The sequence below is a fragment of the Methylobacterium oryzihabitans genome, assembly GCF_004004555.2.
Classification (GTDB): Bacteria; Pseudomonadota; Alphaproteobacteria; order Rhizobiales; family Beijerinckiaceae; genus Methylobacterium; species Methylobacterium oryzihabitans.
The window spans coordinates 1-110179 of sequence record NZ_SACP01000012.1; the positions used below are offsets into that span (position 1 = coordinate 1).

Here is a 110179-nt window from a genome sequence, read left to right on the forward strand (position 1 = left end):
CGCCCGGGCCGCCCGCGTCGCGCGCCTGCGCGGCCGCGCCGACCTGCCGGCGGGCGACCTCGCCCCGCTCTACCTGCAGGCGGCGCCGGAGCAGCGGGCGGCGATCCGCGCCGCGGTGGCGGCGACCGCGGCGTTGCGGCCGCAGACCCGGCCGCGCGGCGCCCCGGGCCCGTCCCTCGCCGCCTTCGCGGGGCGGGGCGAGCGCGAGCGGTTCGACGCGCTGCTCGGCGAGTCGCTCGGGATTCCGGGGGCGCGCTTCGACCTGTCGTCGCCCGGGCGGCACGACCTGCTCGCCCTGGCGCTGCGGGCCGCCGACGTGTCGGAGGACGATGCGTTCTACGTCTTCCTGCGGCTCGATCCCGTGATCGGCCGCTCGGTCCAGACGGTGTTCGCCCTCGCCCGGCTGTTTCGCGAGACCGAGCCCGCCACCGCCCGCGACCTCGTCGCCTCGATCCTCGGCCACGACTCGGGCCTCAGCCAGGACCCCGTGCGGCGAGGCGGCGAGGCGCACCAGCCCTATCATGGCCCGGCCTCGCCGCGGCTGCGCCCGGCCGCGCCGGTCCTGCGCCCTGCCCTGCCGGAGCGCACCCGGCGGACGTCGTAGCCGGTTACCCGCCCGCGAGGTCGAGGAAGTGACGCCCCTCGCGGTCGTCGATCTCGACGATCCACAGGTCCGGGTCGAACCGCACCTCGCGGGCGAGGCGGTCCTCGACGTCGGGCGGCAGCGCCTCGCGCATCACCGCCTCGAAGCGGCGCTCGCCGCTGGTCTCGGCGTCGAACAGCGCCTGGGGCGCCGGGCCGTAGAGGTCGGCGCGGCCGTCGAGGCGGTCGACCTTGACGAAGATCGCGCCCGCCTCCGGCGCGCCGCGGCGGCGCTGCACCGCGCTCACCCCCTCGACGCCGCAGCGGCGCAGGTGGGCGGCGACGAAGAAATCCGAACGCAGCCGGGCCATCAGCGCGCCACCTCGCTGACGTGCCGGCTCGCCCGCTCCTCGCGCAGCAGCGTCTCGGCGACCCGGCGCGCGACGGCGTCGCGCTTGGCTTGGAACGCCGCGCTCTTGGCGCGCACCGCCTCGACCAGGGCGGGATCGGCCCGCCCCGGCGAGCCGGAGGCGTAGGGCGGGGCCGGGTCGTACTCCATCGCGAGCTGCACCGCGCGGGCCCGCTCGTCGCCGAACAGCCGCCCGACCACCGCGAGGGCGAGGTCGAGGCCCGCGGTCACGCCCGCCCCGGTGATGCGGTCGCGGTCGGCCACGACGCGCTCGCGCACCGGCACGACGCCGAAATGCGCGAGCTGGTCGAGGGACAGCCAGTGGCAGGTGGCGCGGTGCCCGGCGAGCAGCCCGGCCGCCGCCAGCACCAGGGAGCCGGTGCAGACCGAGGCGACGAGCGAGGCGCCCGCCGCCTGGAGCCGCAGGAAGGCGAGGGTCTCGGCATCCTCCATCAGGTCGATCTGACCCGGCCCGCCGGGGACGAACAGGATGTCGGCGGCCGGGCAGCCGGCGAAATCGGCGGTCGGCAGCAGGCTCAGGCCGCCGCCGGCGCGGACGGGATCGAGGGTCCTGGCGACGAGGTGCAGGCTCAGCTCCGGCACCCGGGCCAGGACCTCGAACGGTCCGGTGAGGTCGAGCTGGGTCAGGCCGGGATAGACCAGCATCACGACGTGCATCGGGGGGCCTCCGGTAGGGCTCTCGGGCCGGCGCGCTCACGCGCCGGCCGGCTCATCCTTCCACAACCACGCCGCGCCGCGAACGCCCGAGGCGTCGCCGTGGCGGCTCTGCCGGATCGGAGTGTCGAAGGCGTCGGAGAAGACGTGCGGGGCGACGCGGGCCGGCAGCGCCGGATAGATCTCCGCCACGGTCGAGAGCCCGCCGCCGAGCACGATCGCGTCGGGATCGAGCAGGTTGACCACCGCGGCGATGCCCCGGCCGAGGCGGTCGAGCCAGTCCTCGACGCTGCGGCGCGCCGCCCCGTCGCCCGCCCGCATCGCCGCGACGATCGCCTCGCCGGTCAGGGCGGCGCCGGTGCGGCGGGCGTGGTCGGCGGCGAGGCCGGGGCCGGAGAGCCAGGTTTCGAGGCAGCCGCGGCGGCCGCAGTAGCAGGCCGGGCCGGGCGTCTCGTCGGCGCGCGGGCGCGGCAGCGGGTTGTGGCCCCACTCGCCGGCGATGCGGTGGCGGCCCGGCAGCGCCCGGCCATGAAGCGCGATCCCGGAACCGACGCCGGTGCCGAGGATCACCGCCCAGACGAGGCCGGCCCCCGCCCCGGCGCCGTCGACCGCCTCCGAGACCGCGAGGCAGTTGGCGTCGTTCTCGATCCGCACCGGACGGCCGAGCACCCGTTCGAGGTCGTCCCCGAACGGCCGGCCGATCAGCCAGGTCGAGTTGGCGTTCTTGACGAGGCCGGTCGCCGGCGAGACCGCCCCCGGGATGCCGAGGCCGACGCTCCCGGAGCCGCCGGCCTGCGCCTCGAGCGCCGCGACGAGGCCCGCGATGGCGCGCAGCGTCCCGTCGTAGTCGCCGCGCGGCGTCGGAATCCGGGATTCGGCCCGCACCGCGCCGCCGGGATCGAGGGCGATCCCGGCGATCTTGGTCCCGCCGAGATCGATGCCGAGGCGCAGCCCCGCACGTCCGCCGGCCATCGGATCAGCGTGCGGCCGCGACCGGCTTGTCGTCGACCGAGGCCGGGACCGGCTTCTCGTCCGAGATCTCGGTGCCGATCGCCAGGGGATGCGCCATCACCTCGCGCAGCTTGACCGGGTCGAGCTCGCCCTCCCAGCGGCTGACCACCACGGTGGCGACGCCGTTGCCGATGAGGTTGGTGAGCGCCCGGCACTCCGACATGAACTTGTCGATGCCGAGGATCAGCGCCATCGCGGCGACCGGGACCGGGTTGCCGGGGATCGCGTCGAGGGTCGCGGCCAGGGTGACGAAGCCGGCTCCGGTGACGCCCGAGGCGCCCTTCGAGGTCAGCATCGCCACCAGGATGATGGTGGCGTACTGGCCGAAGCTGAGATCCGCGCCCACCGCCTGGGCCAGGAACAGCGTCGCCAGCGTCATGTAGATGTTGGTGCCGTCGAGGTTGAACGAGTAGCCGGTCGGGATCACGAGGCCGACGACCGAGTCCGAGGCGCCGAGCCGGCGCATCTTCTGCATCATGTGCGGCAGCACGGTCTCGGACGACGAGGTGCCGAGCACGATCAGCAGTTCATCCTTGATGTAGGCCAGGAACTTGATGATCGAGAAGCCGGAGAACCGGGCGATCGCGCCGAGCACCACGAGGACGAACAGCAGGCTGGTGATGTAGAAGGTCGCGACCAGCCCGGCGAGGTTGCCGAGCTTGCCGATGCCGTACTGGCCGATGGTGAAGGCCATCGCCCCGAAGGCGCCGATGGGGGCGAGCTTCACGATCATGCCGATGATGCGGAAGAAGATCTCGCCCGCGACGTCGATGGCGTGGACCGCCGGCTTGCCGCGCTCGCCGAGCCCGGTGATGACGACGCCCGTCAGGATCGCGACGAGGAGCACCTGGAGCAGGTCGCCGCCGGCAAGCGCGTCGAAGAAGCTCTTCGGGATGATCGCCATGAAGTGCGCGACGGTCGAATCGGCCTTGGCCTTGCTGGCGTAGCCGGCCACCGCGGAGGCGTCGAGCTTCGACGGGTCGGCGCCGAAGCCGGCGCCCGGCTGGACGATCTCGCCGACGATGACGCCGATCAGCAGCGCCAGCGACGACACCACCTCGAAGTAGACCAGCGCCTTGAGGCCGACGCGGCCGACCTTCTTGAGGTCGCCGATCGACGCAATGCCGTGCACGATGGTGCAGAAGATGATCGGCGCGATCATCATCTTGATGAGGGCGATGAAGGCGTCGCCCATCCATTTCATCGACTTGGCCGTGTCGGGCGCCACGTAGCCGAGCAGGACGCCGAGAGCGATGGCGATGAGGACCTGGATGTAGAGGACCTTGTACCAGGGCTGCGCGGCGGCGGGGGCCGGCGCCGTGGTGGGGCTGGCAGCGTGTTGCATGCGTTTCTCCCGACGAGGGGCGCGGCCCTGGCGGCGGCTGCGGTGCGGCCCGGCCGTTCTGCGGTTCGTTGCGACCGAGCGAAATCGGCCCGCCCCCGTGCGTCGGGCCGAGGGAGCAGGGGGATGGGAGGCGGTCCGGGCACGGCGATGCCGCCAGCCCGGAGACGCCGGATTCAGGACGAGCCGGGCGTTTCGTTCGGTCTGATCATGACCTGCCGCGTCGGATTAAAATCGTCAACAGGAGTCGGATTAAAATCGTCATCAGGAATCGACGACGGGTGCTCCTGCGGCAGGTGCCGCCGGCGGACGGGTCCCGTCGGCTCAGGTCTCGCCGGATCCGGCTTCAGGTCATGACCGAAATCGGGCGGTGCCGCCGCCCCGCCGGGACGGGGCGGCGTTCGGGTGATCGCGGCCGGGGCGCAACCCCGGACGGGCCGGCGCTCAGGTCGGCTGGGTGCGGCGGGGGCGGACGGTCCAGCGCTCGAAGGCGGCGGCGTTGTCGTCCCGGGCGGGGTCGGCGGGTCCCGCCTGGCCGAGCGCCTTCGACAGGCTCTCGATCACGTCGTCGATCCGCGCCTCGCCGCCGTCGGGCTCCGGTGCCGGGGCAGGCTCGGGGGCCGGGGCGGGCGCCGGCGGGGCGGCGGGGTTGACCGCGAGGCGGCGCATCGCGCCGGCCTTGCCGGCCTCCTCGGCCCGCGGCGCCGGGGCGGTGTAGCGGCCGAGGCCGTAGCGGGGTTCGAGCAGGTCGAGCACCGCGTCGAGGCCGGCATTGCCGATCTCGATCGTCGCTGAGGCCGGCACGCCCTGGAGCGCGAGGGAGCGGCCCTCGTAGGCGGCATCCTCGGTCACCTCGGGCCCGAACCACGGCGGCACGGCGAAGTCGCCGGCCTCGTTCGCCTCGCCGAAGCTCACCGTCACGACGTCGACGGCGCCGGGGGCGACGTAGCGGTCGATCTGGGCCTCGCGGCCGTTCTGGAGTCCGAGCGCGATGCGGTCGTAGGCCGCCTTGCCGGCGCAGACGTCGAGCAGCGCGTCGCCGTGGGCGCGCGGCACCTCGGTGCGCTCCTCGGTGGCCGGGCTGCCGGGCTCGCCGGTGACCAGGACGAGGTGGCACTGCGACCCCTCGACCCGAACGAAGGAGGTGCGCCCGGCCTGGGGCGGGAAATAGCCCTCGGTGATGCGAACCGCCCCGCGCTCCTTGCGGATCAGCCGAACCAGGGCAGGTGCAACGAGGAAGCGCCGCACGACGGTCATACGCTGAGACTCCAGACTTCAGGCTGCTCCGCGCCACTCGACAGAGGAACGCGACGAAATCAAGACCCTGGCGCGAAATGGCCTGAATTCACAAGCCCCTGATGCCCCTGCGTCAGCCGTCCCCGACCGCCGGGCCGGGAGCGGTCGCGGCGGCGATCAGCGCCGAGGCGGCGGCGGCGAGCGCGCGCGCCGGTCCGCCGGCGCCGAAGATCTGGCCGCTGGTGAAGGTGCCCTCGATCAGCAGCAGCAGGCCGTCGCCGAGCGCCTCGGGATCGCGCGCGCCGAGCCCGGCGCTGATCCCGGTCAGGCGGGCGCGCACGCCGCGCTTGTGGGCGAGCGCGGTCAGCCGGGCCGGATGGTCGGGCTCGGGATGCTCGACCAGCGCGTTGCTGAGGCCGCAGCCGCGGTAGTCCGGCCGCGCCGTGCGCTCGCCGAGGCCGGTCAGGAAGGCCAGCAGCCCGGCCCGTAGGTCGCCCGGATGGGCGGCCAGGCCCGCATCGAGCCGGGCGTGGAAGGCGGCGTCGAAATCCTCCAGGCAGGCGACCGCGAGAGCGTCCTTCGAGGCGAAGCCGCGATACAGGCTCGGCTTGGTCACCCCGGCCTTGGCGACGATCTCGTCGACGCCGACCGCCCGGATGCCGCGGCGGTAGAACAGTTCGCGCGCCGCCGCGCGCACCCGCTCGCCGGCCCGCGGGGCGGTCTCGGCCCGGCGCCGGCCCGGCTCGGCGGCATCCCTGGCCGCGCCGAAGGAGCCCGGATCGACATTGGCCTCGTCCGCCATCGTGGTCCTTGACGATGTTACTGACCGGTACGTAACATCCTAGCACGATTCGCCGGAGCCCTTCCACCATGACGCAAGCCACGACGACCGGCGGGACGGCACCGTCCCGCCGCCCGTTCGGCCAGAACTACGCCTTCGTGGTGGTCGGCGTGATCTTCCTGGCGCTCCTTGCGGCGGCGGGCCTGCGGGCGACGCCGGGGGTATTGATCCTGCCGCTGGAGCAGTCCTTCGGCTGGGACCGCGGCACGATCTCGTTCGCGGCCGGGCTCGGCATCTTCCTGTACGGGCTCGTCGGGCCGTTCGCCGCCGCGGTGATGCAGAGCTTCGGCATCCGCCGCACCCTGCTCTGCGCCATCGCGCTGATGGCCGGCTCGACGGCGCTGTCCGCCTTCATGAGCGAGCCGTGGCACCTGGTGGCCACCTGGGGCGTGCTGTCGGGCCTCGGCAGCGGCTGCGTCGCCATCGTGCTCGGCGCCACCGTGGTCAACCGCTGGTTCGCGGTGCGGCGGGGCCTGTTCATGGGGCTGCTCACCGCCAGCACCGCCACCGGAACGCTGGTGTTCCTGCCCGGCCTCGCGGCGATCGCGCAGGCCGGCGGCTGGAAGCCGGTGGTGCTCACGGTCGCCTGCGTGATGGCGGCGCTGATCCCCCTCGTCGCCTGGCTGCTGCCGGAGCGCCCGTCCGACATCGGCCTCGTGCCCTACGGCGCGCCGCCCGGCACCGTCGCCGAGCCGCCCCGGCGCGCCAACCCGTTCCGCGCCGCCATCGACGGGCTGGTGCGGGCGAGCCGCAAGGGCGATTTCTGGCTGCTGTTCGGCGCGTTCTTCATCTGCGGGCTGACCACCAACGGGCTGGTGGGCACCCACATGATCTCGTTCTGCGTCGACATGGGCATCCCGGAGGTGCGGGCGGCCGGGGTGCTGGCGCTGATGGGCCTGTTCGACCTCGTCGGCACCACCGGCTCGGGCTGGCTCACCGACCGCTACGACCCGCGCAAGCTCCTGTTCGTCTATTACGCCCTGCGCGGCCTGTCGCTGATGGTGCTGCCCTTCACCGACTTCTCGTTCTACAGCCTGACGATCTTCGCGGTGTTCTACGGCCTCGACTGGATCGCCACGGTGCCGCCGACGGTGCGGCTCGCCAACGAGGTGTTCGGCGAGCGCGACGCGCCGATCGTGTTCGGCTGGATCGCCGCCGGCCATCAGCTCGGGGCCGCGACCGCGGCGTTCGGCGCCGGCCTGTCGCGCACGATCGAGGGCCGCTACCTCGAAGCCTTCGTGCTCGCCGGCGTGACCGCGCTGCTCGCCGCCGTGATGTCGCTGATGGTCCGCCGCACGGCGCGCGAGCCGGTGCCGGCCGCCGCTTGATCGAACGTCGATCCGTCGACGGTCCGCCCCTCCGGGAGCCGCCGCGGCGATCCGGGCCAGGGGAATCGCTTCAGAGCGATTGCCCTGGTTTCTAGTTTGGCCTCAGGCGCCGGCAGTCACATCCGTGACTTTGGCTTTCGCGCCGCTCTGCGTTCAGGCGGACATTCGTCCGCCTGAACCCGCTCCGCGGGGCGCTCTTCGCGCCCGCCATGCAGCGTCGCCCTGCGGGCGACCGCAGGACAATCGCTGGAGCGATTGCCCTGGATCCGGGCCGATCCCGTCGGGGCCCCGGCGCGCGGCGGGAGAGGCTCCGGGATCGCCCGGCGCCACCCAGCAATCCCGCTCGCGAACGCGAGCGGGTCCGGCGCGTCGCCGACGCGCCGGACCCGACTCCCCGCCTCGCGATCCGGGCTCAGTAGATGCCGGGATCGCCGCCGAACCCGCCGAAGGGCAGCGGGCCGAACGCCCAGCGCAGGCCGATGCGGAACTCGTTGGCCCGGATGTCCTTGATGCGGGTGTTCTGCTGGTAGACGTCGAAGCCGGTGCGCGCCTTGCCGACTTCGAGGTAGCGGTAGCTCGCGTCCAGGCTCAGCCCGGCGCCGAGCTCGTAGGACAGGCCGGCCATCGCCGCCCAGGCGAGGCTCGTCGAGGAGTGGTTGGCGCGGGTGTCGAAGCCCTGGAAGCCGATGGCGTAGTTCGGCGCGCCGCTGCCGCATTCGGCGGTCAGGCAGGTCGTGCCGGTCCAGTTGTCGTGGAACCGCTTCCAGGCAACGCCGACACCGGCGCCGACATAGGGCGTGAGGCCCCACCACGTGCCGAGATCGGCGTAGACGTTGAACAGGGCCGTCGTCACGTCGAGCTTGCCGGCCTCGGTGTTGTAGCCCTCGGTGAAGTTGGTCCGCGAGCTGTAGTCGCGGAACCGGCTGCGGCTGCGGGTGTCGGCGGTGACGTCGGCGCGCAGGAACGAGTTGAACCGGTAGCCGATGCCGCCGCCGAAGCCCTCGGTGGAGCTGAGCCGGAAGCCGGTGAGCGGCGCGCCGGGCGTGCCCGGCAGCGTGTCGTCCTTCGGCTTCAGGAAGTCGCTGGCCGTGAAGTCGCCGCGCAGGTACCAGCCGGTGCCGATCTCGACCGGCTCGGGCGCCGGCAGCGGCGGCGGCGGCGGCAGGGGCAGCAGGTCGGCGGCGGAGCCCGGCGCGGCGGCGAGGCTCCAACCGATGAGGGCGGCCGTGAGGCTGAGACGGAACCGGGCCATGGGGACGCTCTTCCTGGCCCGGGCTCGCCGGGCGCTGGCTGTACGGGACGAAGGGGGCCGGCGCCGCCGGGCGCCGGACGCTCAGTACTTGCGGATCAGCGGGGCCGGCATCAGCGGCGGCGGCTCGTAGGCCGCGACGACCGGCGCGCCGAACAGCCAGCGCATGCCGAGCTTGATGTCGTGGGCGTCGAGTTCGCGGACCTTGTAGACCGTCTTGGTCGGGCAGCCCGGCAGGCACGAGACCATGCCGGTCTCGGCGTCGCCCATGTTGAGGTAGCGGTAGGCGAGTTCGAGCCGCAGGTTCGGCGTCACCGCGTAGCCGAGGCCGGCATGGGCGGCCCAGGCGAAGTTCGTCTTGTCCTTGGCGGGACCGCCGCCGATCCCGCCGGCATAGGCGCCGTAGCCGGTATCGATGACGCTGCCGAACATGTGGTGCGCAAAGCCCACGCCGGCGCCGATGAACGGGATCAGGCCGAACTTGGTCGGGAACTCGACGTAGCCGTTGACGAGGCCGACCACCGAGGCGAACTGGCCCTTGGTGAGGTTGTAGCCGCCGGTGTTGCCGCCTGTCTTGTCCTCGGCGAGGAAGTTCCACTCGGTCTTGGTGCGGTACTCGCCGGTGGCGTCGAAGCGCAGCCACGGGTTGACCTGGTAGCCGACGCCGACGCCGGCGAAGACCTGATCGCCGACCCGGTCCTGGTGGACCGCGTACTTGTAGGGCAGCGGCGGATGCGAGACGTCGACCGCGACGGTCCTGCGCAGGTCGAGCACGCCGACGCCGACGTCGCCCCGCAGGTACCAGCCGCCGGCGAAGTCCGCGGCCGGCGGCGGGGGCGGCAACGGCAGGGGCGGCGGCGGGAGGAGGTCGGCCGCGGCGGCGAGGCCCGGAACCAGGAGACCCGCGGCGAGCGTGAGAATGCGTGCCGACGCGAGTGGCGTGCTGCGGCCCATGACGATTTCCTGAAGGGGGACGCGGACGGCGACCCGGTCGGGATGACGTCTGGACTATTGGCCCGAAGGGTAAATCGACGCTTAACGTTAAGCGGTATCGTTGACGAAGGATGACGACTGGCGGCGACCGGACACGGTCGCCGCCCGCCGCCGGAGAGTCAGGCCGCGACCTTGCGGAGCGCCTCGACCACGTCGTCGACCACCGCCACGACGAGGTCGTGGTTGTCGCCCTCGGCCATCACCCGGATCACCGGCTCGGTTCCCGAGGGGCGGATGACGAGGCGGCCGGCCGTGCCGAGACGCTGGCGCGCGCCCTCGATCGCGGTGACGACCGCGTCCTGGCGCAGGGGCTCGCCGGAACCGTAGCGGACGTTCTTGAGCACCTGCGGCAGCGGGTCGAAGCAGTGGCAGACCTCGCTCACCGGCCGCTGCTGGCGCTGCACCACCGAGAGGAGCTGGAGCGCCGCCACGAGGCCGTCGCCGGTGGTGGCGTAGTCCGACATGATGATGTGGCCCGACTGCTCGCCGCCGAGGTTGTAGCCGTTCTCGCGCATGTGCTCGAGCACGTAGCGGTCGCCGACCGCGGTCCGCACCATGCCGAGGCCGAGCCCGCCGAGATAGCGCTCGAGGCCGAGATTCGACATGATGGTCGCGACGATGCCCGGCCGGGTCAGGCGCTCGTCCTCCTTCCACGAGCGGGCGACCACGCCCATGAGCTGGTCGCCGTCGACCCGCTGGCCCTTCTCGTCGACGACGAGCACCCGGTCGGCGTCGCCGTCGAGCGCGATGCCGATGTCGGCGCGCAATTCGCGCACCTTGCGCACCAGCGCCTCGGGCGCCGTCGAGCCGACGTCGCGGTTGATGTTGAACCCGTCCGGGTCGGTGCCGATGGCGATGACCTCGGCCCCGAGTTCCCACAGCGTCTCGGGCGCGACCCGGTAGGCGGCGCCGTTGGCGCAGTCCACCACCACCCGCAGCCCGTCGAGGGTGATCGCCCGCGGCAGCGTGCGCTTGGCGAACTCGATGTAGCGGGCGTGCACGCTCTCGATCCGCTTGGCCCGGCCGAGGTCCCCCGCCCCGGCGAGGCGCTTGTGCAAGGTCGAGTCGACCAGCGCCTCGATCTCGCGCTCGACCTCGTCGGAGAGCTTGAACCCGTCGGGGCCGAACAGCTTGATGCCGTTGTCCTCGAACGGGTTGTGCGAGGCCGAGATCATCACGCCGAGATCGGCCCGCATCGAGCGGGTCAGCATCGCGACCGCCGGCGTCGGCATCGGCCCGAGCAGCAGAACGTCCATCCCGACCGAGGTGAAGCCGGCGACGAGCGCCGTCTCGATCATGTAGCCCGACAGTCTCGTGTCCTTGCCGATCACCACCCGGTGGCGGTGGTCGCCGCGCTGGAAGATCAGGCCGGCGGCCTGACCCACCTTCAGCGCCAGTTCCGGCGTGATGACGCCGTTGGCCCGTCCCCGGATGCCGTCGGTCCCGAAATATTTGCGCAAGGCCGTGTTTCCGTCTCGTCTTGGGGCACCCCGGAGGCTGCCCGGAACACCTGGAAGGATTCCCCGCCGGGAGCGCAAGCCGGGTGCCGATGCCCGGGCTTAGCCCAAACCGGTCCCCGGCCCAAATCGACCGCCGGCGGCACTCCGGCCGCCGGCGTTAACCGCCCGATAACCATGGACCCGGCAGTTTTTGCCCACGGGCCGCTCCGGCCCGCCGTAACGGGTGCGTCGGGTCGTGAAGGCGGTTCTCGAACTGGTGGAGAAGCTGGGCCCGGCCCGGCTCGCCGCGATGGGGGCGGTGACGCTCGCCCTCGTGGGCTTCTTCGCCTTCGTGATCCTGCGGGTGTCGCAGCCCGAGATGGGCGTGCTCTACACCGACCTGTCGGTGCAGGATGCCGGCGCGGTGGTGCGCGACCTCGAGACCCACGGCGTCCGCTACGAGACCCGCGGCGACGTCGGGCAGACAATCCTGGCGCCGCGCGCCGACCTCGCCCGCCTGCGCATGGACCTCGCCGCCAAGGGCCTGCCGAGCGCCGGCGGCGTCGGCTACGAGATCTTCGACAAGGGCGACGCGTTTTCAACCACCAACTTCGTCCAGAACGTCAACCACCTGCGGGCGCTGGAGGGCGAGCTCGCCCGCTCGATCCGGGCGATCGGCCGGGTCCAGGCGGCGCGGGTCCACCTCGTCCTGCCGGAGAAGCGGCTGTTCGCCCGCGACCGCGAGGCGCCGAGCGCCGCGATCGTGCTCAAGCTCGCGGGCGAGCTCGATGCCGGGCAGGTGCGGGCGATCCGCCACCTCGCCGCCGCCGCCGTCGAGGGGCTCAAGCCCGACCGGATCTCGATCGTCGACGAGCGCGGCCGGCTTCTCGCCGACGGCGCCCGCGGCGAGGACGGCGCGGCGCTCGTCGGCCTGGAGGAGCGCCAGACCGGCCTGGAGCGGCGGCTGCGGACCCAGGTCGAGGAGATCGTCGCGGGAATCGTTGGCGCCGGCCGCGCCCGGATCCAGGTCAATGCCGACCTCGACGCCAACCGGGTCGAGAGCCGGTCCGAGACCTTCGATCCCGACAGCCGGGTGGTGCGCTCGACCCAGACCCGCACCGAAAACCAGCAGACGCAGGGGCCCGGCGAGACCGGCGTCAGCGTCGGCAACGAACTGCCGGGCGCCACCCAGCCGAAGGACGCCAACACCACCCGCGACGCGTCGAGCAAGAACGAGGAGACGACGAACTACGAGATCTCCCGCGTCACCCGCACCGAGGTGCAGGAGGGCGGCCGGATCCGGCGCCTGTCGGTCGCGGTGCTGGTCGACGGCGTCTACGCCCCCGGGCCGGATGGCCGGCTCGCCTACGCCCCGCGCCCGCAGGAGGAACTCGACCGCATCGCCGCCCTGGTCCGCACCGCGATCGGCTACGACAAGGCCCGCGGCGATCAGGTCGAGGTGGTCAACCTGCGCCTCGCCGAGGGGCCGGTGCCGGCGCCCGAGGTGAAGGAGGAGAGCCTCCTCGACGTGTTCCGCACCCCGACCCGGGCCGAGCTGATGCGCTTCGTCGAGCTCGCCGTCCTGTCGCTCCTCACCCTCGTGGTGCTGCTGACGGTCGTGCGCCCGCTCCTGCGCCGGCTGATGAGCGGCGGCGCCCCGGCCCTGGCGGTCGCCGGGGCGGCCGGGCTGCCCGCACCGGAGGGCGAGGCCGCCGCCGAGCCGGCCGCCCTCGAGGTCACGCCCGGCCCGGCGGCGCGGATGATCGAATACGCCAAGATCAACGGCCAGATCCAGGCCGAGACCATCGAGCGGGTGGTCGACATGGTGCGCGCCAGCCCGGCCGAGACCGCCGAGGTGCTGCGCAGCTGGATCCACGACCGATGAACGTCCTCGGCATCATTCCGGACTGACGAGCGAGCCATGGCATCGAGCGCCCTGCCCGCCGCGGAGACCGCGGCCCTGATGAGCAACAAGGGCTTCCAGGAGATGTCCGGCGCCCAGCGGGCCGCGGCGCTCCTGCTGCTGCTCGGCGAGGAGGAGGGTGCGCCGATCTGGCGCATGCTCGACGACGACGAGGTCAAGAAGGTCTCGCACGCGATGGTGCAGCTCGGCGCCCTGGAGGCGGCGACGGTCGAGCGGCTGATCGTCGACTTCGTGTCGCGGCTGTCGTCGTCCGGCGGCATCTCGTCGAGCTTCGAGCGCACCGAATCGCTGCTGCTCAAGATTTTTCCGCCCGAGCAGGTCTCGGTGATCATGGCCGAGATCAAGGGCGCCAACGGCCGCCGGGTCTGGGGCAGCCTGACCCAGATCGACCCCGAGATCCTCGCCTCGTTCCTGCGCAACGAGTACCCGCAGACCGTCGCGGTGATCCTGTCGCGGGTGCGCTCGGACTACGCCGCCCGGGTGCTCACCATCCTGCCGGAGGAGTTCGCCATCGACGTGCTCAACCGGATGCTGCGGATGGAGACGGTGCAGAAGGAGGCCCTGCGCCACATCGAGGAGACCCTGCGGGTCGAGTTCGTCTCGACCATCGCGCAGACGACCCGGCGCGACGCCCACGAGCTGATGGCCGACGTGTTCAACGCCTTCGACCGCCAGACCGAGACCCGGTTCCTCGCCGCCCTCGACCAGAGCAACCGCGGCGCCGCCAAGAAGATCCGCCAGCTCATGTTCACCTTCGAGGACCTGATGAAGCTCGACGCCGGCAGCGTCCAGACGCTGATGCGCAACGTCGACCGCGACACCCTGGGCCGGGCGCTCAAGGGGGCGTCCGAGCCGGTACGCACCTTCTTCTTCGGCAACATGTCGACCCGGGCGGCGAAGCTCCTCCAGGACGAGATGGCGTCCCTCGGCCCGATCCGCCTCAAGGAGGCCGACGAGGCCCAGGCCCGCATGACCGACCTCGCCAAGGACCTCGCCGAGAAGGGCGAGATCATGATCGCCAAGAACAGCGCCGAGGAAGAACTGGTCTACTGACCGTCCGCCGCCCCCGATCCGGTCCGAACCCATGGCCAAGGCCCAGCGCTTCCTGTTCGACAACGACTTCCGGGTGCCCGGCGGCAGCGTCGCGGCCCGCGCCCGCGAGGAGGCCGAGGCCGTCGCGGCCGCCCTCCGCGCGGAGGCCGAGGCGCGCACGAACGCCGAGGCGCGGCTGCGCGAGGAGGCGGAGGCCGCCGCCTTCGCCCTCGGCCAGCGCGAGGGCCGGGCCCAGGCCGAGGCCCAGGTCCAGGCCCGCCTCGCCGACGCCCTCAACCGCCTCGCCGCCGCCGCCGCCGGGATGATCGCCGGGGCCGACGAGCGCGACGCGGCGCGCGAGGCCCAGGCCCTCGACTTCGCGGTCGCGCTCGCCCGCAAGCTCGCCGGCGACGCCCTCGACGCCCACCCGGTCGCGGCGATCTCCGAGGCCGCCCGGGCGGCGCTCCAGCACCTGCGCGGCGTGCCCCACCTCGCGGTGCGGGTGAACGACGCGCTGGTCGAGGAGACCGAGGCGGCGGTGGCCCGCCTCGCCCGCGAGCGCGGCTACGACGGCCGCCTGATCGTGCTCGGCGATCCCGACCTGCCGCCGGGCGACGCCCGCATGGAATGGGCCGATGGCGGCGTCGTGCGCGACCGCGCCGCGATCGAGGCCGCCGTGCTCGCCGCCCTCAACCCAACATCCGAGGAACCGCGATGAGCCCCGACGACGAACTCGGCCTGCCGCAACTGAGCGAGGGCGACCTCGCCTTCGACACCGGCGGCCCCGCCTCGATGCGCGACGGCCCGGCCCAGCCCAAGAGCGCGTCCGACCTCGAACAGGTCTTCGACGTGCCGGTGATGGTCTCGGCGGTGCTCGGCGCCTCCCGGATGCCGATCGGCGAATTGCTGCGCCTCGCCCCCGGCGCGGTGCTGGAACTCGACCGCAAGGTCGGCGAGGCGATCGACATCTTCGTCAACAACCGCCTCGTCGCCCGCGGCGAGGTGGTGCTGGTCGAGGAGCGCCTCGGCGTGACCATGACCGAGATCGTCAAGGCCGACGGCTGAGGGGCCCAGGGCCATCGCTTCGGAGCGATTGCCCTGGTTTCTTGCTTGGCCTCAGACGCCGGCGTTCGCGTCCGCTCACTTGGCTTTCGCTCCGCTTACGCGTTCGAGCGGACATTCGTCCCCTCGAACTCGCTCCACGGGGCGCTCTTCGGGCGCAAAGCGCACCGCGCCCGCCATCGAGCGTCGCCCTGCGGGCGACCGCAGAACAATCGCTGAAGCGATTGCCCTGCTGAGGGGCCTCTCCCGCCCCTCCCCTCACGTTCACGGAGTGCCCGCCATGCGGCTGTTGATCCTCGGACGCCTCAACGGCGAACTCGTCACCGCCTCCCGGATCGCCATGAGCCGGGGCGCCGCCGTCACCCAGGCCGACAGCGTCGAGCAGGGGCTCGCGGTGCTGCGCGCCAAGGGCGCCGACCTGCTGATGGTGGACGTGGCGCTGTCGGTCGGCGGCGTGGTGTCGGCACTCGCCGAGGAGCGCATCCGCACCCCCGTCGTCGCCTGCGGCACCGGCACCGACGCCCGCGCCGCGGTGGCGGCGATCCAGGCCGGCGCCAAGGAATACATCCCGCTGCCGCCCGATCCCGAGCTGATCGCCGCGGTGCTGGAGGCGGTCTCGGCCGATGCCCGCGCCTTCGTCTGGCGCGACCCGGCGATGGAGCGGGTGGTCAGGCTCGCCGAGCAGGTCGCGCGCTCCGACGCCTCGGTGCTGATCTCCGGCGAGAGCGGCACCGGCAAGGAGGTGCTGGCGCGCCACCTCCACGCCCGCTCCAACCGGGCCCGCAAGCCGTTCGTGAGCGTCAACTGCGCGGCGATCCCCGACGCCCTGCTCGAATCCGAGCTGTTCGGCCACGAGAAGGGGGCGTTCACCGGCGCGGTCGCCCGGCGCATCGGCCGGTTCGAGGAGGCGAGCGGCGGCACGCTCCTCCTCGACGAGATCTCCGAGATGGACGTGCGGCTGCAGGCGAAGCTCCTGCGGGCGCTCCAGGAGCGGGTGATCGACCGGGTCGGCGGCGGACAGCCGGTGAAGGTTGACCTGCGGGTTCTGGCGACCTCGAACCGCAACCTCGCCGAGGAGGTGCGCAAGGGGACCTTCCGCGAGGACCTGCTCTACCGCCTCAACGTCGTCCACCTGCGCCTGCCGCCCCTGCGCGAGCGCCCGGCCGACATCCTCGAACTCGCCGGCCACTTCGCCCGCAAGTACGCCGAGCTGAACGGCCTGCCGGCCCGGCCGCTCTCGGCCGAGGCGCGCCGGCTGGTGACGGGAAGCCCGTGGCGCGGCAACGTGCGCGAACTGGAGAACACCCTGCACCGGGCGGTGCTGCTCGCGGTCGGCGCCGAGATCGGGCCCGACGCGATCCTGTCGCCGGAGGGTGACGCGCTCGAGGCCGCGAGCCCGGCGAGCCGCGCCTCGCAGGCCGCCGAGGCGGTCACCCGCGGCCTCGTCGGGCGCACCGTGGCGGAGGTCGAGCGCGACCTGATCCTCGACACCCTCGACCACTGCCTCGGCAACCGCACCCACGCGGCGAAGATTTTGGGCATCTCGATTCGCACCCTGCGCAACAAGCTCAACGAGTATGTCGGCGCCGGCATCGCGGTGGCCGAGCCGGGTCAGGCGCGGGCGATCGCGGCCTACGGGTGAAAACGGAGACGGGGGCCCGAAAGCCCCCGCCGCGAGCCCAGGGGCTCGCTGTCGCTCAGATCGTCCGCTCAGAGCGGGATCGTGGTCTTCTCCGACCGGCGGGCCGGGGGCAGTTCGTCCTCGATGCCGACCTGACGCTCGCGGGTGGTGCCGGGCAGGTCGCGTTCGGCGGCCCGGTCGATCGCCTGGGCGGCGGGCGGGGCGCCGGCCGCGAACGGCATCCCGCCGGCGCCCGTATTGAGGCCGGTCGTGGTCGAGCCGGCGGCACCGATCGCGGTGTTGCCGACCTCGCCGCCGGCGACCGGGGCGGGGTTGCTCAGCGACCCGGTCTCGCCGCTGCGGCCGGTCCAGCCCTCGCTGCGCCAGCCGCGGGCGCGCTCGTCCATGTCGATCGAGCCGTGCTCCTTGAGGATGCCCATCACCTGATCGGCCCGGGCGTCGTCGGCCCGCACCGTCACCAGGGTGCCGCCGCGGCGCAGGCCCTCGGCGTAGCCGTGGGCCTCCTCCTCGCTCAGGCCGGCGCCGGTGAGCGAGCCGGCGAGGCCGCCCGCCGCCGCGCCGAGGCCGGCGCCGGTCGCAGTCGCGACGAGCCAGCCGGCGGCGACCACCGGGCCGACGCCCGGGATGGCGAGCAGGCCGAGGCCGGTCAGAAGCCCGGCGCCGCCGCCGAGCACGGTCCCGATCGTCGCGCCGGCGCCGGCGCCGTCACCGGCCTTCTCGGCGGTCTCGCCGGTATGCCCGGAGCCCACATGCCCGGTCCCGACATGGCTGGAATAGCGGTCACCCTCGTTCTGGGCGACGAGGCTGATGTCGGAATGCGGCACGCCGGCCGCCTCCACCTTGCGCACCGCGGCGGCGGCGTCGTCGTAGGAATCGTACAGGGCCGAGAGAGTGCGGGTCGCCATGGGGCGCTCCTTGTGCGAATGCGGGAAGGACGGGAACGAGGGGCTCAGCCGATCACTGGCCGGCGTTGACGTTGCCCTTGAAGTCGAGACCGACCATCACCGACTTGCCGGCATGCATCGCCTGCCCGCGCCAGATGCCCTGATCGTCCTTCTTCAGCTCCTTGACGTCGGTGAAGCCGCTCTGTTCGAGGCGGCTGCGGGCCTGTCCCTCGGTGAAGCTGTTGGCGCCGGGCTCCAGCTTGGCGTTCGTCACCGCGCCGGTGGTGGCCGGGTTGTTGCGGTCGACCGTGTCGGTGTTCGGCCGGGTCACCGCTTCCTGCCCCTGCGACCGGGTGCTGGGCTTGGCGTCGCGGGCCGGATCCCCGGTGACCGTGGTCTGGGCCTGGGCGATCCCGGTGCCGAGCATCGACAGGGCCGCGAGGGCGATGAGGGAGGTGCGCATGGACGCCTCGTAGGGTTGACTGCTGGATGCCGTCTCAATCGGGAAGCCATGCGGTTTGTTCCGCTTGCGTCAGCGGGATCGACGTATTGTCCGGCGACTGCCGCCGGTTGATCGTGATCCAGCGTAGCGGTTCCCGGAATTGTTCTGCTTTTTATCTGGAAATTTCGCGGTCGCCTGGAACGATCATTGCTTCTCCAGGGCAGCGACATCGACCCTAAGCTCGGCCTGTGCTGCACCGCGAAAGCGAGGCGGTCGGAAAGCCGGCCCTGTTAACCGTCCGCTAACCCTGTCCTGGGCAAATTCTGCCGGGTCGGCGTGGAGGCGTGCGGGGAATGAGCGAAGCGACGGGGGCGGCGCCGGGATTCCTGCGCGGCTTGAGCCTGCCGACGCGCGGCGACCTCGGCGTCATGCTGCGCCGCACCGACCTGATTCTCGCGATCGCGGTGATGAGCATCCTGGTGGTGCTGATCTTCCCGCTGCCCGCCCTGCTGCTCGACCTGCTGCTCGCGGTCTCGATCATCCTGTCGGTCCTGATCCTGATGACCGGGCTGTTCATCGAGAACCCGCTCGAGTTCACGGTCTTCCCGACGGTGCTGCTCATCACCACGATGCTGCGGCTGGCGTTGAACCTCGCCTCGACCCGCTTGATCCTCGCGCACGGCCACGAGGGCACGGCGGCGGCCGGCCACGTCATCGAGGCGTTCGGCCGCTTCGTGATGGGCGGCAACTTCCTGATCGGGGTCGTGGTGTTCGCGATCCTGCTGATCGTGAACTTCGTCGTCATCACCAAGGGCTCGGGCCGCATCGCCGAGGTCGCGGCGCGGTTCAGCCTCGACGCGATGCCCGGCAAGCAGATGGCGATCGACGCCGATCTCTCCGCCGGCCTCATCGACGAGAAGGCCGCCCGGGCCCGAAGGCAGGCGCTGGAGGAGGAGAGCGCGTTCTTCGGCGCCATGGACGGCGCCTCGAAATTCGTCCGCGGCGACGCGGTGGCGGCCCTGCTCATCACGGGCATCAACGTCGTGGGCGGCATCATCATCGGCACGGCGCAGCAGGGCATGGGCTTCGGCGACGCCGCCCGGACCTACACCCTGCTCACCGTCGGCGACGGGCTGGTCAGCCAGGTTCCGGCCCTGATCGTCTCGACCGCCGCCGGCCTGCTCGTGTCGAAGGCCGGCGTGCGCGGGGCCGCCGACCGGGCCCTCGGACGCCAGATCGCGAACTACCCCAAGGCGCTCGGCATGTCGGCGGCGGTGATGCTGCTGATCGCGCTCCTGCCCGGCATCCCGATGCTGCCGTTCCTGGCGCTCGGCGCCGGCGCCGGCTACCTCGCCTACCGCGTCGGCAAGATGCCGAGGCCCGCCGATCCCGACGCGGAGGCGCCGGCGGCGGCCGGGGGCGCGGCCGCCAAGGAGGAGACCGTCACCGACCTCCTCAAGCTCGACGACCTCAAGCTCGAGATGGGCTACGCGCTGCTCGCGCTGGTCAACGGCCAGGAGGGGCAGGACCGGCTCACCGACCAGATCAAGGCCCTGCGCCGTCAGCTCGCCGCCGAACTCGGCTTCGTGATGCCCTCGGTGCGCATCCTCGACAACGTCCAGCTCGACGCCAACGCCTACGTGATCCGCGTCAAGGAGATCGAGGCCGGGACCGGCCAGATCTTCCCCGGCCAGTTCATGGCGATGGACCCGATGGGCGGGCAGGTGCAGCTCCCCGGCCAGCACATGCTGGAGCCGACCTTCGGCCTGCCGGCGACCTGGATCGACGCGGCCTTGCGCGATCAGGCGCAGCTGCGCGGCTACACCGTGGTCGACGCCGCCACCGTGGTCTCGACCCACCTGACCGAGGTCATCAAGGCCCATGTCAGCGAGTTGCTCAACCACGTCGAGGTGCAGAAGCTCCTGAAGGAGCTGCCCAAGGAGCATTCCGAGCTGCTCAAGGAGGTGGTGCCGGCGCAGATCCCGACCACCGGCATCCAGCGGGTGCTGCAGTTCCTCCTCGCCGAGCGGGTCTCGATCCGCGATCTCGGCAGCATCGTCGAGGGCATCGCCGAGGTGGCGGGCCACGTGAAGAACCCGCGCGACATCGTCGAGCACGTCCGCGCGCGCCTCGGCCGCCAGATCTGCGCCCAGTACCAGGGGCCCGGCGGCGTGCTGCCGATCATCACCCTGTCGCCGGCCTGGGAGAGCGCGTTCCTCGAATCGATCGTCGGCCAGGGCGACGAGCGCCACCTCGCGATGCAGCCCTCGCGCCTGTCCGAGTTCGTCACCACCGTGCGCGACCGCTTCGAGGACGCCGCCCGGATGGGCGAGATGCCGGTGCTCGTCACCTCGGTCCAGGCCCGGCCCTTCGTGCGCTCGATCATCGAGCGCTTCCGCCGCGAGACGCCGGTGATGAGCCAGGCCGAGATCCACCCCCGCGCCCGGCTCAGGACCATCGGGTCGGTCTGACGACCGGGTCGGTCTGACGTCCCGGTCGGTCTCGGATCGAAACCCGACCAACGGCAGGCCCTGGACAGGCCAGCTTCCGGGTCGTCCATGAGACGATCAGAGGCTCGGATGAAGGTCGCGGACCGGGCTCAGTGTCTCCAGCACTGAAGCGGCGCGGAGGATCGTGCTCTCCGCCTGCCAGCGGCCCACCAGTTGCACGTTGATCGGCAGCCCCTCGCGGCTGGTCCCGAACCGCATCGACAGGCCCGGCAGGCCCGTCACGTTGAGCGGCACCGTCGCGCCCTGGAGGTAGGTCAGGTCGACGGTCTCGCCGTTGACGACGAGTTCCCTGATGCCGTGCTTGTGTGCCGGGACCGGCAGCACGGGGGTCAGGAGCACGTCGTAGTCCCGGAAGTAGGCCGCATAGCCGTCCCGAAGCCGTTCCGCCGCCTGCTCGGCCGCCACGTAATCCTTCATCGAGGTGTCCGGCAGCGACAGCATCGTCTTGGCCATCCTGTACATCTGGTCCTCGTGTCCGGCTGTCGCCTCGCGGAAGGCCGGCTTCATCTCCATGACGTGGAGCTTGTTGAACACGTCGAGGGCGAAGTCGCGCTCCAGCGCCGGGATGCGAACCTCATCCACGTGATGGCCCTCGCCCTTGAAGGCCTCGGCTGCGGCCTGCACGGTCGCCGCAACCTCGGTGTCGATGGGCCGAAGCCCGGTCCGACCATCCAGCCGACGCGGAGCCTGCGGTCCGGCGCAGCGCCGATGCCGGCGTCGAACGGAACGGTGCTGGTCGCGAAGGCATCCTGTCCGTCGGGGCCGGCGAGTTGCGAGAAGGCGAGCGCGAGGTCGCGGATCGAGCGCGCCATCGGGCCGACGTGCCAGAAGCGGCGCGGGGCCCGCGGCCAGATGCCGGTCATCGGCACGCGCCCGTGGGTCGCCTTCAGCGAGACGATGCCGGTCTGGGCGGCCGGACCGCGCACCGAGATGGCGAGATCGGTGCCCAGCCCCAGCGGCGACATGCCCGCCGCGATGGCGGCCGACTCGCCGCCGCTCGACCCGCCCGGCGTGCGCTCGAGGTTCCAAGGGTTGTTCGAGCGGCCGGAGAGCAGGTTGTCGCTCTCGATCCAGTAGGAGAACTCGGGAAGGTTCGTCTTGGCGAGCAGGATACCGCCGGCCTTCTTCATGCGGGCGACGCTGGTCGCGTCCGTGTCGGGCGTGCGGCCCTTGAAGATGGGTGAGCCGCGCTGGGTGAGAACGCCCGCGGTGTCGATGGAGTCCTTCACGGTGAACGGCACGCCGTGAAGCGGTCCGAGTTCCCCGCCCGCCATGACCGCGGCCTCTGCGTCCTTCGCCGCGGCGAGCGCGTCCTGCGCGACCGTGACGATGGCGTTGACTTTCGGGTCGACCGCCTCGATGCGGTCGAGGTGTGCCTGCACGACCTCGACCGGCGAGACCTGACGGGTGCGGATCAAGTCGGCGAGACGGGTCGCGTCCGAGAAGACGATATCGGTGGTCATGAGCTGGGATCCTCGAGGTCGTGATGCGGGCGGATCGCCCCGGTCGAGCCGGGAGACGATCGTGCGGTGGGCCGGTGCGGGTGCCGCCCGGGCGGCGCCCGCGTCCTCAGCGGCTGGCGAGACGCGCGACGGGACTCTTTGCGGCGGGGCCGGAGGAAGCCGGGTCCCGGCCGGTGCCGCCGGGGCGGTCGGGCGCGGTCGGCACCATCAGGATCTTCATCGTCGTCATCTCCTGTCGTGAGTAGACCGGTCGTCTTGGATCGAAGCGTGAAGAGAGGCCGTTCCGGCAAGCCTGGAACGGGATGGTCAGGGCGATGGAAGGCCGAGGATGCGACGGGTGGTCCCTATGGCAGCCTCGAACGGTCCGTCGGCCCGGACGATCTTGGCCATCAGGCTCGCACCGAGCCAGACGTGGTACAGGTCCTCGGCGGCCGTCTGCGGATCGCTCTCCACCGTGAGCGAGCCTTCCGCCACACCTGCCGCGACGGAATGCGACAGCCGTTCGATGATCGCGGCGGTGCCCCTCTTGAGGGCGAGGCGCATCGCCTCGGACAGGTCCGAGACTTCCGCCGCAAGCTTCACCGCGAGGCACTTGCGCTGGTAGTCGATGCTCCCCTGCGTGGCCTGCCACTTGCGCCAGTAGTTCATCAGGCGCTCTGCATGGGTCAGCCCCGGCTCGGCGAGCGTCGTGTCGAGGGCAGCGAGGTAGGTTTCGAAGTAGTCCGCCAGGAGGGCTTCGCCGAAAGCCTCCTTGGAGCTGAAGTAGTGATAGAACGAGCCCTTCGGCACGCCGGCGGAGGTCAGGATCTCGTTGAGCCCGACCCCCGAGAATCCCCGCGCGCCGACGAGGCCGTAGGCGGTGTCGAGGATCCCCTGGCGGGTATCGGTCTGTGCGGTGACGCGTGCCATGACAGCGAGATAGAATGAATTAGACCGGTCGTCTAGAGGCGGCGCAACACTTTTTCGCTGGAAGGACCAACGGAGTTCGGCAGGCAGTGTGGTAGCCCGCGGGCATCCCTTCGTAGGGCCCGGCCGAAGGGCTTGAACGCGGGCGACCGGGTCGGTCCGACCCGTTGCGACGCCGCGACGCCGTCTCGCGTTCGTCGGGCGGGGGCGATAGACCTCGACCGCACAGGCGACCGGGACAGCAGCCGATGGGACACGATCACGACCATCACGGACACGACCATGGCGACCACGGCCATGCCGGCCACGGCCACGGTCCGGGCGGCCACGTCCACGCCCCGGCGGATTTCGGCCGCGCCTTCGCGATCGGCATCGCGCTCAACCTCGCCTTCGTGGTGATCGAGGCGGGCTACGGCTTCGCCAGCGATTCGGTCGCGCTCCTCGCCGATGCCGGCCACAACCTGTCCGACGTGCTCGGCCTCGTCGTCGCGTGGATCGCCGCGACCCTCGCCCGCCGGGCGCCGACCGCGCGCTACACCTACGGCCTGCGCGGCTCGTCGATCCTTGCCGCCCTGTTCAACGCGGTGTTCCTGCTCGTCGGCGTCGGCGCCATCGCGTGGGAGGCGGTGCAGCGCATCGGCACGCCGCAGCCGGTCGCCGGGCTGACCGTGACGATCGTCGCCCTGGTCGGCATCGCGGTCAACGGCGGCACCGCCCTGCTGTTCGCCTCCGGCCGGCGCGGCGACCTCAACGTGCGCGGCGCCTACCTGCACATGGTCGCCGACGCGGCGGTCTCGGCTGGCGTCGTCGTGGCCGGCCTCGTCATCCTCGCCACCGGCTGGACCTGGATCGACCCGATCGTGAGCCTCGTCATCGCCGGCATCATCGTGGCGAGCACCTGGGGGCTGCTGCGCGACAGCGTCGCGATGTCGCTCGCCGCGGTGCCGCCCGGCATCGACCCCGACGCGGTGCGCCGCTGCCTCGCCGAGCGCCCCGGCGTCGCCGAGATCCACGACCTCCACGTCTGGCCGATGAGCACCACCGAGACGGCGCTGACCGCCCATCTGGTGATGCCGGGCGGCCATCCCGGCAACGCCTTCCTCAACGAGTGCGCGGCGCTGCTGCGCCAGCGCTTCGGCATCGGCCACGTCACGCTTCAGGTCGAACTGGCCGGCGGCCCCGCCTGCATCCTGGCGCCGGAGGGCGTGCTGTAGGACAGCGAATCCGCCGCGAACCGGCCCGGGGTCACCCCGAACGCGGCTCGGAAGCGGTTGATGAGGTGGCTCTGGTCGAAGAAGCCCGCCGCGACCGCGGTCTCGGCGGCGCCGACGCCGCGGGCGAGCAGGTCCTTGGCCCGGCGCAGGCGGATCTGGGTCAGGTAATGATGGACCGACAGGCCGGTGGCGGCGCGAAACACCCGCATGAGGTGGAACTCGCTCAGCCCGGCCGCGGCGGCGACCTCGCCGACCCGGACCGGCCGGTGATGATGCGCCTCCAGGAACGCGATCGCGTCCCCGATCGGCGCCCGGGACGACGGCGGGGCGCCGCCGCGGGTGCGCTCGCCGTAGCGGGCCACGAGGGCGCCCAGCGCCCCGGCGAGGGCGCAGTGCTTCTCGAGCGGGTCGCGGCTGCGTTCGAGGACCGCGTGGGCGCGCAGCAGCACCCGGCTCATCGCGGCGTCGTGGCGCAGGAGCTGGGCGCCGAAGTCGAGGCCGCCGGCCCCGCCGAGCCGGTCGTCGGCGAGGTCCGCGAGGAAGCCGGGCGGGGGATAGAACGCGCAGTAATCCCAGCCGCGATCGGGTTCCGCGGCCTCGCCGGCATGGACCTCGCCGGGCGGGATGACGAGGAGCATCCCGGCCGAGGCGACACCGCGGTGCCGCGCCACCCGGTGCCGCTGCGCCCCGCGCGAGAACACCGCCACGACGAACTCGTCGTGCGAATGCAGCGGGTAACTGTGGTCGAAGCACGAGGCCCGCAGCAGGTCGAGGCCCGCCGGCAGGCTCGGATCCCGCCACAGCCGCATGCGGTCGCGCCCTGGCATGCCGCCTCCGTGAACTGTCCCGGGGGATGATAGCCCGCGGACCGGCCGGCTTTCGAGCCGCAGGATCGTCCAATCCGGCCGACCCGAAGCCGCGATAGGGCGGGCACCCCGACGGGAGGCAAGACCGCCGATGACCCTCTTCACCGCGGCCGAACTGGCCGAGGCCACCGCTTTCGTTCAGGCGCGGATGCCGGCGACGCCGCTGCACCACTGGCCGCAGCTCGACGCGCCGACCGGAGCCCGGGTGTGGATCAAGCACGAGAACCACGCCCCGACCGGCGCCTTCAAGGTCCGCGGCGGGCTCACCCTCGTCGACTGGCTGCGCCGGACGCACCCCGATTGCCGCGGCATCATCACGGCGACGCGGGGCAACCACGGCCAGAGCCAAGCCCGCGCCGCCACCGCGGCCGGGTTGCGGGCGGTGATCTACGTGCCGCACGGCAACTCGCCGGAGAAGAACGCGGCGATGCGCGCCTACGGCGCCGACCTGCGCGAGTTCGGCCGCGACTTCGACGAGGCCCGCACCCAGGCGATGCGGGTCGCCGCCGAGGAGGACCTGTTTCCGGTCCCACCGTTCCACCGCGAGCTGGTGCGCGGGGTCGCGACCTACGCGGTCGAGATGTTCCGCGCCAAGCCCGACCTCGACACCGTCTACGTGCCGATCGGCTGCGGCTCGGGGATCTGCGGCGTCATCGCGGCCCGCGACGCCCTCGGCCTGGACACCCGGATCGTCGGCGTGGTCGCGGCCGGGGCGCAGGGCGCGCTGCTCTCCGCCCGGGCCGGCCGGGTGATCGAGACGCCGAGCGCCCAGACCTTCGCCGACGGCATGGCGGTGCGGGTCCCGGTGGCGGAGGCGCTCGCGATCTACGGGCCGGGCGCCGAGCGCATCGTGGCGGTCGGCGAGGACGGGATCGCAGACGCGATCCGCCTGCTCTACCGGGCCACCCACAACCTCGCGGAGGGCTCCGGCGCCGCCGGGCTCGCGGCGCTGATGCAGGAGCGCGACGCGATGGCCGGCCGCACCGTCGGGCTGGTCCTGTCGGGCGGCAACATCGATGCGGGCGCGATGGGCGTGGTGCTGTCGGGGGAGACGCCCGCGGCCTAGAGCACCGAAAGGTGAGAACCGGCTCTCGGGCCGATGCGGCACCCGAACCTGGAGACACGTCCCGGATCCAGGATCCGGGACGGGTTTCCCGGGCGCGGCCCGTTCCCTGCCTGGGACGACGGAACCTTGCCGGGCCCGGCCGCGTGATCCCGGCAGGTCGAGAGTCCCGCAGGTCCAGGAGCCCCAGCATGACCGAACCCGCGACGCCGCCCGGCGCCGGAGCGCCGTCCGGTGCCGGACCGGCACCCGAGACCGAGGTGCAGGAGGAGGCATTCCGCATCCCCGACGCCGTCGCCGCCGCCCTGACCGAGTTCGCTGCGATCGAGCAGCTCACCCGCGGCGAGGCGATCTGCACCATCCTGACCGCGTATCTGCGCCAGAGCGGTTATCTCAGCTGGCGCTCGGATCCCTGAACCGGTGTCGGTCGGCACCGCGCCGCGATGGACAGTCCAGACCAGTTCCAGTCCCGGCCCCGGAAAAGTTCCGCCGACGTATGAATTTTTCTTTGACGCGATAATACGTTGTGGCCCTCGGCGAAAAATCGCGCGCTCGGGCGGCTCCATTCCCCGGTGTTGCCCGAAAGGCATAGCGAACGGCCCCGCCCAAGCTACACTGTGCGCATACACGAGGCACAGGTGGGTCACACAGTGAGCAACAAGGTTCTCCTCGCCGGCGCGGCCGCGGCGCTTCTCTCCGGCGCCGCCCAGGCCGCCGACCTGCCCCGGCGGATGGAGCCGGTGCCGCCGGTGTTCACGCCGGTCCCGGTGTTCTCCTGGACCGGCTTTTACGCCGGCCTGCACACCGACTACGTGTTCACCGACCGCCAGCGGATCGTCACCCGCGGCAACGACGTGACGCCGACCGACACGATCGGCAACGTCCGCACCCTGCGCCGGGCCCCGGTCGTCAGCAGCGTGCAGGACGGCTTCGCCAATGTCGGCGGCGGCATCGGCTACAACTACCAGTTCACGCCCGGCTCCGGCTTCGTCGTCGGCCTCCAGGCCGACTGGGCCTGGACCGACATCACCAAGGCGATCTCCTATCTCGGCCCGGTCCAGGCCAACGGCCTCCAGGATCCGAGCGGCTACCGCCAGAGCCTCGACTGGCTCGGCACCGTCGTCGGCCGCGCCGGCTACGCCTTCGACCGCCTGTTCGTCTACGGCATGGGCGGCTTCGCCTACGGCAGCGTCGACTACCGGGCGAACTTCTACAACCAGGCCAACGTGCTGGCCTATACCGGCCGCTACAGCGACATCGAGACCGGCTACGCCTATGGCGGCGGCATCGAGTACGCCCTCCCGGCCGACAGCTTCTTCAGCCGCTTCAACGTGCTGAGCCTCGTCGGCATCCAGACCGCCGCGGTGACGATCAAGGCCGAGTACCTCCACTACGACCTCGGCCGCCGCAACGTGCTCGTCAACAACACCGGCCTCGTGGCGGCGGCGGGCCCGAGCCCGCGCGGCTCCTACACCTCGCGCTTCGAGACCGAGGGCAACCTCGTCCGCGCCGGCTTCAGCTACAAGTTCAACGGCCTCTGATCGGACCGTCGGGCGCCCGCTGCTCCGGTCCCGGTCCGGGCAGCGGTATCCGCCTCGTCGGAATGCTCTGGCGCCATCGGCGATCAGCGCCGTGCCTCGTATCCGTGCGGCCGCCGTTCCTTCCGGGACGGCGGCCGTCGCCGTTTCGGGCGGGTCCGGCTGGCCGTGCGCGGCGGCCCCACCCCCCGCACGACGGCGTGGGACGGCGTTTCGGGTGACCGGCCGAGACCTCGCGATGTAACGATCCCCGGCGACCGGTCGCAGACCGTCGGGCGCGCCGCCCCGGGCACCGGAATGGCGCTCAGAAATCCAGCGGCGCGTTGTCGACCACCTCCTTCATCACGAAGAAGGTGCGGGTCTGGCGCACGCCCGGCAGCGCGATGAGCTGCTCGCCGTGGATGCGGTTGAAGTCGGCCATGTCGCCGACCCGGATCTTGAGGAAGTAGTCGAAGTCGCCGGCGACGAGGTGGCAGTCGAGCACGAAGCTCAGCCCGGCCACCGCCCGCTCGAACGTGCCGAAGCTCTCCGGCGTCGAGCGGTCGAGGACGACCCCGACCATCACCAGCGCGCCGCGGTCGACCGCCCCCGGCGCCACCATCGCCCGCACGCCGCGGATGAACCCCTCCCGCATCAGCCGCTGGGTGCGCCGGTGGCAGGTGGCCGGGCTGACGTTCACCCGCTGCGCCAGCTCGGCGTTGCTGAGCCGCCCCTCGGCCTGGAGCAGGCGCAGGAGCTTGAGGTCGATCCGGTCCAGGGCAGTGGAAGGATCTTTCACCGAATCACTCATGGCTGCATCGATCTTCCGCAGAACCGGCACCGGCGCGCGGCATTCTCCGCACGGCTGCGCCACTTAGAAAGCACCTTCCAGTAGAGCGATGCTAGCTTGAGCCCGTCATCACCGCCAGGACGCGAGCCGCCATGCTGGACAAATTCGAGCGCTATCCCCTCACCTTCGGCCCGACGCCGATCGAGAAGCTGGAGCGGCTCGGCGCCCATCTCGGCGGCAAGGTCGAGATCTACGCCAAGCGCGAGGACTGCAACTCGGGCCTCGCCTTCGGCGGCAACAAGCTGCGCAAGCTCGAATACATCGTGCCGGACGCGATCGCGTCGAACGCCGACACGCTCGTCACCATCGGCGGCGTCCAATCCAACCACACCCGGATGGTCGCCGCGGTGGCGGCGAAGATCGGCATGAAATGCCGGCTGGTGCAGGAATCCTGGGTCCCGCACGAGGACGCGGTCTACGACCGGGTCGGCAACATCATGCTCAGCCGCATCATGGGCGCCGACGTGCAGCTCGTCGACCGCGGCTTCGACATCGGCATCCGCGAGAGCTGGCAGGAGGCGATCGACGACGTGAAGGCCAAGGGCGGCAAGCCCTACGCCATCCCGGCCGGCGCCTCGGTGCACAAGTACGGCGGCCTCGGCTATGTCGGCTTCGCCGAGGAGGTGCGGGCGCAGGAGGCGCAGCTCGGCTTCCGGTTCGACTACGTCGTGGTCTGCACCGTCACCGGCTCGACCCATGCCGGCATGCTGGTCGGCTTCGCCAAGGACGGCCGCGAGCGCCGGGTGCTCGGCATCGACGCCTCGGCGACCCCGGCCCAGACCAAGGCGCAGGTGCTCGACATCGCCCGCAACACCGCCACCCTGGTCGAGCTCGGCCGCGAGTTGTCGGCCGACGACGTCGTGCTGATCGAGGACTACGCCTACCCGATCTACGGCGTGCCGTCCGAGGAGACCAAGGAGGCGATCCGGCTGTGCGCCCGGCTGGAGGGCATGATCACCGACCCGGTCTACGAGGGCAAATCGATGCAGGGAATGATCGACCTCGTCCAGAAGGACTATTTCCCGGCCGGGTCGCGGGTGCTCTACGCCCATCTCGGCGGCGCCCCCGCCCTCAACGGATACGGCTACGCCTTCCGCAACGGCTGACGCGACGCCCCAGGGCCATCGCTTCTGAGCGATGGCCCTTGTTTCCTGCCTGGCCTCAGGCGCCGGCGTTCGCATCCGCTCACTTGGCTCTCGCTCCGCTTACGCGTTCGAGGGGACATTCGTCCCCTCGAACCCGCTCCGCAGGGCGCTTTTCGCGCCCGCCATGGAGCGTCGCCCTGCGGGCGACCGCAGGACAATCGCTGAAGCGATCGCCCTGCTGCGCCCCCGGCTGGGGTGGATGCCCGGCCGGGCCCGTGCGAAGAGGCGCGGCCCGCCCCTCAGGCCAGAGCCGCCCTCGCCCCATGACGCCCCCGCCCTCCCCCGCCCCGCCGGCGGCCCGCCGGCTCGCCGGCGGCCAGGTCCCGGCCGCGCTGATCGCGCAGCTCGCCTCGGGGCCGCGGGCGCTGGCGATGCGGCTCGTGGTGTTCCTGGTCCTGCTGACCGCGGCGCAGGTCCACGACGGCTCGCTGCACGCGGCCAGCCACTGGATGATCCTCGGCGGCTACGCCCTCAGCTCGCTGTGGCTCGGGCTGGTCTCGCTGCGGCGTCCGGCCGAGGCGACCTCGTGGATCTCGACCGTGCTCGACGCCGCCCTGGCGATCTACGTCGTGATCGAGCACATGCTGGCCGGCTCGGTCGGCGCCTCGGCGCCCGGCGACGTGGTGAGCCGGCTCCCCGCCTTCCTGCTGCTGCTCCAGACCGGCCTGACCCTGCGGGTCATGCACACGATCCTGTTCTCGGTCCTCGTCGCCGGGTTCTGGGCGGTGATGCTGGTGGTCGGGCTCGCCGATCCCGAGATCGGCGCGATCACCTCCGAGACGATCGCGCATCAGGCGTTCGGGCTGCTCACCTTCGTGGCGATGAGCCTGTTCGTCATCGACGGGACCCTGCGGCTGCGCTTCGCCCTGCGCGAGGCGCTGCGGCTGGAGCACGAGCGCTCGGCGCTGGCCCGATTCGTGCCGGCGGGCGTCGACCTCGTGCGCGGCGACGGCGTGGCGCCCCTGCGCTCGCGCCACGCCTGCCTGCTCGCCCTCGACATCCGCGGCTTCTCGGCCCTGACCCGGGTCTGGGGCGAGTCGGAGGTGGTCGGCTGGCTGCTCGCGGTGCGCGCCCTCGTCCACGACACCGTCGACCGGCACGGCGGCCTCGTCGACAAGTACGTCGGCGACGGCGTGCTGGCGCAGTTCCTCGACGGGAGCGCCGCGGAGCAGGCCGCCGCCGCCCTCGCCTGCGCCGACGAGATCAGCCGGCGGATGGAGGCGGCGAACGGCGAGCGGGTGACCCGCGGGCTGCCGGCCCTGGCGGTGACGGTGGCGCTGCATGCCGGCGAGGTGCTGGTCGGGGTGTTCGACGACGGCCGGCGGGCCGAGTTCACGGTTCTCGGGCCCGCGATGAACGCCCTGGCGCGGATCGAGCGGCGCGCCAAGAACGACGGCCTGCCGCTCGCCGCCTCGAAGCGGTTCCTGCGCAGCCTCGGCGCCCGCGCCCCGGCGGATTGGCGCCGCCTGCCCCGCCGCGCCGGCGAGGAGGATTGCCCCGACCTCGTCGCGCCGGCCCGGGACCCGCTCGCCTCAGCGTCACTGTGAAACAGGGCCGGACGGCGAACCGGGACCCGAGCCTGGCCGTTCCGTTCCCGCACCGGAGGAGAGGCGCGTGACCACGCTGGAGGCGACGCGGCAGGCGGCGGGGGCCTTCGAGGCCCTGCCCGAGACCCGCACCACGCAGGGGCGCCCGCGGCGCAACGGCGTCGAGATCGAGTTCATGGGCCTCTCGGCCCGGGCGGCGGCGCTGGCGCTGGCCGGCGAGCTCGGCGGCCGGCTCGACGAGGAGGACCCGCACGCCTTCCGCGTCGTCGGCACCCGCCTCGGCGACCTGAAGGTCGAGCTCGACCTGCGGCTCGCCCATCCGCAGCGCCGGCGCACGCCGCCCCCCGGCACGCCGCCGGGCGCCGGCGGCCGCTGGCTCGGCGCCGTGCTGAGCCCGTTCGTGCCGCGCGAACTCATCACCGAGCCGCTCCCCGTCGAGCGCATGGCCGAGGTCGACGCGCTGCCCGCCCTGCTCAACCGCCACGGCGCCAAGGGGCGCGGCGCGGTCGCGTTCGGCTCGCTCGGCCTGCACTTCAACGTCGAGCCGGCCGATCCCGACCGGGTGCTCGACCTGCTCAAGGCGTATCTGCTGCTGGAGCCGCGGCTGCGCGACGACACCGCGGCGGGCGGCGGCTTCTGGGCGGTGCGCGGCCTGCCGCCGCCGTTCCCGGCCGCCTATGTCGGCAAGGTCGTGGCACCCGACTACCGACCGGACCCGGACCAGTTCGCCCGCGACTACCTCGCCGCCAACCCGACGCGGCTGCGCGGCCTCGACCTGCTGCCGTTCCTCGGCCACCGCGACGAGGCCGGGGTGCGGGCGGCGCTGCCGAAGAACGAGAAGGTCAGCCCGCGGCCGGTGCTGCACTACCGTGTGCCGCAGGCCCATGTCGGGCTGCCGGGCTGGAGCCTCGCCCAGGACTGGAACCGCTGGGTCGGCCTCGAACGCCTCGCCGCCGACCGCCCGCGCCTCGACGCCCTCGGGGCGGCGTGGACGCCGCGGCCCTGACCGGTCAGGCTGCCGCGTCGTCGGCGGCCGCCGGCGTGCCGGTCGCCCGGATGGTGACCGTGTCGCCCTCGATGGCGAAGCGCACGTCCATCGCCGCCGCCCGGGCGACGAGGCCGGCATAGAACGGCTGGATGCCGTGGGCGTCGACGATGCCGCCCGACGGCTCGCCGGCCATCAGCGCCTCGACGTGGGGCGGGATGCGGGCGTGGCTGCCGGTGGCGGTGAGCACGAAGGCCGCGGCCTCGCCCTCGCCCGTCACCGCCACGTCGATGACGCCGCCGCGGGGGATCGCCGTGGTGCCGATGACCACGAGGTTGAGCAGCAGCTTGACCTTGTTCTTGGGAAACAGCGCCCGCGGCGCGCTCCAGGTCAGCTTGGTCTTCTCGTCGCCGAACATGCCGCGGGTCACGCTCTCGGCGTCGGCGAGGTCGATCGAGGCGCCCGCCGAGCCGGCGGCGCCGAAGGCGAGGCGGGCGAATTGCAGCCGGGCCGAGGCCTGCCGCGCGCTCTTGCGAATCAGGTCGAGGGCGAAGTCGCGCATGCCGGCGTCGTCCTCGTCCTCGAGCACTTCGAGGCCGTTCACGATCGCCCCGACCGGGCTGATGACGTCGTGGCAGACCCGCGAGCACAGCAGGGCCGACAGGTCGAGGGCGTCGAGGGAGACGGTGGTCATGGCGCACTCCGCGGCGGTCAGTCGGAGGCGGTCGCGTCTGCTTCGGTCCGCCGGCCGAAGCGGCACGGATAGCCGCCCGGCGCCGGTTTGAAAAGGCGAGCCCGCCGCCGGGAAACGCGGCGCATCGACAAGACCGGCCGGCCGCGTCATGACTGTTCGATGACCGTTCCGCCCCGTTCCAACGCCCCGCCCGCCCCCGCCGAGTGCGACCGCATCGCCGGCATCCTCGCGCAGATCGCCTGCGAGGCCGGAGCGATCCTGCGGCGGTTCGAGCAGGGCGAGTGCCGCCACCGCCTCAAGGAGGACGGGTCGCCGACGAGCCAGGCCGACCTCGCCGCCGAGGAGCACATCCTGGCGAGCCTCGCCCGGACCTGGCCGGAGATCGCGGTCGTGGCCGAGGAGACCGCCAGCACGGCCCCGGCGGCGGCCCTGTTCTTCCTCGTCGATCCCCTCGACGGCACCCGCGACTTCCTGCGCGGGATCGGCGAGTACAGCGTCAACATCGCCCTCGTGGCCGGCCGGCGCCCGGTGGCCGCCGCGCTCGCGGCCCCGGCGCTCGGGCGGGTGTGGAGCGCCGGCGAGCGCGCCGTCGAGGCTCCGATCCGCGACGGGCGCCCCGGCGAGGCCGCGGAGATCCGCGCCCGCCCGGCCCCCGCCGCCGGGCTGACCGCCCTGACCAGCCGCAGCCACGGCGAGGCCGCCGACGAGACCTGCCTCGCCGCCCTGCCGGTGCACGAGCGCCGCCCGACCTCCTCGGCGCTGAAGTTCGGGCTGATCGCCTGCGGCGAGGGCGACCTCTACGTCCGCTGCGGCCCGACGATGGAGTGGGACACCGCCGCGGGCGACCACATCGTCACCCGGGCCGGCGGCTGCGTCGTCGGCCCCGACGGGCAGCCCCTCGCCTATGGCCGCCAGGACCGCCACTACCGCAACGGCCCGTTCGCCACCCTCGGCGATTGCGCCCTCGCCGGGCGGCTGGCCCTGCCGGGGGTGGAGGCGGCGGGGCTGCCGATCGCCTGAGGCTCAGCCGCCGGCCTCCCCGGCGAGGAGCGGCCAGCGCGCCTCGGCGGCGAGCAGGATCGCCGCGCCGGTCCGGGCGCGCCGCTCGGGATCGCGGCACAGGTAGAGGCGGCCGCCGCGGCGCAGCGGCACCAGCGGGTCGGCGTCGACGAGGCGCCCTTCGGCGACCCCCTCGGGGTCGTAGCCGCCGAGCCGCGGCGCGTAGGCGTCGGGATCGCGGGCGAAGGCCGCCCGGTTCGAGGCGGCGGCGAAGCGCCAGAGCAGCCCGGCCCATGCGAGTTCCGACCCTGGCCGTCCCGCCGCCGGACCGTCCGCCAAGGCATACGAGACCGGATCGAAGCCGCGAAGGGCGAGGCCCGAGAGCCGGTCGGCGGCGTAGAGCGCCGGCAGCGGGTCGGCGGCGCGGCCGGCCCCGAGGCGCAGCGCGAGGAGCGGCAGCGACAGCAGGACGCGTCGCGTTAACGAAGTGTTGCCCATATCGGCGGCATCCTCGGCGTCCCGCCGCGATCCGGCCGCCGGTCTCCGGCGCTCCGGATCACGGCGGACCAGTCCGGAACGCCCTCTTACCGCCGGGACGCCTAACAGATGCTGTTCGATGCCTCCGCCCCGCGCTCCCAGGCCCGGCCCCGCACCCGCCGCGCCGTGCTGGCGCTGCTGCCCGCCCTGCTCGCCGCCGGCGCCGCCTCGGCGGCCCCGCCCGGGGGACCGGAGACGTTCCACCCGCGGGAGATCGTCGATTCCGGGCACCAGTTCTTCGGCTCGGTGTCGCGCGGCCTCGCCCTCACGGTGCAGGAGGCGACCCGGCGCTGGGGCGAGCCCAACGGCTACATCCTCGGCCAGGAGGCGTCGGGGGCGATCATCGGCGGCGTGCGCTACGGCGAGGGCACGCTCTACACCCGCAACGCCGGCCAGCGCCGGCTGTACTGGCAGGGGCCGTCCCTCGGCTTCGACGTCGGCGGCGACGGCGCCCGCACGATGATGCTGGTCTACAACCTGCCCTCGACCGAGGCGCTGTACCGGCGCTTCGTCGGCATGGACGGCTCGGCCTACGTCGTCGGCGGCTTCGGCATGTCGGCGGCGACCGCCGACAACATCGTGGTGGTGCCGATCCGCGCCGGGGTCGGCGCCCGGCTCGGGATCAACGTCGGCTACCTCAAGTTCACCGACGCGCCGACCTGGAACCCGTTCTGAGGCCGCGCCGCCGCGCTGGCTCCCGGGCGCCCGTCATGGCAGGGTCGCGCCCCGCGGCGCGGAGCCGCCCGGATGACCGGCGCCCCGCGATCCCGCGCCCGATCAGGAGAGTACCGCCCGCGTGATCGAATCCGTGATGATCTTCGCGCTGGGCTTCCTCAGCGCCGGCCTCCTCGCCCTCCTGGTGCTGCCGGCCCTGAACGCCCGTGCCGAGCGACTGGCGCGGCGGCGCGTCGAGGCGCTGTTCCCGATGTCGATCGCCGAGCTGAACGCCGAGAAGGACCACCTGCGGGCCGAGTTCGCGGTGGTCCAGCGCCGCCTCGAACGGCAGGTCGAGGCGGCAAGGGCCGAGCGGCACGCCGAGATGGAGGAGATGGGCCGCCAGACCATGCGGGTCGGCGTCCTCGCCGGCGAGGTCGAGCAGCGGGAGATCCGCGTGTCCGCGCTCGAGAGCGATCTCGCCGCCGCCCGCGCCGAGCTGACGCGGGTCCAGGCGGCGCTGAACGAGAGCCGGGTCGCGCGCCTCGCGGCCGAGGAGGCCCTGCGCGCCCTCGAGATCCCCTACCGCCGGACCCTGGCCGAGCTGGATCAGGCCCGCGGCGGCCGGGAGGAGACGGCCCAGGCCCTCGCCGAGGCCGCGGCGGCCCGCGACGCCGCCGAGGCCCGCGCCCGCGAGGCCCACGAGGCGCTCGCCGGTGCCGGGACCGGACTGGCGGGCACGGCCCGCGACCAGATCCAGGCCCTCGAGGACGCGCTGGCGTCGCTCACCGCCCGCAATGCCGACCTGGAGCAGCGCCTCGCGGCGATGAAGTCCCCGGCCGAGGCTCCGGACGCGGCGGAGATCGCCCGGATCCGGGCCGAGAACGCCGCGCTGGAGCGCCGGATCGCCGAGGTCGCCGACGCGGTGATGGCGGCCCCCCGGCCGGATCCGCGGCTCCCGGCCGCCACCCCGATGACGCTGGCCCGAACGCCGCACCCGGCGGAGTGACCGGGGCCGGCACGCCATGGCGACGCACCCGCGCCTGCCCGTGCGCGGGCGCACGCCACGCGTGCGAACCCATCCCCGCTTGCCCCCGCGCCGGCGGGTTCGACCCACCCGGCTCTTGCCAGCGCCCGCGTTTCACGCCATCTGCGCTCCATTCCCGGACAATCCGCGAGGCCATTCCCTCATGACGCTCAAGCTGACGTCCTTCGCCTTCCTCGTCGCCGGCAGCGCCGTCCTCCTCGCCGGCCCGGCGTCGGCTCAGCGCGACGATCCGAACCTGAAGAAGTACTGCACCGGCGACTACATGACCTATTGCGGCAACCTGCCGCCCGAAAGCCCCGAAGTGGATCGCTGCTTCCAGAAGAACATGAGCAAGATCTCGGTCAACTGCAAGCGGGCGATCGACTACTACGAGCAGACCCAGGGCCAGAAGAAGAGCGGCAAGAGCTGAGCCGCAGGCCGGCTCAGGCGGTCGCCTCGGCCGGACTGTCGGCCTGGAGCGCCTCGGCGAGGGCTTCGAGGGTGAACGGCTTGCGCAGGATCACGTCGCCCGGAAGCGGCGCCGTGCCGCCGGCGCCCTCGTCCCGCGGGTGGCCGGTGGCGTAGACCACCTTCAGCTCGGGCCGCCGCCGCCGCGCCTCGGCGGCGAGTGCGATCCCGTCGAGGCCGGGCATCACCATGTCGGTGAACAGGATCGCGACCCCGCCCTCGCGCTCCATCGCGGCGAGCGCCGCCTCGCCGTCGGCGGCGGTCAGCGTGCGGTAGCCGAGTTCCGCCACCGCGTCGGCGCTGGCGCGGCGCACCAGCGGATCGTCCTCCACCACCAGGACCGTCGTGCTCCGGCGCTCCGGCAGCCTCAGCGCGAGGGCGGCCCGGACCGCGGCGTCGCCGGGCGCCTCGCCGTGATGGACCGGGAGGACGAGGCGGATCGTCGTCCCCTCCCCCGGCGCGCTGTCGATGCGCACGCTGCCGCCGGACTGGGTGACGAAGCCGTAGACCTGGCTGAGGCCGAGACCGGTGCCGCGGCCCTGCGGCTTGGTGGTGAAGAACGGCTCGAAGGCGCGCGACATCACCTCCGGGCTCATCCCGGTGCCGGTGTCGCCGACGACGACCGCGACCGCCGGGCCGCCGTCGTCGGCCTGATCGGCGGCGGTGGCGAGGGTCAGCCGGCCGCCGCCGGGCATCGCGTCGCGGGCGTTCACCGCGAGGTTGAGGATGGCGTTCTCGAGCTGGTTCTGGTCGACGAAGACCGGCGGGATCCGCGGCGTCAGCCGGGTCTCGACCGCGACGGTCTCGCCGAGGGTGCGGCGCAGCAGCTCGACCATGCCGCCGATGAGGTCGTTGGGGTCGGTCGGGCGCGGCTCCAGCGGCTGCTGGCGGGCGAAGGCGAGCAGGCGGTGGGTGAGCTTGGCGGCGCGGTCGGCGCCCGACAGCGCTCCGTCGATGAAGCGCCCGACCTCGACGTCGCCGCGGGCGAGCCGGCGCTGCAGCACCTCCAGCGAGCCGGTGATGACCGCGAGCAGGTTGTTGAAGTCGTGCGCGATGCCGCCGGTGAGCTGGCCCACCGCCTCCATCTTCTGGGCCTGCCGCAGCTTGTCCTCGGCGGCAAGGCGCTGGGCGTTCTCCCGCCGCAGGTTCAGCAGCGCCTGCTGCTCGGCCCGGGCGCGGGCGAGCGCCAGCCACGCCATCAGCACCAGGGTCAGGGCGGCCACCGCCGCGACGAGGCCGTAGACCAGCAGGTTGTCGTACCAGCGCTGCTGGGCGGTCGCGGTCTCGACCGCGAAGGCGACCTGGACCGGGTACTCGCCGACCCGCTTCCAGGCGTAGCGCAGCTCGTCCCCGCCCGGCGGCGTCCCGGTGGCGAGGCCGCCGACGGGATGGGCCCGCAGCGCCTGCATCAGCGGGTCGGCGGCGGACAGGCGCGCACTGCCGCCCGGACTGGCCGGCTCGCGCACCAGCACGGCGCCGTCGCCGCGCACCAGCAGCGCCTCGTGGGCCGAGGGCGCGGCGATCTCGGCGTAGAAGCGCGCGAAGTAGTCGATGCCCAGCGCGATGACGATGACGCCGTCGAAGCGTCCGTCCTCGGTCGAGCGGCGCCGGCTGACCGAGAACGCCTCGGGTGCCGGCTCGCGCCCGGGGCCGGCGGCCTCGCGGTGGGCCGGCCCGACATAGATCCCGATCTCGCGGTCGCGGTGGACGGCGAAGATGTCGCGGCCGGCGAGGTTCTCGCCGACGTCGGCCGCCCGGCTGCTCGCCCGCACGATGCCCTGCCGGTCGACGACCTGGACCGCCACCGCCTGGGCCAGCGGCGCCTTGAGGGTGGCCAGGAAGGCGTTGGCCGAGGCGGCCTCGAGCTGGGCGAAGCTGCGGTCGAACAGGTAGTCGTCGACCCGGTCCATCGCCAGTTCGGCGGTGTCGAACACCTTGGAGGCGTGTTCGAGCATCACCGTCGCGGTGCGGGTGAGCGCGGCGTCCTCCTCCCGCAGCACCTCGTTCCGGTTCCACCACGCGGCCCCGATCAGGACCACGCACGGCACCAGAAACGCCGCCGCCACGAGGAGCTGGTGCAGCCGCACCGTCGAAAGCGTCACGAAGGTCTCACGTCGCGCCGCGGACGCCGCCGCAGGCGAACGAAGCTTAACCATTTATGAACCGGATTGCGAGGCCGCCACCCCCGGCCGGGGGCGTTGTCCCGCCGCACTCTCCCGGATCGGATGCGAAGAGAGGCTTAAAGGTCACGCTCGGATTCGCGCGAAGCGCGGCGGGCTCGCCTCGCCGCGGGGCTGCCGCTATGGTGCCGCCGCCACGCTTCGGACGCCCATCTCGCCTCGCCCATGTCGCCTCGCCCCTCGACCCTCGCCGCCCTCGGCCTGATCGCCCTCGCCCTCTGCGCCTGCGGCCGCCGCGGTCCGCTGGAGACGCCGCAGGCGGGAATCCCGGCCGGGCAGAGTGCGCCGGCGCGCCGCGACACCGTCGCGGGCAGCGCCGCCACCAACCAGACCACCCTGCCGCGGGGCGTCGGCCTCGCCGCCGGCGGCACCGAGCCGGAGGAGGGCGACGAGCTGCCGGCCTCGGCGCTGGCCGCCCCCGGCCTGATCCCGACCCCGACGCAGTCGTCGTCGAGCCGCCGCAAGGGGCTGCGCATCCCACCCGGGCCGTTCCCCCTCGATCCGCTGCTGTGACCGGCGCCGGTTTGGTGTAGAGGCGGGGCGACTTCCCCTGCGCCCGGCGCCCGACCCGAACCCCGATGCACCATTTCAGCTACCGCGACGGCGTGCTCCACGCCGAGGACGTCGACCTCGCCGGCCTCGCGGCCGAGATCGGCACGCCGTTCTACTGCTACGCCTCCGCCACCCTCGAGCGGCACTACCGGGTCTTCGCCGAGGCCTTCGCCGAGGACGGGGCGCTCGTCTGCTACGCCATGAAGGCGAACTCGAACCAGGCGGTGGTGGCGACCCTCGCGCGGCTCGGCGCCGGCATGGACATCGTGTCGGAGGGCGAGCTGCGCCGGGCGCTGGCCGCCGGGGTGCCGGGCGAGCGCATCGTGTTCTCGGGCGTCGCCAAGACGAAGGCCGAGATGGCCGCCGCCCTCGACGCCGGGATCCTGTGCTTCAACGTCGAGAGCGAGCCCGAACTCGTCGCCCTGTCGGAGGTGGCGCAGGACCGCGGCGCCACCGCGCCGGTCTCGATCCGGGTCAACCCCGACGTCGACGCCCGCACCCACGCCAAGATCTCGACCGGCAAGTCCGAGAACAAGTTCGGCATCCCGATCGCCCGCGCCCGCGAGGTCTACGCCCGCGCGGCGGAACTGCCGGGCATCGCGGTCCACGGCGTCGACATGCACATCGGCAGCCAGATCACCGATCTGGCGCCCTACGACAACGCCGCCGCGCTGCTCGCCGAACTCGCGCGCGACCTGATGGCGGCAGGCCACCGGCTGCGGCACATCGATTTCGGCGGCGGCCTCGGCATCCCCTACCGCGACGACAACGCGCCGCCGCCCGACCCGGGGGCGCTCGCCCGCATCCTGCGGCCGCATTTCCGGCCGCTCGGCCTGCGGCCGGTGTTCGAGATCGGCCGGATGATCGCCGGCAATGCCGGGATCCTGGTCACCCGGGTCGTCTACGTGAAGCACGGCGAGGGCCGCACCTTCGTCATCGTCGATGCCGGCATGAACGACCTGATCCGCCCGACCCTCTACGAGGCCTATCACGCCGTACGGCCGGTGGCGGAGCCGGCGCCGGACGCGGCCCGCGTCACCGCCGACGTGGTCGGGCCGGTCTGCGAGAGCGGCGACTACCTCGCCCTCGCCCGCGAGATGCCGGAGGTGCGGCCCGGCGACCTGCTGGCGGTGATGACGGCGGGCGCCTACGGGGCGGTCCAGGCCGGGACCTACAACACCCGCGCCCTGGTGCCGGAGGTGCTGGTGCGCGGGGGCGAGCACGCGGTGGTGCGCCCGCGCCAGAGCCTCGAGGCGCTGATCGGCCTCGACCGCGTGCCGGCCTGGCTCGGCTGACCCATCGTAACCCCCTGCCCGGGCGGGGGATTATCGCCCGGGCGACGGGATCATCTCGACAGCGCGCGGCGGAACCGCTACGGCGGCTCTCTCCGGGCGCTTGCCCGCCCGTTCATCGCCCTCCGCCCCATGCTTGAGCAGCAGCTCGTCAACGGCGTCGTCCTCGGCGCGACCTACGCCCTCTTCGCCCTCGGCTTCACACTGATGTTCGGGGTGATGGGCGTCATCAACCTGACCTACGGCGTCTACTTCGCGGTCGGGGCCTTCGCGGCCCTGTGGACGACGCAGGCGCTCGGCCTGCCGATCGCCGCCGCCGTGGTGGTCGGCGCGCTGATCGCCGGGGTGCTCGCCGTCGCCATCGACACCCTGCTGCTGACGCGCCTGCGCAAGGCCAAGGCGCCGGAACTCGCCTCGCTGATGGTGACCCTCGGCGCGACGCTGTTCCTCTATGCCGGCATGGCCGCCTCCCTCGGCACCGAGATCCGCCGCTTCCCCGCCGCGGTGTTCGACGGCGGCGCCTACAGCCTCGGCGAGGTGCGCGTCGGCGCGACCCAGATCCTCATCTTCGCCGCCGCCCTCGTGCTCGTCGTCGCCCTGATGGCGCTGGTGCGGGGCTCGCGGATCGGCCTCGCGATCCGGGCGGTGGCCGAGAACCCCGACGCCGCCGCGCTGATGGGTATCGACGGCGCCCTGATGCTGCGGGTGGTGTCGTTCCTGTCCGGCGCCATCGGGGGCGCCGCCGGGGTGCTGGTCGGGCTCAACTTCAACGCGATCCAGCCGTTCATGGGCGAGCACATGATGCTGCGCGGCTTCGCGGTCATCATCGTGGGTGGGCTGGGCGACCTGCGCGGGGCGCTGCTCGCCGGCCTGCTGCTCGGGCTCGCCGAGGTGCTCACCGCCGCCTACCTGTCCTCGACCCTCAAGGACATGATCGCCTTCGGGCTCCTCGTCGCCACCCTGTGGTTCCGGCCGATGGGCCTGTTCGGCCGCGCGGCCGCCAAGCGGGCTTGAGGCCGCCAAGGGACATCGCCATGTGGGAAGCCCTCGACGACTTCTACTGGACCTACCAGAGCCTCATCCACGCGATCGGGGTCAACGGCATCCTGGCGCTGTCGGTCTACGTCGTGCTGGCGGTGGGCCAGCTCTCCCTCGGGCAGGCCGCCTTCATGGGGGTCGGCGCCTATACCGGCGCGCTGCTGACCGTGAAGTTCGGCACGCCGTTCGCCGTCTCGATGATCGCCGCCGCGGCGGTGCCGGCCCTGCTCGCCCTCGTGGTCGGCGGCCCGACGCTGCGGCTCACCGGCGTCTACCTCGCCATCGCGACGATCGGGCTCGGCGAGATCACCCACATCGTGCTCCTCAACTGGGACTATGCCGGCGGGGCGCTCGGCCTGTCGGGCATCCCCGAGCGCGGCGGCGTCTGGGCGATCTACGGCACGCTGGCGGTGCTCCTCGTCGGCTTCACCCTGGTCGCCCGCTCGCGGGTCGGCCGGGCCATGGAGGCGATGCGCGAGGACGAGGCGGCGGCGGGCGTGATGGGGGTGAACCTGCCGCGCTACCGCATGACCGCGCTCGTCGTCTCGGCCGCGATGGCCGGCATCGCCGGCTGCCTGTCGGCCCACGTCTCGTCGTTCATCGGCCCGGGCGAATACGGCTTCGAATCGGCGGTGCGGATCCTCAGCTACGCGCTGCTCGGCGGCATCGGATCGCCGGTGGCGCCGGTGCTCGGCGCCGCGATCCTGACCCTGCTGCCGGAGGTGCTGCGCCCGCTCGCCGACTTCCGGCTGATGGTCAACGGCCTCATCATCGTGCTGGCGGTGCTGTTCATGCCCCGCGGCATCCTGCCCTGGCGCATCGCCCGGACCGGCTGAGCATGTCCTCCTCTTCCCCCCTTCTCGCGGTCGAGGGCCTGACCCGCCGCTTCCAGGGCCTCGTCGCGGTCGACGGCGTCGACGTCGCGGTCCGCGAGGGCACCGTCCACGGCCTGATCGGCCCGAACGGCGCCGGCAAGACCACCTGCTTCAACATGATCTCGGGCGTGCTCCCCCCGAGCGAGGGCCGCGTCAGCCTCGACGGGCACCCGCTCGACGGCCTGCCGCCCTACCGGCGCACCGCCCGCGGCCTCGCCCGCACGTTCCAGAACATCCGCATCTTCTCCGAGATGACGGTGCTGGAGAACGTGATGACCGGGATGCACGCCCGGCTCACCGCCGGCCTCGGCATCCTGTGGCGCAGCCCCGCCTTCCGGGCCGAGGAGCGCGCCGCCAAGGCCCGGGCCCGCGACCTCCTCGGCTTCGTCGGGCTGCTCGCGGCGGCCGACCACCGCGCCGGCGACCTGCCCTACGGCGACCAGCGCCGGCTGGAGATCGCCCGGGCGCTCGCCTGCGAGCCGCGCCTCGTGCTCCTCGACGAGCCGGCGGCGGGCATGAACCCGGCCGAGACCCACGCCCTGCTCGGCCTGCTGCGCCGGCTGCGCGACGAGCGCGGCCTGACCCTGCTGCTGGTCGAGCACGACATGCCCCTGGTGATGAGCCTCTGCGACCGCCTCACGGTCCTCAACTTCGGCAAGCGCATCGCCGACGGCACCCCGGCCGAGGTCCGCCGCGACCCGGCGGTGATCGCCGCCTATCTCGGCGCCCAGCAGGCCGAGGCCCAGACGGGCGCAGTCCCGGCGGAGGCCAGTGGCCATCCGGCGGAGGCCGCCCGGTGAGCGACCTCCTGCGCGTCGAGGGCCTGCGCCTCGGCTACGGCCGCGCCGACGTGGTCCACGCGATCGACCTCACGGTCGCCCGCGGCAGCATCGTGTCGCTGATCGGCTCGAACGGTGCCGGCAAGACCACGATCCTGCGCGCGCTGTCGGGGCTGATGAAGCCGCGGGCCGGCGCGATCCGGTTCCTCGACGGCACCCCGGCCGACATCGCCGGCGAGGCGGCGCACCGGGTCGCCCGGCGCGGGATCGTCCAGGTGCCGGAGGGGCGGCAGGTCTTCGCCAACCTGACGGTGGCCGAGAACCTGCGGCTCGGCGCCTACCACGCCCCCGGCCCCGAGGTGGCGCGGCGCCAGGAGGCGGTGGTCGCCCGCTTCCCGCGGCTCGGCGAGCGGCTCGGCCAGCAGGCCGGATACCTCTCCGGCGGCGAGCAGCAGATGCTGGCGATGGGCCGCGCCCTGATGGCCGAGCCGGTGCTGCTGCTCCTCGACGAGCCCTCGATGGGCCTCGCCCCGCTGATCGTGGAGGAGATTTTTTCCATCATCGCCGACCTGCGGCGCGAGGGCCGCACGATCCTGCTGGTCGAGCAGAACGCCACCGCGGCGCTCGGCGTCGCCGACCACGCCTACGTGCTGGAGACCGGCCGCATCCGCCTGCAGGGTCCGGCGGCCGAGATCGCCCGCAACCCCGAGGTGACCGCCGCCTATCTCGGGTTGTGAGAGCCTGTTTGGCTCTCGATCTCAAGAACAAGCTCCCTTTTCCCGCACGACTGGAACGCAGTGGAAGGAGATCCGGGATCCAGCACAAGAAATCGCGAAGCGTCCGCACTCAGCCACAGCGCAGGCAGACTGAGCCGCTCCGCGGCAGTTCTTTCGCTGGATCCCGGATCTCCTTCCGCTGACGCTACAGTCGTCCGGAAAAGGGGCGCTTCGCGCGGTTGATACGATGGGCCGCCACTCAACCAGGATCTGACCCCGTAACCCCTCGTTCACGACGCCGACAAGTCGAGCGATCGGGTTCACCCGGCCTTTAACGCGCCGGGGCCTCATGGGGCCATCACCAACGAAGTTCCGCCCGGCTCTCAAGCCGCGGCGGACGGGGATGGCAGCATGCGTTACGAGCCCAGAGCGACGGGACGACGTCCGGCACCGGCGATCCGCGCCCGCGTCGCCGAGGAGAGCTATCTGCTCGGTCCGGGCTTCCATCCCGGCGCGCTGCTGATCGCCACGGTCGGCCCGGCCGCCGGCGCCACCCTGATCCTCCTCGTCACCCTCGCGTTGCGCATCGGACTGTGACCCGGGCGGGCTCCGGCCCGCCCCCGAGAAAATCCGCTTCCCCGCCCTTGGGGCAATTGCCGGCGGCGGGCGGCGCTACAGTTCAGCGGGCATGATGCGGCGTCACATCCCGGTCGCCCTCGCGATGACCCTGGGCCTGCTGGCCCTGATCCTGCTGGGCTTCCAGTGGGCCGGGCAGCCGACGACTTTGAAGGTCGCGGTCGGGCCGGCCGGCGGCGAGGATGCGCGCCTGATCGGCGCCATCGCCCAGACCCTCGCCCGCGACCACGAGGACGTGCGCCTGCGCCTCGTCCCGACTTCCGGGCCGACCGAGAGCGCGGCGCTCGCCGAGCGCGGCAAGGTCGATCTCGCGGTGGTGCGTTCGGATACCGGGATTCCCTCGAGCACGCAGACCGTCGCGATCCTGCACCGCGACGCCGCCGTGCTGATGACGACGCAGCCGCAGGTCGCCGGCATCCCGGACCTGCGCGGGCGGCGGGTCGGCATCCTGCGCAACCCCGACGCCAATGCCGGGCTGCTCGCCCGCATCCTCGAACAATACGAGATCCCGGCGGCGGGCGTGGCCACGGTCGCCCTCGCGGGGCCCGAGGAGGCCGGTCCGGCGTTGCAGGACGGCCGGATCGACGCCGTCCTGGCGGTCGCCCCGCCGACCGCGCCGCTGATGCGCGAGACGGTCGCGAGCCTCGCGGCGACCGGGCACCCGCCGGTGTTCCTGTCGGTCGGGGAGGCTCCCGCCATCGCCCGGCGCCTGCCGGCGCTGGAAGCGGTCGAGGTGGTGCGCGGCGCCTTCGGCGGCACGCCGCCGCGCCCGGCCGAGACGGTGGCCACCATCGGCATCACCCACCGCCTCGTCGCCCAGGCCAAGCTCGCCGACGCGACGATCTCGGAACTGTCGCGCCTCGTCTTCGTCGTACGCCCGGCGGTGGCCGCCGACCTGCCGCTCGCCAACCAGATCGAGGCGCCCGACACCTCGAAGAGCGCCTCGCTGCCGGTGCATCCCGGCGCCCAGGCCTATTACGACGGCGAGATCGAGACCTTCTTCGAACGCTACGGCGACTGGTTCTACCTCGCGGTGATGACCTTCTCGATCGCCGGCTCGGCCGCCGCGACCCTGGTGTCGCGGGCCGCCAACCGCTCGCGCGCCCGGGACATGGAATTGCTGCGCGAGTTGCTGACCATCGTGCGCACCTGCCGCGAGGCCGAGACCGAGGAGGCGCTGGCCGCCCTAGAGCGCGAGGCCGACGAGATCCTCGGCGTCGCCCTCGCCCGGGCCGGGCTCGGCGCGATCGACAATGCCGGCGTCGCCGCCTTCACCCTCGGCCTCGACCAGGCCCGGCGGGCGATCACCGAGCGGCGGGGGCAACTGCTGGAGCGTCACGCGCACGCGGCGGAGGCTGCGGCGACCGAAGCCGCCGAGTGAGCCGGCGATCAGGGCCATCGCTTCGGAGCGATTGCCCTGAGACGGTGATCGCCCCCTTGCGGACGGCCGGCACACCTTCTATTGCAGCGCAACAGATTTCCTCGGCCCGACCTGCCCGGCTGCCCTTCCGGCGGCCTGCTTCAGGCCGGGCTCTTTCCGCTTCGGGTCTCTCATGAAGCTGCGCAACATCGCCATCATCGCCCACGTCGACCACGGCAAGACGACGCTCGTCGACAAGCTGCTGCAGCAATCCGGCTCCTTCCGCGAGAACCAGCGGGTCGAGGAGCGGGCGATGGACTCGAACGACCTCGAGAAGGAGCGCGGCATCACCATCCTGGCCAAGGCCACCTCGGTGGTCTGGAAGGACACCCGCATCAACATCGTCGACACCCCCGGCCACGCCGATTTCGGCGGCGAGGTCGAGCGCATCCTGTCGATGGTCGACGGCGTGATCGTGCTGGTCGACGCCGCCGAGGGCCCGATGCCGCAGACCAAGTTCGTGGTCTCGAAGGCGCTCAAGATCGGCCTCCGGCCGATCGTCGCGGTCAACAAGGTCGACCGCCCCGACGCCCGCATCACCGAGGTCGTCAACGAGGTCTTCGACCTGTTCGCGGCGCTGGACGCCACCGACGAGCAGCTCGACTTCCCGATCCTGTACGGGTCGGGCCGCAACGGCTGGATGGCGACGACGGCCGACGGCTCGCCCGACGACGGGCTGGCGCCGCTGTTCGATCTCGTGCTGGAGCACGTCCCCCCGGCGAAGACCGAGGAGGGCGCGTTCAAGATGCTCGGCACGCTGCTCGAGGCGAATCCGTTCCTCGGCCGCATCATCACCGGGCGCATCGCGTCCGGCACCGTGAAGCCGAACCAATCGATCAAGGTGCTGGACCGCACCGGCAAGGTGGTCGAGACCGGTCGCGTCTCGAAGATCCTCGCCTTCCGCGGCCTGGAGCGTCAGCCGATCGAGGTCGGCGAGGCCGGCGACATCGTCTCCATCGCGGGCCTCGTCAAGGGCACGGTGGCCGACACCTTCTGCGATCCGCAGGTCGAGACCCCGATCCAGGCCCAGCCGATCGACCCGCCGACCGTCACGATGTCGTTCATCGTCAACGACAGCCCGCTCGCCGGCACCGAGGGCGACAAGGTCACGAGCCGGATGATCCGCGACCGCCTGTTCAAGGAGGCCGAGGGCAACGTCACGCTCAAGATCGAGGAAGCCAGCGACAAGGACTCGTTCTACGTCTCGGGCCGCGGCGAGCTGCAGCTCGCGATCCTGATCGAGACGATGCGCCGCGAGGGCTTCGAGATCGCGGTGTCGCGGCCCCGCGTCGTGTTCGAGAAGGACGAGGACGGCAACGTCCTGGAGCCGATCGAGGAGGTCGTGATCGACGTCGACGAGGAGTATTCCGGCGTCGTCGTGCAGAAGATGTCGGAGCGCAAGGCCGACATGATCGAGATGCGGCCGTCCGGCGGCAACCGCCTGCGCCTCGTCTTCCACGCCCCGACCCGCGGCCTGATCGGCTACCAGGGCGAGCTGATGACCGACACCCGCGGCACCGCGATCATGAACCGGCTGTTCAAGGCCTACGAGCCGTTCAAGGGCGAGATCGCCGGCCGCCGCAACGGCGTACTGATGTCCAACGACCAGGGCGAGGCCGTCGCCTACGCCCTGTGGAACCTCGAGGATCGCGGCCCGATGATGATCGAGCCGGGCTGGAAGGTCTACCAGGGCATGATCATCGGCGAGCACAACCGCGAGAACGACCTCGAGGTCAACGTGCTCAAGGGCAAGAAGCTGACCAACATCCGCACCACCTCGAAGGACGAGGCGGTGCGCCTGACGCCGCCGATCCGCATGACCCTGGAGCGCTCGCTGGCCTGGATCCAGGACGACGAGCTGGTCGAGGTCACCCCGAAGTCGATCCGCCTGCGCAAGGCCGTGCTCGACCCGAACGACCGCAAGCGCGCCGAGCGGGCCAAGGAATCGCTGAGCGCGTAAGGGCGTCGGGCGGATCCGTCCGCCGGACTTTCGCGGGGCGCGGTCGCCGTCGGGAGGGATCCCGGCGGTGGCCGCGCCTTTCGCATGGAAAAGCCCGCTGAAGAGCTGCCAGAGCTATGTTAGGCTTGCGCCGTGAACGCGACCGCCTCGGCATCTCCTGCGCCGCAACCTCGCAGCCTCATCGGAACCTGGCGTCGCTTCGGACCGTTCGGGCCCGTCTATGAGATCGTGGCCATCGGCGGCACCACGTCACAGGGCCACGCGACGATGCGGGTTCGCGTCATCGAGACCGGCGAAGAGATCGAGTATCGTCTCGCCGACATTCTCGACGACCCACGCGAGCGCTGATGTTCGCAATCGCCTTCGATCTCGTCGTGGCGGAGGTGCAAAAGCATCATCCCAAGGGCATCTCGCAAGCCTGTAACGACATCCGTGCGACGCTCGCGGCATTCGGTTTCGACTGGACTCAGGGAAGCCTCTACGTCGCTCGCGACGAGGACATGGCGAAGCTCTTCTCGGCGGTGATGGCGCTGAAGGCCCTGCCCTGGCTTCCGCCTTCGGTCAGGGACATCCGCGCCTTTCGCGTCGAGCAATGGTCGGATTTCACCGCTCTCGTGAAGGCGTGAAGCGGGTACGGCGCGGTCGAGACTCCTGGAACCGATGGCCAGGAATCTGATGCTCCGTCACGCCACGGGCGTCTCGACGCGCCTTTCGGGCGTCCGCGCGGCGAGCGCCTCCTCCTCGCCGTCGAGGGGCTCGCCCCAGAACTCCGCCACGGTCGGGCCGTCTCTCAGGCGCCCGCCGCGGAGGAAGCCGCGGATCTCGTGCGGCCAGACCCGGCGGCCCATGCGGGTGTACCACCGCATCGCGTGCCGCAGGCCGCGGTCGGGATGGAGCAGGACCTGCAGCAGAGCCCGCGGCCGTCCCTGTAGCACCGCCTCGATCAGCTTGACCCACAGCAGCACCCGCCAGGGCGGCACCCGGCGCGTCGCCAGCACCTGATGCTTGTAGTCCCAGAGCCGGCGGTCGGTCCGGATCACCCGCCGGCCGGCGGCGAGGCGGTAGTACGGCGTCCAGCGATGGGGCGTCACGTACAGCATCTGGATCTGGTCGGGATCGTAGGACAGGAGTTGGCGCAGGCCGCGCCAGTAGTCCCGGTCGGTCTCCTCCTCGAAGCCGACGATCCAGGTCGCCATCGACAGGATGCCGTGACGGCGCAGCAGGCGGATCGCCTCGCGGTCGGTCGTGGTGGTGGTGCCCTTGCGGATCTTCGCGAGGGTCCGGGCGTCGGTGCTTTCGAGGCCGAGCAGGAAGCGCGCCCAGCCGGCCCGCTTGTAGAGGTCGAGCATGTCGGCATCGCGCACGATGTCCCCGGCCCGGGTCGAGTCGACCAGGATCAGGTCGACCTCCTCGGCGATCAGGGCTTCGAGGAAGGTCCGCCAGACCCGCTTCGACACGGTCGGGTTCTCGTCGGCGAAATTGACCACCCGCACGCCGTGCTCGCGGGCGAGGCGGGCGAGTTCCCGGGCGAAGCGGACCGGGTCGCGGTGGCGCTAGCGGGTCCAGAAGCCGCGCTGCCCGCAATAGGTGCACAGGTGCGGGCAGCCGCGGGAGAACTGGACCACCACGGCGCGCAGGCCGCCCCAGTAGCTGTAGCGGGTGTGGTCGATCAGCTCCCAGCCGATCCGATAGGCGTCGAGGTCGCGGATCACCGGGGCGGGCGGCGTCGCTCGCGGTCCGCCGGCGCCGCGGAAGGCGAGGCCCGGCACGCCGGCGAGATCGGCCCCGGCGGCGAGGGCCGCCATCAGGCGGCGCGTGGTCTCCTCCCCTTCCCCGCGCACGATCGCCGCGACCCAGGGCTCGGCGTCGAGGATCTCGCGCCAGTGAGAGCCTGTTTGACTCTCGATCTAAAGAAAAAGCTCCCCTTTCCCGGACGACTGTAACGCAGTGGAAGGAGATCTGGGATCCAGCACAAGAAGTCGCGAAGCGTCCATATGCAGCGACAGTGCCGGCACACGGAGCCGCTTCGCGGCACATCTGACGTCTGGATCCCGGATCTCCTTCCGCTATCGCTTCAGTCGTCCGGGAAAGGGGAGCCTCGCGCGGTCAATACAATTGACCATCGCTCAAACAGGCTCTGATAGGTCGGGAACACGCCGCCATACACGATGACCGCCTCGGGCAGGGCCCGGGCGACGGCGCTCGCGACCTCGGCGATCACCGGATGGCCCGAGGTCGAACCGGAATGCCCGAACAGCACCGCCTCCGGCGCGTGCCCTCGGATCGCCGCGACGAGGTCGGCGACCGGCATCGGCCCGAACTCGCCGTCGATCAGCGCGACGTCGTGGCCGTCGTCGATCAGGGGGCCGCCGACCGCGAGCAGGCCGAGGGGCGGCAGGTGGTCGTCGGGGATGCGGCTGCCGATCGCCGGATGCGGCACGTTGACGAGGAGGATCCGCATGGCCCGCCTCACGCCGCCGCCGGCAGGCCGCCGAAGCGGCGCTCGCGGCGGCGGAAGATCCGAAGCGCCTCGGCGAGGTCGTCGGGTCCGAAATCCGGCCACAGCCGGTCGGTGAAGTGAAGTTCGGCGTAGGCGCTCTCCCACAAGAGGAAGTCGGACAGCCGCTGCTCGCCGCTGGTGCGGATCAGGAGGTCGACATCCGGGGCCTCGCCGGTCACGAGGCGGGAGAAGCCGGCGCGGGTCAGATCATCGAGGCTCGTCACCCGGGCCGCCGCCCGCAGAATCGCGTCCCGGGCCGAGTAGTCGACGGCGAGGCGCAGGTGCAGCCGCCGGCCGGCCGCAGTCGCCGCCTCGGCCCGGGCGATGGTGTCGGCAAGGCCGGCAGGCAGGCGGTCGCGGCGGCCGATCACCGAGAGCCGGGCTCCCCGCGCCGCCAGCCGCTCCGCCTCGGCGGCGAGGTAGTGACCGAACAGGCTCATCAAAAAGGCGACCTCGGCCGGCGGCCGGCGCCAGTTGTCGCTGGAGAAGGCGTAGAGGGTCAGGGTGCCGATCCCGAGATCCGGCGCCGCCTCGGCGACGCGGCGGAGCGCCGCGATGCCGGCCTCGTGCCCGTGGCCGCGCGGCAGCGACCGCGCTTCCGCCCAGCGGCCGTTGCCGTCCATGATGAGGCCGACATGGAGGGCGGCGCATTCACTTTGCATCGTAAAGTCTCCGGGCGAACGAGGACGCGCGACGGCCCGCCGATCGGGCACTCACGCGGGAACGAGGCGAGGACGACTCAGGCCGGCTTCAGGTGCGCCGGGCCGTCGCCCTCGCGGGCCGCGTCGGCGGCGTCGCGCACCACCCGTTCGAGCACCGCGAGGTAGTCGAGGAACTTCGCGCGCCCGAGGGCGGTGAGGTGGCAGGTGGTCTGCGGACGGTTGCCGTCGTAGCCCTTGCGCAGCTCGACCAGCCCGGCTTCCTGGAGCACCTGGAGATGGCGGCTGAGGTTGCCGTCGGTGAGGCCGCAGAGCCGCTTGAGATCCGCGAAGACGAGGCCGCGCGGGTGGGTCGTCAGCGAGGTCAGCACGCCGAGGCGGGCCTTCTCGTGGATGACGCGGTCGAGCCCCTCGTAGGCGTAGGGCGCCTCAGGGCTCGGCATCGTCGCCCCCCCGGTGGATCAGCACGGCGACGAGGACCTGTCCGATCGCGAACGGCACGCCCATCGCCCAGGGCGACAAGGCGCGGGTCTCGCTCGCCAGCAGCAGCACCGCGAGGCCGGCGACCACGTACCACGCGCCGGCGAGCGCAACGGCGCCGGGCAGCGAGCGCGCGGCGGCGAAGATCCCGAGCCCGACCAATACCTGCCACAGGCCGGGCAGCAGCCACAGGCAGTCGGGGGCGCCGCGGGCCAGGACGACGAGCAGCAGGGCGCCGGCGGTGCCCGCCGGCACGAACTGCGCGACCGCGTTGCGGATCATCGCGTCGGCGAGGCCGGAATGCAGCCGGCGCGAGCGCGTCAGCATGTCGGTGCCGATCAGGCCGGCGCTGAGCAGCGCGGCCGCGACCCATCCGGCGAGGACCGTCATCGGCGCGGCCGCCGGGTCGAGCCAGAGCGATTGCGCCCCGGCGGTCAGCAGCGCGAGACCGCCGGTCGCCGCCAGGGTGACCGGGCCGTAGCCGCGGAAGGTGGTGCCGCCGGCGATCTGGCTGCGGATCGCCACGATGTCGGCCAGCGCCCGGTCGAGGTCCCGCATCGTCCCGCCCCAACAACTTTGCAAAACAAAGTATGCACGAACGCAAAGCGGAGGCAAGCCCGATTTGCCGGGATTCTAGGGCCATCGCTTCAGCGATTGTCCTGCGGTCGTCCGCAGGGCGATGCTCCATGGCGGGCGCGAAGAGCGCCCCGCGGAGCGGGTTCGGGGGGACGAATGTCCGCCCGAACGCGTAAGCGGAGCGAAAGCCAAAGTCACGGATGTGACTGCCGGCGCCTGAGGCCGAGCAAGAAACCAGGGCAATCGCTCTGAAGCGATGGCCCTGGCCGGGATTTCTGCTCGCGGCCGGCAGCCCGGCTACTCGACGGCGTTGGGCTCGACGACGTTGCCGGTGCCGCCGTCGTCGTTGTCGAGGCTGCTGCCGAACGGGTAGCCGGCATCCTGCCAGCAGTTGAGCCCCCAGCCGCCGCGGGAATTGACCACGACCGGCGCGGCCCCGAACAGCCCGCCGCCGCCGCGGAAGACGTTGCCGGTGACCACGTTGTCGGAAGGCGTCTGGTGGCGCACGGTGCCGCCCTCGCCGCAATTGCGGTAGAGGCGCACGCCGCCCTGGCCGTTGAGCACGAAGAGGTTGCCGGTGATGCGGTTGCGCGCCGAGCCGTCGACCGCCACCGCCTCGCGGGTGGTCCAGGTCTCGATGTCGTTGTCCTCGATGCGGTTGTCGGCGCTCTCGGCGTCGAGGTAGAGCGCCGTCGCGTCCGAGCGCCCGGCGAGCCGCGACCGCGTGAGCGCGACCCCGGTGACGCCGGGCCCGAGATAGAGCGGGATCGGCCCGGCGGCCGTGATGGTGGTGCCGGTGATCGTCACCCGGGTCGGCGCGGCGGTCTGGGCCCGCTCGGTGTGGCCGGGGCTGGTCGAGGAGGCGCGCAGCAGCGGCCCCTGCCCGTTCACCGCCATCCCCCAGATCCGGACGTGGCCGTGGATCGTGCAGTCCCGGATCGTGATGCCGCTCGGCCGGTCCCACGGCTCGCCCGAGCGCGAGGGCGGGCGCGAGCGGATCGCGATCGTGTGGGCGTCGAGGCGCACCGGGGCGTCGGGGCGGCCGATCGCGGCGCCGTCGCAATCGAGGGTGACGCCGGAGGCCGCCGACCCTTCGATGACGAGGCGCTTGCGCACCCGGTCGCCGGGCTTCAGCCGCAGGCTGCAGGTGAGCGCGACGGCCTCGTCGCCCGGGGCCAGCAGGCGGGCCCGCATCTCGGCTCCGCACGGCGCCGCCACCGGCCGGACCAGGGCCGGAGGCTCGGGCGGAAGCGTCATCACGACCTTGTCCGGGTCAGTCGGCGAACACCACTGTGGTGCGGCCGTTGGCGATCACCCGGTCCTCCAGCACGTAGCGCACCGCGCGGGCGAGCACCCGGCGCTCGATGTCCCGGCCCTTGCGCACGAGGTCGTCGGGGGTGTCGGCGTGGCTGACGCGCTCGACATCCTGCTCGATGATCGGGCCCTCGTCGAGGTCGGCGGTGACGAAGTGCGAGGTCGCGCCGATGAGCTTCACGCCGCGCTCGTGGGCCTGATGGTAGGGCCGCGCGCCCTTGAAGCCGGGCAGGAACGAGTGGTGGATGTTGATGCAGCGGCCCGACAGCTTCGCCGAGAGGTCGTCGGACAGGATCTGCATGTAGCGGGCGAGCACGACGAGGTCGGCGTCGCTCTCCTGCACGAGGTGCCAGAGCTGCGCCTCCTGCGCCGCCTTGGTCTCGCGGGTGATCGGCAGGTGATGGAACGGGATCGCGCCGAACTCCATCGCCCCGTAGGTGTCGCGCGGGTAGTTCGAGACGATGCCGCAGATTTCCATCGGCATCTCGCCGATGCGCTGGCGGTAGAGCAGGTCGTTGAGGCAGTGGTCGAAGCGCGAGACGAGGATCAGGACCTTCTTCAGCGCATCGCGCCGGCGCAGGGTCCAAGTCATGCCGAAGCGGTCGGCGAGGGGCGCGAGGCGGGTTTCGAGGTCGTCGAGTTCCGGCAGGCCGGCGGGGGAGCCGGCGTTGAATTCGACCCGCATGAAGAACCGGCCGCTCTCGACGTCGTCGAATTGCTGAGCCTCCAGGATGTTGCAGCCGGCCTCGAACAGGCTGCCCGACACGCCCGCGACGATGCCCGGCACGTTGCGGCAGGAGAGCGTGAGGATACAGGACGGCGAGGGCTGCGACATGGGACCTGAGACCGTGGGTGACGAGACGGGAGTCGCGCGCAGGTAAGCGGGCGGGGATGGTCCCGGCAAGGCGTGTGCCGAAAACGGCGAAGGCCCCCTCTTCCACAGAACCCCCATGGAAGAAGCTGGCGCGGGACTTCTCCTCTCACCCGCTGGCGGCAGGGCTGTCAGGGGAAATGAGTAGCGCGTCTCCCCTCTCCCGAGTGGGAGAGGGGCCGGGGGTGAGGGTGGCTCGGTCTCCGCAAGAATCCCGAACTGTTGAGCTGCGCGGCTCGACGCTCGGTGCTTGATCCTGAACCGTCTCCACCCTCGCCCCTACCCCTCTCCCACTCGGGAGAGGGGATCCCGCGCTTGATTCTCAAAGGATTTTTCCTCGGACACGCCCTGCACGAGTGGGACGCTGAGACGACCAGCTTCCCGCCTCAATGCGCCGGCTGCGGATCCCCGTGCGAGCCGCCGCCGTGCTCGTCCTTGCCGCGCCAGCGGTTGATGCGGATGAGCAGGTTGCGGATCACCACGTAGAAGACCGGGGTCAGGAACAGGCCGAACACCGTGGCGCCCAGCATGCCGAAGAGCACCGCGGTGCCGAGCGCCTGGCGCATCTCGGCGCCGGGACCCGTGGCGATGGCGAGCGGCACCACGCCGAGGATGAACGCGAAAGCGGTCATCAGGATCGGCCGCAGGCGCAGCCGGCACGCCTCGACGGCGGCGGCGACCGGGCCGCGCCGCTCGCTCTCCTCGATCTGGTGGGCGAACTCGACGATCAGGATCGCGTTCTTCGCCGCCAGACCGATGAGCACGATCAGGCCGATCTGGGTCAGGATGTTGTTGTCCTGCGCCCGGAGCTGGACGCCGGCCAGCGCCGCCAGCACCCCGGTCGGCACCACCAGCAGGATCGCCAGCGGCAGCGCCCAGGATTCGTACTGCGCGGCGAGCACCAGGAACACCAGCAGCACGCCGAGGGCGAAGACGTAGATCGCGGTGTTGCCGGCCGCCTTCTCCTGGAACGCGATCTCGGTCCACTCGTAGCTCATGCCCTCCGGCAGGGTCTTCTTGGCCAGCGCCTCCATCGCGTCGAGGGCCTGCCCCGACGAGATGCCGGGCTTGGAATCGCCCTGCACCGGCACCGAGTAGTATAGGTTGTAGCGCTGCACGATCTGCGGCCCGGCGATGTCGCGGATGCCCGCGAGCGTCCCCATCGGCACGAGGGCGCCGGTGGAGGAGCGCACCATCAGCCGCTCGATGTCCTCCTTCTCCAGGCGGTCGCCGGCCTGGGCCTGGGCCCGGACCTGGTAGATGCGGCCGAAGGTGTTGAAGTCGTTGACGTAGGCGCCGCCGAGATTGACCTGGAGGGTCGAGAACACGTTGGCCAGCGGCACGTTCAGCATCCGGGCCTTGGTGCGGTCGATGTCGAGGAAGATCTGCGGCGTGTCGTTGCCGAAGGTGGTGAAGACGCGGGTCAGGGCCGGGTCGCGGTTGGCCGCGCCGATCAGCTCGCCGGAAGCGGCGAGCAGCCCGGCGATGTCGGAGCCGGTGCGGTTCTGCACCTGCATCTTGAAGCCGCCGGCATTGCCGAGGCCGCGCACCGGCGGCGGCGGGATCGCGATGATCCGCGCCTCGGTGATCGAGCCGGTCTTGGCGAACACGTCCTGCACGATCGCCCCGGCGTTGCGGCCCTTGGCGGTGCGTTCCTTGAACGGCTTGAGCGTGAGGAACATCACGCCACCGTTGGTGGTGTTGGTGAAGGTCGCGCCGTCGAAGCCCGAGATCACCACCGCGTTGGCGACGCCGTCGACGGTGAGCGCGCGCTTGGCCGCCTCGCGCACCACCGCGGTCGTGCGCTCCAGCGCCGCGCCCGGCGGCAGTTGCACCACCACGATGAGGTAGCCCTGGTCCTGCTGCGGGATGAAGCCGGTCGGCGTGATGCGGGCGAGGTGCAGCGTCCCGGCGATGACGCCGCCGTAGAGGACCAGCATCACGATCAGCGGCACCACCCGGCTGGTGAGGAACCGGACGGTCGCCGCGTAGGCGTTCGAGGTCGCGTCGAAGCCGCGGTTGAAGGTGTTGGCCGCCCAGGCGCCGAACCGGGCCAGGAAGAAGCGCGGCTGGTGGTGCTCGGAATGGGGCTTCAGCAGCAGCTTGCAGAGCGCCGGCGACAGCGTCAGCGAGTTGAACATCGAGATGATGGTCGAGGCCGCGATCGTCAGCGCGAACTGCCGGTAGAACTGGCCCGAGATGCCCGGGATGAAGGCGGTCGGGATGAACACCGCCGACAGCACGAGCGCGATGGCGACGACCGCGCCGCCGACCTCGTCCATGGTCTTGTGGGCGGCCTCGCCGGGCGATAGGCCCTCGGCCATGTTGCGCTCGACGTTCTCGACCACGACGATCGCGTCGTCGACCACGATGCCGATGGCCAGCACGAGCCCGAACAGCGTCAGGTTGTTGAGCGAGAACCCGAGCAGCGCCATCACCGCGAAGGTGCCGACGAGCGAGACCGGAATCGCGATGATCGGGATCAGCGCCGTGCGCCAGCTCTGGAGGAAGACCAGGATCACGATCACCACGAGGACGACCGCCTCGCCGAGGGTCTTGTAGACCTCGTGCACCGACTCGGCGATGAACTCGGTCGGGTTGTAGGCGATCTTGTATTCGAGGCCGGGCGGGAAGTCCTTGGCCATCTCCTTCATCAGGCTCTGGACCGCCTCGGCCGCCTCGAGGGCGTTGGTGCCCGGGCGCTGGAACACGCCGACGCCGATCGCCGGCTGGCCGTTGAGGAACGACTGGGTGACGTAGTCCTTCTGCCCGAGCTCGACCCGGGCGATGTCGGAGATCCGCACGAGGCGCCCGTCGGACGCCTTGACGATCACCTTGCGGAACTCGTTGGGGTCGTTGAAGCGCCCCTGCGTCTGCACCACGAGCTGGAACGCCTGCGAGGCCGGCGACGGCGGGGCGCCGAGGGCGCCGGACGCCACCTGGACGTTCTGCTCCTGCAGCGCCGAGAGCACGTCGGTGGTCGAGAGCTGGTAGGCGGTGAGCTTGTTGGGGTCGAGCCAGATCCGCAGCGCGTATTCGCTGCCGCCGAACACCGTGATGTCGCCGACGCCGTTGAGCCGCAGCAGCGGGTCGCGCAGGCGCAGGTAGATGTAGTTGGCGAGGTAGTTCTGGTCGTAGGTGTTGTCCGGAGACAGCACGTGCACGACCATCATCAGGTCGGGCGACGACTTGCGCACCGTGACGCCGAGGTTGCGCACGTCGCCGGGCAGGCGCGGCTGGGCGACCGAGAGCCGGTTCTGGACCAGCACGTTGGCGATGTCGAGGTTGGTGCCGAGCGCGAAGGTGACGGTGAGCTGCATGTTGCCGTCGTTGGTCGACAGCGACGACATGTAGAGCATGTTGTCGACGCCGTTGAGCTCCTGCTCGATCGGCGTCGCGATGGTGGCGGCCACGGTCTCGGCGTTGGCGCCCGGGTAGGAGGCGCGCACCACCACGGTCGGCGGCACGATCTCCGGGTACTGGGCGACCGGCAGCGAGATGTACGAGACGTAGCCGATGATGAGGATAACGATCGACGTCACCGAGGCGAAGATCGGCCGGTCGACGAAGAAGTGGGCAAAGCGCATCGGGGACCTCGCGCGCCCTCCCCGGCCGCGGGCCGGACGGGCGCTGTGTGTCGTCGCGGGCGCGCCCCGCGGATCGTCCGCGGGGCGGTTCGGCTATTCCTTGACCGGAGGCAGGTCCTTGCGCTCGGGCGTCACCTTGGCGCCGGGCCGGACCCGGGTCAGGCCGCTGATGACGATCGTCTCGTCGCCCTTCAGGCCGTCGCGCACCACCCGGTAGCCGTCGATCTTCGGGCCGAGCCGGACGTTCTGCGACGCGACCGTGTTGTCGTCCTTGACGACGTAGACGATGCGCTTGTCCTGGTTGGTCGCCACCGCCTCGTCGGGGATCAGCACGCCCTGGAACGGCGGCGAGGCCGGCATGCTGATGATGCCGAACAGGCCCGGCTTGATGAAGTTGTCGGGATTCTCGACGGTGGCGCGCAGCATGATCGAGCCGGTCTGGGCGTCGAACTGGTTGTCGACGAAGTCGAGGACGCCCTTGCGGGTCGGCTTGGCCTCTCCGGTCAGGGCGATCAGCACCCGGACCGTGTGCTCCTTCTGGGTCGCCCCCATGCCGATGCGCAGGTTGCCCTGGTAGGCGAGGAACGAGCGCTCGTCGACCGGGAAAGAGAAGTAGATGGGATCGAGGGAGACGATGCTGGTGAGGATCGTCTGGTCGGTGATGACGATGTTGCCCTCGGTGACCCGGCGCTGCGAGATCCGCCCGTCGATCGGCGAGCGGACCTCGGTGAAGTCGTAGTTGAGCTGGGCCTGCCGCAGGGCGGCGGTGGCGCTCTCGACGTCGGCCTGGGCGGTCAGCGACGCCTGCCGGCGCTGGTCGGTGACCTGCTCGGAGATGTTGCCCGAGCGGCTGAGCGTCTGGGCGCGCTCCAGGTCGGTCTGCGAGAAGTTCAGCCGCGCATTGGCCGAGGCGAGCGCCGCCTGGGCCTGATCGAGGGTCGCCTTGTAGGGGCGGCGGTCGATGGTGAACAGCAGGTCGCCCTTCTTGACCCGCGACCCGTCCTGGAAGTGGATCTTCTCCAGGTAGCCGGTGACGCGGGCGCGCACGTCGACGTTCTCGATCGCGTTGAAGCGGCCGGTATAGTCGTCGTGCTCGACCACCTCCTTGACCACCGGCTTGGCGACGATCACGGTGGGCGGCGGTCCGCCCGGGGCCTGCGCCCGCGCCGGCAGCCCGGCGACCACCAGGAGCGCCGGGATCGCCGCCGCCAGCCAGTGCCTGCGCATACTCACTCTCCCATCCATCCGATGCGTTCGGCCCGGAATCCCGCCGGCCAAGCGGCACGGGCGGGAGCGGGCTCATGGCCGCGACGGGAACCGCCCCCGGCGGGGACGCGGCCCTCCCGGGGCCCTCGATGTCGTGCCGGCGTCGGCCCTGCGGGCGGCGTCAGGCGATGGTCTCGCCGGCGCCGACCCAGTCCTTGAAGCCGCCGGCGTAGTGCTCGGTCAGGGCGACGCCCTGGCTCTGCGCGTAGTGCAGCGCCCGCGCCGAGCGGATTCCGGCCGCGCAGGCGAGAACCGGGCGGCGCCCGTCCTCGGCGATGAGGGCCTGGAGGGCGTCGAGGTCGAAGCGCGACAGCGGATGCGACACGGCCCCCGGAATGTGGCCCTGCTCGTATTCGTGCGGCTCGCGCACGTCGATCAGCAGCACGGTGCCGTCCGCCAGGCCGCGCTTCAGTGCCTCCCGGTCCCAGTCCACGATCGTCATGCCGCCCACCCGCCGTGCCGGACCCCGCCGGCGCCGTGCCATCGAACCGTCGGTTGCGGGGGCCTCGCCGGCTCCGCCCGGCGACCGTGGCGTCGGCGCCGGCCCGGGTCAACCCGGGCGGGTCGTCCCGGACGCCCGCGCACCGCCGCCAACGGCGAGCGCCCCTCGAACGGCGCGGGGGCGCCGATCCGCGAGGCGCAACGAAGCTCCGCTGACGGTTGGGATATTTCATCACTGGTCACGAACGCAAGGCTCATCCCGGCCGGCGGCGGCGGCGTGTGCGCGAGCGCACAACCCGGCCCGGTGGCGGCACCCGGCCCGATGGGCTACCCGGAGCGCCCCTGCCGCACCGGTTGTGCCTGCCCGTGACCTCCCTCGCCTTCGACCTCACCCGCCTCGTCACCCGCCTGCGCTTCGCGACGCCCTCCGGCATCGACCGGGTCGACCTCGCCTATGCCCGCCACGTCCTGGCGCAGCCCGGCGAGCGGTTCGGCGTCGTGTCGACCCCGTTCGGGCCGCGCGTCCTCGACCGGGCCGAGGCGGGCGCCCTCGCGGAGCGGGTCGCGGCCGGCTGGGCCGAGGAGGTCGGCGCCGGGGACGACCCGGTCTATCACCGCCTGCTCGGCGCGCTCGGCGCGGCCACGCCCGGGCCCGCCCCGGCGGCGCGGGGCGACGGGGGGCGCCGGCACCGGCGACGGGCCTGGGCCGCGGCCTCCCTGGAGATCCTGCGCCGCCCCGGCCCCGGCCGGCTGCCCGCCGGCACCACCTATCTCCACACCTCGCACCTGCGGCTCGACCGGCCGGAGCGGTTCGACTGGCTCTACGACCGCCGCGACGTGCGGGCGCTGTTCCTCGTCCACGACCTCATCCCGATCGAGTTCCCCGAATACGGCCGCGGCGCCGAATCGGTCCGCCACGCCGAGCGGATGCGCACCGTCTCGCGCCACGCCGCCGCGGTGATCGCCAATTCCGCCGACGTGGCGGCGCGCTTGCGCGCCCATCTCGCCGGGCGCTCGCTGCCATGCCCTGCGGTGACCGTGGCGCATCTCGGCATCGAGCCGACCTTCGGCGCGAGCGACGGCCCGGCGCCGGTGCCCGACCGGCCGACCTTCGTCGCCTGCGGCACGATCGAGCCGCGCAAGAACCACCTGATGCTGCTGTCGGTGTGGCGCGACCTCGCGGCGCGGCTCGGCCCGGCGACGCCGCGCCTCGTGCTGGTCGGCCGCCGCGGCTGGGAGAGCGAGAACATCGCCGACATGCTCGACCGCTGCCCGGCGGTGCGGGCCCACGTCGTCGAGGTCGCGGGCCTGTCGACCGCCGGGCTGGTGCGGCTGCTGCGCGGCGCCACCGCGCTGCTGATGCCCTCCTTCACCGAGGGCTACGGCCTGCCGGTGCTGGAGGCCGCCGCCGCCGGGCTGCCGGTCGTCGCCTCCGACATCCCGGTCCACCGCGAGATCGCCGCCGGCTTCGCCGAGTTCGTCCCTCCCCTCGACGGGCCGGGCTGGAGCGGGATCGTCGAGGCCCTGGCGCAGGACGGCTCGCCGCTGCGCCGGGAGATGACGGCCCGCCTCGACGGCTTCCGGCCGCCCTCCTGGGCCGAGCACTTCGCCACCGTCGACCCGCTCCTGGCGGGCGGCTGAGGCCAGGGGATCGGCCGTTTTGGCAACGGCCGCGCTTTGCGCCTATGATTCGCGGCCCGGCAACCGGACCGAGACCATGGACGACAGCACCTATCCCCGCGACCTCGTCGGCTACGGCCGCAACCCGCCCCACGCGCAGTGGCCCGGCGGCGCGCGCCTCGCGGTGCAGTTCGTCATCAACTACGAGGAGGGCGGCGAGAACTGCCTCCTGCACGGCGACCGGGCGTCCGAGGCGTTCCTGTCCGAGATCGTCGGTGCCCAGCCCTGGCCGGGCCAGCGCCACATGAACATGGAGTCGATCTACGAGTACGGCTCCCGGGCCGGGTTCTGGCGGCTGTGGCGGCTGTTCACCGCCCGCGGCCTGCCGGTAACGGTCTACGGCGTCGCCACCGCGCTCCAGCGCAACCCCGAGGCGGTGGCGGCGATGCGGGAGGCCGGCTGGGAGATCGCCAGCCACGGGCTCAAGTGGATCGACTACCGCGACTTCTCGCTGGAGGAGGAGCGGGCGCATCTCGGCGAGGCGATCCGGATCCACGCCGCCGCCACCGGCGAGCGGCCGACCGGCTGGTATACCGGCCGGACCTCGGAGAACACCCTGCGGCTTGTCGGCGACGAGGGCGGCTTCCTGTACTACGCCGATTCCTACGCCGACGACCTGCCCTACTGGGTCGAGGCCGGGCGCGGGCCGCAACTCGTCGTGCCCTACACCCTGGACGCCAACGACATGCGCTTCGCCACGCCGCAGGGCTTCAACAGCGGCGACCAGTTCTTCACCTACCTGAAGGACAGCTTCGACGTGCTCTACGCCGAGGGCGGGACCGCGCCGAAGATGCTGTCGGTCGGGCTGCATTGCCGCCTCGTCGGCCGGCCGGGCCGGGCGGCGGCCCTCGCGCGGTTCCTCGACTACGTCGCGGAGCATCCCGACGTCTGGGTGACCCGGCGCCTCGACATCGCCCGGCACTGGATCCGCCATCACCCCCCGGCCGACCTGACCCCGAGCCGGATGAGCCGGGCCCTGATGGCCGAGCTGTATGGCGACGTGTTCGAGCACAGCCCGTGGGTCGCCGAGGCCGCCCACGCCGCCGGGCTGACCGCGGCCCACGACACCGCCGAGGGCCTGCACGACGCGATGGTGACGGCGATGCGGGCCGGCGGGCCCGAGCGCGCCCTCGACCTCATCCGCGCCCACCCCGACCTCGGCGAGCGCGTCGCCGGCATGACCGCGGAATCCCAGGCCGAGCAGGCCTCGGCCGGCCTTGATTCCCTCGACGAGGCCCAGCGCGCGCGCTTCCTCGACCTCAACGGGCGCTACAAGGCGCGGTTCGGCTTCCCGTTCGTGATGGCGGTGCGCGGCCGGGGCGCCGAGGAGATTCTCGCCGCCCTCGACGAGCGGATCGGCAACGAGCCCGACGTCGAGCGGGCGCGGGCCCTCGCCGAGATCGAGACGATCGCCTTGCTGCGCCTGCGCCAGCGCCTGCCCGCCCTGCCGGACGTGACCCGGGGCGCCTGAGCGCCCGGCCGGGCGCCCCGCCGGATCAGGCGCCGATGAGCCCCCGCGCGGTCTCGACGAGCTTCGCCAGACGGTAGGGCTTGCGCAGCAGAATGCTGCCGGGCACCTGCCGCGGCGGCCCGACGCTGAAGCCGGTCGCGTAGATCACCGGCAGGTCCGGCGCGAAGCGGCGGGCCTGCTCGGCGACGCCCCAGCCGTCGAGGGCGCCGGGGAGCTGGATGTCGGTGAACAGGAGATCGGCCCGCCCGGCCCCGGCGAGGAACGCCACCGCCTCCTCGCCGGTGGCGCAGGCGGCGACGCCGAAGCCCGCCTCCTCGAACTCCGCCTGGATGATCGAGAGCAGCATCTCCTCGTCCTCGACCACCAGGACGGTCATGCCGCCCGCCTGCACGCTCACGGCGGCCATCGCTCAAGCGGCCGGCAGGGACTGGAACTGCATGCGCGGCTCGGGCAGGCCCGGCGGGGCCGCCGGGACGGCCGCGCTCTCCGGCAGGGCCGGAAACACGAGGCGGATCGCCGTCCCGCCGCCGACCCGCGAGCTGATCGCCGCGCTGCCGCCGGATTGCCGGGCGAAGCCCGAGACCTGACTGAGGCCGAGCCCGGTGCCCTGTCCGGACGGCTTGGTGGTGAAGAACGGCTCGAAGGCCCGGGCCGCCACCTCCGCGGTCATGCCGATTCCGTTGTCCCTGACCTCCACCAGCACCCGCGCACCGCCGCCCTCGCCGCCGGGGATCATCGCGGTGGTGAGGGTGAGCAGGCCGCCGCCCGGCATCGCGTCGCGGGCATTGATCGCGAGGTTGAGGATCGCGTTCTCGAGCTGGTTGGGATCGACCCGGATCAGCGGCAGCGCCGCGGCAAGGTCGGTGGCGAGGCGGATCCGGGCGCCGATCGTGCCGCGCAGGAGTTCGACCACCTCGCCGATCAGCGCGTTGACGTCGGTCTCGGCCGGGGCGAGGGGCTGCTTGCGCGCGAAGGCGAGGAGCTGGTGCGTGACGGCAGCGGCGCGCTCGGCCCCGGTCATCGCGTCGCGCAGGGGCCCGAGGACGCCGTCCTCCTGCGGCACCTGCCGCTCGATCCGTTCGAGGTTGCCGAGGATCACGTTGAGCAGGTTGTTGAAGTCGTGGGCGACGCCGCCGGCGAGATGGCCGATCGCCTCCATCTTCTGCGACTGGCGCAGCAGCTCCTCGGTCCGGGCCCGCTCGGCCTTCGCCCGCTCGAGCGCCGCGAGGGCGAGATCGCGCTCGGCGGTCAGGGCGGCGAGCGCCGGGTCGGGTCGGGCCGAGGCGGACGGCGCCTCCGGCCGGGCCCGCCATAGGGCGATCGCCGCGGCCAGGGCGACGAGGGAGGTGAGCAGGACCGCCGGCGCCGCGGCGCTTCCCGCCCGGGCCCACAGGCTCAGCAGGTCCAGCCCGTGCAGGACGCCGCAGGCCGCGACGAAGATCGCGAAGGCACGGATCCTCCGGCCGGTCCGGGCGTCGGTCTGCTGCGTGGCGGCACGCAGCAGCACCAGAAGAACGACGAGGCAGGCGAGCGCGGCGAGACCGCCGGCAGCGTTGGTCCATAGCAAGTCCAGCCGCGACGACAGGCATCCCGCCTGTGACGGAAGGCTGCCCGGCCCCGGGGCCCCAGCGGTGGTGTCAACCATGGCGAGCAAGCCATATCCCTGCTGTCATCAATACTGAAGGATGACTATGACGAATTGAGATGTCAAGCTACCGCGGCGCATCAACCATGTATTAGCAATGACACCAATCGAAATCGCCGCACGCAGCAATGGCATATTTGCAAAATCAACAAAAGATCATGTCGAGTGGACGATCGTTGGCGACCGGTCATCGATCGGTCGCCGTCCTCCGAGGGATCGATGAGGGAGCGGCACGGCGTCGAAGCCGGCGACATCCGGGCCAGGTTGCCTTTCAGTCAGGATCCGGCGAGTCCTTGCCGGACCGGTCTTCGGCCCCCGATGGGTCGGCCCCGTGCTGCGGTTCGGCCCGGGGATCGATAAGATTCGACTGGTTGTTACAACTTGAGGTCGAGGAAGGACGGTCGATTCGACGGGTTCCGGAAGCGGACATCCGATGCGGAAGGTGGATCGGCCGGCATTCGCGCGGTAGACAAGACGGCCGGATCGCGCCGCGACCGCGCCCGGTGCCGTGCCCTTCCGCCCGGAAGGTCCCGCATTCCGGCCGATCCGCTTCCCAAGGCTTTCATCGGAAAGGCAGGATGTCCATGACGACCGACGGTAGCGGGCTCTCGCTCGTGATGATCTCGACATCGGATGCCGAGAGCGGACGCACGGAGATGCTCGACCGGATGATCGATTCGGTCGCCGCCTTCGCGGCGCGGCGCCCCGCGATCCAGATCACGCTGCTGCTGCTCATGCAGCGATCCCAGGACCCGGCCGCGCTGGCAGCCCGCAACTGGCCGTCCTTCGTCGAGGTGTCCCACGTTCCCGGCAGGCTCTCGCTCTCGGCAGCCCGCAACCGGCTGATCGCGGAGGCCCGCGGCCGTCAGTCGTTCCGCGACGACGTCCTGGTGCTGTTTCCGGACGACGACTGCTGGTATCCGGACGGCGTGCTCGAGGGCATCTACGACATCTTCGACAGCCGGCCGCGGCTTGATCTCTGGTTCTGCCGCTACTCCTCGGCCCCGCTGCCGTACCTGCCGGGCGGCGAGGTCCCGGCCCGGGCGGCGCAGGTCACCCGGCGCGCCTCGTCGAACACCTTCGTGTTCCGTGGCCGGATCTTCGCGGACGGGCTCGGCTTCGACGAGACCCTCGGCGTCGGCACGCCGAATCTCGGCGGCGAGGATACCTCGGTCGCCCTCAGCGCCTACGGCCGCGCCCGCGAAACCCTGTTCCTGGATCGCGCCTGCATCGGACACCGGGATCCGGACGTCCGCTTCGTCTCGCGCTACTATCGCGGGGCACTGTTCGCCCTGGCCCGCAACGCCCGGGTCCCGGGAGTCCGGGCCGAGTTCACCCGCAAGCTGATGGTCGGCGGATACCTCGTGCTGTCGCGCAGGCTCCCGCTGCGCAGCTTCCTCGGAGATGCCAGCGCGGGTTGCGGCAACTTCCTCCGGGCGCTCCGGTCGACGCAGTCCTGACGCCGCGTCGCGGTCCGGCCTCCCGGGCCGATCCTCGCGGGGGCCGGCGGAACGGCGTCCGATCACGCTGTGATCGGACGCCGCGGAGGTTCCGACGTCCCTCTCGGCAGACTTGCCTCATCATACGGTTTCCGATTGATCGCTCGGCGATCCCTGCGGGATCGCCGAGCGATGCGGGAACCGCCTTCGCTCAGGTGTGTGGAGCCTTCGGCTCCACCGCGCGGGCTTGTGATACGGTTTTTGAACGAATCGTCCAAAAACCGTATCAGACTTGCGTCGGCAGGCCGATGCAAGTCTGATGAGCTCATTGTCTTGTCGCAGGTTTTTCTCGCAAGAGCGTCAATCGCTCTTGCGAAACCTGCCTAGACGATGACGAGGTCGTCGGCGGACAGGGACGGCCGGCCCGACAGCGTCGCCAGGAGAACGCGGGACGACGGATCGGGACTACCCTCCCACATCAGCCGGCCGCTCCCGGTCTCGTAGAACAGCGTCGGCTCGGCAACGCTCGGGGGCAACGCCGCGACGGAGGCGAAGCGGACCGAGGCGAGCCGCGACGGATCGACGACGCCGCTGAGCTGGACCTCGAGCCGGTCCTCGCCGGACACGAAGTCGGCGATCGTGTCGGCCGAGCCGCTCCCCTGAGCCGCGCTGATCACGAAGGTGTCCGACCCGGCCCCGCCGGCGAGTTGGTCGTAGCCGACGCCGCCGATCAGGCGGTCGATGCCGAGGCCGCCGAAGAGGTGGTCGTTGCCCGTGCCGCCGAGGAGGAGGTCGTCGCCGTCGTCGCCGTGCAGGGTGTCGTTGCCGGCGAGGCCGTCGAGGGTGTCGTCGCCGGACCGGCCGCGGACGACGTCCCCCAGGCTGCTCCCGGTCAGGCCGTCGGCGAAGGATGATCCGTGCAGGCCGTAGATCCGGGAGTAGCGGTCGCCGGCCGCGTCTCCCGTGTTGTTGTCGGGGTTGGAGAGGTCGGCGACGAGACCGGAGGCGGAGGATCCGTAATCGGCGGTGTTGATACCGTCGCCGCCCATCAGCAGGTCGGCGCCGGCTCCGCCGTCGAGCGTGTCGTTGCCCGCGCCGCCGTCGAGGCGGTCGGCCCCGCCTCCGCCCACGAGCGAGTCGTCGCCGCCGAGGCCCCGCAGGATGTTGCCGGTCTCCGAGCCGAGGATGAGGTCGCCGGCCTCGGTCCCGACGGCGTTGGTGATGGCCCGCAGGGTGTCGCGGTCGCCGAACCCGTCGACTGCCCGGCCCTGCTGGAGATCGACCGTCACGCCGGCCGTGCCGCCGGCCGCCGCATCGAGGCTGTAATCGACGGTGTCGAGCGGCCGCAGGGCGGTGCCGACGAAGGTGTCGTTGCCGGCCAGCCCGCTGAACGTCGTGCCGCCACGTCCGCCGGTGAGGACGTTGGCGGCGGCGTTGCCGGTCAGGGTCGTCTCGAACAGGCCGGTCGACACGAGGTTCTCGAGGCCGTCCGACAGCACGGCGGCGCCGCGCCCCGAGAAGATCACCGTGTCGATCCCCTCGCTCACCGGGGCGAGGGGGATCAGGGTCGCGTCGGCGAGGGGAATCGTCAGGCCGCCGTCGGCGGACGGCGAGGCCGTGATCGTGTTCGCCGAAGCCAGGGGAAGCGCTGCGCTCAGGATCTCGTCGGCCGTCGATCCGTCGGGAAGGACCGCTTCTGCCGGCAATCCGCCCGGGGCGAGGAGGCCCGCCGTGAAGGCCACCTTCTCGACGTTCCGGAGGGTCAGGTAGGCGTTGAGGCCGGCCGCGAGATCGTAGACCCGCGCCGCGCCGGGCACGAACGGCACGGCGACGAACACGTAGCGGGAGGCCGGCCCGTGCAGGACCACGGTGTCGGTGCCTGCACCGCCGTCGACCGTGCCGGTCGCCGAGAGCGGATCGAGGATGTCGTCCCCCCCCTCGCCCGCGAGAGTGTCGGTGCCGGCACCGCCGACGAGGATGTTGGCGGCGGCGTTGCCGGTCAGGCTGACCGGGCCGGTCCCGGTCGCGACGGCGTTCTCGTACCCGGCGGGAAGGATCAGCGACGATCCGCCGAACCGGACGGTGTCGACGCCCGCGGTCGCCAGGAGCGGCGTCACGGAGGTCGCGCTCGCGGTGAAGAGGTCGCGCCCGCCGGCGGCGTTGCGGCGGAAGGACGCCGTCACCGCCTCGGCGATCGGCATCTCGACGGTGGACGCGATCTCGCCGGTCACTTCGTCGAACTGGCGGAAGCGCAGCCTCTCGATGTCCTGGAGCCGGTCGCCCTCCTGGTCGGCCGCCAGGAGGTCGACGACCCGGAACCGGCCGGGGGCATCGAGGTCGCGCAGGACGACGAACTGGCTGGCCGGCCCGACGTATTCGGCGACGTCGAGCCCGGCGCCCCCGTCGAGCCGATCGCTGCCGCCGAGCCCCCGGAGGACGTCGTCGCCGCCGCCTCCCGCGAGCGTGTCGTCGGAGGCGTTGCCGATCAGGATGTTGGCGGACGCATTGCCCACGAGGTTCCCGGCGCCGGCGCCCCGCACCGCCGCGTTCTCGAAGGCGTCGGCGAGGACGAGCGGCGCCGTTCCCCCGTACACGACCGTGTCGGGCTGGTCGGTCGCGAACGAGGGCAGGAGCAGGGCCGCATCGTCGAGGACGATGTCGCGCCCGCCGGCGAGGTTGCCGCGCAGGCTCACCCGGGTCGCGTCCGCGATCGCCACGTCGACGGCGCTGGTCTGGACGCCCGTCACCGCGTCGTGGCTGCGGAAGCGCAGCGTTTCGACGCCGCTCAGCCGGTCGGTGCCCTGGTTGCCCTGGGTCCCGGTGTCGATCGCCGCGTAGGTGTCGGCGTCCAGGTCGTGGACGACGATCAGGCGGGACAGGTCGCCGTTGTACAGGGCGACGTCGATGCCGTTGCCGCCGATGATGGTGTCGTCGCCCTGGCCGCCGCCGAGGGTGTCGTCGCCCTCGCCCCCGTCCAGCGTGTCGTTGCCGGCCGCGCCGTAGAGCTGGTCGTTCTGTTCGAGGCCGGCGAGGGAATCGGCGTAGGCCGTCCCCTGGAAGTAGTCCAGGCCCGAGTTGCCGATGCGCGTCAGCGGATCGGGCAGCGAGACGGTGTTCTGGGTCGCGAAGGCGCGGATGCGGTCGATGTAGTAGGTCGGGTCCCCGGTGAGCGTGTTCCCGCTCGGAGCGCCGCCCCAGTTGCCGCCGACCGCGAGGTTGGCGATCATGTACATCGGCCGGTTCTTCATGTCGTCCGGCGTCTTGGCGGTCCCGACGGCGACGCCGTCGAGGTACCAGGTCAGGTGATCCGGACCCCAATCCATGCCGAAATCGTGATAGCCCGCGGTCAGATCCGGCGTGAGGAGGGAATAGCCTTCCTTGGTGCGGACGCCGGTGGTGCCGCTATGGGCCGTCATGAGAGCGTTGAACGGGTTCTGGCCCAGCGCCTCGAACACGTCGATCTCGGTGATCGGCCCGAGGTCGGCCGGCAGCATCCAGAAGGCGGGCCACAGCGCCTGGCCGCTCGGCAGCTTCGCCCGGATCTCGAAGTAGCCGTAGGTCTGCTGGAACGAGGAGAAGCTCGAGATCATGCCGGAATAGTACGGCCGCCATGACGTCCACTGGTTGAGCTCGGTCGGCGTGGCCGCGGCCTTGATCTCCAGCACCCCGTCGTCGATCGTGAACGGGTTGAGGCCGATCGAATCCGGCGCCTGGTTGAAGCGCACGCCCTTGTAGTCCGAGTCGACGTAGATCTGCCGCTCGGCCTTCGACGGGTTGGTGTAGCCGGCCAGTCCGTCCCACTGGTGCTTGGTGACCCAGGTGCCGTCGACGCCGTCGAAACGGTCGAACGTGTCGAAATCGTCGTTGAACGTCAGCCGCCACTTCGAGGTGTCGAGGCCCGTGGCGAAGTCGTCGGCGCTGAAGTTCTGGACGTTCTGGTTGAGGAAGCGCAGCGTCTCACCGTTGCCGAGGTTCAGGATCGCGGTGGTGCCGTCCTGCACCATCGCCGCCCTGATCTGGTCGAACGACGTGAAGTCGTAGCCGACGAGGCTGACGATCGAGGACGTCGTGTGACCGGCCCTGAAGTCGCCGATGGCGTCGGAACCGTTGCCGGCGCGGATCACGAACACGTCGTTGCCGCCGCCGCCGTAGAGCAGGTCGTTGCCGGCCCCGCCGTCGAGGTGGTTGTTGACCGCGGTGCCGCGGATGATGTTGGCGAGAGCGTTGCCGTAGCCCGACTTCTCGATGCTTCCCGCCAGGGTCAGGTTCTCGACCCGGTCGGGAAGCCGGATGGTCGGCAGGTACGAGATGAGCGTGTCGATGCCGCCGTCCTCGTCCTCGTCGATGAGGTCGCCGGGATTGTCGATGTAGTAGGTGTCGTCGCCGAGGCCGCCGGACATCGTGTCGGCACCGGACAGGCCCGACAGGGCGTCGTTGCCGGCGGTTCCGACCAGCGAGTCGTCGACGCCGTCGTTGCCGACGACCGAGGTGGAGGGCCGCTTGCTCGCAGGCGGAGCGACCCACGGCTGATTCACAACATCGGTCATGGCCATCCCCTGCGACGGACGCATCGCCACGGTGTACGACAAATGGATGCCGCCGGTACCGCACGAGGTCAATCGAATCAAGATGCGCGCCTGCGCAATTTCTACTGGTGTGACGGCGAGAAGACGGCGAAAGTTCGACTCCGATAGACATCGCTCGGCGCGTCAAAGCCGCGCACAAGTCAGCACGCCACCGCCGTGCCGACCAAATGCCGCACGCGGAAAAATTCCGGAATAAGAACAGCTCTCGATCGTGCCGGAAGATCGACACGCGCCATCCATGGTGAACGGGGCACGCCACACCGGATGCCGCCCCCATCTCGTGTCTTGATGCCGCCTTACCCAAGGAGACGAAGCGTCGGGCACGACCGGAATGCGGCCGGATCCGATTTCACGACTTTCGATCCGCTCGCGAGGACCGGAGCAGCAGCCATGTCTCGTACGACATCCGATCGATCGCCTGGCGATCCCCGCGGGATCGCTTCGCGATGCGGCTGTCGGCGTCGCCCATGCGTGTGTAGCCCCCCGGCTCCACCGCGCGGGCTTCGATACGATGCCCGGAGCCACTCTTCCGGACATCGCATCACCGGGCGGGATGGCAGGAGGGTCGTCCGCGGCGACGTCGGTGCATCGCCGCGACCGTCTCCTTCCGGCGCCCGGCCGATCCAAGCACGGATCGGACCCGGGAGCCACATCGGTCCGTCCGGCTACGTAGATAACCGAAGAAACCGCCTGCATCGCACGGCAGCGGGAAGTCGAACTGTGTCCGTTCGCACACGCACGTTGCTGCGGTGCAACTCGTGCAACGGCGCACGTCGCACCGTCTCGTCGTCCTGCCGGACGGGTCACGGCAGTCACGAAGGGGCGATCCATCCGCCGCTCGAAGACGATTCGCCTCCAATTCATAATAGAAATTTAAACATCTTCGCCACTCGTCCGCGCGCAACTCCGATGAGGAGGCGGGGAAACATCGGAGACGGACTCGCCAGGCGCCGCAGCGGTGGCTACGAAAGAGGTATCACTGCGATCCGAGAGCAAATCCATGGCCGGGGAAGATTGCGCACAACTCGTTTTTGTGCAGGGCGAGGTTGTTGAGTCGCAACCCGATCCTCTTGGCGGAACCAAGTTTCGCCCCAAGCTTCGCAGAAACACCGCGATGCCAGCAATCCGGAGACTTGACGTTCGCCATCCGGCAGCGTAGGAAACCATCATACCGCAGCGCAGCAAAATGGCTCTTGGGCCATGTGAGGTGCAATGACCACACCTTCGCAGGCGACAGCTTCGTCCTCGTCCCAGGCAGATCACGCAGCCGTCGCGGGGTTCGGCGGAGGGCTTGCGGTCGCCGGTGTCGGCCGGGTCGACGCCAAGGTCGCCCTGGATTTCGCGGCCGCCCTGTTCGGCCTCGTGATGATCGCGCCGTTCCTGATCATCGTCGCCGTCGCCATCGTGCTCGACAGCAAGGGGCCCGTGTTCTTCCGCCAGACGCGGACCGGCATCGACGGCAAGCCGTTCAAGATCTTCAAGTTCCGCACGATGCGCGTCCAGGAGGACGGCCACGTCGTCACCCAGGCGAAGGTCGGCGACAGCCGGGTCACCCGGGTCGGACGCTTCCTGCGCAAGACCAGCATCGACGAGTTGCCCCAGCTCATCAACGTCCTGCGCGGCGAGATGTCCCTCGTCGGTCCCCGGCCGCACGCCCTGGCCCACGACCAGCTCTACGGCCGCGAGATCCCGGCCTACAAGGAGCGCTTCGCGGTCCGTCCGGGCCTGACCGGCTGGGCCCAGGTCCAGGGCTCCCGCGGCGAGACCCCGACCACCGCCGACATGGAGCGGCGGATCACCCTCGATCTCTGGTACATCGAGAACCGCAGCCTGCTGCTCGACATCCAGATCATCCTGCGCACGGTCTGGACCGAGATCGCCCGCAAGACGAACGCCTACTGATCGACGATCCCGGGCGGCCTCCCGTCCAGGGCGGTCGCCATCGATCCGCGCAAGCCTCGCGACCGTCGTCGCGGGGCTTTTCCGCGTCGAGTCCGGTTCACGTCTCGGTTCGCCGCGCCTGCTTCGCCTCGGCGCGGCAGCGGTCGGAGCAGTAGCGCACCTCGTCCCACACCTTCGCCCACGCCTTGCGCCACGCGAACGGCCGGTGGCAGACCGGGCAGACCTTCTGCGGCAGGTCGCCCTTGCGGCGCATCTTCGGCATCGGACCGTCCCTCAGCGGCCGGTCTTGCCGGCATCGGCGAGGGAGATGGTGCTCCAGCGGGTGATCTGCACGTAGCCGTCCCGGGCCGCCACCACGACGTGCCGGCGGTGACGGTGCACGACGGTGCCGGGGGCGTGACGGTGCGGCTCGGTCCAGCCGTCCGCCGCCGCGACGAAGACCCGGGCGTCGCCGAGCCGCGCGATCGTCTCGATCGTCCCGAACGCCCGCACCCGCCGCAGCACCGCGTCGACGCCCTGGCGGAAGTCGAGGGTCCGGTCGGCATCCGTCGCCCGCGGCCAGTAGGCGCCGTCCCCCTGGGGCTCGGCCGCCCGCCACCGTGCCGGCAGGTCGCGGGCGATCGGTCCCTCGACCAGCCGCTGCGCCGCCATCTGGCACTTGGCCAGCAGGGTCTCGTGGGTCTCGTGCGGGGCGGTGGCGAACAGGTCCTGGGCCAGGATGTCGCCGGTGTCGAAGCCCGATTCTGCGAGAACGTGGGCGGTGACGCCCCAGGTCTCGTAGGAATCGAGGATCGCCTTGAACAGCGGGTAGGGACCGCGTCCGTCCGGCAGCGGCGACGGGTGCAGGTTGAGGGCGTAGCGGACCCGCCCGGCCCAGCCGGTGACGAGCCACGGATAGCCGGCCACCACCAGGGCCCAGTCGCGGCCGTGAATCGCCGCCAAGGCGTCGAGGTCCGCAGGCCGCAGCCGCGAGAGCTGGATCGGTACCTTGTGGTGGCGTGCCAGGGCGACGACGGTCTCGTTGTGGTCGTAGATCCCGTCGCAGGGCCGGGTGAACAGCTTGACCGGCTCCCAGCCCGCCCGCACCAGCCCCTCGAACACACCGCCGAGGAAGTCGATCCCCGCGAAGGCGAATTTCATCGGCGCACTCCCTTGCGATCCGCCCCTCGCGCGGGGTCGTGCGGGACGCCGGCCCACCTCGCCCGGTCGCCGCGGATGCCGGGCCAGACCTACCCAAGCCCGGTCGCCGTCGGCAACTCCCCGAAGGACCGGCCAGCCGCCGAGGCCGGGTTCAGTCGAGATCCCGCCACAGGGTCAGGGCGCCGTAGGCGCCCGGCCGCCGCTCGCGCTCCTCGTAGAGCCAGCCGCCGGACAGGCGCAGGCTCACGCCCCACCCGGTCCACTCGGTCGCATGCAGGCCGAGGCTCCACTTCCGGTAGCCGGTCCGGTCGGCGTAGAGCGCGATCTCGGGTCCGAGATAGGCCCCGAGTGCCCGGACACCGAACGATCCCCGGGTCCACACGTCGCCGCGGGCGCTGCCGGCGATCGCCGTCAGGGTCAGGAGGGTCGTCGGAGCCGGCCGCGTCCAGACCTCTCCATGGAGGCGAAGGCCGGGAGACGGACCGACCGCCTTCGCGGCCTCGCGCTGGTCGAAGTCGATCTCGGGACCGACGAACAGCGCCACCACGCCCCAGTCCGCGAACCATTGCCGGCCGCCGACGACGCTCGCCTTGACCGTGTGCCGGCGCACCCGCTTGGGCGAGCCCTCCCACGCGCCGCGGATCTCGGACCGGCCGCCATAGCCGAGGCTGCCGAGCACGACGGCGCCGTCGCGGCCGACCGGATCGACGGCGTGCTTCGCTCCCACCGTGACGAACGAGGAACTGCCGGCATCGAGACTGCCGAACAGCACGGTGCGGGCGTCGGCCCGTTCGTCGGCCCAGGCGAGGTCGGCGAGCACCAGCCCGCCGAGGCCGACGAGGCGACCGGCCCGCCGCAGACCCGCCCTGCGACGCATGTGCGTCTCCGCCTCTCCGAATACGGAAAGAAGTTTTCCATTTTACCTTGCGTCATGCAAGTCGATGATGCCGACGGCACGCGCCGCGCCTCCGGCGACGGTGCCTGGAGCGACCGGGCCCGGCAGATCCTGCTCGGCCGGCGCTGGCACTCGCAGTCGAAGATTGCTAATGCGAGCGTTCACCAAGCTATCGACAGAAAAAATCGTTGATTTTAACGATCCCTTCACCGCATCATCGCAGTGTTAACCGGCAAACAAGTCGGCCCTCCGGCCGCTTCATCGAAGGAGGTCACATGGTCTCCACGGATTTCCTGCGTCAGATCGAGGGTTACGGTCTCACCACGGCGCGGATCCTGTACCGGATCCCCGACCATCGTTCGGTGCTCCAGACCTATCTCTGGCAGGATTACGACCTCGCTCCGGACTTTCCCGTGCTGCAGAAATTCCTCGCCTTCTGGAAGCGCGAGCTGGACGGGCCGCTGCACTCGGTGCGGGTGGCGCATTCCTGCCTCATCAAGCCGGCCGAGTTCCTCAGCGTGAACGGCGTCCTGACGCTGCACTGAGGCCGGGTACGAGCCGTTGACGTCGACTCGGCCCCGCGCCCGGCTCCGCGCTCGACTCCGCGCTCGACTTGGCCCCGGGGTCACTCTGGGCTAGAGCAGGCGCGCCAGCGAGGCAGCGGACGGCCCGAGCTCCTTGACCCAGTTTGCGCGAACTTCCGAGGTTCTCACCGTGCTGGCGGCACAGGAGACGGACCGGCTCACGGTCGGCGACATCGTGGCGGTCCTGCGCGACCGGGCCTTCGCCCTGCTCATCGTGCTCCTCGGCCTGCCGAACTGCCTGCCGATGCCGCCGCCGATCCCGCTGATCTGCGGCCTGCTGCTCGCCCTCGTGGCCGGCCAGCTCGCCGCCGGCATGGCCTCGCCGTGGCTGCCGCGCAGCCTGCTCGGCCGCTCGATCCGCAAGGCCGACCTGCAGCGCGCGGTGTCGCGGGCGGTGCCGATCCTGCGCCGGCTCGAACGCTGGTCGCGGCCGCGCATCCGCCTGTTCGAGCACGGGCTGGCCATGCGCACCATGGGCCTCTTGATCCTCACCCTCGCCCTCGCCCTCATCGTGGCGGCCCCGATCGTCGGGCAGATCCCCCTCGGGCTGGCGGTCTCGCTGGTCGGGCTCGGCCTCGTGGAGCGCGACGGCGTGGTGGTGATGATCGGCCTCGGCCTCGGCGCCCTCGGGGTGCTGCTCAACCTCGGCTTCGTCTACGCGGTCTTCACCGGGATCATGAGCCTGCTCAGCCTCGCCTGATCCCGCCTCAAGCCGTCACCGGCCCCGGGGCCGGCCTCAGGCAGGCACTGGCCTCAGGCAGGCAGGCGGGCGAGCGCCTCGGGCGTGTCGACGTCGGCGAGCACGCCGTCGCTCGCCACCGGCCATTCCAGCACGTCGCTCCGTCCCGTCAGGAGCGGGCCGAAGCCGCGGTCGCCGGAGAGCCCCGCGAGTTCGGCGGAGAGGCGGCGGCGGTCGATGAGGACCGGGTTGCCGCGCCGCCCGTCCCGCACCGGAACCACCGCCGCGGGCGCCGGGTCGCCCCCCGCGAAGGCCGCCGCGAGGCTGCGCAGCAGGGCGGGCGTCACCCGCGGCATGTCGCCGAGGAGCACGATCGCCGCCGCGACCGCGTCCGGCAGCGCCGCCAGCCCGGCCCGGACCGAGGTCGACAGCCCTTCGCCGTAGAGCGGGTTGAGGACGGTGCGCAGCGCGAGCCCGTCCAGCGCCGCGGCGACCCCGGCCGCCTCGTGGCCGAGCACCGCCACCACCGGGCCGAGTCCCGCCGCGACGGCGGCCCCGGCGGCATGGCGGACCAGCGGCCGGCCGTCGAGGGGCGCGAGCAGCTTCGGCGCCGCGCCGAAGCGGGTGCCGCGCCCGGCGGCCAGCACGACGATGCCGACCTCCCTCACGCCTCGTCCTCGCTCGCCTCGCCGCCCCGGGGCTGCGGGCGCGACACGATCTCCATCAGCAGGCCGCCGACGCCGAAGCCGATCACGTCCGCCCGCGTCACCGGCAGCCCGGCGAGCAGCCGGTGCAGCACCCAGTCGAAGCCGTTCTCCTTCGGCGAGCGGGCGCAGCCCGGCGCGCCGATCACCGGCATCGCCCCGAGGCGACCGAGCAGCAGCAGGTTGCCCGGATCGACCGGCATGCCGAGATGCTCCACCGTCCCGCCGGCCGCCTCGATCCCGGCCGGGATCACGTCGCGGCGGTCGGCGATCGCCGAGGCCCCGAACACGACCGCGAGATCCGCCCCCTCCCCCGCCGCCCCGGCGAGCGCGGCGGCCAGGGACGCGGCCTCGTGCGGGATGCGGGCATCGGCGACGAGGCGGGCGCCGGCCGGGGCGAGCCGCTCGGCGAGCACCCGCAGGGTCTTGTCGACCACGCTCGGCTTCAGCCCGGGCAGCAGGGTCGAGACCGCCGCCACCCGGCTCAGGCGGTAGGGCGCCACCGCGAGCGGCGGCCGCCGGAGCACGGCCAGCGCGCGGTCGAGGACCGCACCCGGCACCGCGTAGGGAATGATCTTGACCGTCGCGACCATCTCGCCGGGCACCACCGGCTTGAACGGCGTCAGGGTGGCGAGGGTCACCGCCTCGTCGACGGCGTTGACCGCGTCGACCGCCGGGCGGTCGATCGTGAGCAGGCCGGCGCCGGTGGCGTGCAGGTTGGCCCGGCCGGTGAACGGCGCCGCGACCTCGAGCCCCGGGCCGGCGCAAGCCGCCGCGAGCCGCCCGGCCGCCTCGTCCTCGGGCACGTCCCCGGGCTCCAGCGCCGCCGCCACGATCTCGTGCAGGCCGGCTGCCGCCAGCGCCCGGGCGTCGTCGGCGCCGATGGGGCGGCCCTTGCGCACCACCACGTCGCCGGCGCGCACGGAATGCGCCGCCACCAGACCGACGGCCTGCGCGACCGGAACCGGGCCGAACCTCACGCCGGAGCCCGGCGCGGCCCCTGGCGCAGGGCGGCGACGACCTCGGCGAGCACCGAGACCGCGATCTCGGGCGGGCTGACGGCACCGATGTCGAGGCCGATCGGCGCGCGGATGCGCCCGATCGCCTCCGGCGACAGCCCGGCGGCGGTCAGCCGCTCGACCCGCCTCGCGTGGGTTTTCCGCGAGCCAAGCGCCCCGACGTAGAAGCACTCGGCCCTCAGCGCCGCGACGAGGGCCGGATCGTCGATCTTGGGGTCATGGGTCAGGGCCGCGACGGCGGTGTAGCGGTCGAGCGGCGGGAGCCCGGCCAGGGCCTCGTCCGGCCACAGGGCGATCAGCGGCACGTCCGGGAACCGCTCGGGGGTCGCGAAGGCGGTGCGCGGGTCGATCACCGTGACGTCGAGCCCGACCGCCGCCGCCATCGGGGCGAGGCCCTGGCTGATATGGACCGCGCCGATCAGGATGAGGCGCGGCGGCGGCACCTGCACGGTGAGGAACTGCGCCCCGGCCTCGGTCTCGACGAGGCCGCTGCGGCCGGAGCGCAGCCGCGCCAGCAACTCGTCGGAGAGCGGGTCGCCGGCCGCCTCGTCCTCGCGCACGAGGCGCTGCTCGCCGCCCTCGACGGCGGTGACGAGGATCGCCGCCCGGCGGGCGGCGCGTTCGAGGTTGAGGCGTCGCAGGAGATCGAGCTTCACGGCCGCCCCCTCACTCGACGCGTTCGAGGAGGACGCGGATGCGGCCGCCGCAGGACAGGCCGACCCGCCACGCGGTCTCGTCGGCGATGCCGAATTCGAGCACCCGCGGCCGGCCGTCCTCGATCACGTCGGCCGCCTCGGTGATGACCGCGCCCTCGACGCAGCCGCCGGAGACCGAGCCGAGGAAGTTGCCCTCCTCGTCGACGACGAGATGGCTGCCCACCGGCCGCGGCGCCGAGCCCCAGGTCTCGATCACCGTCGCGAGGGCGACCCCGCGCCCGGCGCCGCGCCACGACTCGGCGGCGGAGAGGATGTCGGTCTCGGTCGTGAGCATGGCTGGCGGACTCGCTGGACCCTTGATTATGTTCGTGGCCGCCGGCGGCGCGTCAAGCGGCTGCGTCCCGACGCCCGCGCCGGTCAGCCATGATGCGGCTCGCCCGGTGACGTCCGGGGAGCGCCGCCGCGGTCGAGGGCGGCGCGGATCCGGTCGGCGAGCTCCGCCTTGCGGTAGGGCTTGCCGAGCACGTCCATGGTCGGGGCCTGCGGGCCCTCCGCCACCAGTTCCTCGTTGTAACCGGTGGTCAGCAGCACCGGCAGGCCGGGCCGGCGCCGGCGCGCCTCCTCGGCGAGCCGCAGGCCGTTGAGGCTGCCCGGCATCACGATGTCGGAAAACAGCAGGTCGAAGGCGGTGCCGGCCTCGACCACCCGCAGGGCCTCGTCGCCGTCGCGGGCCACGAGGACCCGGTAGCCGAGGCTCTCGAGGTAGTCGCGGGCCAGCGCCCGCACGTCGTCGCTGTCCTCGGCCACCAGGATCGTCTCGTGGCCGATCCGCGGGTCGCCCCCGGCCTCGCCGCCGAACGCGCCGGCCTCGCCGGCGGAGGCCGGAAACAGCATCGACACCGTGGTGCCGGTGCCCGGCCGGCTCTCGATCGTCAGCCGCCCGAGGGATTGCTGCACGAAGCCGTGCACCATCGCCAGCCCGAGCCCGGTGCCCTTGTTCGGCCCCTTGGTCGAGAAGAACGGCTCGGTCGCCCGCTCGGCGACGTGGGCGGGCATGCCCTCGCCCTCGTCGCGCACCCGCAGGCGCACGTAGGGCCCGGGCTTGAGACCCTGCTCGCCGGGCCCGATCTCCACCGCCTCGGTGACGATCGTCACCGGGCCGCCCTCCGGCATCGCGTCGCGGGCGTTGATGAGCACGTTGAGCAGCGCCATCTCGAGATGAGTGCGGTCGAGCACCGTCGGCGGCAGCCCGGGCGTCAGTTCGAGCCGCAGGACGATGCCGGCGCCCAGCGTGTTCTCGATCACCTCCGCGAAGGCGAGCACGAGGGCGTTGAGGCCGAACGAGGTCGGCTCCAGCCGCGTCTTGCGGGCGAAGGCGAGGAGCTGCTTCGTCAGCTTGGCGCCCCGCTCCGCGGCGCGGGCGGCGTTGCCGATCTGGCGCAGCGGCCGGTCGGCCGTGACGTGGCCGCGCGCCATCTCGAGGTTGCCCGAGATGACCTGGAGCAGGTTGTTGAAGTCGTGGGCGAGGCCGGCGGTGAGCTGGCCGATCGACTCCATCTTCTGCGCCTGACGGAACGCCTGCTCGGAGTTGCGCCGGCGGGTCACGTCGAGCTGCGAGGCGAAGAAGTACAGGAGGTCGCCGGCCTCGTCGTAGACCGGCCCGATGAAGATGCCGTTCCAGAACGGCGTGCCGTCGCGCTTGTAGTTCAGGATCTCGGTCGAGATCGACTGCCGGGCCTCGACCGCCTCGCGCAGCTCGCGCACCGTCTCGCGGTTGGTCTGCGGCCCCTGGAGGAAGCGGCAGTTGCGGCCGACGAGTTCGGCCTCCTCGTAGCCGGTGAGGTCCTGGAACGCCCGGTTGGCGAAGATGATCGGATTGTCGCCCTGGCGCGGATCGGTGAGGATCATCGGCATCCGGGTCATCTCGACCGCGGCGAAGAACACGCTGCCGCGCTCGTCGAGGCCCGGACGGGTCACGGTGGCGGAGTGCCGGTGATGGATCACCGGTTCGGCTCCGTGTCCGGGCGGCTCGCCGCCAAGGCTGTCGCTGTCGCTCACACCCGTCCCGCTCGTCGTGCCGCCCCGCAGGCAGAAGATGGGCGCTGCGGCGAGCACGACAATGTTGGCATCGATCCGGCCGCGCAAGCGCCGCCGCCGAGGATCCTGTGCCCCCGATCGGCGCCCGGCAAAAAACCCGGCCATTTTCCGTCCCGGCCCGCTTGCGGCCCCCGGGAGCCCTCGCTATAAGCCCCCTCGTCGGCGGCAGCCGGCGCGGTTCGGAGTGTAGCGCAGTCTGGTAGCGCACCACGTTCGGGACGTGGGGGTCGCAGGTTCAAATCCTGCCACTCCGACCATTCAATCATGGGCTTTGCCGGGATCCCGAAACTCCCGCCCATGGAGCCACCCTATACTTCGACGGTCTTCGCTCGGGTGGTTTTCACCCTCGGTGGTCGCTGTTGCCCGGCCGGCTGCGCTTTTTTCGCTGGATATGGAGCGCGTCGCGTCTGCGACCGATCCCGGCGGCGCTGCCCTCGACCGCGCGGGTCCCGAGCCGGCGGTGTCGCTGGCCGCGAATCCCGCCCGCCGGTGCGGGCCTGCCGCCGAAGCCCGAACGACCACGGTGACGGCGGTCGCCATGACGCTCCGGCGTCGCATGCCCTCGACATCGGCCAGCAATGCGGGATGAGGGCCCAGGTCCGGGTGGACGCGCCCGGGCAGCATCTCATACCAACGGTCGATGAAAATGGCCTTTGCTTCTGCTCTCGAATTTCCGCCAAGCCTCTGGCTGAGCGTCGGAAATTCGAGATGCGTCAGCATCCTGGGTCGTTGGTATCAGGAGTCGCCGTGACCGAAACGGGCGTGCTGCCGCGCTGGCGGCTGATCCTCTCCCGCACCCTCCGTCAGGCGTGGGTGAGGGCGACGCTCTACTGCGCCGGCGGCGTCGCCTCCGCGCTGCTCGCCTGGGAGTTCCAGTTCCTGGTCCCCGAGGACGTCGCCCTCAGCGTCGGCGCCGACGCGGTCGGCAACATCCTGAGCATCCTCGCCTCCTCGATGCTGACGGTGACCACCTTCTCGCTCACCGTCCTGGTCAACGCCCTCGGCACCGCCTCCTCGGGCGTGACGCCCCGGGCCACCACGCTGTGGAGCGAGGATCGGCGGGCCCACAACGCGCTGGCCACCTTCCTCGGCGCGTTCATGTTCTCGGTGGTCGGGATCATCGCCCTGTCCACCCGGATCTACGGGCCGGGCGGGCGGCTGCTCCTGCTCGCCGCGAGCGTGCTGGTGATCGGCCTGATCGTCGTCACCCTCCTGCGGTGGATGCAGCAGCTCACCCGCTTCGGCCGGGTCGGGGAGTCGATCCATCTGGTCGAGGCCGCCGCGTCCAGGGCGCTTCGTGCGCGCCGGGAGCGGCCGCATCTCGGCGGCGTCGCCCCCGACCCCGCCCGCCGGCAGCCCGAGCCGGTCTTCCCGGACCGCATCGGCTACGTGCAGCACGTCGACATGGCCGCGCTCACGCACGCGCTGCGCGAGCGGGACGTGCGGCTGGACGTGGCGGTGCTGCCGGGATCCTTCGTCCATCCGGCCACGCCCCTGGCCTGGGTCGATGCGGCCATGGAGGCGCAGGCGCGGAACGAGGTCCGCACGGCGTTCCTGGTCGAGGACGACCGCTCGTGGGAGCAGGATCCCCGTTTCGGCCTCTCGGTCCTGGCCGAGATCGGCTCGAAGGCGCTGCCCCCGACCGCGGCCGACTACGGGACGGCGATCGCGGTGATCGGCGCCGGCCTGCGGGTGCTGTCGCACTGGATCCCGACCTCCGCTCCGGTGCCGGAGCCGCAGCATCCGCGGATCAGCGTGCCGGCCCTGTCCGCCGACGATCTGATCGAGGACTTCTTCCACCCGCTGGCGCGCGAGGCGGGCGGGATCGTACAGGTCCTGGTCCGGATGCAGAAGGCGCTCGCCGCGCTGGCCGCGCTCTGCCCCGATCGGTTCGGCGACCCGGCCCGCCGCGCCTCCGCCCTCGTCGCCGAGCATGCCGCCGCCGCCCTTGCCGTGCCGTCGGAAAAGGCGCTCGTGGACGCCCTGACGGTGCGGTAGGGCCGCCGTGCCTCCTAAATAGAAACTCGCTGCAAACGACTGGTTTTGCAGTCGAAATTTTAAGCGCGGGATCCCCTCTCCCGGGTGGGAGAGGGGTAGGGGTGAGGGTGGAGACGGTGCCGGATCAGGCCACAACGGTTGAGCTGCGCAGCTCGACGCTGGGCGTTCATCTCGGAACCCGGGCCACCCTCACCCCCGGCCCCTCTCCCACTCGGGAGAGGGGAGCCGCGCCACGATGAAGCCGCCTTCCACGGTTGCAACGGCTGCAGGCGGACCACCGCCCGGTTTCATCCGCAAGGGACGGCAAAGCCGGTGAGCAACTGATACGAAAATCCCTATCGAAGCCCGCGCGGCGCTCGAGCGAAGCCGGTTTCCCCATCGCGAAGCGATCATTCAGAAACCGTGTCAGGGATGGGACCCGGCGGGCTCGCGCAGGGGCACGATGTCGGGCGCGAGCACCCGGTCGCGCAGGCTCCTCGGTCCGAGCAGCAGCGCGAAGACGTCGAACTCGCCCGGGCGGTCGTTGGCGAACAGGAACTGGAAGTGCATCCGGAACGGCCGCCGGCGCACCCGCCGGTAGACCGCCGGGTCGACGATCTCCCGGAACCGCGCCGAGCGGATCAGCGGGTTGGCGACCCGCGCCGGCGGCGGGCCGAGGTCGCGGGCCGGGTTGAAGCCGGGGAAGTTCATCCAGTCCTGCGGCGCCTGGTACTCGGCCCAGACCACCCGGTCGCAGGCGACGACCGCGGCGATGTCGGCGCGCACCCGCGCCGCCCGCGGGACGAGCGCCACCAGCGGCAGCCCGGCGCCGAGAGTGAGCAGCGACAGGCGCGCGCCGGGACGCAGGACGATCACCCGGGCGGCGACCTCGACGACGGCGAGCGCGCCGGAGGAATGGCCGACCAGCGTGATCTCGTCGGCGCCGTCGGCATCGATGCGGGCGGCGACGCGGGCCGCCATGGCGTCGAGGCACGCGGTGTAGTCCTCGCGCCAGCCGTTGCCGTGCTGCCACTTGAACACCCAGTCGTTGGCGAGTTGGCGCAGGAAGAACCGGTCGAGGACCGGCATGGCCAGTTGGACGAAGCCCAGGGCCGCGGCGACGGCGACCAGGATCGCACCCCAGGACCCGGCGGGCTGGCCGACGAGCCGGGTCAGGCCGCTGCCGATCCCCGCCCCCACGGCGAGCAGGATCGACGACACGACGAGCGGATAGAGCGGGATGACTCCGGCGAACCGCCGGCTCAGACGGAAGAGGTGCAGCAGGGTGCCGGTTCCCAGGCTGTGGCCGACGCTGAGCAGCAGCAGGAGCAGCGACGCCAGGACGGGGCGAGCCATGTCCCGCCGGACCATGTCGTCCCAGAGCAGGATCTCGAAGGTGGTCGCGGTCCGCCGACCCGCCAGACCGGCATCGACCGTCCAGGTTTGCGTCCGCCGATCCGCGGATTCGACGAGCGGCGAGACGTGGTGCAGCCGCATTTCGAAGCGCGCCGCATAGCGACCGAGTTCCCGCGCGAACAGGGCGTGGTAGCGGTGCCGCGCCTCGGGATCGTAGCCCGGCACATAGAAGGCATGGCGGCGTTCGATCAACCTCGTGTCGTCGGGCGCGAGATCCGGCGGCGTGAAGCCCAGCTCGCGCAATCGATGTCCTGGTCCGGGGTTACTCTTACCGTCGACGACCACGTGATCCCTGCAAACGACACGCTCGCGCACGGCGCGGCGCGGCGCGGCGCCGGCACCATGGTTCATCGGCCTACGATTCGCAAACCGGCCCGGTGTCCGTCGCGGACCCGTCCCGGCGGCCCTGCGCGGAGCACGCCGGCCGCCCTACCTCCGGCGCTCCGGGCCCTGTCCCTGGTTGGCCACGAGGGTCGCGAAGCGCTGGCGGGCGCCCCCGTCGGGATCGCGGCCGTGGAACAGGCACCACGCGATGAAGTCGTGGACCTCGATCGGCACGCGCGTCGCGAGCCGCCCGCTCCGGATCACGGAGGCCTCGAAGCTCTGTGCCTCGTTCAGCCATGCATCGTATTGCCGGGGCAGCGTCTGAGCATCCGCCATGAAGCGGCGCGCGAGCCGGTAATTGTCGGAGTCGAACCAGGGAATGCCGACAGCCTGCTCCTGGCGACCCGTCATCGATCATGTCTCTCAGCGTCAGCGATGGACACCAACTTGACTGGATCAGTCCCGTTCCAGGATTACAATTGTTCTAATTCTCGATCGCCGTGACATGGTCTCCCGGGGGTGGTTGGGGCGGCGGGGCCGCCAGCAGGCCGCTCGCGAGGCACCGGAACGCCTCGATCGCCTTGGCGAGGACCGCGCGGGGCTCGGCGGCGGCGGCGACCCACAGGGCGGCGTCGAGCGCGGCGCCGTTGATCAGCCGCGCCGCCGCCTCGGCGTCCACCGGCCGCACGATCCCCGCCTCGATGAGGGCCTGCACCGTCTCGGTCGTCTCCCGCAGGCAGGCGTTCTGCCCCGGCCACCGCGACGGATCGCCGAGGACGGCGGGCCCGTCGAGCAGCACGATCCGCTGGATCTCGGGCTCCAGCGCCAGCTCGATATAGGCCACCCCTTCCGCGACGAAGCCGAGCCAGGGAGACTCCGCGCGATCCCGCGCGGCGCGGGCCTTGGCCACCATCTCGGCGTCGATCTGGTCGATCACCGCCCGCAGCAGGCCCGTCTTGTCGCCGAAATGGTGGTAGAGCGCGCCCCGCGTCAGCCCGGCCCTGGCGGTCAGCTCGTCCATCGACGCCGCGGCGTAGCCCTTCTCCGCGAAGGCCGCCCGCGCGGTCCGGATCAGCTTCGCCCGGGTCTCCTCCATCTTCTGCGCGCGACGGCCCGTGGTCATTCCGATCTCCCGAATTTCACATACGACACGCATGTGATTTGACATACGGCACGTATGTCGCAATCTCCCGCGGATGCGGCGTCCGTGAACGTCGCCTCGCCGCCGGACAGGGCGTCCGGACGGCCGCGAACAGGAGATGGACCATGACACGGCGCGACGCGATCTTCCCGCCCGGCCGCCGGGCGCTCTACGACAGGCACCGTTACTCGGCCGCGATCCGCTCGGGCGACCTGCTCTTCGTCTCCGGTCAGGTCGGCAGCCGCGAGGACGGTTCGCCCGAGCCCGACTTCGCCGCGCAGGTCGGGCTGGCGTTCGAACGGCTGAACGCGGTCCTGGCGGCCGCCGGCTGCAGCTTCGACGACGTGGTCGACGTGACCACCTTCCACACCGATCCGGAGCGGCAGTTCGAGGCGGTGATGGCCGTGCGCGACACGGTGATCGGCGCCCCGCCCTATCCCAATTGGACCGCCGTCGGCGTGACGTGGCTGGCCGGCTTCGACTTCGAGATCAAGGCCATCGCCCGCATCCCCGACCGGGGCCGGTAGCGGACGGCGCCGGTCGGGCGGGCGGGCCGCCTCCCTGCGGGGCAGGGTCCGACCGGACCGCGACGCCGGATCCGCGGGAGCCGATTCCCGCGGCCGGAGTTGGTCCGCAGCTTGCACGCCGCAAGATCCGGCCCGGCGCTGCCGGGACCGCCCATGACGGGAGGCGCAGATGACCACTCCTCCGCATCATCATCCCCTGCTCGCCCTGACCTATCCGGCGGCGCTGCTCGGCGCCGGCATCCTGATCTGTGCCTGGGGCCTCACCCACGAGAGCGCCGCCGGCACCGTCGACGACACCGTGACGGCCGAGGTTCAGTCGCCCTGACCCTTCGGCCGCGGCGTCCTCAGCGCCAGAACGGCCGGACCTCGACCAGCGCCTCGTGCGCCCCGGCCGCCTGCTTCAGCAGCTTCGCGGAGCGGGTCTCGTTGTCCGCCGCGGTCAGGCCGGCGGCGAACAGGGCCGAGGCCGGGGCGCCGACTTGTGGCGGCAGGTCGGCCGCGAGGGTGTGGGCGGTGGCGATGTCGTTGAGGTCGCCGAGATGGTCCTGGAGATCGGACAGGGCGGCGACGAACGCCTTGTGGCGCTTGGCCGCCTTCTTGCCGGTGTAGAGGCTGCCGAAGAACTCGGAGCCGTAGCGCAGCTTCTTGGCGGCGATGCGGACCCGGTGGCGCGCCTCGGGCTCCAACTCGTCGAGGTCGCGGCCGCGCGTCTTCACCTGCCGGCGGCGCTTCTCCAGCACCCCGGTGGCGAAGGCCCGTGCCGGGGTCGCGGCCGCGGGGCGCGACAGCCACGCGCCGGTCTCGATCCAGGTCATGAGGTCGAGGACGAAGCCGCGCCATTCCGCCGAGGTCAGGGTCGCGACGACGCCGTCATAGGCCTTCAGCCGCTCGGCCTCGAGGTGCTTCTCCAGGGCGAGCAGGCCGGGCTCGTCGGGGCGCCGCTCGCGCTCGGCCGGCAGGGTCTTGGCCAGGAACACGTCGAGGTTGCGGGTGTCGCCGAACGGTTCGCTCAGCCGCTTGAGCGTCGCGACGAGGTCGGGCGTGCGCGAATCCGCCACGAGATCGCCGAACAGCGACACCGCCGAGCGCAGGCGGCGCAGGGAGACGCGGAGTTGGTGCAGGGCCTCCGGCTCGCGATGCGCCAGCAGGGCGTCCTCGTTGATCCGCATGTGGCGCAGGCAGGCATGGGCGATCGCCTGGAACGCCGCCCCGGCGCTGGCCTCGGGGTCGAGATGCAGCGTCTCGGCCTTGCTGAAGGCGCCGAGGCGCTCCCGCCGCAGGGCGTCGCCGCGCTCGGCCTTGGTCAGCACGCCCAGGCGCAACGGCACGCTCGCGGCGACCTCGCGGGCGAGCCCGAACAGATCGGCGGGCGAGCCCTGCTTGAGTTCCAGCTCGATCTCGTTGACCGGCGCGTAGCGGCCGCCGCCGTCGAGCAGGGCGGCCCGCCCCTGGTCGAGGGCGACCTCGATCCGCGCCTCGCCATGCGCCACCACCCGGGTCGCGCGCTCGACCTCGACCGCGAACATCGGCGCGACGCCGGCCTTCCCCACGAGGTCGCCCGCCGGCGTGTCGCCGAGGCGGCCGAGATCCGGGTCCGGCCCCGGCACCGTCCACTCCCATTCCGGCCGGTCGAACAGCCCGGCGGCCGAGGCGCCCGGTCCCTTCAGCGTCTGGACGTAGCCGTCGCCGTCGTGGCGCACCCGCAGGGCGTAGCCCGCCCCGCGCAGGGCGTCGTCCTCGGTGTCGAAATAGACCGATCGCAGCCGGCGCGCCGTCCAGTCCCCGTCGCCGAGCGCCGGATGGGACTTCAGCGCCGCAAGGTCCGACCCCTCGATCTCCAGCTTCAACTCGGTCTCGCGCGGCTCACTCATCCTGTCCTTCCCAATCCCACGGTGCAGCCCATCAGGGTGCCGGATGCACCCGCGGCAACGCCCGAACAGGCGACGGGATCATGAGCGAGATCAGATATTTGGCAAGGGAGGCCGCGGGCAGGGCAGCGCTTTGCCGACAAAGCGTTGCCGGTCAAAAGGTTTCCATCGGCGAGCAACCGCGCGGACGGAGTCCCGGGGGAAACCCGGCGCTCACCCCCGCCCGCGCTGGCGCAGATGGTCGAGGAAGGCCGCCGCCGCCACCTCGGGGGGGCCGTCGTTGACCAGGGTGAGGTCGGCCCGGATGCGGACCGAGCGGGCGAGGCGCGCCGCGAGGTCGCCGTCCTCGGCCCGGCCGCGGGCGGCGAGGCGCTGCGCCAGCACCTCCGGCGGCGCCGTCACCTCCACCACCGTCACCGCCGGCAGCCGCGACCGCGCCTCGGCGACCACCCGCCGCGAGACGTTGCAGACGACGACGCGGCCGGCTTCCGCCAGCCCAACGAGATCAGCCGGCAAAGCATAGCCGAGGCCGTGGGCGCGCCACGACAGCGCGAAGGCGCCATCGGCCTCGCCGCGGGCGAAGGCGGCCTCGTCGAGGGTCTCGTTGTCCTCGTGGGCGGAGGCTGGGCGCGTCACCAGCCGGCGCGGGAAGGCGTAGCCGGGCGCGTCGCCCAGCGCCTCGCGGGCGAGCCCGATCAGGGTGTCCTTGCCGGCGCCGCTCGGCCCGACGACGAGGACGAAGCCGCCGGCCATCACGCCACCTGCGCGCCGCCGCGCCAGACCCGGCGCACCACCGGGATGCCGGCGGCGACCTGCACCCGCACGAGGTCGGCGCGCAGGCCCGGCGCCAGGGCGCCGCGGTCGTCGAGCCCGGTCGCCCGGGCCGGGTTGGCGGTGACGGTGGCGATCGCCTGCGGCAGCGGGATGCCGGCCTGCTCCGGCAGGGCGAAGGCCGCCATCAGCAGGCTCGCCGGCACGTAGTCGGAGGACAGGATGTCGAGGAGCCCGGCCTTCGCCAGGGTCGCGGCGGCGACGTTGCCGGAATGCGAGCCGCCGCGGATGAGGTTGGGCGCCCCCATCATCACGGTGATGCCGGCGGCGTGGCACGCCTGCGCCGCCTCGATCGTCGTCGGGAACTCGGCCACCGCCACGCCCTCGTCGCGCGACTGCGCCACGTCGTCGAGGGTGGTGTCGTCGTGGCTCGCCAGCGCGATGCCGGCGGCCCGCGCCATCGCGACGATCGCCGGGCGGTTGGCGGCGTTGCGGGCATGCCCGTCGCGGATCTTGGCCGCGGTCGCGGCCTGGATCTCCTCCAGGGTCCGACCGCTGCGGCGGGCGTAGATGTAATACTTCTCGATGTCGCGGAACTGCCGCTGGCCGGGCGTGTGGTCCATCAGCGAGATCAGCCCGACCGGCAGGCGCGCCGCGAAGGCCGTCACCGACTCGACCACGTCCGGACAGGGCAGTTCGCAGCGCAGATGCGCCCGGTGGTCGACCCGCAGCAGCCCGGCCTCGCGCCCTTCCTCGATCGCCTCGGCGAGGCGCATCAGGTCGCGGCCGAGCCCGCTCTCGTCGGGCTCGCTGCCGGCGCGCAGGGAATCGAACACCGTGGTGATGCCCGAGGCGGCGATCTGGGCGTCGTAGGCGATCACCGCCGCCAGCGGATGCCAGCGCACCTTCGGCCGCGGCACGTAATGGCTCTCGAGGTGGTCGGTGTGGAGTTCGACGAGGCCCGGGATCAGGGTGTCGCCGGCGAGGTCGAGGCCGCGCTCCGGCGCCCTCCCCTCGCCGATCTCGGCGATGCGGCCGTCCGTTACCGCGATCCAGCCGTGCTGCACCCGGTCGGGCAGCACCAGCGTCGCGTTCTCGATCAGCATGTCGGTCATGAGCGGCCTCGCGCGTCAGGCGGCCTGACGGGGGTGGAAGCGGGTGACGTCGACGATCCGGGTCGCGACCGCGTCCCGCACGTCGGCGTCGTGGAAGATGCCGAGCACCCCGGCCCCCGCCGCCTGCCGGGCACGGATCAGGTCGATCACCACGGCGCGGTTGCCGGCGTCGAGGGAGGCGGTCGGCTCGTCGAGGAGCAGGAGCGGGTGGTCGCCGACCAGCCCGCGGGCGATGTTGACCCGCTGCTGCTCGCCGCCCGAGAAGGTCGCGGGCGGCAGGTCCCACAGCCGCTCGGGCAGGTTGAGCCGGGCGAGCAGGTCGGCGGCGCGGGTCGCGGCCTCGCCGGCGGGGAGCCCGGCCTCGCGCCCAGCCGCCGCCACCACCTCGCGGGCGCCGACCCGCGGGATCACCCGCAGGAACTGCGTCACCGAGGCGATCACGGTCCGGCGCAGGGCGATGATCCGGCGCGGGGAGGCGGTGGCGATGTCGACGGTCGCGTCGCCGTCGCGCACCAGCACGCGGCCGTGGTCGCAGCGGTAGTTGCCGAAGGCGATCTTCAGGAGCGAGGACTTGCCGGCCCCGGACGGCCCGCCGAGGACGACGCACTCGCCGGGATGGACCGAAACGTTCGCGTCCTCGACCACCGGCAGCCGCAGGCCGCCGCGCAGGTGCAGGGTGAACGCCTTGTGGACGGACTCGAGGGCGAGCAGCGCGGTCATGCGGCGAGCACCGAGGCGACGAGGAGCTGGGTATAGGGCTCGGCCGGGTCGTCGAGCACCCGGTCGGTGAGACCGGTCTCGATGACCCGGCCCGCTCGCATCACCATCACCCGGTGCGACAGCAGGCGGGCGACCGCGAGGTCGTGGGTGACGATGACGACCGCGAGGCCGAGTTCGGCGACGAGCCCCCGGATCAGGTCGAGCAGGCGCGCCTGGACCGAGACGTCGAGGCCCGAGGTCGGCTCGTCCATCAGCAGCAGCCGCGGGCCGGTGACGAGGTTGCGGGCGATCTGGAGCCGCTGGCGCATGCCGCCCGAGAAACTGCCCGGATGGTCGTCGATGCGGTCGGCCCCGATCTCGACCTTGCGCAGCCAGTCGAGGGCACTGCTTCGGATCTCGCCGTAATGGCGCCAGCCGACCCCCATCAGCCGCTCGCCGATATTGCCGCCGGCCGAGACGCCCATCCGCAGGCCCCTCGTGGCGTCCTGGCGCACGAAGCCCCAGTCGGTGCGCATCAGCGCCCGCCTGTCGGCCTCGCTCAACTCCGTGAGGTCGGCGAGCCGCCCGTCGCGCAGGCGGAAGCGCACCCGCCCGGCATCGGCCGGCACCTCGCCGGCGATCAGCGACAGCAGCGTCGACTTGCCCGAGCCCGATTCGCCCACCACCGCCAGCACCTCGCCGGGATGGAGGTCGAACGACACCCCGGCGCAGCCGAGCCGGCGGCCGTAATGCTTGCCCAGCCCCTCGACCCGGAGCAGGGGCGCGTCGTCGTCGGTCGTCATGCCCCCTCCCCCCGGTGGCCGGCCTCGCGGCGGGCCTCGCAATGGTCGGTGTCCGAGCAGACGAACATCCGCCCGCCGGCATCGTCGGTCAGCACCTCGTCGAGATAGACGTCGCCGGCGCCGCACAGGGCGCAGGGGCGGTCGAAATGCTGGACCCGGAACGGATGGTCCTCGAAGTCGAGGCTGCGCACCCGGGTGTAGGGCGGCACCGCGTAGATCCGCTTCTCGCGCCCGGCGCCGAACAGTTGCAGCGCCGGGCAGTCGTCCATCTTCGGGTTGTCGAATTTCGGCGTCGGCGACGGGTCCATCACGTAGCGGCCGGCGACCTCGACCGGGTAGGCGTAGGTGGTGGCGATGTGGCCGTGCCGGGCGATGTCCTCGTAGAGCTTGACGTGCATCGGCCCGTACTCGGCGAGCGCGTGGAGCTGGCGCGTCTCGGTCTCGCGCGGTTCGAGGAAGCGCAGCGGCTCGGGGATCGGCACCTGGTAGACCAGCACCTGCCCCTCGGCGAGCGGCGCCTCCGGGATGCGGTGGCGGGTCTGGATCACCGTGGCGTCGCGGGTGCGGGTCGTCACCGCCACCCCGGCGGTGCGGGCGAAGAACGCCCGGATCGAGACCGCGTTGGTGGTGTCGTCCGAACCCTGGTCGATGACCTTGAGCACGTCGTTCCGGCCGAGGATCGCCGCCGTGACCTGCACGCCGCCGGTGCCCCAGCCGTAGGGCATCGGCATCTCGCGGGCGGCGAACGGCACCTGATAGCCGGGGATCGCCACCGCCTTGAGGAGGGCGCGGCGGATCATCCGCTTGGTCGCCTCGTCGAGATAGGCGAAGTTGTAGCCGGTCTCGGGGACCCGGACCCGGGGGGTCATTCTGCGGCCTCCTGCGTGGCCTCGGCGTGTTCGGCGCGCATCCGGCGCACCAGCTCCAGCTCGGCCTGGAAGTCGACGTAGTGCGGCAGCTTCAGGTGCTCGACGAAGCCGGTCGCCTGGAGCGCGTCGCAATGGGCGAGGACGAATTCCTGGTCCTGGGCCGGGGCACCGCCCGCCTCGCCGAGTTCGTCCGCCCGCAAAGCGCGATCGACCAGGGCCATCGCCATCGCCTTGCGCTCGCTGTGGCCGAAGGCGAGGCCGTAGCCGCGGGTGAAGCGCGGCGCCTCGGCGGCGCTGCCGTGGAACTGGTTGACGGTCTGGCACTCGGTGACGGCGAGGCGCCCGAGCGGCACGGCAAAGCCGAGTTCCTCGGGCACGAACTCGACCTCGACCTCGCCGACCCGGATCTCGCCGACGAAGGGGTGGGTGCGGCCGTAGCCGCGCTGGGTCGAGTAGGCGAGCGCCAGCACGAAGCCCTCGTCGCCGCGGGCGAGCGCCTGAAGGCGCAGGTCCCGTTCGGCCGGGAAGTCGAGCGGCTCGCGGGTGAGGTCGCCGACCGGCGCGCCCTCGTCGGGGGGCGAGGCCTCGATCAGCCCGTCCTGCCCGAGGAGGTCGGTGACCCGCGGCGCCCGGGCGGCGTCGGGGGCCGGCTCGGCCTGCGCCGCCGGTTCGGAGGCCCCTTCCGCGGCGAGCGCGAAGTCGATCAGCCGGTGGGTGTAGTCGAAGGTCGGTCCGAGCACCTGCCCGCCGGGCAGGTCCTTGTAGGTCGCCGAGACCCGCCGGGCGAGGCGCATCGCGCCGGTGTCGAGGGGCTCGGAGGCCCCGAAGCGCGGCAGGGTGGTGCGATAGGCGCGGACGAGGAAGACCGCCTCGATCAGGTCGCCGCGGGCCTGCTTGAGCGCGAGCGCCGCGAGGTCGCGGTCGTGGAGCGAGCCCTCGGTCATCACCCGGTCGACCAGCAGGGCGAGCTGTCCGGCGATCTGGTCGACGCCGATCTCCGGCACCGCGGGATCGCCTCGTCGGGCCTCGGCGAGGAGGCGGTGGGCGCTGGCGATGGCGGCTTCGCCGCCCTTGACGGCCACGTACATCGGGTCAGGCCTCCAGGAGGCGCGCCGTGCGCGGCAGCCCGGCGACGCGGCCGGGGGCAGCGAGCAAGAGGTCGATCCCGCGGGGAAACAGGGCGTGGTTGGCCGACCACCGCGCGGCGAAACCGGCGGGAAGCGGCGCGACGCCGAGCCGGACCCGGCCGCGGATGCCGGGTCCCTCGAAGGCGAGGCCCTCCCCTGCCGCCAGATGCCGGACCGCGAGGACGAGCGTCGTCGAGCGGTCGGGATAGGCCGGACTGCCCTGGGCGAAGGCGGAGAAGTCCGGGCAGGCTTCCGGATCGGCGACGAGGGCGAAGGCCGCCTCGGCCGGGTCGGCGACGAGGCGGGCGCCGGTGTGGAAGCGCAGGAACTCCTCCACCTCCGGGGCTTCCGCGAGGGGTCCGTCGAGCCAGACCGGCGCGTCGGCATCGGCCAGCGCCAGGGCGATCGCCGCGAGTTCCGACGTCAGCGGCGCCGGCGGTGCGAGGGCGGCGGGCAGCGCCTGCACCAGCCCCGGACGGGCGAGGGCGTCGAGCATGGCGCGGAAGGCGCCCTGCGCGTCGTGGACCGGATCGGCAAAGCCGCGGGCGAGCGCCATCAATCCTCTCCCCGGGCGAGCGTGAAGAAGTCGACCCGCGTCGCGGCGGTGCGGCGCGCCTGCGCCTGCCGCTCCGCCTCCTCGCGGGCGGCGACCGGAGCGAGCGCCCGCTCGACGGCGTGGCGGCGGTCCGGCTGCTGCCAGAGCGCGTCGAGGATCGCGGCGAGGCGCGCCTTCGCACGGTCGCGGCCGAGATGATAGGCGAAGCCGGTCTCGCCCTCGGCCAGCCGCACGGCCGCCCGGGTCACCGTGACCTCGCCGAGATTGAACCGCCGCCCGTCGCCGCCGATGCGGCCCCGCGCCATCACCAGCCCGGTCTCGGGCGGGCGCAGATCCTCGGCCTCCGGCGCCTCGGACGCCGCCAGGGCCGCGCGCAGTTCCGCGGGGTGGGCCAGCGCGCAGAGCGCCATCACGGCGCGCCGCGCCGCAAGGGCCTCGTTCCCCGAACTCTCGACATCCGGCATCATCGATCCGATGGCCCCCTGGGTTGTCTAATGGTATAGACAACCGACACCACGAAGGCAAATGAAGTTTGGGTGACACCATGAACGGGTCCGGCGACGAGCGGGTGACGGCGTTGCGCCGGGGCGAGGGCTGGACGGCGTGGCGGCAGATCGCCGACGAGCTGACCGCCGACATCGAGGCCGGCCGCCTCGCCGCCGGGGCGCAACTGCCGACCGAGGCGGCGCTGGCGGCGCGCTTCGGCGTCAACCGGCACACCGTGCGGCGGGCCCTGGCGGGGCTGTCGGAGCGGGGTCTGGTGCGGGCGGCGCAGGGGCGCGGCACCTTCGTCGAGGCGCCCCGCCTCGCCTACCCGATCGGCCGCCGGACGCGCTTCTCCGAGATTGTGTCGCAGGCCGGGCGCGAGGCCTGGGGCGACCTGCTCGCCGCCGCCGCGGTGCCGGCCGACGCCGCCACCGCCGAGGCCCTGGACGTCGCCCCGGGCGCGCCGATCCTCGAACTGCTCACCCGCCACCTCGCCGACGGAGTCCCGCTCTCCACCGCCCGGACCTGCCTGCCGCTGCCGCGCTTTTCCGGCTTCGACCGCCGCTACGCCGATCTCGGCTCGCTCACCCGCGCCTACGCGGCGCACGGCGTGGCCGACTACAGCCGCCTCGCGACCCGGATCGGCGCCCGCCCCGCCGCCGCCGACGAGGCGGCGCGCCTCGACATGGCTCCCGGGCGGGTGCTGCTGGCGGTGACGAGCGTCAACGTCGATCCGGACGGCGCCCGCATCCAGGCGACGCGCAGCCTGTTCGTGGCCGACCGGGTCGAGCTGGTGATCGAGCCGTGAGGGGTCCCGGGGTGCTCCGGGGGGCCGGCTGCGGCACGGCACAGGAATCACTTGACCGTCCCCCGGAACCCGCCTATCTGCACCTCACCCGAGGCGCTGGCCCTGCGGACCGGCAGCGATCTGCCCGTGACCGCGTGGAACGGCCAGCCGGCTTGGTGGGGGATAGTTTAACGGTAGAACAGCGGACTCTGACTCCGTTAGTCGTGGTTCGAATCCACGTCCCCCAGCCACTTCACCCTCAGGCACTTAGCGCAGGTTTCTCAAGCAAAGCCTGAAGCGGTTAGACACACCGCCGGGTCTTGTTAGACACGCCTGCCGCGCGTCCTGTTCGCCTCGTCCAGCTTGTCCACCACGCCCCGCAGCTTCGGCTCCAGGTCGGCCTCGCGCGAGTAGTGCGCCGCCATGCCCTCGGTCTCCTGGCCGAGCATGTCAGCGATCGTGCGCGTGTCGAACCCGAGCTGGCGCATCTGCGTCGCCGCGGTGTGGCGCAGGCCGTGGAAGGTCAGGCCGTCCGCGACCTTGCCTTCCGCCTCCAGCCGCCGGATCAGGCGGAAGAACGAGCCGCGGAAGCCGTCCTCGCGCCACGGCCGGCCGCGGCTGTTGACCAGCAGCGTCGCCGCCGCGTGCGCCGGCAGGCGCGCCAGCGCCGCGGCCACGGTCTCCGGCGCCTGCACCTTCACCACCTTGCCGCTCTTCGCCGAAACGCGCGTGAGCGTGCCCGCCTCGCGGTTCCAGCTGTCGCGCTTGACCGACAGCGCCTCGCCCTGGCGATAGCCGAGTACGCCGCCGAGCAGGATCGGCGCCAGCAGCTCGGGCGGTGCCGCCGCGATCACGGCCTCCCACTCCTCCGACGACCACGGCCGGTTGGCCCGCGGCTGGTTCTTCGGCCGGCGCAGCTTGCGCACGTCGCGCACCGGGTTGGTCTCGGCCAGCTCGCGCTCGATGCCGTGGACGAACACCACCGACACCACGCTGAGCACGTAGTTGGCGAAGCGCCGGCCGCGCTCGCGTTGCGCCTTGTCGCGCAGGGTCGCCACGAAACCGCGCGTCCAGCGGTCGAGCCCGACCTCGTGCAGCGGCGCGAGGTAGTCGAGGACGTGCAGGTAATCGGACCGGGTGCGCGGCGCGATGTCGTCGAGGAAGCGCGGGCTGCCCCGGTAGGACACCACCAGGGCGCCCCAGGTGCCCGGCGCCTCGGCGGGCTTCGGCTTCGCCTTGGCGCGGATCGTCTCCAGCGCGCGCCACCACTCCGGGGTGCCGATGGCGTGCGGCGGGGTCAGCCGCGCGCCGGAGGCGCGATCGTAGGCGTAGAGGATGCCCCGGGAGACGTAGATCTTAACGCCGGGAACGCGCACCTTTGTCATCGATCAGCCTGTCGAGCAGTTGCGCGTCGGTTTCCGTCTCGGGGCCGGCCTCGAGGGAGTCGATCCAGCGGTCGAGGTCGCGCAGGTCGTAGCGCAGGCCCTGCTTGCCGGGCCGGACCCGCTTGGGCGCCACCGGCAGCGGCGCGGCCGGGCCGAGGCCGAGATAGGCCGCGGCCTCGCCGCGGTTGAGCAGGCGCGCGGTCGGTAGGGGTAGGGAGCGCGGCGCCGCGAGCCGGCGCGGGCGCACGGCCACCCCTGTCCCGTCGCGGTCGAGAGTGCCGGACATTCCGGGTGCTCCTCGTCAATCCCGGTCGTCGGCCGGCGGCGTCAGCAGGGCGAGCAGGGCGCGGCGGCGCTCCGGCGCCAGGCCGGCATAGAGGTGCAGCAGGGCCGGTGCGCCCGGGGTGGCGAGCAGCGCCACGACGGCGTCGGCCTCCGGCGGGGTGCCGTCGCCGTAGAGGCTCGCCACCTGGATGCCGAGGGTGCGGGCGATGAGGTTGAGGCGCGCGGCGGCGATGCGGTTGGCGCCGCGCTCGTATTTCTGCACCTGCTGGAAGGTGACGCCGATCGCCTTGGCGAGCGCGGTCTGCGACAGGCCCTTGGCCCGGCGGAACGCCGCGACCCGGGCGCCGACATGGATGTCGAGCGGGGTGATCTGCCGACCCGAGGTGGCTTCCAGGGTCGGGGTCACCGCTCGCCTCCCGCGCCGGCGCCGTCCCGTTGCAGCGCCGCGGCGAGGGCCGCCACCCGCGGGACGAGGCCGCCGCCGCGCAGTCGGCCTTCGGCCTGGAAGCCCTCCAGCATCGCCACCGCCGCCTCGGCGGCGGCCAGGATCTCGGTGCGCGGGTAGCGCGGCGGCACGGCGAGGAGCAGCACGGCGAGCGCCGGCGCCTCGTCCTGGCCCAGGCCGGTGGCCGCGTCGATCAGGGGACCGGCCTCGCCGAAGGGCAGCGCGACCTGCACCAGTACCGGCTCGGATGGTTCGTCGATGACGAGGTCGCGGTACTGGCCGAGGAAGACCGGCGGGCGGGGCGGGCTCATCGGCAGAAGCCTTCCCAACCCAGGCGCATCGAACCGGGTGCGCAGCCTGTCGCCGCCGGGGCGGGCCTCCGGTGTTCGTCAGGGACCGGCCGCGGTCCCGGGGACATCGCCATGACACTCCCCCATATCGGGTGGCCAAATTTCCCCCAAGTTGGGGAGATTGGTCAACCCCAATTCGGGGGAGATAGTGCTCCAGAATGGAGTTCTGACGGTCAGGCCTTGCCGGGGGTGCGGGAAAACAGGTTTGCTGCGACCTTCCAGGCACTGTCGGCCGTACCCGCAACGGCTGCGTAGGCATCGCCGGCGGCGGTCGTCGCCGTGGCGGCGGCATCGGTCGCCAGCGCTCGGGTCGCCGTCAGGGCCGCCTCCGCCGTTTCCAGGAGACCGGGCGAGACCGGGCCTGCCTCCGCCCCGGCGACCGGCGGGGGCTCCGAGGCTGTGACGACGGGTGCCGGAGCGGGCAGCGCGATCCGTGCCGCGCGGTCCGGCAGCAGCACGGGGCCGGATCGCCACTTGGCGGGGATCGCCGCGGCCGCACGGGCGCGCTCCCGCTCGACGAGCTCGCGGGCGGTCCGCGCTTCGGCGGCGATGCGGGCGGCCACGCCCTCGTCGCAGACGCACACGAACCCGCGACCGTCGTCGAGCGTGATCTGCGCGAGGACGCGCTTGTCGCCGGCACCCAAGGCTCCGAGCCCGGCGCCGATGGCGGCAGCCGTGACGCCGATCGCCCCGACCACGGCAAGCGGGGCGACGAACAGGCCGGCCATCATCGCCACCGGGGCCAGCCCGAGGCCGCCCCCGATCATGCCGCGCAGCGAGCCGAGGATGTTACGCTCGATGAAGGTGGCGCTCTCTTCGACGGCCACCACGTGCTCGACGGGAACCAGCACCTTGCGCGGCAACACGAACTCGCCGGCCGCGTAACGCCCTCTGCCGGTCCCGAAATGCCCACCTACCAGTTCCAGCTCGATCACGGCTCGCCCCCTCGACAGTCATCGAGACCCGGCGGCGCGCTGGCCTACCGGGGCTTGATCCAGGTGATTTTCGATGTCCAGACGACGTCGGCGTTGCGAACGGGCTCGTAGCCAGTGCCGAACAGGTCGTAGAGTTCCGGCTCGCGGCCGTGGAAGATGCGTCGGATCCGAAGCGCACCGTCCGTGGTGCAGACGTGGCACAACGCGCCGATCCATTCCTCGGGAACGCCGACCTTCTCTTCGTCGTGATAGATCAGCCAGTCCTCTTCAGCCACACAAGGCAAGGCGTCACCATCCGCAACTACGAGCGACACCGTTGCTAACGTAGCGTCGTCCGGGCGCGGTGCAACCTCAAATTCTTCACGGTTGCCATCGTAGAGCGTCACCAGACCGCCTCGGGCGACCTGCCCGACCACGCGCACCGGGTTGCGCGCGCCGATCACGTCCACCTCCGGGACCTGGAACACCTCGGCCGCGCGCGTGATGCGATCGGCGGTCAAGCGGCGCTCGCCCCGCTCGATCTTCTCGTATCCCTTCGCGGACAAGCCCATGGCGCTGGCGGCGAGTTCCATCGTCCACCCGCGGCGCTGGCGCAACTGCTTCAGGTTGTTCCCCATTGCGGGGCGACCATGCTGCACGGTCCCGTTTCCGTCTCCCCCCATTCCGGTCCTGACTCGGCTTGACGAACCACCCCAAAATGGGGGAGTTTGGCGCCGGCGGTGAGACATGAAGCTCGATCACTGGATGAAGCGGAATGCCGTGACCCCGCAGGGGCTCGCGAGCGCCATGCGGGCGCATCTCCCCAATGGCGAGGGGTGCTCGGCGAAGGCGGTCGAGAAGTGGCGCTACGGCCAGCGGACGCCGCGCAAGGGCAAGATGCGGGCGCTGATGCTCGCGACCGCTGGCGAGGTGACCGCCAACGACTTCGCCGACCTCGGCCGTGAGGCTCCGTCCAGCCGGGCGGCGGGAGCCTCCCCGCCATGACCGAACCGCTCTCCTGCCTCGAGCTGCATGCTGCGATCCTCGGCGTCGCCGCCTACCAGTCGGCGCGAGACGCCGCCTGCGAGGCGGCCGAAGGCGCGGCGACGGCGGTCGGCGATGCGCTCGAGCGTGCCGCCGGGTGGTCGGCCGGGATCGTGGAGTGCCTCCCCGAGATCCCGGCCCTGTTCGCGTCGTTCTCCGTCTCCGGCACCTCCTCGCCCGAGGCCGCCCCGGTGGCCGCCCCCACGCCTGCATCGTGGGAGATCGCCGTGGGACAATCGTCCGAAAGCCCCGACCCGGTTTGGCCGGAACGCTGGACAAACTGGCAGAGCCAGATCGACGCCGCCGGCATGGTGCGCTGGCTGCGCAGCACCCACCCGAGCAAAACCGCCGCCTGCGTCGCCGCCGACCTCGGCGTGCCGGTCGACACGGTGACCAAGTGGCTCGCCCGCGAGGCGCTGCCCAACGGCCGCACCGTGGTGCTGATGACCTGCGTCTACGGCCCCGAGTTCCTGGCCGCCTTGCTTCACCACCCGCCGGATTGGCTCGACGCCGCAGTGCGGCAGGCCGACCTCGCCCGGCTGCACGCCCGCCTCGCCGCCCTGCGCGGCGAGCTGGCCCAGCGCGGCGACGAGGCCCGACCGGGAGAGCCGGCATGACCGCGCCCCGCGACGGCTGGCGCCGCACCGGCTACGCGCTGCTCGGCGCCGGCCTCACCGCCCTGGCGTGGCTGCCGGTGTTGGTGGCGCAGGGCATCGCCGCCGCGGCGCGCGCCTGCGACGAGGCGGCCCGGCCGCGCCCCGCCGACGAGCCCGCGGCGCCCTCCCCCTCCCGCCCTGACCCCGCTGTGCCTGTGCGGCGCGCTGGCGCGCGCGCGCAGCGCCTCCGGCCGCTGGTTCTGCGACGAGCACCTGCCGCGGCGCGAGACCCCGCCGCCGCCGCTGCCCGCCCGGCCCAAGCCCGCCCCGCCCAAGCCGGCGCAAGCCGACCTGTTCGAGCCATGAGCGCCCGGCGCGGCCCGCCCCGCGCCGCTGCGACTCGGACTCCGCCTCGTGCTTCCCATCGCGCCGAGTGCCGCGTCATGAGCCCCACCCTGCCCCGGGCCTGCGCCTGGCCGCCCATCCGCGGCCCTCCCCTCCCTCCCCCCGACCGGATCGCTGCCTGCCCGCGCGTGACGCGGCGCCCCCTCTCGGGCCCCGCGGCCGCGTGTGCGCCCCCTGTCCCGCCGCGGCGCGAGCCGCCTTGGCGAAGGCGGGCGCGCGGCCGGACGCGACCCCACCCGAACCGCCGCCCCCGTGCCCGCGCGAGCGCCCTCGCGCGGCCCGAGGGCCCTTGCGCGCCCGGAGCCCGAAGGGGGTTCGCGGCGCAACGCCCCCGCCTTGCCGAAACCCGCCGACCATGAGCGTGCAGGCCATCGCCTACGTCATCTCCCAGCGCATCGAGGATGCGGGCGCCAAGCTCGTGGCGATGGTGCTGGCCAACTACGTCGACGCCCGCACCGGGCTCGCCTTCCCGACGATCCGGGCGCTGGCGGAGGATGCCAGCCAGAGCGAGCGCACGGTGCAGCGCAAGCTGCGCGACCTCGCCGAGCTCGGGCTCATCACCATCCGCAAGGGGATGTGCCCGCGGACCGGGCGGCAGCGGGCCAACCACTACCTGCTGCACCTGCCCGGCCTCGCCCCGCCGAGGGGTGACAGCGCGGGCGAGCCGGCCGGGCCCGAACCCGCGAGGGGTGACAGCCTGACACCCCATGATCCGGATGAGGGGTGTCAGCCTGACACCGGGGAGGGTGACAGCGTTGTCACCCCCGGGGGTGACACTGCTGTCACCCCTCTAAAGGGAACCGTCATAGGAACCGTCAGACAGGCCCCCCCCCAACCCCCCGATCCCGGGGGGCTGGCGCACGGGCCTGCCGAGGTTTCGGGGAAGGATCCGCCGGAACCCGAGCCCGGCACGGTGGCGGCGCGGTTCGACCGGCTGCTGGCGGCCTACCCGGCGCGGGGCAGCGCCTGGGCCAATCGGCAGGCGGCCCGCACGCTGTTCGCGGCGCTGACCCCGGCCGAGCAGTTCCAGGCGATCGCCGCAGCGGCGGCCTACGCGGCGCACTGCACGGCGAACCCAGGCGGGACGCCGAAGTACCTGCACTCCTGGTTGCGCAACGGGGTGTTCCGCAACCATGCGCCCGGGCCGGTGGCGGCGGGTGGGGCGACGCCGCGGTCGGTGTTCGTGCCGGCGGGCTCGGCCGGGTGGGAGGCGTGGCGGGACCATTTGCGCCGCCAGGGCCGGCCAGTGCCGGCGCCGATGCGCTCCGATGCGGCCCGCACCGAGGGTTGGTGGTTCCCGACCGCCCTGCCGCCGGAGGCGCGGCCATGACCGCGGCCGGACCGCCGCCGCCGGACGGCCCGGATTTGTCAGGGCCTTACACCGTTGCTGATGTACGGCGCTGGTTGACAGAAGTGGAGCGGCGAGCCGGCGTCAGCCTCGCCGAGCGGCGGCCGGTGCCAGGGGATGCGCCGGTGTGGCGGTGGCCGGACCTGTACGTGAAGGACTACCAGACGCGGCAGTATCTCAAGGCGTGGATCTGGTGCGAGGCGCACGGGGAGTCATTCGCGGCGGTGTGCCGGGGGCGGGAGGGGTGGTCGGTGCGGACGGGGGCGCGGAAGGCGGCTTGGGCGATGCGGGTGATTGCGAAGGGATTGAACGACGGTGTGGACCAGCCCAGTAGGGCTTCTTACCACGATTAAGCGCTTGCAGCGTCATTTAAAGAACAGATGGATTGTTACAAGCAAATTATCTCGAATAATTCTCGAACTTCATCTGGCCGAACATGGGACCGCACTTGCCCATTTTGGCAGCACAACAAGGATAAATGATCTATAAATCTACGTAAATATTGTCTTAAATATTTGCTAATAAATTTTAATAAGATAAATACCGCACGCGCAAAATATCAGGATGCCGAATTCCGCGATCCATCCGACGCAATGATGTGGACCGATCTAACGACGAAATACTTCCTGTGGCGCACTTGGACAGAAAAATGAGGCTGAACTCAAGTATTTCAACTCAGCATTCTAACTGCTGCGTCACAGCTTCTCTGCAAGCCATTGCATGAAATTTTCTAGATCATGAGACCAGAAGACCTCAACATCAGCATCCGTTAAGCGTTGAACATCTTTAGGCGCTATGACACCTTGAAGTAAGGCGGCGGTGATTACAAACGTGCCCCAATGTTTTTTCCATGCCTCTGCTTTTTTTAGCACGTCATTGATGCGTTTGACAGAGTTCGTTTCATCATTTGTAACTTTACATTCCATCGCCAAGACATATGTCTTTGGCAAGCCGCACGCGATATCAACCTCCTGTGGGGTTGTCGTCGCAGTAGCAAACCGAGTTTTGTGCATAAAATGCTTTGCAGGAACGGCTGCCCTGATATCTATCGTTTTACTCGGAAGCCGGGTCCACCCATATTGGCCTAGAAGGCTTACGACGGCGTCCTCTTGTTCGTTGGCAAGCCGTTTTCGACGCGCGGTTTGAATACGTTGCATAGCCAGCAACACTGCCACGACTTTCAGGAACAACGTGATATCGCTACGAGTCGCAGCACGCCTCCCGGTAATCCATGGGGCCAAGGTGTAATCTAACCGAGAATAGATCGCCGTTGCAGTTGATCGCGCCGCCGCCTCGCTGAGAGCTTTGCCGCTGTTCTCCGACGTCTTTGACCATTCTGGGCAGACAAGCTTGAATTGGTCTTGGCTTAGCGGTGGAGATAGCAACTGACGGAAGACAAGAGAGTGTCTGGCGTCGACAGTCAGAGCGGCGGCGATGTCCCGGAGGTAGTTCGAGGCGCGCAGGGCATTGCTTGCGAAGTCCCTCGCCTCACGCACAGCAAAGAGCCAGTCCGCCTTAGCTTCTTCCGGCTTCAAGTTATCGAGGTATAACGCCTTGGCTTTGGCAGCGTCGTCAATGTGCCGCGGGAGGATCGCCATGTCATGAAACCAAGCGTGTCAACGACAAGCGGGAAACACGTTTGGCAGGGGCAGATCGGCGAGAGTTCCCATTAGAAGCCTCCTCCCTAGTCGTATAAGCCACATGGTATGCAAGTCTTGGAGGGAGCGGCATCAAGTCTACAAATTTCTTACGTTCACTGGCTGGGATTTCTTCGCCGGCCGCAATCAACCCCTCCCCAAGCACCTGCGCGAGCGCCGGCGGAACTGCGTTCCCAATGAGCTTGTACTGAGTTGTGAACCGACCGTGGAAAGGCCATCCTTCCGGGAATGTCTGCAGCGCGGCACATTCCCGCGGGCAAAGCCGTCGCAATCCTAGACGAGGATCTTTGATCCAGTCTTGTTGCGCATTCGCCGTCACAGTCCGAGCTGGCATATCGAGGTCGGCGACGAAGGCGCCCTGCTTGTAGCCCCAATGGCCGCCAGGCCGGGTCCTCTCCGCCTTGCCCGGACTCTTCACGCCCTGCCCAGGCGGGATCAACTCCAGCTCTGCCGCCAGCCGTTCGTTCGGCCGGATGATCTCGTCAGGGTTCAAAGGGCCGACCGACTCAAGAGCTTCGCGCATCGTCACCCACGACTTCAATCCTATGACGTCAGCCGCCTTAGCGTGGGTCGGAGCTGGCGCCATGGGGGCATCCCCCGACCGAAAGCCGACCATGAAGAGCCGTACGCGCCGCTGTGGCACTCCATAATCCGCGGCGTTGAGCAGGATGACTGAGGTCTGGAAGCCGACCTTCAGAAGCTTGTTGCGGATGTGAGTCAGCGCAGAACCAGGCACGCCGTCGGGGCCTCGCGCCGTGAGCAGACCGCGCACGTTTTCAAGGAGTAGCCATCGAGGGTCGAGGCCGTCGGCGATGCGAATGAAATCGTCAAACAGCTTACCCCGTGGGTCATCCAAGCCAAGCTGGTGACCCGCGCTGCTCCAGGACTGGCAGGGGGGACCACCAGCGAGGAGTTCTATGTTGCCTTTGGCCAGTCCGGCGCGCGCGCGGATCGTGCCCGCCGTTAACGTGCGCACGTCCGCACGCTCTATGAAGGCGTGTGCCATGGCCTTGCCTCCTTGCGGGAGGGCGACGGCCCGAGAGGCCTCTAGGGTCTCGGCGGCCGTCTTGTCGTAATCGGATGCGTAGGCGCACGTCCACCCAGCCTGCTCTAGGCCGAGATCGAGACCTCCGGCTCCCGAAAACAACGACACGAAGGTATGCGCTGCCTTGCTCAATCTCGCTTTCCCCGAGCCACACGGCCATGTCTGCCGACCGGCGGCCTGCGTCGCAAGAGGCCGTACCGCAGACGAGGTCTGCTGCAACGCTCGCCCGGTAACGTCAATCAATCGTTTAAGAATGCGGTCAAGGTTGCTCCCAGCCGCGCCGAGTCACCCAATTCACACTCCCAGACGACGAGCACCTGCCAGCCGGCGGCCTCCAAGGCGGCGACGTTGCGCGCGTCGCGCTCCTTGTTGCGCACGAACTTCCCCTCCCAAAAATCGGTCCGACTCTTAGGGCGGCTTGCGATCTTGCAGCCTGCCGCGTCGTGTGCGTGCCAGAAGCAGCCGTGAACGAAGATCGCCTTCTTGCGAGGGCCGAACGCAACATCCGGCTTTCCGGGTAAATCCTTGCGATGAACCCTGTATCGATAGCCGAGGCCGTGGAGGAGACGACGGACGATCATCTCCGGCTTGGTGTTCGAGCCCTTGTTGGCTCTCATCACCTTGCGCGTGGCTTCCGTGACCCCTTCGAAACGCCCGGCCTCACTCGGCCGCGGCGGCCGGGGCCTCGCTGTCTGGTCAGCGCCCGCCCGATTGGATGCCTTCCTGCCGGGAGCTTTCACGCCGCGCCGCCTATCGAACCTCGACCTGATATGGAGATGGGGCACGGGTTCCCTGGTATCCACGATGTCTAACGCAGCACGACTTGCTTTGCCGCCCTCAGCCGTCGCGTCGGCGACGCCGACCAAACGTGACAAAATTGCCCCTTGCACATGGCGCGACCGGCAGCCGAGCCAGATGTTGCCACTCCGTTTCGGGACGACCTCCGCCATGGACCCGGTGACCCGCCTCATCCTCCGGACGCCGCTCTACGCGGCCCGGGATCGTTACGACGGCGGCCGGGCGGTGACGCCGGGCAGCCTCGCCCGGCCGCGGCCTTCGGACGGGGTGCGTACCGCCGTCGCCGCGGTGCTCGATCCGTGGCCCGATCCGGAGCGCGATCCCCTCGCCGAGCCGGCGCGGGTGCGCGTCACGGTCAACCGCTGCACCGACCTCTTGGAGCGCGAGGCCAGCCACGGGCGGATCAGCCGGGAGGCCTACCTCGTCGGGCGCGTCATCGCCGAGGTGTTCGAGCGCCGGGCCGGCCCGCGCGGGCAAGGCTCGCCGGAGGGCGGCAACCGGGTCGACCACACCGTCGCGCACGAGCTGGCGATCCTGCTCGCCATCGATGACGGGCGGATGGTCGAGGGGTTGCTGGAGCGGCTGCACCGGGCGGTCGGCAGCGTGGGCGCGGCGTTCCTGCACCGGGTGCTGGCCGAGGGGCATGACTTCGCCGGCCTCGCGCGCCGGCTCGGCCGCGGCGACGGCCGGGCGGCGGTGGCCAGCGTGGCCGAGCGGTTCCGGGGCCTGCTGGAGGACATCGCGGCCGACTGGCTGGTGCAGCAGGCGGGCGAGACCCGGGACGAGGCGCCGATCGTCGGCACGGCGGCCGAGCCGGCGCGGCCGGGGGAGGCGTATGACGCGCAGGGGCGGCAGGTGCCGGTGACGCAGGCCTACGCGATCGGGCGCGATCCGGACGGGTCGGGGCGGTGGGTGCCGGCGGGCAAGCGGCGGGCAATGGAGCGGTAGGCCAACGGGCAGATCGACCGCGGGCGGCGGCGAGGGCGTGGCTAGGCCAGTGTCATGTCCAGAAGGGCTGCCAGTCTGGCCCGGACCTCGTCGATGGTCGGCTGCGGCATCTTTCCGATGAAGACAGACCCTCGTTCCGTCCACGAGACGCTCTTCGCGTGATCGGAGAGCAGAACGCCATGCAATTCGCCGTTCAGCACGCCGTCGATCACGCCGATGCCGTCCGGCAGGGTGATCCCTGGGGGTACGGCGACTTCGAGACGCCCGCCGCGCACGGTTCGCGTGATCGGGCAGGCGATGCACAGGCGTGCGTAGGTGTTGTAGCGCCTCTCCGTCAGCACCAGGGCGGGTCGCGCCCCGGCTTGCTCGCGCCCGGCTTGAGGACTGAAGTCCAGCGCGATGATGTCGCCGCGATCAGGGCAGTAGGGGCCGCTAGAAGATTTCTTGGCCTCTTGGACGATCCGCGAAAGACTCTTCATGGACGTGCTCTTCCTTGAAGCCTTCTAGGAGTTCGTCGAGCGTGTAGCGCGGTCGATGGGCGACGGGAGACAGGACGAGGCGCCCGTCCTCCACCGTCAGGTCGACCTGCGATCCTTCGCCAAGCCCCACATCCTTGAGGGCATGGGCCGGCAGCCGGACAGCGAGGCTGTTGCCCCACTTCGAAAGCTGAACGAGCATGGCACCGATCCGTCTGGCGATGGGCGCACCGATCGGCCGTCGCCGAGGCACGTATCGACAAGGTAGATACACGCGGCTCGTGTGGCAAGAGGCGGCGCAGGCGTTGCACTGACGCAGTGAACCTGCCATGATTGTCACGTTCGCAGAACCGCGCCCGCAGGCTCACCGCCCGGCGGGCGTTTCGCGTTTCTGAACCCCGGAGAGCTGTCGTGCTGGACCACGCTGTGGAGGCGCTCCAGCTCTCCACCTTCGCCGACCGGCTGGAGCGCCTTGCGCCAAGCCATCGCGACCCTGAAGCCTTCCACATCGAGAAGGACGCCCTGATCGGTGACCTGCGCCGGGCGGCCCGCGAGCACCAGCTGCTCGGCGCGGTGGGCAAGGCGGTGGCGCCGCGTCCGGAACCGGGCACCGTGCGCCTCGGCGTGGTGGCAAAGGACGGCCGGCTCGTGCCGGTCGAGCCCCGTTTCCGGCGGTCCGGGAAGCCCGAATAACGCATATTCCTGAATATGCGTTCGTGGCAGGCCGCCACAATTGAGAAACGCCAAATATACTAACAGTCACAGAGGCTTGCATGGCGTCCTCCGGTTCCCGGCGGGTCGGGCGCCTCCAGGCCCGCAACCGCGCCGCCGCCGCGGCCCATGCCGCTGTCGCTACACGCGCCGTCGCCTACCTCCGGGTCTCGACCGATGAGCAGGCCGAGCAGGGCCACGGCCTCGATGCCCAGGACAAGGCGGTCCGCGCCTTCGCCGACAGCCAGAGCTACGAACTGGTCGACGTCGTCACCGATCCCGGTGTCTCCGGCGCGATCCGCCCGGCCGACCGGCCCGGCTTCGCCCGGCTGCTGGAGATGGCTGCGGCCCGCACCTTCACGGTGCTGCTGGTCACCCGCTTCGACCGCCTCGCCCGCGAGATCCGCTTCGCCGTCACCACCGTGTCCGAACTGGCCGAGAGCTACGGGGTGGTGATCCGCTCCGTCACCGAGCCGATCGACACCGCGACCCCGATGGGCCGCACCCTGTTCGCGATCCTCGCCGGCATGGCCGAGAACGAGCGCTTCGTGATCCGCGACCGCACCGCCGGCGGGCGCACCGTCAAGGCCGGCCGCGGCGGCTATGCCGGCGGGCGCGTGCCCTACGGCTACCGGCGCGACACCGAAGGCCGGCTCCAGGTCGAGCCCGGCGAGGCCCGGACCGTCCGGCGCATCTACCGCGAGCGCGGCCGGGGCCGCACGCAAGGGCAGATCGCCGAACGGCTCAACGCCGACGGCGTGCCGGGTCCGCGCGGCGGGCGCTGGCACCAGGCGCGGATCGGCTACATCCTCGACAACCCGCGGTATCGCGGGCTGTCGGAATACCTGTTTCGCTACACCGGCACAGACCAGCATGTGCTTTGTGCCGGTGAGCACGCCGCGATCATCGACGACGGCGAAGACTAGGGCTCGCAACATCATGGATCATCGAGAGGGCGCCGCCCGCGCGGGCGGCGTGTCGGCGCGCGACGCCATTCATGGGGCGACGGCGCTGCTGATGGGCGGCGAGCTGCGCACGGTCGACGACTACCAGCGCCGGGCCGCGGAGATCGGCCGGGTGCCGGTCACCTGCCCGATCGCCCTCTCGGTCGCGATGGCGGCGGAAGCGGTGCTGATCCGGCAGTCCCGGAAGCTGGCGCTGCGCTCGGTCCGGCTCTGATGGCGCAGGCCGAGCCGCATCCGGACGTGCTGCACGCGCAACTGCGCCATCGCGCGCTGCCGTGCCTGTGCCCGCGCCAGCACGATGCCCGCGGCCCGCGCGGCGGGGCGATCCCGGGCAGCGGGCAGACGGCCCGGACCATCGGCTACTCGCTCGCCCGCGGGCAGTTGCGGGAGCGGGTCGCCTGCAACGGCTGCGAGCGGCGCTGGAGCCGGGTCAATGTCTGACGCGCTGGCTGTGATCGAGGCCCGTATCGCCACGCTCCAGACGGCGCGGGAGATGCTCGAATACGCCGACAGCTTCGAGTTCTGGGGCCTGCGGTCCCGTCAGATCGACGCCGAATTGGCGACGCTGGCGGGCCAGCGCGACGGGCTGATCCGGCAGCGCCAGCAATTCAACGGCTGCGAGGGACGGCTCGGCGGGCCGATGCTCGCCAAGGGGCGCCCGAGCGCCTAAACTGTTCCGGCTCCGTAAGGAGGCGGGAGCCAGGGTGCTAGCGACACCCTGAACCGCGTGGTGGGCCCACGCATGACCCTATGCCGGCCGGACATCCGGTCACCCCGCCACCGCGCGCTGCGGCGGGCGGGACCATAGACGCAGGTCATGCCTCAACACCATTCCTTGACCGCCGATCGGCGGTCACCCGTGCGCGCGTCAGCTCCCGACGCGCTCCAAGACCCCGCATCGGCCCTCGGCCGGTGCGGGGTTGCTGTTTCCGGCTTCCGCGAGGTGTTGCGCATCGGATCGGCGACGCTGATCCGGGCCGACTCCCTCGACGTGCTGACGGCGTTGGCCGAGGCCGCGCCGGGCAGCATCGGGGCCGTGCTCGGCGACCCGCCCTATTCGAGCGGCGGCGCCACCGCCGGCGAGCGCGCCCGCCCGCCGAGCCAGAAGTACCAGCAGAGCGAGTACCGGCACCGGCACGCCGAGTTCGCCGGGGACATGCGCGACCAGCGTTCGTTCCTGGCGTGGTCGGCGCTGTGGATGGCGCGGGCGCGCGAGGCCACAGTTTCCGGCGGGCTGATCGGCACCTTCACCGACTGGCGCCAACTGCCGGTGACCACGGATGCGCTCCAGGTCGCCGGCTGGGTTTGGCGGGGCATCGTGCCCTGGGACAAGACTCAGGCCGTGCGCCCGACCCTCGGCCGCTACCGGACCCAGGCCGAGTACGTGGCGTGGGGCACCAACGGCCCCCGCACCATGGCGGGGCCGACCGCGCCGGGCGTCTACACGGTCAGCGTGCCGAAGGTGAAGCTCCACATGGCGGCCAAGCCGGTCGCCCTGATGGAGGGCCTGCTCTCCGTCATGGAAGGGCCGGTGCTCGACCCGTTCATGGGCTCGGGCACGATCGGGCTGGCCTGCGCCAACCTCGGCCTGCCGTACATCGGGGTGGAGATCGATGCGGGGCACTTCGACGGCGCCTGCCGGCGCATCGAGGCGCACGGGCAGGCCGGGGAATGACCCGGCACCCGGGCGCGACGCCTGGGATCCCGCCCGACCCTGGCGCAAGTGGTACGGGACCGCGCGATGGCAACGACGGCGGCGGGCCCTGCTCGACGCCTCGCCGCTCTGCGTCTCCTGCACCCGCCGCGGGCTGGTGGTCCCCGCCACCGTCGCCGACCACGTCGAGCCGCACCGCGGCGACCCCGACACGTTCTGGAACGGCCGGCTGCAGGCCCTCTGCAAGCCCTGCCACGACGGCGACAAGCAGCGCGAGGAACACGGCCGGCCGCGCATCGCCGTCGATGCCGACGGATGGCCGATCGCCGGCTGATCCGCCCCCCGGGGGCCATCGAAAGTTGACGCCAGAGCAGCGTCCTGACCGGCTTTGGAACTCCGTTCGCAGCGTCGCGAAATTGAGGTGGGGGGGTTTGCCCGGCACCTGAGCCGGAGGGGGGAGAGATGCGCGGACGCAAGCCGATCCCGGTCGAGCACAAGCTGACCACGGGCA

Annotated in this window: 111 protein-coding genes, 2 tRNA genes and 4 pseudogenes (1 of these 117 cut by a window edge); 54 read left to right on the top strand and 63 right to left on the bottom strand. The window is 71.8% G+C overall.

What is annotated here, in order from left to right; translation table 11 throughout:
* Positions 1-604, top strand: a pseudogene (locus EOE48_RS29200) (DUF2336 domain-containing protein); the annotation flags it as partial.
* Between the two features lie 4 nt (positions 605-608).
* Here the strand turns inward: EOE48_RS29200 and EOE48_RS13370 are convergent.
* The 6 genes from EOE48_RS13370 to EOE48_RS13395 form a co-directional block, all read right to left on the bottom strand.
* The gene (locus EOE48_RS13370; protein ID WP_127729794.1) at positions 609-953 is read right to left on the bottom strand and encodes a DUF1491 family protein; all 345 of its coding nucleotides are present in this window, start codon (positions 951-953) and stop codon (positions 609-611) included.
* A complete protein-coding gene (locus EOE48_RS13375) occupies positions 953-1669 on the bottom strand; it encodes a DJ-1/PfpI family protein (RefSeq protein WP_127729796.1) in 717 nt (238 codons plus the stop codon). The genes EOE48_RS13370 and EOE48_RS13375 overlap by 1 nt, the downstream gene beginning before the upstream one ends.
* A gap of 36 nt (positions 1670-1705) precedes the next feature.
* Positions 1706-2638 carry an ROK family protein gene (locus tag EOE48_RS13380; protein ID WP_127729798.1) on the bottom strand — a complete coding sequence of 311 codons (933 nt, stop codon included), beginning with the start codon at positions 2636-2638 and terminating at the stop codon, positions 1706-1708.
* A 4-nt stretch (positions 2639-2642) separates the two neighbouring features.
* Positions 2643-4022 (bottom strand): dicarboxylate/amino acid:cation symporter, encoded by a 1380-nt coding sequence (locus EOE48_RS13385; RefSeq protein ID WP_127729801.1) that lies wholly within the window; start codon positions 4020-4022, stop codon positions 2643-2645.
* Positions 4023-4463: 441 nt separating this feature from the next.
* The gene (locus EOE48_RS13390) at positions 4464-5276 is read right to left on the bottom strand and encodes a CYTH domain-containing protein (protein WP_127729804.1); all 813 of its coding nucleotides are present in this window, start codon (positions 5274-5276) and stop codon (positions 4464-4466) included.
* A gap of 112 nt (positions 5277-5388) precedes the next feature.
* Positions 5389-6057 carry a TetR/AcrR family transcriptional regulator gene (locus tag EOE48_RS13395; RefSeq protein ID WP_127729806.1) on the bottom strand — a complete coding sequence of 223 codons (669 nt, stop codon included), beginning with the start codon at positions 6055-6057 and terminating at the stop codon, positions 5389-5391.
* A gap of 68 nt (positions 6058-6125) precedes the next feature.
* Here EOE48_RS13395 and EOE48_RS13400 point away from each other — a divergent pair, with 68 nt between their 5' ends.
* Complete coding sequence (locus EOE48_RS13400; protein WP_127729809.1) at positions 6126-7424, top strand: MFS transporter; 1299 nt, start codon at positions 6126-6128, stop codon at positions 7422-7424.
* Positions 7425-7836: 412 nt separating this feature from the next.
* On the opposite strand, the gene EOE48_RS13405 is transcribed toward EOE48_RS13400, so the two are convergent.
* From EOE48_RS13405 to glmM, 3 genes are all read right to left on the bottom strand, one after another.
* Positions 7837-8676 carry an outer membrane protein gene (locus EOE48_RS13405; RefSeq protein ID WP_127729811.1) on the bottom strand — a complete coding sequence of 280 codons (840 nt, stop codon included), beginning with the start codon at positions 8674-8676 and terminating at the stop codon, positions 7837-7839.
* Positions 8677-8757: 81 nt separating this feature from the next.
* Positions 8758-9627 carry an outer membrane protein gene (locus EOE48_RS13410; protein ID WP_127729814.1) on the bottom strand — a complete coding sequence of 290 codons (870 nt, stop codon included), beginning with the start codon at positions 9625-9627 and terminating at the stop codon, positions 8758-8760.
* 158 nt (positions 9628-9785) lie between these two features.
* The gene (glmM, locus tag EOE48_RS13415; RefSeq protein WP_127729816.1) at positions 9786-11126 is read right to left on the bottom strand and encodes a phosphoglucosamine mutase; all 1341 of its coding nucleotides are present in this window, start codon (positions 11124-11126) and stop codon (positions 9786-9788) included.
* A 235-nt stretch (positions 11127-11361) separates the two neighbouring features.
* On the opposite strand from glmM, the gene fliF reads away from it, so the two are divergent.
* The 5 genes from fliF to flbD all read left to right on the top strand — a co-directional run bounded on the left by fliF (position 11362) and on the right by flbD (position 16765).
* Positions 11362-12990 (top strand): flagellar basal-body MS-ring/collar protein FliF, encoded by a 1629-nt coding sequence (gene fliF, locus EOE48_RS13420; protein ID WP_127729819.1) that lies wholly within the window; start codon positions 11362-11364, stop codon positions 12988-12990.
* 36 nt (positions 12991-13026) lie between these two features.
* A complete protein-coding gene (gene fliG, locus EOE48_RS13425; RefSeq protein WP_127729822.1) occupies positions 13027-14082 on the top strand; it encodes a flagellar motor switch protein FliG in 1056 nt (351 codons plus the stop codon).
* A gap of 31 nt (positions 14083-14113) precedes the next feature.
* The gene (locus EOE48_RS13430) at positions 14114-14779 is read left to right on the top strand and encodes a FliH/SctL family protein (protein ID WP_127729825.1); all 666 of its coding nucleotides are present in this window, start codon (positions 14114-14116) and stop codon (positions 14777-14779) included.
* Positions 14776-15126, top strand: coding sequence for a flagellar motor switch protein FliN (fliN, locus tag EOE48_RS13435; RefSeq protein ID WP_127729828.1), 351 nt, complete (start codon positions 14776-14778; stop codon positions 15124-15126). Before EOE48_RS13430 ends, fliN begins: the two co-directional genes overlap by 4 nt.
* A 277-nt stretch (positions 15127-15403) precedes the next feature.
* The gene (gene flbD, locus EOE48_RS13440; RefSeq protein ID WP_127729830.1) at positions 15404-16765 is read left to right on the top strand and encodes a sigma-54-dependent transcriptional regulator FlbD; all 1362 of its coding nucleotides are present in this window, start codon (positions 15404-15406) and stop codon (positions 16763-16765) included.
* Between the two features lie 68 nt (positions 16766-16833).
* Here the strand turns inward: flbD and EOE48_RS30220 are convergent, their stop codons facing one another.
* Both EOE48_RS30220 and EOE48_RS13450 read right to left on the bottom strand, forming a co-directional pair.
* Entirely contained in the window at positions 16834-17670 is an 837-nt protein-coding gene (locus tag EOE48_RS30220) for a hypothetical protein (protein WP_127729834.1), read from the bottom strand.
* Positions 17671-17722: 52 nt separating this feature from the next.
* Positions 17723-18112, bottom strand: a complete 390-nt coding sequence (locus tag EOE48_RS13450; protein ID WP_127729837.1) for a hypothetical protein — start codon at positions 18110-18112, stop codon at positions 17723-17725.
* Positions 18113-18444: 332 nt separating this feature from the next.
* Here EOE48_RS13450 and flhA point away from each other — a divergent pair, with 332 nt between their 5' ends.
* A complete protein-coding gene (gene flhA, locus EOE48_RS13455) occupies positions 18445-20562 on the top strand; it encodes a flagellar biosynthesis protein FlhA (RefSeq protein ID WP_127729841.1) in 2118 nt (705 codons plus the stop codon).
* Between the two features lie 96 nt (positions 20563-20658).
* Here flhA and EOE48_RS30365 read toward each other — a convergent pair.
* From EOE48_RS30365 to EOE48_RS13465, 3 genes and pseudogenes are all read right to left on the bottom strand, one after another.
* Positions 20659-22064: pseudogene (locus EOE48_RS30365) on the bottom strand (amidase).
* A 106-nt stretch (positions 22065-22170) separates the two neighbouring features.
* Positions 22171-22293, bottom strand: a complete 123-nt coding sequence (locus tag EOE48_RS30235) for a hypothetical protein (protein WP_281292763.1) — start codon at positions 22291-22293, stop codon at positions 22171-22173.
* 77 nt (positions 22294-22370) lie between these two features.
* The gene (locus EOE48_RS13465; protein ID WP_127729844.1) at positions 22371-22973 is read right to left on the bottom strand and encodes a TetR/AcrR family transcriptional regulator; all 603 of its coding nucleotides are present in this window, start codon (positions 22971-22973) and stop codon (positions 22371-22373) included.
* Positions 22974-23218: 245 nt separating this feature from the next.
* On the opposite strand from EOE48_RS13465, the gene EOE48_RS13470 reads away from it, so the two are divergent.
* A complete protein-coding gene (locus EOE48_RS13470; RefSeq protein ID WP_127729847.1) occupies positions 23219-24184 on the top strand; it encodes a cation diffusion facilitator family transporter in 966 nt (321 codons plus the stop codon).
* On the opposite strand, the gene EOE48_RS13475 is transcribed toward EOE48_RS13470, so the two are convergent.
* Positions 24127-25011, bottom strand: coding sequence for a helix-turn-helix transcriptional regulator (locus EOE48_RS13475; protein ID WP_127729850.1), 885 nt, complete (start codon positions 25009-25011; stop codon positions 24127-24129). The genes EOE48_RS13470 and EOE48_RS13475 overlap by 58 nt on opposite strands.
* A gap of 130 nt (positions 25012-25141) precedes the next feature.
* Here EOE48_RS13475 and EOE48_RS13480 point away from each other — a divergent pair, with 130 nt between their 5' ends.
* The 3 genes from EOE48_RS13480 to EOE48_RS13490 all read left to right on the top strand — a co-directional run bounded on the left by EOE48_RS13480 (position 25142) and on the right by EOE48_RS13490 (position 27654).
* Positions 25142-26116, top strand: coding sequence for a threonine dehydratase (locus EOE48_RS13480; RefSeq protein WP_127729853.1), 975 nt, complete (start codon positions 25142-25144; stop codon positions 26114-26116).
* A 188-nt stretch (positions 26117-26304) separates the two neighbouring features.
* The gene (locus tag EOE48_RS13485) at positions 26305-26529 is read left to right on the top strand and encodes a hypothetical protein (RefSeq protein ID WP_127729855.1); all 225 of its coding nucleotides are present in this window, start codon (positions 26305-26307) and stop codon (positions 26527-26529) included.
* 234 nt (positions 26530-26763) lie between these two features.
* A complete protein-coding gene (locus EOE48_RS13490) occupies positions 26764-27654 on the top strand; it encodes an outer membrane protein (protein WP_127730210.1) in 891 nt (296 codons plus the stop codon).
* A gap of 301 nt (positions 27655-27955) precedes the next feature.
* Here EOE48_RS13490 and EOE48_RS13495 read toward each other — a convergent pair whose 3' ends face one another.
* Positions 27956-28429: an Lrp/AsnC family transcriptional regulator gene (locus tag EOE48_RS13495; protein WP_246154319.1), complete on the bottom strand. Its 474-nt coding sequence runs from the start codon at positions 28427-28429 to the stop codon at positions 27956-27958.
* Positions 28430-28572: 143 nt separating this feature from the next.
* Between EOE48_RS13495 and EOE48_RS13500 the strand changes: the two genes are divergently transcribed.
* From EOE48_RS13500 to EOE48_RS13510, 3 genes are all read left to right on the top strand, one after another.
* A complete protein-coding gene (locus EOE48_RS13500) occupies positions 28573-29586 on the top strand; it encodes a 1-aminocyclopropane-1-carboxylate deaminase (RefSeq protein ID WP_127729859.1) in 1014 nt (337 codons plus the stop codon).
* Between the two features lie 302 nt (positions 29587-29888).
* Entirely contained in the window at positions 29889-31172 is a 1284-nt protein-coding gene (locus EOE48_RS13505) for an adenylate/guanylate cyclase domain-containing protein (RefSeq protein WP_127729862.1), read from the top strand.
* A 67-nt stretch (positions 31173-31239) separates the two neighbouring features.
* Positions 31240-32178: an amidoligase family protein gene (locus EOE48_RS13510; RefSeq protein WP_246154332.1), complete on the top strand. Its 939-nt coding sequence runs from the start codon at positions 31240-31242 to the stop codon at positions 32176-32178.
* Positions 32179-32182: 4 nt separating this feature from the next.
* On the opposite strand, the gene chpT is transcribed toward EOE48_RS13510, so the two are convergent.
* A complete protein-coding gene (gene chpT / locus EOE48_RS13515; RefSeq protein ID WP_127729865.1) occupies positions 32183-32851 on the bottom strand; it encodes a histidine phosphotransferase ChpT in 669 nt (222 codons plus the stop codon).
* Positions 32852-33010: 159 nt separating this feature from the next.
* On the opposite strand from chpT, the gene EOE48_RS13520 reads away from it, so the two are divergent.
* Positions 33011-33871: a 3'(2'),5'-bisphosphate nucleotidase CysQ family protein gene (locus tag EOE48_RS13520; RefSeq protein WP_127729868.1), complete on the top strand. Its 861-nt coding sequence runs from the start codon at positions 33011-33013 to the stop codon at positions 33869-33871.
* Between the two features lie 3 nt (positions 33872-33874).
* Here the strand turns inward: EOE48_RS13520 and EOE48_RS13525 are convergent, their stop codons facing one another.
* The gene (locus tag EOE48_RS13525) at positions 33875-34348 is read right to left on the bottom strand and encodes a hypothetical protein (protein ID WP_127729871.1); all 474 of its coding nucleotides are present in this window, start codon (positions 34346-34348) and stop codon (positions 33875-33877) included.
* Positions 34349-34456: 108 nt separating this feature from the next.
* On the opposite strand from EOE48_RS13525, the gene EOE48_RS13530 reads away from it, so the two are divergent.
* The 3 genes from EOE48_RS13530 (at position 34457) to EOE48_RS13540 (ending at position 36498) form a co-directional block, all read left to right on the top strand.
* Complete coding sequence (locus EOE48_RS13530; RefSeq protein WP_127729874.1) at positions 34457-35062, top strand: DUF1134 domain-containing protein; 606 nt, start codon at positions 34457-34459, stop codon at positions 35060-35062.
* A 121-nt stretch (positions 35063-35183) separates the two neighbouring features.
* Complete coding sequence (locus tag EOE48_RS13535; protein ID WP_127729876.1) at positions 35184-36050, top strand: coiled-coil domain-containing protein; 867 nt, start codon at positions 35184-35186, stop codon at positions 36048-36050.
* Positions 36051-36231: 181 nt separating this feature from the next.
* A complete protein-coding gene (locus tag EOE48_RS13540; RefSeq protein WP_127729878.1) occupies positions 36232-36498 on the top strand; it encodes a 3',5'-cyclic-nucleotide phosphodiesterase in 267 nt (88 codons plus the stop codon).
* 13 nt (positions 36499-36511) lie between these two features.
* Here EOE48_RS13540 and EOE48_RS13545 read toward each other — a convergent pair whose 3' ends face one another.
* On the bottom strand, positions 36512-38638 hold the full coding sequence (locus tag EOE48_RS13545) for an ATP-binding protein (RefSeq protein WP_127729881.1): 2127 nt from the start codon (positions 38636-38638) through the stop codon (positions 36512-36514).
* Positions 38639-38881: 243 nt separating this feature from the next.
* On the opposite strand from EOE48_RS13545, the gene lptM reads away from it, so the two are divergent.
* From lptM to EOE48_RS13600, 11 genes are all read left to right on the top strand, one after another.
* Positions 38882-39229, top strand: coding sequence for an LPS translocon maturation chaperone LptM (lptM, locus tag EOE48_RS13550; protein ID WP_127729883.1), 348 nt, complete (start codon positions 38882-38884; stop codon positions 39227-39229).
* A 65-nt stretch (positions 39230-39294) separates the two neighbouring features.
* On the top strand, positions 39295-40563 hold the full coding sequence (gene lysA / locus EOE48_RS13555; RefSeq protein ID WP_127729885.1) for a diaminopimelate decarboxylase: 1269 nt from the start codon (positions 39295-39297) through the stop codon (positions 40561-40563).
* 129 nt (positions 40564-40692) lie between these two features.
* On the top strand, positions 40693-41574 hold the full coding sequence (locus EOE48_RS13560; protein WP_127729888.1) for a branched-chain amino acid ABC transporter permease: 882 nt from the start codon (positions 40693-40695) through the stop codon (positions 41572-41574).
* Between the two features lie 20 nt (positions 41575-41594).
* On the top strand, positions 41595-42434 hold the full coding sequence (locus tag EOE48_RS13565) for a branched-chain amino acid ABC transporter permease (protein WP_127729891.1): 840 nt from the start codon (positions 41595-41597) through the stop codon (positions 42432-42434).
* A gap of 2 nt (positions 42435-42436) precedes the next feature.
* On the top strand, positions 42437-43273 hold the full coding sequence (locus tag EOE48_RS13570) for an ABC transporter ATP-binding protein (RefSeq protein ID WP_127729894.1): 837 nt from the start codon (positions 42437-42439) through the stop codon (positions 43271-43273).
* Positions 43270-43989, top strand: a complete 720-nt coding sequence (locus tag EOE48_RS13575) for an ABC transporter ATP-binding protein (RefSeq protein ID WP_127729897.1) — start codon at positions 43270-43272, stop codon at positions 43987-43989. The genes EOE48_RS13570 and EOE48_RS13575 overlap by 4 nt, the downstream gene beginning before the upstream one ends.
* A gap of 390 nt (positions 43990-44379) precedes the next feature.
* Positions 44380-44565 carry a hypothetical protein gene (locus EOE48_RS13580; RefSeq protein WP_127729899.1) on the top strand — a complete coding sequence of 62 codons (186 nt, stop codon included), beginning with the start codon at positions 44380-44382 and terminating at the stop codon, positions 44563-44565.
* 91 nt (positions 44566-44656) lie between these two features.
* Positions 44657-45985: a TAXI family TRAP transporter solute-binding subunit gene (locus EOE48_RS13585; RefSeq protein WP_127729901.1), complete on the top strand. Its 1329-nt coding sequence runs from the start codon at positions 44657-44659 to the stop codon at positions 45983-45985.
* Positions 45986-46157: 172 nt separating this feature from the next.
* A complete protein-coding gene (typA, locus tag EOE48_RS13590) occupies positions 46158-47984 on the top strand; it encodes a translational GTPase TypA (protein ID WP_127729903.1) in 1827 nt (608 codons plus the stop codon).
* 132 nt (positions 47985-48116) lie between these two features.
* Positions 48117-48332, top strand: a complete 216-nt coding sequence (locus EOE48_RS13595; RefSeq protein ID WP_127729906.1) for a DUF5397 family protein — start codon at positions 48117-48119, stop codon at positions 48330-48332.
* Positions 48332-48610 carry a virulence factor gene (locus tag EOE48_RS13600; protein WP_127729909.1) on the top strand — a complete coding sequence of 93 codons (279 nt, stop codon included), beginning with the start codon at positions 48332-48334 and terminating at the stop codon, positions 48608-48610. Before EOE48_RS13595 ends, EOE48_RS13600 begins: the two co-directional genes overlap by 1 nt.
* 57 nt (positions 48611-48667) lie before the next feature.
* On the opposite strand, the pseudogene EOE48_RS13605 reads toward EOE48_RS13600, so the two are convergent.
* The 10 genes and pseudogenes from EOE48_RS13605 to EOE48_RS13650 form a co-directional block, all read right to left on the bottom strand.
* A pseudogene (locus EOE48_RS13605) lies at positions 48668-49870 on the bottom strand (radical SAM protein); the annotation flags it as partial.
* A 254-nt stretch (positions 49871-50124) separates the two neighbouring features.
* Positions 50125-50370 (bottom strand): annotated as a pseudogene (locus EOE48_RS13610) (cobalamin-dependent protein); the annotation flags it as partial.
* A gap of 83 nt (positions 50371-50453) precedes the next feature.
* The gene (locus EOE48_RS13615; protein ID WP_127729912.1) at positions 50454-51146 is read right to left on the bottom strand and encodes a di-trans,poly-cis-decaprenylcistransferase; all 693 of its coding nucleotides are present in this window, start codon (positions 51144-51146) and stop codon (positions 50454-50456) included.
* A gap of 77 nt (positions 51147-51223) precedes the next feature.
* A complete protein-coding gene (locus tag EOE48_RS13620; RefSeq protein WP_127729915.1) occupies positions 51224-51586 on the bottom strand; it encodes a transcriptional regulator in 363 nt (120 codons plus the stop codon).
* On the bottom strand, positions 51573-52181 hold the full coding sequence (locus tag EOE48_RS13625) for a hypothetical protein (protein ID WP_127729918.1): 609 nt from the start codon (positions 52179-52181) through the stop codon (positions 51573-51575). Before EOE48_RS13625 ends, EOE48_RS13620 begins: the two co-directional genes overlap by 14 nt.
* A 315-nt stretch (positions 52182-52496) precedes the next feature.
* Entirely contained in the window at positions 52497-53456 is a 960-nt protein-coding gene (locus tag EOE48_RS13630) for a right-handed parallel beta-helix repeat-containing protein (protein WP_127729920.1), read from the bottom strand.
* A gap of 16 nt (positions 53457-53472) precedes the next feature.
* Positions 53473-54348 (bottom strand): formyltetrahydrofolate deformylase, encoded by an 876-nt coding sequence (gene purU, locus EOE48_RS13635; RefSeq protein WP_127729923.1) that lies wholly within the window; start codon positions 54346-54348, stop codon positions 53473-53475.
* A gap of 422 nt (positions 54349-54770) precedes the next feature.
* Positions 54771-57971, bottom strand: a complete 3201-nt coding sequence (locus EOE48_RS13640) for an efflux RND transporter permease subunit (protein ID WP_127729926.1) — start codon at positions 57969-57971, stop codon at positions 54771-54773.
* Between the two features lie 93 nt (positions 57972-58064).
* Positions 58065-59198 carry an efflux RND transporter periplasmic adaptor subunit gene (locus EOE48_RS13645; RefSeq protein WP_127729928.1) on the bottom strand — a complete coding sequence of 378 codons (1134 nt, stop codon included), beginning with the start codon at positions 59196-59198 and terminating at the stop codon, positions 58065-58067.
* A gap of 160 nt (positions 59199-59358) precedes the next feature.
* Positions 59359-59679: a rhodanese-like domain-containing protein gene (locus EOE48_RS13650; protein WP_127729931.1), complete on the bottom strand. Its 321-nt coding sequence runs from the start codon at positions 59677-59679 to the stop codon at positions 59359-59361.
* Positions 59680-60044: 365 nt separating this feature from the next.
* Here EOE48_RS13650 and EOE48_RS13655 point away from each other — a divergent pair, with 365 nt between their 5' ends.
* Positions 60045-61319, top strand: coding sequence for a glycosyltransferase family 4 protein (locus tag EOE48_RS13655; protein ID WP_425463660.1), 1275 nt, complete (start codon positions 60045-60047; stop codon positions 61317-61319).
* Positions 61320-61395: 76 nt separating this feature from the next.
* On the top strand, positions 61396-62829 hold the full coding sequence (gene puuE, locus EOE48_RS13660) for an allantoinase PuuE (protein WP_127729934.1): 1434 nt from the start codon (positions 61396-61398) through the stop codon (positions 62827-62829).
* Between the two features lie 25 nt (positions 62830-62854).
* Here puuE and EOE48_RS13665 read toward each other — a convergent pair whose 3' ends face one another.
* On the bottom strand, positions 62855-63226 hold the full coding sequence (locus tag EOE48_RS13665; protein WP_246154341.1) for a response regulator: 372 nt from the start codon (positions 63224-63226) through the stop codon (positions 62855-62857).
* A 12-nt stretch (positions 63227-63238) separates the two neighbouring features.
* Complete coding sequence (locus tag EOE48_RS13670) at positions 63239-64474, bottom strand: sensor histidine kinase (RefSeq protein WP_127729937.1); 1236 nt, start codon at positions 64472-64474, stop codon at positions 63239-63241.
* 578 nt (positions 64475-65052) lie between these two features.
* Between EOE48_RS13670 and EOE48_RS13675 the strand changes: the two genes are divergently transcribed.
* Positions 65053-65934 carry a glycosyltransferase family A protein gene (locus EOE48_RS13675; protein WP_187371408.1) on the top strand — a complete coding sequence of 294 codons (882 nt, stop codon included), beginning with the start codon at positions 65053-65055 and terminating at the stop codon, positions 65932-65934.
* A 362-nt stretch (positions 65935-66296) separates the two neighbouring features.
* Here EOE48_RS13675 and EOE48_RS30240 read toward each other — a convergent pair whose 3' ends face one another.
* Positions 66297-70460: a family 16 glycosylhydrolase gene (locus EOE48_RS30240; protein ID WP_187371409.1), complete on the bottom strand. Its 4164-nt coding sequence runs from the start codon at positions 70458-70460 to the stop codon at positions 66297-66299.
* A gap of 1251 nt (positions 70461-71711) precedes the next feature.
* On the opposite strand from EOE48_RS30240, the gene EOE48_RS13685 reads away from it, so the two are divergent.
* The gene (locus tag EOE48_RS13685) at positions 71712-72401 is read left to right on the top strand and encodes an exopolysaccharide biosynthesis polyprenyl glycosylphosphotransferase (RefSeq protein WP_127729945.1); all 690 of its coding nucleotides are present in this window, start codon (positions 71712-71714) and stop codon (positions 72399-72401) included.
* Between the two features lie 97 nt (positions 72402-72498).
* Here the strand turns inward: EOE48_RS13685 and EOE48_RS13690 are convergent, their stop codons facing one another.
* The 3 genes from EOE48_RS13690 to bcsS form a co-directional block, all read right to left on the bottom strand.
* On the bottom strand, positions 72499-72663 hold the full coding sequence (locus EOE48_RS13690; RefSeq protein WP_127729948.1) for a DUF2256 domain-containing protein: 165 nt from the start codon (positions 72661-72663) through the stop codon (positions 72499-72501).
* Between the two features lie 11 nt (positions 72664-72674).
* The gene (locus EOE48_RS13695) at positions 72675-73541 is read right to left on the bottom strand and encodes a formyltransferase family protein (protein WP_127729951.1); all 867 of its coding nucleotides are present in this window, start codon (positions 73539-73541) and stop codon (positions 72675-72677) included.
* A 151-nt stretch (positions 73542-73692) separates the two neighbouring features.
* Entirely contained in the window at positions 73693-74418 is a 726-nt protein-coding gene (gene bcsS, locus EOE48_RS13700; protein WP_127729954.1) for a cellulose biosynthesis protein BcsS, read from the bottom strand.
* Positions 74419-74711: 293 nt separating this feature from the next.
* Here bcsS and EOE48_RS13705 point away from each other — a divergent pair, with 293 nt between their 5' ends.
* Positions 74712-74981, top strand: coding sequence for an usg protein (locus tag EOE48_RS13705; RefSeq protein WP_127729957.1), 270 nt, complete (start codon positions 74712-74714; stop codon positions 74979-74981).
* Between the two features lie 169 nt (positions 74982-75150).
* Positions 75151-75720, top strand: coding sequence for an exopolysaccharide biosynthesis protein (locus EOE48_RS13710; protein ID WP_127730218.1), 570 nt, complete (start codon positions 75151-75153; stop codon positions 75718-75720).
* A gap of 53 nt (positions 75721-75773) precedes the next feature.
* Here EOE48_RS13710 and EOE48_RS13715 read toward each other — a convergent pair whose 3' ends face one another.
* From EOE48_RS13715 to EOE48_RS13735, 5 genes are all read right to left on the bottom strand, one after another.
* Positions 75774-76367, bottom strand: a complete 594-nt coding sequence (locus tag EOE48_RS13715; protein WP_127729959.1) for a nucleotidyltransferase family protein — start codon at positions 76365-76367, stop codon at positions 75774-75776.
* Positions 76364-77383: a molybdopterin-binding protein gene (locus tag EOE48_RS13720; protein ID WP_127729962.1), complete on the bottom strand. Its 1020-nt coding sequence runs from the start codon at positions 77381-77383 to the stop codon at positions 76364-76366. The genes EOE48_RS13715 and EOE48_RS13720 overlap by 4 nt, the downstream gene beginning before the upstream one ends.
* Complete coding sequence (locus EOE48_RS13725; RefSeq protein WP_127729964.1) at positions 77380-78078, bottom strand: XdhC family protein; 699 nt, start codon at positions 78076-78078, stop codon at positions 77380-77382. Before EOE48_RS13725 ends, EOE48_RS13720 begins: the two co-directional genes overlap by 4 nt.
* A gap of 10 nt (positions 78079-78088) precedes the next feature.
* Entirely contained in the window at positions 78089-78412 is a 324-nt protein-coding gene (locus EOE48_RS13730) for an XdhC family protein (protein ID WP_127729967.1), read from the bottom strand.
* An 83-nt stretch (positions 78413-78495) separates the two neighbouring features.
* Positions 78496-80082 carry a histidine kinase famiy protein gene (locus tag EOE48_RS13735; RefSeq protein ID WP_246154344.1) on the bottom strand — a complete coding sequence of 529 codons (1587 nt, stop codon included), beginning with the start codon at positions 80080-80082 and terminating at the stop codon, positions 78496-78498.
* A gap of 273 nt (positions 80083-80355) precedes the next feature.
* Here EOE48_RS13735 and EOE48_RS13740 point away from each other — a divergent pair.
* Positions 80356-80432, top strand: a tRNA-Pro gene (locus tag EOE48_RS13740).
* Between the two features lie 490 nt (positions 80433-80922).
* Positions 80923-82173: a DUF2254 domain-containing protein gene (locus EOE48_RS13745; RefSeq protein WP_187371410.1), complete on the top strand. Its 1251-nt coding sequence runs from the start codon at positions 80923-80925 to the stop codon at positions 82171-82173.
* A gap of 405 nt (positions 82174-82578) precedes the next feature.
* Here the strand turns inward: EOE48_RS13745 and EOE48_RS13750 are convergent, their stop codons facing one another.
* The 3 genes from EOE48_RS13750 to EOE48_RS13760 all read right to left on the bottom strand — a co-directional run bounded on the left by EOE48_RS13750 (position 82579) and on the right by EOE48_RS13760 (position 85015).
* The gene (locus EOE48_RS13750) at positions 82579-83811 is read right to left on the bottom strand and encodes an alpha/beta hydrolase (protein ID WP_127729976.1); all 1233 of its coding nucleotides are present in this window, start codon (positions 83809-83811) and stop codon (positions 82579-82581) included.
* Between the two features lie 186 nt (positions 83812-83997).
* Entirely contained in the window at positions 83998-84303 is a 306-nt protein-coding gene (locus EOE48_RS13755) for a hypothetical protein (RefSeq protein WP_127729978.1), read from the bottom strand.
* A gap of 73 nt (positions 84304-84376) precedes the next feature.
* Positions 84377-85015, bottom strand: coding sequence for a TetR/AcrR family transcriptional regulator (locus EOE48_RS13760; RefSeq protein ID WP_127729981.1), 639 nt, complete (start codon positions 85013-85015; stop codon positions 84377-84379).
* A 143-nt stretch (positions 85016-85158) separates the two neighbouring features.
* On the opposite strand from EOE48_RS13760, the gene EOE48_RS13765 reads away from it, so the two are divergent.
* Positions 85159-85560, top strand: a complete 402-nt coding sequence (locus EOE48_RS13765; RefSeq protein ID WP_127729984.1) for a RidA family protein — start codon at positions 85159-85161, stop codon at positions 85558-85560.
* A 169-nt stretch (positions 85561-85729) separates the two neighbouring features.
* Positions 85730-85885 (top strand): hypothetical protein, encoded by a 156-nt coding sequence (locus EOE48_RS29205; RefSeq protein ID WP_187371411.1) that lies wholly within the window; start codon positions 85730-85732, stop codon positions 85883-85885.
* Between the two features lie 19 nt (positions 85886-85904).
* On the opposite strand, the gene EOE48_RS13770 is transcribed toward EOE48_RS29205, so the two are convergent.
* The 9 genes from EOE48_RS13770 to phnG all read right to left on the bottom strand — a co-directional run bounded on the left by EOE48_RS13770 (position 85905) and on the right by phnG (position 93832).
* Complete coding sequence (locus EOE48_RS13770) at positions 85905-87431, bottom strand: CYTH and CHAD domain-containing protein (protein WP_127729988.1); 1527 nt, start codon at positions 87429-87431, stop codon at positions 85905-85907.
* A 210-nt stretch (positions 87432-87641) separates the two neighbouring features.
* Entirely contained in the window at positions 87642-88181 is a 540-nt protein-coding gene (gene phnN / locus EOE48_RS13775) for a phosphonate metabolism protein/1,5-bisphosphokinase (PRPP-forming) PhnN (protein ID WP_187371412.1), read from the bottom strand.
* Positions 88181-89314 carry an alpha-D-ribose 1-methylphosphonate 5-triphosphate diphosphatase gene (locus tag EOE48_RS13780; RefSeq protein WP_127729993.1) on the bottom strand — a complete coding sequence of 378 codons (1134 nt, stop codon included), beginning with the start codon at positions 89312-89314 and terminating at the stop codon, positions 88181-88183. The genes phnN and EOE48_RS13780 overlap by 1 nt, the downstream gene beginning before the upstream one ends.
* Before the next feature lie 15 nt (positions 89315-89329).
* Positions 89330-90034 (bottom strand): phosphonate C-P lyase system protein PhnL, encoded by a 705-nt coding sequence (gene phnL / locus EOE48_RS13785; RefSeq protein WP_127729997.1) that lies wholly within the window; start codon positions 90032-90034, stop codon positions 89330-89332.
* Positions 90031-90816 (bottom strand): phosphonate C-P lyase system protein PhnK, encoded by a 786-nt coding sequence (phnK, locus tag EOE48_RS13790; RefSeq protein ID WP_127730000.1) that lies wholly within the window; start codon positions 90814-90816, stop codon positions 90031-90033. Before phnK ends, phnL begins: the two co-directional genes overlap by 4 nt.
* Positions 90813-91685 (bottom strand): alpha-D-ribose 1-methylphosphonate 5-phosphate C-P-lyase PhnJ, encoded by an 873-nt coding sequence (locus tag EOE48_RS13795; RefSeq protein WP_127730003.1) that lies wholly within the window; start codon positions 91683-91685, stop codon positions 90813-90815. The genes phnK and EOE48_RS13795 overlap by 4 nt, the downstream gene beginning before the upstream one ends.
* Positions 91682-92773, bottom strand: a complete 1092-nt coding sequence (locus tag EOE48_RS13800; protein WP_127730005.1) for a carbon-phosphorus lyase complex subunit — start codon at positions 92771-92773, stop codon at positions 91682-91684. Before EOE48_RS13800 ends, EOE48_RS13795 begins: the two co-directional genes overlap by 4 nt.
* A 4-nt stretch (positions 92774-92777) precedes the next feature.
* Positions 92778-93368: a phosphonate C-P lyase system protein PhnH gene (gene phnH, locus EOE48_RS13805; RefSeq protein ID WP_127730009.1), complete on the bottom strand. Its 591-nt coding sequence runs from the start codon at positions 93366-93368 to the stop codon at positions 92778-92780.
* Entirely contained in the window at positions 93368-93832 is a 465-nt protein-coding gene (gene phnG / locus EOE48_RS13810; RefSeq protein ID WP_425463661.1) for a phosphonate C-P lyase system protein PhnG, read from the bottom strand. The genes phnH and phnG overlap by 1 nt, the downstream gene beginning before the upstream one ends.
* A gap of 80 nt (positions 93833-93912) precedes the next feature.
* Here phnG and phnF point away from each other — a divergent pair, with 80 nt between their 5' ends.
* Positions 93913-94662, top strand: coding sequence for a phosphonate metabolism transcriptional regulator PhnF (gene phnF, locus EOE48_RS13815; RefSeq protein ID WP_127730015.1), 750 nt, complete (start codon positions 93913-93915; stop codon positions 94660-94662).
* Between the two features lie 156 nt (positions 94663-94818).
* Positions 94819-94892: transfer RNA gene (locus EOE48_RS13820), tRNA-Gln, on the top strand.
* 72 nt (positions 94893-94964) lie between these two features.
* Here the strand turns inward: EOE48_RS13820 and EOE48_RS13825 are convergent.
* From EOE48_RS13825 to EOE48_RS13850, 6 genes are all read right to left on the bottom strand, one after another.
* Positions 94965-96017, bottom strand: coding sequence for a tyrosine-type recombinase/integrase (locus tag EOE48_RS13825; protein WP_187371413.1), 1053 nt, complete (start codon positions 96015-96017; stop codon positions 94965-94967).
* Entirely contained in the window at positions 95998-96312 is a 315-nt protein-coding gene (locus EOE48_RS13830; RefSeq protein ID WP_127730021.1) for a hypothetical protein, read from the bottom strand. Before EOE48_RS13830 ends, EOE48_RS13825 begins: the two co-directional genes overlap by 20 nt.
* Before the next feature lie 15 nt (positions 96313-96327).
* Positions 96328-96717, bottom strand: coding sequence for a helix-turn-helix domain-containing protein (locus tag EOE48_RS29885; protein WP_246154347.1), 390 nt, complete (start codon positions 96715-96717; stop codon positions 96328-96330).
* Entirely contained in the window at positions 96714-97067 is a 354-nt protein-coding gene (locus EOE48_RS29890) for a hypothetical protein (RefSeq protein WP_127730023.1), read from the bottom strand. Before EOE48_RS29890 ends, EOE48_RS29885 begins: the two co-directional genes overlap by 4 nt.
* Before the next feature lie 212 nt (positions 97068-97279).
* The gene (locus EOE48_RS13845) at positions 97280-98041 is read right to left on the bottom strand and encodes a hypothetical protein (RefSeq protein ID WP_127730026.1); all 762 of its coding nucleotides are present in this window, start codon (positions 98039-98041) and stop codon (positions 97280-97282) included.
* 44 nt (positions 98042-98085) lie between these two features.
* Positions 98086-98679, bottom strand: a complete 594-nt coding sequence (locus EOE48_RS13850) for a helix-turn-helix domain-containing protein (protein ID WP_187371414.1) — start codon at positions 98677-98679, stop codon at positions 98086-98088.
* Positions 98680-98767: 88 nt separating this feature from the next.
* Between EOE48_RS13850 and EOE48_RS13855 the strand changes: the two genes are divergently transcribed.
* The 3 genes from EOE48_RS13855 to EOE48_RS13865 all read left to right on the top strand — a co-directional run bounded on the left by EOE48_RS13855 (position 98768) and on the right by EOE48_RS13865 (position 101395).
* Positions 98768-99025 (top strand): hypothetical protein, encoded by a 258-nt coding sequence (locus EOE48_RS13855; protein ID WP_127730032.1) that lies wholly within the window; start codon positions 98768-98770, stop codon positions 99023-99025.
* Positions 99022-99681, top strand: coding sequence for a hypothetical protein (locus EOE48_RS13860; RefSeq protein ID WP_127730035.1), 660 nt, complete (start codon positions 99022-99024; stop codon positions 99679-99681). Before EOE48_RS13855 ends, EOE48_RS13860 begins: the two co-directional genes overlap by 4 nt.
* Before the next feature lie 739 nt (positions 99682-100420).
* Positions 100421-101395, top strand: coding sequence for a helix-turn-helix domain-containing protein (locus EOE48_RS13865; RefSeq protein ID WP_127730039.1), 975 nt, complete (start codon positions 100421-100423; stop codon positions 101393-101395).
* Positions 101396-102108: 713 nt separating this feature from the next.
* On the opposite strand, the gene EOE48_RS13870 is transcribed toward EOE48_RS13865, so the two are convergent.
* The 3 genes from EOE48_RS13870 to EOE48_RS30370 all read right to left on the bottom strand — a co-directional run bounded on the left by EOE48_RS13870 (position 102109) and on the right by EOE48_RS30370 (position 105087).
* Positions 102109-103011, bottom strand: coding sequence for a XamI family restriction endonuclease (locus EOE48_RS13870; RefSeq protein WP_127730043.1), 903 nt, complete (start codon positions 103009-103011; stop codon positions 102109-102111).
* A gap of 1 nt (position 103012) precedes the next feature.
* A complete protein-coding gene (locus EOE48_RS13875) occupies positions 103013-104224 on the bottom strand; it encodes a DNA cytosine methyltransferase (protein ID WP_246154399.1) in 1212 nt (403 codons plus the stop codon).
* Between the two features lie 131 nt (positions 104225-104355).
* A complete protein-coding gene (locus tag EOE48_RS30370) occupies positions 104356-105087 on the bottom strand; it encodes a very short patch repair endonuclease (protein WP_342791844.1) in 732 nt (243 codons plus the stop codon).
* On the opposite strand from EOE48_RS30370, the gene EOE48_RS13885 reads away from it, so the two are divergent.
* The gene (locus tag EOE48_RS13885) at positions 105065-105862 is read left to right on the top strand and encodes a hypothetical protein (RefSeq protein ID WP_127730050.1); all 798 of its coding nucleotides are present in this window, start codon (positions 105065-105067) and stop codon (positions 105860-105862) included. The two genes, EOE48_RS30370 and EOE48_RS13885, sit on opposite strands and share 23 nt — an antisense overlap.
* Positions 105863-105903: 41 nt before the next feature.
* On the opposite strand, the gene EOE48_RS13890 is transcribed toward EOE48_RS13885, so the two are convergent.
* Entirely contained in the window at positions 105904-106341 is a 438-nt protein-coding gene (locus tag EOE48_RS13890) for a type II toxin-antitoxin system PemK/MazF family toxin (protein WP_127730052.1), read from the bottom strand.
* Positions 106295-106540, bottom strand: coding sequence for an AbrB/MazE/SpoVT family DNA-binding domain-containing protein (locus EOE48_RS13895; protein WP_187371416.1), 246 nt, complete (start codon positions 106538-106540; stop codon positions 106295-106297). Before EOE48_RS13895 ends, EOE48_RS13890 begins: the two co-directional genes overlap by 47 nt.
* A gap of 209 nt (positions 106541-106749) precedes the next feature.
* Between EOE48_RS13895 and EOE48_RS13900 the strand changes: the two genes are divergently transcribed.
* From EOE48_RS13900 to EOE48_RS13935, 8 genes are all read left to right on the top strand, one after another.
* Positions 106750-107031 carry a hypothetical protein gene (locus EOE48_RS13900; RefSeq protein ID WP_127730056.1) on the top strand — a complete coding sequence of 94 codons (282 nt, stop codon included), beginning with the start codon at positions 106750-106752 and terminating at the stop codon, positions 107029-107031.
* Between the two features lie 80 nt (positions 107032-107111).
* The gene (locus EOE48_RS13905) at positions 107112-107975 is read left to right on the top strand and encodes a recombinase family protein (protein ID WP_127730058.1); all 864 of its coding nucleotides are present in this window, start codon (positions 107112-107114) and stop codon (positions 107973-107975) included.
* Positions 107976-107988: 13 nt separating this feature from the next.
* Entirely contained in the window at positions 107989-108228 is a 240-nt protein-coding gene (locus EOE48_RS13910) for a hypothetical protein (RefSeq protein ID WP_127730060.1), read from the top strand.
* Complete coding sequence (locus tag EOE48_RS13915; protein WP_127730062.1) at positions 108228-108455, top strand: hypothetical protein; 228 nt, start codon at positions 108228-108230, stop codon at positions 108453-108455. Before EOE48_RS13910 ends, EOE48_RS13915 begins: the two co-directional genes overlap by 1 nt.
* Positions 108448-108684: a hypothetical protein gene (locus tag EOE48_RS13920; protein WP_127730064.1), complete on the top strand. Its 237-nt coding sequence runs from the start codon at positions 108448-108450 to the stop codon at positions 108682-108684. The genes EOE48_RS13915 and EOE48_RS13920 overlap by 8 nt, the downstream gene beginning before the upstream one ends.
* 273 nt (positions 108685-108957) lie before the next feature.
* The gene (locus EOE48_RS13925; RefSeq protein WP_246154350.1) at positions 108958-109689 is read left to right on the top strand and encodes a DNA-methyltransferase; all 732 of its coding nucleotides are present in this window, start codon (positions 108958-108960) and stop codon (positions 109687-109689) included.
* On the top strand, positions 109628-110002 hold the full coding sequence (locus tag EOE48_RS30245) for an HNH endonuclease (protein ID WP_127730068.1): 375 nt from the start codon (positions 109628-109630) through the stop codon (positions 110000-110002). The genes EOE48_RS13925 and EOE48_RS30245 overlap by 62 nt, the downstream gene beginning before the upstream one ends.
* 128 nt (positions 110003-110130) lie before the next feature.
* Positions 110131-110179, top strand: the start of a protein-coding gene (locus EOE48_RS13935) for a phage terminase small subunit P27 family (protein ID WP_127730070.1). 410 nt of this gene lie beyond the right edge of the window; 49 of the gene's 459 nt are visible here — the first part of the coding sequence; it begins with the start codon at positions 110131-110133; the stop codon falls past the right edge of the window.

Bases quoted from the DNA above. Each gene is read 5' to 3' on its own strand.
- EOE48_RS13730 (WP_127729967.1), bottom strand. From the start codon at position 78,412: ATGCTCACGACCGAGACCGACATCCTCTCCGCCGCCGAGTCGTGGCGC.
- EOE48_RS13755 (WP_127729978.1), bottom strand. From the start codon at position 84,303: ATGACGGGTCGCCAGGAGCAGGCTGTCGGCATTCCCTGGTTCGACTCC.
- flbD (WP_127729830.1), top strand. From the start codon at position 15,404: ATGCGGCTGTTGATCCTCGGACGCCTCAACGGCGAACTCGTCACCGCC.
- EOE48_RS13795 (WP_127730003.1), bottom strand. From the start codon at position 91,685: ATGACCCCCCGGGTCCGGGTCCCCGAGACCGGCTACAACTTCGCCTAT.
- EOE48_RS13525 (WP_127729871.1), bottom strand. From the start codon at position 34,348: ATGGGCAACACTTCGTTAACGCGACGCGTCCTGCTGTCGCTGCCGCTC.
- EOE48_RS13450 (WP_127729837.1), bottom strand. From the start codon at position 18,112: ATGCGCACCTCCCTCATCGCCCTCGCGGCCCTGTCGATGCTCGGCACC.
- EOE48_RS13645 (WP_127729928.1), bottom strand. From the start codon at position 59,198: ATGCGCAGGCACTGGCTGGCGGCGGCGATCCCGGCGCTCCTGGTGGTC.
- EOE48_RS13580 (WP_127729899.1), top strand. From the start codon at position 44,380: ATGCGTTACGAGCCCAGAGCGACGGGACGACGTCCGGCACCGGCGATC.
- EOE48_RS13690 (WP_127729948.1), bottom strand. From the start codon at position 72,663: ATGCCGAAGATGCGCCGCAAGGGCGACCTGCCGCAGAAGGTCTGCCCG.
- EOE48_RS30240 (WP_187371409.1), bottom strand. From the start codon at position 70,460: ATGACCGATGTTGTGAATCAGCCGTGGGTCGCTCCGCCTGCGAGCAAG.
- EOE48_RS13395 (WP_127729806.1), bottom strand. From the start codon at position 6,057: ATGGCGGACGAGGCCAATGTCGATCCGGGCTCCTTCGGCGCGGCCAGG.
- EOE48_RS13485 (WP_127729855.1), top strand. From the start codon at position 26,305: ATGACCGAACCCGCGACGCCGCCCGGCGCCGGAGCGCCGTCCGGTGCC.
- EOE48_RS13375 (WP_127729796.1), bottom strand. From the start codon at position 1,669: ATGCACGTCGTGATGCTGGTCTATCCCGGCCTGACCCAGCTCGACCTC.
- puuE (WP_127729934.1), top strand. From the start codon at position 61,396: ATGGACGACAGCACCTATCCCCGCGACCTCGTCGGCTACGGCCGCAAC.
- EOE48_RS13570 (WP_127729894.1), top strand. From the start codon at position 42,437: ATGTCCTCCTCTTCCCCCCTTCTCGCGGTCGAGGGCCTGACCCGCCGC.
- fliG (WP_127729822.1), top strand. From the start codon at position 13,027: ATGGCATCGAGCGCCCTGCCCGCCGCGGAGACCGCGGCCCTGATGAGC.
- EOE48_RS13465 (WP_127729844.1), bottom strand. From the start codon at position 22,973: ATGGCACGCGTCACCGCACAGACCGATACCCGCCAGGGGATCCTCGAC.
- EOE48_RS13670 (WP_127729937.1), bottom strand. From the start codon at position 64,474: ATGGTTGACACCACCGCTGGGGCCCCGGGGCCGGGCAGCCTTCCGTCA.
- EOE48_RS13895 (WP_187371416.1), bottom strand. From the start codon at position 106,540: ATGCTCGTTCAGCTTTCGAAGTGGGGCAACAGCCTCGCTGTCCGGCTG.
- EOE48_RS13800 (WP_127730005.1), bottom strand. From the start codon at position 92,773: ATGTACGTGGCCGTCAAGGGCGGCGAAGCCGCCATCGCCAGCGCCCAC.
- bcsS (WP_127729954.1), bottom strand. From the start codon at position 74,418: ATGCGTCGCAGGGCGGGTCTGCGGCGGGCCGGTCGCCTCGTCGGCCTC.
- EOE48_RS13765 (WP_127729984.1), top strand. From the start codon at position 85,159: ATGACACGGCGCGACGCGATCTTCCCGCCCGGCCGCCGGGCGCTCTAC.
- EOE48_RS13560 (WP_127729888.1), top strand. From the start codon at position 40,693: ATGCTTGAGCAGCAGCTCGTCAACGGCGTCGTCCTCGGCGCGACCTAC.
- EOE48_RS30220 (WP_127729834.1), bottom strand. From the start codon at position 17,670: ATGGCGACCCGCACTCTCTCGGCCCTGTACGATTCCTACGACGACGCC.
- EOE48_RS13630 (WP_127729920.1), bottom strand. From the start codon at position 53,456: ATGACGCTTCCGCCCGAGCCTCCGGCCCTGGTCCGGCCGGTGGCGGCG.
- EOE48_RS13905 (WP_127730058.1), top strand. From the start codon at position 107,112: ATGGCGTCCTCCGGTTCCCGGCGGGTCGGGCGCCTCCAGGCCCGCAAC.
- EOE48_RS13530 (WP_127729874.1), top strand. From the start codon at position 34,457: ATGCTGTTCGATGCCTCCGCCCCGCGCTCCCAGGCCCGGCCCCGCACC.
- EOE48_RS13430 (WP_127729825.1), top strand. From the start codon at position 14,114: ATGGCCAAGGCCCAGCGCTTCCTGTTCGACAACGACTTCCGGGTGCCC.
- EOE48_RS13760 (WP_127729981.1), bottom strand. From the start codon at position 85,015: ATGACCACGGGCCGTCGCGCGCAGAAGATGGAGGAGACCCGGGCGAAG.
- fliN (WP_127729828.1), top strand. From the start codon at position 14,776: ATGAGCCCCGACGACGAACTCGGCCTGCCGCAACTGAGCGAGGGCGAC.
- EOE48_RS13640 (WP_127729926.1), bottom strand. From the start codon at position 57,971: ATGCGCTTTGCCCACTTCTTCGTCGACCGGCCGATCTTCGCCTCGGTG.
- EOE48_RS13650 (WP_127729931.1), bottom strand. From the start codon at position 59,679: ATGACGATCGTGGACTGGGACCGGGAGGCACTGAAGCGCGGCCTGGCG.
- EOE48_RS13860 (WP_127730035.1), top strand. From the start codon at position 99,022: ATGACCGAACCGCTCTCCTGCCTCGAGCTGCATGCTGCGATCCTCGGC.
- phnG (WP_425463661.1), bottom strand. From the start codon at position 93,832: ATGCCGGATGTCGAGAGTTCGGGGAACGAGGCCCTTGCGGCGCGGCGC.
- EOE48_RS13780 (WP_127729993.1), bottom strand. From the start codon at position 89,314: ATGACCGACATGCTGATCGAGAACGCGACGCTGGTGCTGCCCGACCGG.
- lysA (WP_127729885.1), top strand. From the start codon at position 39,295: ATGCACCATTTCAGCTACCGCGACGGCGTGCTCCACGCCGAGGACGTC.
- EOE48_RS30245 (WP_127730068.1), top strand. From the start codon at position 109,628: ATGCGGGGCACTTCGACGGCGCCTGCCGGCGCATCGAGGCGCACGGGC.
- EOE48_RS13830 (WP_127730021.1), bottom strand. From the start codon at position 96,312: ATGTCCGGCACTCTCGACCGCGACGGGACAGGGGTGGCCGTGCGCCCG.
- EOE48_RS13565 (WP_127729891.1), top strand. From the start codon at position 41,595: ATGTGGGAAGCCCTCGACGACTTCTACTGGACCTACCAGAGCCTCATC.
- lptM (WP_127729883.1), top strand. From the start codon at position 38,882: ATGTCGCCTCGCCCCTCGACCCTCGCCGCCCTCGGCCTGATCGCCCTC.
- EOE48_RS13390 (WP_127729804.1), bottom strand. From the start codon at position 5,276: ATGACCGTCGTGCGGCGCTTCCTCGTTGCACCTGCCCTGGTTCGGCTG.
- EOE48_RS13890 (WP_127730052.1), bottom strand. From the start codon at position 106,341: ATGAAGAGTCTTTCGCGGATCGTCCAAGAGGCCAAGAAATCTTCTAGC.
- EOE48_RS13885 (WP_127730050.1), top strand. From the start codon at position 105,065: ATGGACCCGGTGACCCGCCTCATCCTCCGGACGCCGCTCTACGCGGCC.
- EOE48_RS13615 (WP_127729912.1), bottom strand. From the start codon at position 51,146: ATGCAAAGTGAATGCGCCGCCCTCCATGTCGGCCTCATCATGGACGGC.
- EOE48_RS13405 (WP_127729811.1), bottom strand. From the start codon at position 8,676: ATGGCCCGGTTCCGTCTCAGCCTCACGGCCGCCCTCATCGGTTGGAGC.
- EOE48_RS13520 (WP_127729868.1), top strand. From the start codon at position 33,011: ATGACCGTTCCGCCCCGTTCCAACGCCCCGCCCGCCCCCGCCGAGTGC.
- EOE48_RS13695 (WP_127729951.1), bottom strand. From the start codon at position 73,541: ATGAAATTCGCCTTCGCGGGGATCGACTTCCTCGGCGGTGTGTTCGAG.
- chpT (WP_127729865.1), bottom strand. From the start codon at position 32,851: ATGACCACCGTCTCCCTCGACGCCCTCGACCTGTCGGCCCTGCTGTGC.
- EOE48_RS13865 (WP_127730039.1), top strand. From the start codon at position 100,421: ATGAGCGTGCAGGCCATCGCCTACGTCATCTCCCAGCGCATCGAGGAT.
- EOE48_RS13600 (WP_127729909.1), top strand. From the start codon at position 48,332: ATGTTCGCAATCGCCTTCGATCTCGTCGTGGCGGAGGTGCAAAAGCAT.
- EOE48_RS13470 (WP_127729847.1), top strand. From the start codon at position 23,219: ATGGGACACGATCACGACCATCACGGACACGACCATGGCGACCACGGC.
- phnL (WP_127729997.1), bottom strand. From the start codon at position 90,034: ATGACCGCGCTGCTCGCCCTCGAGTCCGTCCACAAGGCGTTCACCCTG.
- EOE48_RS29890 (WP_127730023.1), bottom strand. From the start codon at position 97,067: ATGAGCCCGCCCCGCCCGCCGGTCTTCCTCGGCCAGTACCGCGACCTC.
- typA (WP_127729903.1), top strand. From the start codon at position 46,158: ATGAAGCTGCGCAACATCGCCATCATCGCCCACGTCGACCACGGCAAG.
- EOE48_RS13855 (WP_127730032.1), top strand. From the start codon at position 98,768: ATGAAGCTCGATCACTGGATGAAGCGGAATGCCGTGACCCCGCAGGGG.
- EOE48_RS13380 (WP_127729798.1), bottom strand. From the start codon at position 2,638: ATGGCCGGCGGACGTGCGGGGCTGCGCCTCGGCATCGATCTCGGCGGG.
- EOE48_RS13620 (WP_127729915.1), bottom strand. From the start codon at position 51,586: ATGCCGAGCCCTGAGGCGCCCTACGCCTACGAGGGGCTCGACCGCGTC.
- EOE48_RS30235 (WP_281292763.1), bottom strand. From the start codon at position 22,293: ATGACGACGATGAAGATCCTGATGGTGCCGACCGCGCCCGACCGCCCC.
- EOE48_RS13540 (WP_127729878.1), top strand. From the start codon at position 36,232: ATGACGCTCAAGCTGACGTCCTTCGCCTTCCTCGTCGCCGGCAGCGCC.
- EOE48_RS13870 (WP_127730043.1), bottom strand. From the start codon at position 103,011: ATGGCGATCCTCCCGCGGCACATTGACGACGCTGCCAAAGCCAAGGCG.
- phnN (WP_187371412.1), bottom strand. From the start codon at position 88,181: ATGGCCGGCGGCTTCGTCCTCGTCGTCGGGCCGAGCGGCGCCGGCAAG.
- phnF (WP_127730015.1), top strand. From the start codon at position 93,913: ATGAACGGGTCCGGCGACGAGCGGGTGACGGCGTTGCGCCGGGGCGAG.
- EOE48_RS13475 (WP_127729850.1), bottom strand. From the start codon at position 25,011: ATGCCAGGGCGCGACCGCATGCGGCTGTGGCGGGATCCGAGCCTGCCG.
- EOE48_RS13770 (WP_127729988.1), bottom strand. From the start codon at position 87,431: ATGAGTGAGCCGCGCGAGACCGAGTTGAAGCTGGAGATCGAGGGGTCG.
- phnK (WP_127730000.1), bottom strand. From the start codon at position 90,816: ATGACGACCGACGACGACGCGCCCCTGCTCCGGGTCGAGGGGCTGGGC.
- EOE48_RS13915 (WP_127730062.1), top strand. From the start codon at position 108,228: ATGGCGCAGGCCGAGCCGCATCCGGACGTGCTGCACGCGCAACTGCGC.
- EOE48_RS13500 (WP_127729859.1), top strand. From the start codon at position 28,573: ATGCTGGACAAATTCGAGCGCTATCCCCTCACCTTCGGCCCGACGCCG.
- EOE48_RS13385 (WP_127729801.1), bottom strand. From the start codon at position 4,022: ATGCAACACGCTGCCAGCCCCACCACGGCGCCGGCCCCCGCCGCCGCG.
- EOE48_RS13480 (WP_127729853.1), top strand. From the start codon at position 25,142: ATGACCCTCTTCACCGCGGCCGAACTGGCCGAGGCCACCGCTTTCGTT.
- EOE48_RS13370 (WP_127729794.1), bottom strand. From the start codon at position 953: ATGGCCCGGCTGCGTTCGGATTTCTTCGTCGCCGCCCACCTGCGCCGC.
- flhA (WP_127729841.1), top strand. From the start codon at position 18,445: ATGAGCGAAGCGACGGGGGCGGCGCCGGGATTCCTGCGCGGCTTGAGC.
- EOE48_RS13705 (WP_127729957.1), top strand. From the start codon at position 74,712: ATGGTCTCCACGGATTTCCTGCGTCAGATCGAGGGTTACGGTCTCACC.
- EOE48_RS13585 (WP_127729901.1), top strand. From the start codon at position 44,657: ATGATGCGGCGTCACATCCCGGTCGCCCTCGCGATGACCCTGGGCCTG.
- EOE48_RS29205 (WP_187371411.1), top strand. From the start codon at position 85,730: ATGACCACTCCTCCGCATCATCATCCCCTGCTCGCCCTGACCTATCCG.
- EOE48_RS13410 (WP_127729814.1), bottom strand. From the start codon at position 9,627: ATGGGCCGCAGCACGCCACTCGCGTCGGCACGCATTCTCACGCTCGCC.
- EOE48_RS13685 (WP_127729945.1), top strand. From the start codon at position 71,712: ATGACCACACCTTCGCAGGCGACAGCTTCGTCCTCGTCCCAGGCAGAT.
- EOE48_RS13505 (WP_127729862.1), top strand. From the start codon at position 29,889: ATGACGCCCCCGCCCTCCCCCGCCCCGCCGGCGGCCCGCCGGCTCGCC.
- EOE48_RS13675 (WP_187371408.1), top strand. From the start codon at position 65,053: ATGTCCATGACGACCGACGGTAGCGGGCTCTCGCTCGTGATGATCTCG.
- EOE48_RS30370 (WP_342791844.1), bottom strand. From the start codon at position 105,087: ATGAGGCGGGTCACCGGGTCCATGGCGGAGGTCGTCCCGAAACGGAGT.
- EOE48_RS13920 (WP_127730064.1), top strand. From the start codon at position 108,448: ATGTCTGACGCGCTGGCTGTGATCGAGGCCCGTATCGCCACGCTCCAG.
- EOE48_RS13625 (WP_127729918.1), bottom strand. From the start codon at position 52,181: ATGCGGGACCTCGACCGGGCGCTGGCCGACATCGTGGCGATCCGCAGC.
- EOE48_RS13400 (WP_127729809.1), top strand. From the start codon at position 6,126: ATGACGCAAGCCACGACGACCGGCGGGACGGCACCGTCCCGCCGCCCG.
- EOE48_RS13910 (WP_127730060.1), top strand. From the start codon at position 107,989: ATGGATCATCGAGAGGGCGCCGCCCGCGCGGGCGGCGTGTCGGCGCGC.
- phnH (WP_127730009.1), bottom strand. From the start codon at position 93,368: ATGGCGCTCGCCCGCGGCTTTGCCGATCCGGTCCACGACGCGCAGGGC.
- purU (WP_127729923.1), bottom strand. From the start codon at position 54,348: ATGTCGCAGCCCTCGCCGTCCTGTATCCTCACGCTCTCCTGCCGCAAC.